Below are 83,610 nucleotides of genomic sequence, written 5' to 3' on the forward strand. Positions count from 1 at the left end.
GGGCGGCGCCAACGGCGGCCGACGATATGGCGCTCTCGGAATCGGTCGCCGCCTATGCCCGGCAGGCGCGCGGCGGGCGGCTTGAGCCCGCGCACATCTCGCGCCTCATCGGAGCGCAGTTGACCCTGCCAGATCCGGCGCAAGCCGTGGCGGACGTCGCGAACGCCGGCGCGAGCGCCGGCGAGACGCTCTCCGCCTTTAACCCGCCCCATTACGGTTACCAGCAATTACGCGACAAGCTCGTCGAATTGCGCTCGCGGCGCGCCGGCGCGCCCGCCTCCGACGCGCTCCTCGCCGCGGCAAGCGCGGCGCAAAGCGACGCATCGCCGGCGGAAGGCGGGGCCAAGCGCCGCCGCGCCGCGGTTCAAGGGGCGACGAACTCGCGGCTCGAAGGCGAGATCATCGCCAATATGGAGCGCTGGCGCTGGCTCCCGCGCGATCTCGGCGAAGAGCGCGTCGAGGTGAATATCCCCGATTTCGAACTGGCGCTGGTGCGCAATGGCGAAGTCGCGCATCGCACCCGCGTCATCGTCGGCAAGGAAACGACGCCGACGCCGATCTTCTCCAACGCGCTGAAGTTCATCATCGTCAATCCCTATTGGAACGTGCCGCCGTCGATCATCAATAAGGAAATGGGCGGCGACGCCTCGGCGATCGCGGCGCGCGGCTACCAGGTCTTCTATCGCAACGGCAAGCTCGTCGTGCGCCAGCCGCCCGGCGAACGCAATGCGCTCGGCCGCATCAAATTCATGTTCCCCAATGATTTCGCCGTCTATCTGCACGACACGCCGTCGCGCAATCTGTTTTCGGCGTCATTCCGCGCCTTCAGCCACGGCTGCATGCGCGTCGATGAGCCCTTCGCGCTCGCCGAGGCGGTGCTGGGGCCGGGCAGCGGCTGGTCGGAAAGCCGCGTGCGCAAGCTCATTGGCGGCTCGGAGCGCTACATCAATCTCTCCAAGCCGCTGCCGATCCATATCGAATATTTCACGGCCTATGTGGACGAAGGCGGGCGCCTCGTGCTGCGGCCGGACCTTTACGGCTATTCCGCCCGCGTGCGCCGCGCATTAGGGTTGGAAAGCTGAAGCGATCGCTCACCGCCGCGCCGAAAAAAGCGCGGCGCAGCCGACGGTCTCGATAGAGACGCGGCTGAAGCGTTTCTCCAATTCGCCCGTCAGCGTCTCCAGATCGTCTTGCGTATTGGAGAACACGCCCTTCGAATTATAGAAAGCCATGAGGTGGCGCGCCGCCCATCCCCGCGCGACGCCGCCTTGCAGAAGCGTCGCGCCGAAAACAACTGCGCCGGGATTCATCAGCGGCATGAGAAAATCGAAAGCGCGCGCTTTCGTCGCCATGTCTCCGGGCAGACAATGCAAGAGATAGTTGACGCCGACGGAGTCGAAACGCGCGCCTTCAAAAGCGATCTCCTCCAGAACATTGCGCGCATAGACCTCCGGCTCGTAACGCGCGATGCGGCGCGACGCGAAGGAGAGCGCGTCGCCATTGAGGTCCATCAGCGCGACGCGCGGCCTCGGCGTCGGAAAACGGCAGCGATCGAGAAAATAGCCCGTGCCCACGCCGACATCGAGATGATTGCCGCTGACGCTCCGATTATAATGGGCGAGCAGCCGCGCCGTGGGGCATTTCCATATGAAGCGATTGGAAAGCCCCAATACAATGAGATCATAGACGGCGAGCGTCTTGGGCGTATAGATCGCCTGGCCGGCGCGGATTTCTTCGGGCGTGGCGGACATGGGTTTCTCCGATGAGAGGCGCTGGAGCAGGCTGGCTCGACCGTCTGGAAAACCTATCGCATAAGAACGACAGAGGTTGACGAAATTCAATGGCGCCGCCGCCCCTACTCGCCCTCCAAGACGTTATGCTCACTCTCGGCGGCAAGCCGCTGCTCGAAGGCGCCGATCTTTCGGTCGCTCCCGGCGCGCGGCTTTGCGTCGTCGGCCGCAACGGCTCCGGCAAATCGACGCTGCTCAAGATCGCCGCGGGCGAGATCGAGGCGGATGGCGGGAAACGCTTTCTGCAGCCCGGCGCATCGCTTCGCTATCTGCCGCAGGAGCCGGATTTCTCTGGCTTCGCGACGGCGCTCCGCTACGTCGAAGCCGGCCTTGGTCCGCTCGACGATCCTCATGTCGCGAAGACGCTGCTCAACGATCTGGGGCTTGCGGGCGACGAGGACCCCGCGCGCCTCTCAGGCGGCGAAGCGCGGCGCGCGGCGCTCGCACGCGTTCTCGCGCCGGAGCCCGACATTTTGCTTCTCGACGAGCCGACGAACCACCTCGATCTGCCGACGATTCTCTGGCTCGAGGAAAAGCTCGCCGGTCTGCGCTCGGCGCTGGTCCTCATCAGTCACGACCGCCGCTTCCTGCAGGATCTGACGCGCGAAACCCTGTGGATCGATCGCGGCCGCACGCGCCATCTTGCGCGCGGCTTTAAGGAATTCGAAGCTTGGCGCGACCGCGAACTCGAAGAAGAAGAAAAGCAGCAGCACAAGTTGGAGCGCAAGATCGTCGCCGAGGAGCATTGGCTGCGTCATGGCGTTTCCGGCCGTCGCAAACGCAATGTGAAACGACTCGCAAATTTGGGCCAATTGCGCGCCGACCGGCGCAACCGCGTCATGCCGACCGGCGACGTGAAGCTCGAAGCGAGCGAGGCGCAGCTTTCCGGAACGCTCGTCATCGAAGCGATCAAGATCTGCAAGTCGTTCGGCGAACGCGTCATCGTCGAGAATTTCACGACGCGCATCTTGCGCGGCGACCGCCTCGGGATCGTCGGCGCCAATGGCGCCGGCAAGACGACGCTCGTCAATCTCCTGACCGGCGCGCTCGCGCCGGGTAGCGGCAAGATTCGCCTCGGCGCCAATATAGAAATGGCGACTCTGGAGCAAAGCCGCGCGAACCTCGATCCGGCGACGACATTGCAGGACGCGCTGACGGGCGGCGGCTCCGATATGGTCGAAATCAATGGCGCGCCGCGCCATGTTGTCGGCTATATGAAGGATTTTCTGTTCAAGCCCGAACAGGCGCGCACGCCCAGCGGCAGGCTTTCGGGCGGCGAGCGCGGCCGCCTGATGCTCGCGCGCGCATTGGCGAAACCTTCCAATCTGCTCGTGCTCGACGAGCCGACGAACGATCTCGATCTCGAAACGCTCGATCTTCTCGAAGAAATGCTCGCCGACTATCCAGGCACGCTCATCGTCGTCAGCCACGACCGCGATTTTCTCGATCGCGTGGCGACAAGCGTGTTGATGAGCGAAGGCGCGGGACGTTGGATCGAATATGCCGGCGGCTACAGCGATATGGCGGCGCAACGCGGCGCGGGCGTCGACGCGCGCGCAAGCGCCGCGCCGGCGCGGGAAGCAAAGGAACGCGCCCCAAAGGCGGCGAGCGAAAAGCCTCAAGCGAAAACGAAGCTCTCCTTCAAGGAGCAGCACGCGCTCACGACTCTGCCGGCGAAAATCGAGGAGCTGCGCGCCAAATGCGACAAGCTGCAGGCGCTGCTCGACGACCCCGATCTCTATGCGAGCGATCCCGCCAAATTCGCCAAGGCGAGCGAAACCTTCGGCGCCCTTCGCGCCGAACTCGCGGGAGCCGAGGACGAATGGCTGACGCTTGAAATCAAGCGCGAAGAAGGCCAGCCAAGCTGACGCGCGACGTCCCGCATGGCGCTCGCATAATGGAAATCTTCCATGCAAACTGCGGATGGTCGTTGTTGATCGCCCGCGACCGCATGGCTAGATGTCGCCGGTCAGCTTCCAAACGAAGCGCCACAGCCAGCCAGCGCATGCGCGCGCAAGCCAGCCAGCAATATTTCTGGGAGGATCGGCAACGCCATGCGCGCATATTTCACTCTTGGGCGAAGCTTCGCCCCGACCGTCTTGGTCCTTGCGAGCTCGATCGCATGTTCCAGCCTTTCATCGGCCGGCGAGACGGTCGAGATCAAAATGCTCAACAAAGGCGCCGACCGCTATATGGCGTTCGAGCCGGAGGTCGTGCGGATCAAGCCCGGCGACACGGTCAAATTCGTCGCGACTGACAAGGGACATAACGCCGTCGCGATAAAGGAGCTGCTGCCTCCGGGCGCGGAAGCCTTCCGCGGCAAGATCAACGAAGAATTGACGGTCACGCTGTCGGCGCCGGGCGTCTACGGCTTCCGCTGCGATCCGCATTATACGCTCGGCATGGTCGGCGTCATTGTCGTCGGCGAGCCGACCAATCTCGATGCGGCGAAGCAGGCGAAGCTGCCAGGCAAGGCCGGCGAGGTGATGACGAAGCTCCTGGGAAGCCTCTGAGCCTCGATCGGCTGTTTAACGGCGCGGGCGTCATTCAACGACATGGCGCCCGCTTCGGCGGAAACCGCTTTACGCGCGGCGTTTGACGGCTGGCCAGCGGATAAGCGCACGCCAGTCGCCCTTGGCGATTCGGGGAAGCAAGGCGGCGGTCAGCAGCGGGCCGACGACGAGGCCAAGCAGCGCATGGCTGAAATCGCCGGTCGCGCCTTTTAACCAGCCGACGAAATAGGGACCAACGAAGCCGGAGAGATTGCCGATCGAATTGACCAGCGCGACGCCGACGACGAGATCAGCGCCCGCGAGCGTGAGCGTCGTAAGGCTCCAGAAAGTGGGCAGCGCGGCGAGCGTGCCCATGCTGGCGACGGAAAGCGCGGCCATGGCGAGAAACGGCGCCTCGGCGTAAGCGGCCGAGGCCGCAAGGCCAAAACACGCGATCAGCGCGACGGCGCTCGTATGCGCCACACGCTCCTCGCGCGCATCCGACAGCCAGCCCCAGAGCGCCATCGCCAATACGCCGAAGACATAGGGGATCGCCGTGAGAAATCCGGCCGCGACGACTCCGACGCCAAAAGTCGAAATGATCTGCGGCAGCCAGAAGCCGACGCCATAGAGAGAAACGACGATGCCGAAATAGGCCGCGCCGAGCACAAACACGCGCGGATTGCGCAGCGCCCGCCAATGGTTTTCGCCCTCGCTTGCGGGCCGCCGCTCGGCGTCCAGCCGCGCCTGCAATAATTCGCGCTCGTCATGAGTGAGCCATTTCGCCTCGCGCGGGCAGTCGGGAAGATAGAAAAAGGCGACGACGCCCAGAACGATCGCCGGCGCGGCTTCGATGAGGAACAGCCAGCGCCAGCCGCTGATTCCGCCGACGCCGTCCATCGTCCCCAGCAGCGAGCCGGAGATCGGCGCGCCAAAGGCGCTCGCCAGGGGAACGGCGAAAAGGAAGGCCCCCAATATGCGGGCGCGTTGTGCGGCGGGGATCCAATAGGTGAGATAGAGAATGACGCCAGGGGCAAAGCCCGCCTCGGCGAAGCCGAGCGCGAGCCGCAGGCCGACGAAGCTTGCGCCGCTCCAGACAAAGGCCGTCAGCGCCGAAATTGCGCCCCAGCTGATCATGATGCGCGCGATCCAGATGCGCGCGCCGACGCGATGCAGAATATAATTGCTCGGCGCTTCGAACAGGCAGTAGCCGAGGAAGAAGACGCCGGCGGCCGCGCCGAAAAACTCCGGCGTGAAGCCCATCTCCTTGTTCATCTTCAAGGCGGCGAAGCCGATGTTGACGCGATCGAGATAGGCGACGATGAAACCGATGACGAGAAAAGGGATCAACCGCCGCGCGACTTTCGCGACGACGTCGTCAGAAGCTTCGTCGTCTGGCGCGGAGGCCGCTTGCGCGGCTTGCGTGAGCGACTGCGACAAGGGCTAAATTCGCTCGAAGCGCATCAGGCGATGCCAGCGATGCTTGGCGTCGCCCGGCAGGCGTCTCAAGCCCGCGGCGCGCGCCTGCGAATCCAAAAGGGACAGAGGCTCCGGCCAGTCGCTCGTCGAGATATGCTCGATAATCGCATCCCTCTCGAGGGCGGAAAGGCCCTCCCACCCCGAGTCGATCCAGTCGAAATAATGGCGCAGATAGTCGTCGCGCGTCTCATCCTCTTCGCGCGTCGTATCGACGAGCAGAATCACGCCGCCCGGGGCGAGCGCCCGCGCGGCGCGGCGGAAAAACTCGGCCTTTTCCTCGGTCGAAAGATGATGCAGGACGAAGCTGCTGTGAATGGCGTCATAGACGGCGCCGCCGTCGAGCGCCGACAGCATGTCGCTATGCGCGAGCTCCACCGCGCAAGGCAGGGATTTAAGATTAGCCGCCGCAAGCGCGAGCGCCGTATCGGAAAGATCCACGCCCTTATAGCGTCCTGGCGGCGCGCGCAGCAAAACCGGGGCGAAGACGCTGGCGTCGCCGCAACCAAGATCGAGGAGGGAATAGGCGCGATCGCCGAAACGCGATTTAAGCCCGCGCTCCACCTCCTCGGAGAGCGCGCGGTGAAACATGAAATCCCTGACGACGACCTTTTTATAGGTGTCCCAAAGATCGAATATCTCACCCGAATATTCGGTCTGCTGATGAGCGGCCATTCCGCGCAGCCCCTGTTGTCGGCGCTCTATTTAAGCGCGAAGCCTAGCACGTTCAGCGCGTCGCGAAGGCGATCGCGTCCGCTCATGGCCTCGACGCCGCGCACGCGCGAGAGCACCTGCCGTATCCAGCCTTGATCGGGCAGGCCCTGCTCCCTTTGGAAGTCCTTGAACTTGATGTCAAGCGTCTCGATCGCTTCGCGCTGCGCGTCGCCCCATTCATATTGCTCGCGATGCAGCACCGCCGCCTGGCCGAGGCGCGGCTTGACGCCGGCATTGGCGGCGGGATCGGGGACGCCGACGGTCATGCCGAAAACCGCGAAGACATTGGGCGGAAGGTTCAGCTCCTTCGCGACTTCCTCGGGCTTGTTGCGCATGGCGCCGATATAGCAGCAGCCGAGGCCCAGCGACTCGAGCGCCGTCACGGCGTTCTGTGCGGCGAGCGCCGCGTCGACGACGCCGGTGAGAAAGATTTCGAGATAGGGAAGCGCCGCCGCGTCGCGCCCTCTTTCGCGCCCAAGATTTTCAAGCCGCGCGAGATCGCAGAGCCATATAAGCAGCAGCGGACAATCGCGAACATGCTTTTGTCCGCCGGCGAGATCGGAGAGGCGAATCTTACGCGCCTCGTCTTCGACGGCGACGACGCTCCAGACCTGCAGGTTGGAGGAGGTCGAAGCCGATTGCGCGGCGGCGACGATCGTCTCCAGCGCGCCTTCGGGCAGTTTCTCAGGCAGAAAATTGCGATGCGAACGATGCGCGAGAATAAGCTCCAGCGTGTCGTTCCATTGCGCGGGTTTGGGCGAGTCCTCGCGCCGATAGCGCGCGAACAGGGCCGCCGCGCCGCGCGGATCGATACTTTCAGGAGTGACAGGCTTGTTCATGGCGCTCCTTTAGGGCCATCTCCTGGGCGGCGCAATGCGCGGCCCAGGGCTCATTGACTTTATTGTATATTATGAAAATATACAGAAATGGTCAATTTCGAACAGATTGTCGGTTTCGAATGGGACCAGGGCAATGCGCGCAAAAGCTTCGACAAGCATGGCGTGAGCCAGGGGGAGGCCGAACAGATTTTCGGCAACGATCCGCTGATCGTGACGGACGATCTCGCGCACAATCAAAGCGAGCCGCGTTATCACGCGCTCGGCCGAACCGACGGCGCCCGATTGCTCCATGCGACCTTCACGCTCCGCGCGAACGGGACGCGCATCCGCATCATTTCGGCGCGAGACATGAGCCGCAAGGAACGACAACGCTATGAGCAAGACGACTAAGCCGCTCCCCACCTTCGCGACCGAGGCGGAGGAGCGCGCCTATTGGGAAAGTCACGACTCCGCCGATCACGTCGACTGGAGCAAGGCGAAGCGCGTTCGCTTGCCAAATCTCAAACCCTCGACGACGTCGATCTCGCTACGGCTTCCTATCGGCCTGCTTGAACAGATAAAGATCGCCGCGAACAAGCGCGACGTTCCCTATCAATCGCTCATAAAGATCTGGCTTGCGGAGAAGCTTCGCTGACTCATAAAAATCCAATTATCCGCGCGCTTGGCGCGTCATTCCCGGCAGGCCGAAGGCCTGACCGGGAAGCCAGAGCGACATAATGATTGCTGTAACTCTGGATTCCCGATCGCGCGCTTTGCGCGCGTCGGGAATGACATTCGGGCGGCTCCGCCGAGTAAAGCGTTACACGCGCTTTGGCACGAGAATCGCGCGAAAATCATTGACGTTCGTCCGCGTCGGCCCGGTGACGATAAGATCGCCGAGTTTTTCGAAAGCGGCATAGGCGTCGTTATTGGCGAAATGCGCCTTGAGATCGACGCCCGCCTGTTTCGCGCGTTGGAAAGAGTCCGCCGTCATGATCGCGCCGGCGTTGTCCTCGCTCCCGTCTATGCCGTCGGTGTCGCAGGCGATCGCCGATATGCCGCCAAAGCCTTCGAGCGCGAGCGTAAGGCCGAGCAGAAATTCCGCGTCGCGCCCGCCGCGGCCCTTGCCGCGCACGGTGACGGTGGTCTCGCCGCCGGAGATGATCGCAACGGGCGGCTCGAAGGGCTGACCATGAAGGGCGATCTGCTTCGCGACGCCGGCGTGCACCAGCGCCACGTCGCGCGACTCGCCTTCGAGATCGCCGAGGACGCAGGGCGTAAAGCCGGCCGCTTTCGCCACCGCCGCGGCGGCGTCGAGCGAGCCCTGCGGCGTGGCGACGAGGATATTTTGCACATTGTCGAAAATCGCGTCGCCCGGCTTTGGCGTTTCGCAATTTGGATTTTCGAGATGTTTCAGCACCGCCGCCGGCGCGTCGATCTTATATTTGGCGATGACGGCGAGCGCGTCCTCGCGCGTCGTCGGATCGGGAACGGTCGGGCCGGAGGCGATGACCGAGAGATCGTCATTCGGCACGTCAGAAATCATCAGCGCAACGACGCGCGCGGGCGACGCGGCGCGCGCCAGCCGTCCGCCCTTGATCGCGGAAAGATGTTTGCGCACGCAATTCATCTCGGAAATATTCGCGCCGCTCTTTAAGAGCGCCTTGTTGACTGCCTGCTTTTCTTCGAGCGTCACGCCCTCGGCCGGCAACGCCATCAGCGCCGAGCCGCCGCCGGAAATCAGCGCGAGCACGAGGTCGTCGGGGGTCAACCCTTCCACCTTCTCGTAGATTCGTTTCGCCGCTTCGCGTCCCGCGGCGTCCGGCACGGGGTGCGAGGCCTCAATCACTTCTATGCGTTGCGTCGGCGCGCCATGCGCATAGCGCGTGACGACCAGGCCTTCGAGCGGACCCTGCCAATGCGCCTCGACGGCCGCCGCCATGGAGGCCGCCGCCTTGCCGGCCCCGACGACAATCGTCCGCCCCTTTGGGGGCGCGATCTTCGCAAGATACGGCGGCAGGCAGACGGCGGGCGACGCCGCGCCGACGGCGGCGTCGAACATGGCGCGAAGGAGGGTGTGGAAATCGTCGGACATCGCGCCTTTCTACCTTGTTCTCTTGGCAATCTGTCGGTCAGCGCCGTGGACTTGCGACAACCGTCGGCGCTGTCTTTTCAGCATCTCGAGCGCCCGTCAACCGGGCGCGGAGTCGCGCGCCGCCGCCCGCTCATCGCGGCGGATTCTGCAAAAATACGACGTAGCCGCGAAAATAAGGGTGACGCGCCAGCATTTCCGGCGGGGACCAGACGGCGCCCTCCGCGAGGCCGAGCCGGAAAGGCGTGTGGACACGTCCGACACGGGCCAGGTAATCGTCGATATGGTCAACGGTGGCGCGGCCGCGATAGGTCTGAAACACGACCTCGTCGACGCTCCGACCAAGTCTGTCAATGTCTTCCGGCGTCGCCTGAGAGGCCCAGTCCATAAGTCCGCTGATGCTGAGCGCGCAATCGGGCGGCAGCGTCTGACGCAACTCTGCAAGAAAGGCGGCGTATGTGGTCAGGCCACGCGTTGCGGCGTCAAAGTCGATCTGGACGCCAATGACCTTGTCCGACTTGGCGCGCCACTCGGCAAGCCGACGCTTGACCGCCGCAAAAATCGCCGGCGTCCAGTCGATGCTGCGCACCCGATAGACCAGCCATAAGGCTTGCGGATGTGAGCCTGGCTCGGTCGCGCCCTGCGCCTTTAGACGCGTCTCGCCCAAATCATCGGGTCCGATTTCAGCCTGAAGCAGATAGATGGTCTTGGCGGTAGCGAGTTCGGGACGCGCGCGCACGCCCGCCCATAGCCAATAGGCGTCGTAATCGGCTGCGCGCACGATCGTGTCCGCCGCCGCTGTCGTCGCCGTCATTACGCCAACAGCAAGGAGACGCGCGGCGGCGATGCGCCGTGAAAGAGTCACCAGTAATATCTCAGGCTTCTGGCCCATGTCGTCGCGCCATATTGCGCCTTGAGCTGATCATACCAGGCCTTGCGCTGCGCCTTCTCGACGTCCTTGCCGCCGCATGTGTTGTTGTTCGCCGGCGCGTAGCAATTGATCGCGCGGTAGAGCGCATAAGCCCGTTCGCGCGCGGGCGTCGCCGACGCGTCGATGAGCTTCTTATAGACCTCGCCACGCGCATAGGGTTCGCCGGGAAATATGGATTTCCCGCCGCCAAGTTCATCGGGTTTCGGCCGGGACGCCTCGAAGCCGTCGAGACTATTCGTGCGGATGAAGTCGCCGAAGCACAACATGGCGTGCGGGTCCTGAGCATTGGCGGCGAGTTCGCCGACAATCGACTGGAGATCTGGACAAACGTAGCCCTTGTCGGCGCCGCCGCTCCACAGCAGGACGCTCGACTGGTAATTGGGATATTGCCCCGGCCGTGCGGTGTCGGCGTCGTCCTTCGCCAATCCCTCCGCAGAATAATCCCGAAGGAATCCCGCATATTGGCCGTGCGTCGCCTCTTTGAAGAGAAGCACGAAGCGCGCAAGCTTACGTTCCTCAGCCGAGGCCGGATCCGCGACAGCCATCCGCAACAGGATCGGACCAGCAATATATCGCAGCAGCATCGCGCGAATCCGCGGCGACGACAGTTGCGTGTCCTTCAAGAAGACTTTGTTGACCTCTCCGGAGCGCTCCCAGCTCAGTGCGAGGCCGAGTTCGACCGCCTCTTTCTGCCAAGGCTGCGTGGCGAGCGGCAACAGCCGCCTCCAGTGGTCGACTGCCGCCGCATACTGCCCCGACGTCATCAGCGCCTGACCGCGAAGAACTTCACGGCTGAACCCGAGATAGGGCGGCGACAATGGCCCCGGCATCGGATCGCCCAACAGCTTCAATGCGCTCGCGTGGTCGCCGTCAACATAGTAGGCGCGCGCCGCCTTCAGAAAGCCGAACAGCGCGTCATGGCCCGCGAAGTCTCGCGCCTGCGCGTCGAGATCCGCCGCCGACATTTTCTTCTGTGACCCATCGGTCGGCCGCATCATCGTCAAATCATCGATCGCGAGAAGATTTGCGTCGTGGACGTCTTTTGAGTCGAGACCGAGTTTCGAGTCGATTTCTGCGGTGAGATCCGAGCTGCGGAGATTGGCGTTCGGATCGCGCGCATGGCTTAGCTGCCATGCATATTCGGTTGCGGCCTGCGGCCTGTCGCCAGCGAGCCAATAGACGCGACGCAACAGGCCGCGCGCCGACGCTGTATAGCGGCCATGCGGATAGTCGGCGAGATAGGATTTGAATTCGGCTTCCGCCGCTTTCAGAGATTCGCGGTCCGACACTTTTGGTTCGGGCGCGCCATCCAGTTCCGCAAATGCGCCGACCGACGCCTTGTTCAGAAGCGTGCGGGCGATCATATAGCGTGCGCTCTCGCGCAGCCATTCATTTTGCGTTTTCGCGAGGCTGCGAAAAGCTGTGAGCGCGGCGTCGAATGCGCCATCGTAAAAGGATTTGGCGCCGGCAAGATAAGCGGCGAATTCGCGCGCCGCCGCCGATGCGTCGGCGCCCGCGACATACAGGTTCGCAGCGCCAGGCGCCGCATCATTTCCCTGGCAGGCCGTCGTCATCTCCTTGCGTGAACGGATCAGCGCAGCGCGCTCAGCTTCGCTGAGAGCCTTTTCGGCCTGAGCGGCCCGAAGAAAGGCGTCCTCGCCGCTTTGAGCGGAGACGCATCGCGTGCCTTCTTCAAAGAAGTCGCTTGGGGTTGTCGTCACGTCTTTGACGGGCCGGCGTGCATAATCGCAAGAGTTTCGTGCGAAGGCGTCGTTAAAAGCGTCACGCGCAAACAGCACGAAATAGTCGGGATAGATGTCGAGCTTCACCTCGTCTTTTTCCGCGTCGACGAGCCAAGGCCGCGCGTCCATCATCAGGAACTGCGCGTTGACGCGGCTGTCATTGCCCGGACTTAGAAACGGCAAGTTGTCGCGACTGGAAAAGTCCTTGTGATCAAGCTTCCATCCGGCGCGGCCGAGACCGTCGCCGGCGCAGGCGAACGCCGGGCTCGCGGAACTCAGCAGCATGATCGGCGCGGAAATCAAAAGAAACTGGCGCATGGCGGTTCCCCGAACGTGGCCGGCAAGCTGCGTCAGACTGCTTCCTACCGGATTGGCGGACGCGCGTCTGTGAAAATCATCAATAAGAATTTTGCCCGGTCGAAAAATGGGGCGGGGGCGGCGTCACGCCGTCCCTCGCCCTGAGAATAGGCCCCGCGCTTGGGGCGCAGCGCCTGACTTACGCCGCCATGGCGTTGGCTTTTTCGATCAGCGCCTCGGCCATGCGGATCGAGGCGATGTCGATCAGGCGGCCGTCGAGAGAGACCGCGCCCTTGCCTTCCTTGGCGGCCTGCGCCATCGCGTCGAGAATGCGGCGCGCCTTGTTCACTTCCGCTTCCGACGGCGTGAAGACCTGATTGGCGAGTTCGATCTGTGAGGGATGGATCGCCCATTTGCCTTCATAGCCGAGGACGGCGGCGCGCTTGGCGGCGGCGATATAGCCATCGGGATCGCCGAAATCGCCGAAGGGACCGTCGATCGGGCGCAGGCCATAGGCGCGGCAGGCCACCATCATGCGCGTCTGCGCCGCATGCCATTGGTCGGCCCAGTAATATTCGCGATTGCCGCTGGCGTCCTTGTCGGTAAGCACGCCGTAATCGGGGTTGACGCCGCCGATGACGGTCGTGCGCGCGCGCGTCGAGGCGGCGTAATCGGCGACGCCGAAAGACATGGCTTCGAGACGCTTCGACGACTGCGCGATGGCTTCGACATTGGCCATGCCGAGCGCGGTCTCGATCAGGATTTCGATGCCGATCTTCTTGGTGCGCTTTTTGTACTGCTCGATCTGCGTGATCATCATGTCGATCGCGTAGACGTCGGCCGGGACGCCGACTTTCGGGATCAGCACGATGTCGAGACGCGGGCAGTTCTCGAGAACGTCGACGACGTCGCGATAGCAATACTGCGTATCGAGACCATTGATGCGCAGCGTCATCACCTTCTTGCCCCAGTCGATGTCGTTGAGGCCTTGGATGATGTTCTTGCGCGCCTGTTCCTTATCGTCGGGCGCGACGGCGTCTTCGAGATCGAGGAAGATCTGATCGGCCTTCGATTGCGCGGCCTTTTCGAACATGCCCGGCGCGGAGCCCGGCACGGCAAGCTCGGAGCGGTGGAGACGCGGCGTCGCCTGCTCGATTAAAGTGAAGCTCATATTATTACCCCTTCCTCTTGAATTAGCCGGTGGCCCCAAGGCCGGCGGCGATGCAACTGATCGAAAGCAGCAGAGGCTGCTTCACAGCCTCTTTTTCGGCTTCGTCCTGCGCCTGGCGGAATCTGCGAAGCAGTTCGACCTGCTCGCGATTGACTTCATTGATCGTCTGGAGCCGATGCGCGAGACGCGTCTGATATTCCTTGAAGCGGTCGGCGAGCGCCTCCCCGCCCGTGACGCGCAGGACGAGTTCGCATGTCAGCGCATATTCGTCCTCGATCGACTTGAAGATTTTGTTCCGCACCGTTTCGTCCGGGACGAGACTTGCATATTGCCGCGCGATCGAAAGATCGACGAGCGCGAGCGTTTTCTCGACCTCGTCGAGAGTTAACCGGAAGACGCGCGAGTCCTCGAACATGCGGCGCAGAAGCTCCAGCCCCCGATCGCCGCGTATGTCGAGAAAATTCTTCAAGCCGGAGCCGACGCCATACCAGCCGGTGATCGAATGGCGGTTCTGCGCCCAGGCGAAGACCCAAGGGATGGCGCGCAGATCGTCGAGACTCTTGGCGCCAAAACGGCGCGCCGGACGCGATCCGATGTTGAGAAGCGAAATTTCTTCAAGCGGGCTCGCCGCCTGGAAATAGGCGACGAGATCCGGATCGCCGACGAATTTCGCATAGGCCGCGAAAGAGGCGCCGGAAATCTCCTCAAGCGCCTCGTCGAATTCCGCATGCGGCGCGAGCGCCTCCTCGCGCTCCGATTTCATCGCATGGGCGAAGACGGACGAGGCCAGAAGCTCCATCTGGTAGGCCGCCGTGCCGCGATTGGCGTATTTGAACGAGACGACCTCGCCCTGCTCGGTCACGCGGAAGCGCCCGCGGATCGAGCCCGCCGGCTGCGCCGCAATGGCGTGGCCGGTCGGCGCGCCGCCGCGCGAGACGGAGCCGCCGCGGCCGTGAAAGAAAGCGATGGCGACGCCGAGTTCCCGTCCCACTTGCGTCAGGCGCGCCTGGGCCTTGAACAGCTCCCAGTTCGACGACAGAAAGCCGCCGTCCTTGTTGGAGTCGGAATAGCCGATCATCACCTCTTGCAGATTGCCCTGCCAGCGCGTCGAACGACGCACGACGGGAATTTGCAGCAGATCGCGCATGATCGCGGGCGCCGCGCGCAGATCGCCGATTGTCTCGAAAAGCGGGACAATCGGCAGCGTCAATATTTCGACGCCCGGCTCGTCGAGGAAAAGCCCAGCCTCTTTCGCGAGAAGATAGACGCCGAGCACGTCAACCGCCGAGCGCGTCATCGACAAAATGAATCCGCCGAAAGCCTCGCGGTCGAGACGCGCGCGCATTTCCGCGACGACCTCGAACATTTCGATCACGTCGCGCGTTTCCGCGGAGAGTTTTTCGCGCGGAACAGGCGCAGTCCGGGGCTTTGCAAGCTCGGCGAGCAGCCATTCCCGCCACTCGGCGGAATCGAGCGCAGGCGGCGTCTCGCCGCCAGTCTTGGCCCGCCATAAGTCTTCGAGCGCCTGCGTGGTGCGCGTCGTGTTCTGACGAATGTCGAGGCGCACCGTGCTGAAGCGGAAAATTTCGACCGCGCGCCGCACCGGCCGCACGAGATCGCAGGCCAGAGGTTCGCTCTTTCCTTCCGTCAGCGCCCGCTCCAGAGTGAGGAAATCGGCGATGAGGTCGTCGGCGCTGCCATAGCGCGCGCCAGTCGTCGGCTCGTCGCGCAGCCCCGCCAGCGTCTGGTCGAGCTTGCGCAGCATGGTGGTGACGAATTGCCGATAGGGCTCGTTCGGGTGGCGCGCTTTGATCGCCGCGCCATCGGGCAGAGCGGCGAGACGAACATCGAGTTCTTCCCACAGGAACTGAGGAATTTCGGCGGCGCGAATGCTGATCGAGAGCATGCGCGCGAGATCGATGATGCGCGTGCGGTAATAATTCAGGCTCGCGCCGGCGTTCGCCAATATCGAGCGGCGCGTGACCTCATTCGTCACGAAAGGATTGCCGTCGCGGTCGCCGCCGATCCAGGAGCCGAATTGAAAGAAGGGCGCGACCTCGAATTTTTCGTTCGGATAGTGGCGCTTCAACGCGCGCTCGAAAGAAGAGAGGAGTTCCGGCGCAAGATCGAAAATGCTCTCGTGAAAGAAATGCAGCCCCCAGGCGACCTCATGATCGACGGTCGGCTTTTCGAGATGCAAGTCGCCGGTGAGCCACAAAAGCTCGATCTGATCATAGATCGACTTGACCAGCGCCTCGCGCTCGCGATCCGTCCAGCGCGTCGATTCAAGTTCGCGCATCAAGAGGTAGATGCGCCGGTATTTTTCGAGAATCGAAACGCGCTTGGCTTCCGTCGGATGCGCGGTGATGACGGGGCGAATGCGCAATGTCTGCAATTGCGCGTGAATCTCCTCGGCGCTGACGCCGGCGCTCGCGGCGCTCGACAAAACGTAATCGAAGGTGCCGAGCAGCTTGTCGTGGCCCTTCTCCCGCTCGATGCGGCGGCGCCGGCGCATGGCGTAGGCCTGCTCGGCGATGGAGATGAGTTGAAACAATATGCCCTGCGCCTGCAGCACCCGCCCCATCTGGCGTGGGGCGAGGCCGGCGCCGGCTTTCGGATCGCGCACCGCCGCCTCGATCTCCGGCAGATGGCGCCGGATGACGGCGAGCAATTGCGCGCGCAGAAAGGCCGACGCCTCGGTGACCGAACGCGTGGCGTACGCAGACGGCAGACCGGTCGGAGACGGGCTGCTCAATGTCTGGGTCTCGGCGGTCATCGAAACTCCTTGAACGCTGGCGCGGCCGCCGCACGAATGGGCGCGCCGGCGCAGCGCGTAAATGGCCTCAAGCGTTTTCCCCGCCCGGGCGCCGGAGCGGGAAAGCGCGTTCCTCGTTTCAAGCGCGCTTCAGCACTTTGGCGACGGTCGTGCCGAATTCGGCCGGGCTCGGCGCGACGACGAGGCCATAGGATTTCATGATCTCGGTCTTTTCCGCCGCGCTGTCGCCCGTCGCGGAAATGATGGCGCCGGCGTGGCCCATGCGGCGGCCCTTGGGTGCCGTCAGTCCCGCGACGAAGCCGATCACCGGCTTCGAGAAATTCTCCTTGATCCAGGCCGCGGCCTCGGCTTCCTGCGGACCGCCGATTTCGCCGATGATGAGCACGGCCTCCGTCTCCGGGTCTTTGTCGAAAAGCACCAGATGGTCGAGGAAGGACGAGCCATTGATCGGATCGCCGCCGATGCCGACCGATGTGGAGATGCCGAGTCCCAGCTCCTTCAATTGCGAAGCCGCTTCATAGCCGAGCGTGCCGGAGCGGGAGATGAGGCCGACGGAGCCCTGCTTGTAGATATGTCCCGGCATGATGCCGAGCATCGCCTTGCCGGGCGAAATAATGCCGGCGCAATTCGGCCCGACCATCATCGGCCGGCGGTCTTTCGGAAAACGCAGGAAATAGCGCTTCACGCGCATCATGTCCTGCGCCGGAATGCCGTCGGTGATGGAGCAGATGAGGCGGATGCCGCCGTCGGCCGCCTCCATGATCGCGTCGGCGCAAAAGGCGGGCGCGACGAAGGTGATCGAGGCCTCCGCGCCCGTCGCGCGCACCGCCTCCTTCACCGTGTTGAACACGGGCACGCCGTGATGGGTCTTGCCGCCCTTGCCGGGCGTGACGCCGGCGACGACATTGCTGCCGTAGTCGAGCATCTCCTTGGTATGGAAACTGCCCTTGTCGCCGGTGATGCCCTGCACCAGGATCCGCGTCTTTTCGTCGATGAGAATGCTCATGTGTTCTTCCCCGGCGCCTATTTCACGGACTTATAGGCGGCGACGGCCTTTTCGGCGGCCTCCGCCAGCGTGTCGGCCTGGATGATCGGAATGCCGCTCTCGGCGATGATCTTCTTGCCCGCTTCGACATTGGTGCCGGCGAGACGCACGACGAGCGGCACGCCCTCGATCTTCTCGGCGCGCACCGCGTCGACGACGCCCTGCGCCACCCAGTCGCAGCGGTTGATGCCCGCGAAAATATTGACGAGCACCGCTTTCACCCGCCGGTCGGACAGAACGAGACGGAAGGCTGTCGCAACGCGCTCGGGCGAGGCGCCGCCGCCGACGTCAAGGAAATTCGCCGGACTGCCGCCCGCGTGCTTGATCATGTCCATCGTCGCCATCGCGAGTCCCGCGCCATTGACGATGCAGCCGATCTCGCCGTCGAGGCCGATGTAATTCAGGCTGTGCTCCAACGCCTGCGCCTCGCGCGGATCGCTTTGCGAGGGATCGTTCATGTCGACGATATTGCGGCGGCGAAACAGCGCATTATCGTCGAAGGACATTTTCGCGTCGAGCGCGAGCACCTTGTCGTCCTTGGTGACGACGAGCGGATTGATCTCCAGCATCGTCGCATCATTGTCGCGGAAGGCGCGATAGGCGCCCATGATGGTCTTCACCGCGCGCGAAACTTGCTTGATGTTCAATCCAAGCTGAAAGGCGAGTTCGCGCGCCTGAAACTGCTGCAGGCCGACGGCGGGCTCGACGATCACCTGAAGCAATTCGTCGGGCGTGTTCTTGGCGATCTCCTCGATCTCCATGCCGCCATGCTTGCTGGCGATGACGCGCACGCGCTCCAATTTGCGGTCGAGAACATAACCGAGATAAATTTCGCGCTCGAAAGGATCGGCGACTTCGACATAAACGCGCTGCACAGGCTTGCCTTCGGGGCCCGTCTGCCCGGTGACGAGGCGCTTGCCGAGGAGATCGCGCGCCGCCTGCTGCACCTCGTGATAGGTGCGGCAGAATTTGACGCCGCCCGCCTTGCCGCGCGCGCCGGCGTGAATCTGCGCCTTCACCACCCAATGCGAGCCGCCGAGCTCGGTCGCGGCATAGACCGCCTGATCCGGGCTGAAGGCGACCGTGCCCGGCGGGATGTCGACGCCATGGCTCGCCAAGATTTCCTTGGCCTGATATTCGTGGACGTCCATTTCAGTCCTCCAATCGCATTTCGCGCACGCGGGGCGCCGCTAACCGCCGATCTTGCCTTTGACCGTCTGATAGACGGCTTCGGTCTCCGTCGCCGCCGTGGCGAGCAGCGCATTCACTTCCGCAAGCTGTTTTTCCGCAAAGTCGCGATCCTTGATCGCCTTGGCGTTGATGAAGACGTTCAGCGCGCAACTGCGCAGCCCGGCGTTGGCCGCGAGCACGGCGACGCCGGCGTCGCTGATGACGTTGAGATTGCCCTTGTCGGCTGCTTCCTTCGACAGCGCGATCACCTCAAAGCAAATCTTGCAGGTCTTGAGCGGCGCGAGCGTCGCCTCCTTCAAGGCCGACTGAATCGCCTCGGAGCGCTTCGCCTTCTCTTCATCCGTGCCGCGCGGCAAGCCATAGGCGCCCATCAGCGTGTTGAAGGCGACGACGTCCTCGTCGATCCCCTGCGTCAGCGCCGCGCGCAGCGTCTCCGCCTGTTCGAGCGTCTTTTTCAGATCGTCGGAGACGGCCTCGTAATTCTTCTTGCCGATGGTGAGATTGCACACCATGGAGACGAGCGCCGCGCCGAGCGCGCCCGAAAGCGCCGCCGCGCCGCCGCCGCCCGGGGTCGGCGCATCGCTTGCGAGTTCGTCGAGGAATTTGCCGATTGTTTCGGTCTTCGCGCTCATGTCAGGCCAATTCCTTCGCTTGGGCGTATATATTTTCGCAGTCGAAAAGCTGATCGGCGCTGTCGAAGAGCTTGCCGATGCATTCGCGATGCAATTTGAGCTTGAGGCCGCCGAGGCCCAGCGCGCCGATGACGATCTTGCCGTGGCGCTCCTTGGCCTTGTCGGTCGCCTCGACGCCGCCGACGCCAAGCGGCGGCTGGGCGTTGCAGTCGGCGATGAGTTCGATCGTCGGATCGTTTTGCCAATCCTTTTCATCGAGCAACGGCACGCCGATGGCGCCCGCCGCGAAGACGATCTGCGCGCCTTTCACGGCCTCGGCGCGCGCGGCGTTGTCCACCGCCTCGATCGGCGTCGGCGCGAAGCCGAAACGCTCCTCAATCGCTCTGGCCGCGGCGTCGGCGCGCGCCTTCTCGCGCGACGTGATGGCGACTTCCGCGCCCTCAATGTTCAGCATGGCGGCGGCGCGCATGCCGACCGGCCCGGTGCCGGCGAGCACGACAGCCTTCTTGCCCTTGAGCGGCGCGGCCTTGGCGAGCAGCGCGACGCCCGCCGCGGCCGTCGTGTTCGAGCCGTTCGAATCGAGCATGGTCGAGACGCGGAAATTGGAGAAGTAACGCTTCTTGACCGCCTTGAAGACGGCCTCGCCCGCCGTCATGGAGCCGCCGCCGACGAAGATCGCGGTATATTGCTTCTCCTTCGGGCCGCGCGTGTAGATGCAGCCGTCGACAAGCGCGCCGACATTCTCCGGCGTCACGCCGCCATAGCCGATGATGTTGTCGGCGCCGCCGTCATAGCCCACCACCGTGTCGAAGACGCTCGGGACGGGATCGGTGTCGAAGAGGAATAGAAGCTTTTTGGTCATTGGATTTCCTCAGGCCAAGTCATGGCCGGGCTTGTCATGGCTGGGCTTGTCCCGGCCATCCACGCCGGGACCTTGCGGAAGCATTTCAAATCGCTCAGTAGCGGCGCCGCGGGGATGCCCGCGACAAGCGCGGGCATGACGGCGTAGAGAGCGAGACGCATTGGTTCTCACGCCGTCACGATGTTGCGCGGGGCGCCGGCGACGAAGGCGTCGATATTGTCGACGAGCTGATCGGCAAGCACCTGCATCGCCTCCTTCGACGCCCAGGCGATATGCGGCGTGACGATGAGATTTGGAATCGTCGGATCGAGCAGAATATTGCCGTTCTTGGGCGGCTCCACGGTGAGCACGTCGAAGCCCGCGCCGCCGATCGTTCCGTTGCGGAGCGCATCGGCGAGCGCCGCCTCGTCGACGATGCCGCCGCGCGCCGTATTGATGATGCAGGCGGTCTTCTTCATCGACGCGAGCTCTTTCGCGCCGATCATGTTCTTCGTCTCGGGCGTCAGCGGCAGATTGAGCGTCACGACATCCGATTCGCGCAGAAGCGTCGCAAGGTCCACCTTGCTGGGCACGTCCGTCACATCGTTGACGATCACATGCATGCCGAGCGCGACGGCGCGCTTCTCGATTTCCTTGCCGAGCGCGCCATAGCCGATAATGCCGAGCGTCGAGCCGGCGATGTCGTAGATCGGATAGTCGAAATAGCAGAACTGATTGGCGTAGCCCCAGCGCCCCTGTCGAACCGAATTGTAATAATTGACGAGGTTGCGGCGCAGCGCGAAGAGCAGCGCGAACACATGTTCGGGCAGCGTGTTGAAGGCGTAATTGCGGATGTTGGAGACGACGATCCCTTTCGCGGTCGTATAGGCCTTGTCGATCACGTCGGTGCCGGTCGCGGCGACGGCGATCAGCTTGAGATCGGGAAGCTCTTTCAGCGTCGCTTCGCGCAGCGGCACTTTATTGGTGATGCAGATCGTCGCGCCTTTGAGGCGTTCGACGATCTCGGCCGGCGCCGTCTGGGCGTATTCGACATAGTCATGCGGAAAATTCGGCTTGCGCACATTGGCGTCGAGCGTTTCGCGATCGAGAAAAACGATTTTGTGCGACATGGAACCGAACTCCCCAATTTATTCTTCTTGCGTCTAAACCGCGCCCTCTCCCCGCGCGCGGGGAGAGGGCTGTTTTTTTGTCGCTTACACCGTCAGCAGCGGATTGGCGCGATAGACCGCCTGGGCGGCGGCGACGCCCGAACCAGCGGTCACCGGAATGCCGACGTCGAGCATGGCCATTTCGGCGCCGGCGACGGCGCCGAGCACCATGAGTTCATTGAGATCGCCGAGATGGCCGATGCGGAACACCTTGCCGGCGACTTCCGACAGGCCGGCGCCGAGCGCGAGATTGTAGCGCTTATAGGCGATCTCGATGACCTTGGCGGCGTCGAAGCCTTCCGGAACGACGATCGCGGTGACCGTATCGGAGTTCCATTTCGGCTCCTTGGCGCAAGGCTTGAGGCCCCAGGCCGCGACCGCGGCGCGCACGCCCTCGGCGAGATGATGGTGCCGCTTGTAGACCTGGTCGAGGCCTTCCTCGAACAGGATGGAGAGCGACTCCTTCAAGCCATAGAGCAGCGGCAAGGCGGGCGTATAGGGGAAATAGCCCTGCTTGTTGGCGTTGAGCATGTCCTTGAATTCGAAATAGGCGCGGCGCATCTGGGCGGTCTCGCCAGCCTTGAGCGCCTTTTCGCTCACGCCGAGCAGCGCGAGGCCGGCGGGCAGCATGAAGCCCTTCTGCGAGCCGGAGACGATGACGTCGACGCCCCAGGCGTCCATCTCGAAAGGGAGCGAACCGACCGAAGACACGCCGTCGACGAAGAGCAGCGCCGGATGTTTCGCCGCGTCGATCGCCTTGCGAACGGCGGCGATGTCGGAGGTCACGCCCGTCGCCGTCTCGTTATGCGTGGCGAGCACGGCCTTGATCTCGTGATTCTTGTCGGCCTTCAGCGTCTCTTCGATGAGCTCGGGATCATTGCCCGTGCCCCATTCGCGCTCCTGCTTGATGACGTCGAGGCCGATGCGCTGACAAAGATCGATCCACAGATGCGAGAACTGGCCGAAGCGCTGGGCGATCACCTTGTCGCCGGGCGACAACGTGTTGGTGATCGCCGCCTCCCAGCCGCCGGTGCCCGACGCCGGAAAGATGAAGGCCGCGCCCGTCTCGGTCTTGAAGACCTTTTTCAGCGCGGGAAAGAGCGGCTTCACGAGATCGGGAAAGATCGGCGAGCGATGGTCTTCCGACGGAACCGCCATGGCGCGCACGACGCGGTCAGGCAAATTGGTCGGACCCGGCACGAACAGAAAATTTTTGCCGGGGATTCTGGAATTCGACATTCTCAAGCTCCTTTTGAGCGGGCAGGTTTCGAAAAAGGCGTCGGCGCCGCTCGACGCCGAATGAGGGCTAGAACAACCCGGAAATGCGGCCGTTGGCGTCGACTTCGATATTATTGGCCGCCGGCACCTTCGGCAGGCCGGGCATGGTCATGATGTCGCCGCAGATCACGACGACGAACTCCGCCCCCGCCGAGAGCCGCAACTCGCGCACCGGAATAGTGAAGCCCGACGGCGCGCCCTTGGCGTTGGGGTCCGTCGAGAAGCTGTATTGCGTCTTGGCGATGCAGACGGGGAGATGGCCGAAGCCCTCCTTCTCGAGTTCGGCGAAGCGCGTCTTGACGCTCGCGTCGAAGGAGATGTCGGCGGCGCCGTAAAGCTCTTTCGCGATGGTGCGCACCTTCTCGACGAGCGGCAGATCATCCGCATAAAGCGGCTTGAAGTTCGAGGGCTGCGTCTCGATCGTCTTGACGACCGTTTGAGCGAGCTCCGCCGCGCCGGGGCCGCCGGAACCCCAATGGTCGGCGAGCACGCATTCGACGCCTTCGCCCGCCGTCAGCTTCTTCAGCGCCTCGATCTCGGCCTCCGTGTCGGACGAGAAGCGGTTGACCGAAACGATGACCGGCACGCCGAATTTGCGGACATTGGCGATATGGCGCTTAAGATTGGCGAAGCCTTTTTCCAGCGCTTCGACATTCTCGGCCTTAAGGTCGTCCTTGGCGACGCCGCCATGCATCTTAAGGGCGCGGATTGTCGCGACGATGACGGTGACGTCGGGCTTTAAGCCCGCCTTGCGGCATTTGATGTCGAAGAATTTTTCCGCGCCGAGATCGGCGCCGAAGCCCGCTTCGGTGACGACGTAATCGGCGAGTTTCAGCGCCGATTTCGTGGCGATCGCCGAATTGCAGCCATGGGCGATATTGGCGAAAGGCCCGCCATGGATGAAGGCCGGATTGTTTTCCAGCGTCTGCACGAGATTGGGCGCGATGGCGTCCTTGAGCAGCGCGGCCATGGAGCCCGCCGCCTTCAGCTCCGAGGCGCGGATGTTCTTCTTCTCGCGCGTCTGGCCGACGATGATGTCGCCGAGACGGCGCTGCAGATCGGCGAAATTGGAGGCGAGGCAGAAGATCGCCATCACTTCCGAGGCGACGGTGATGTCGAAGCCGTCCTCGCGCGGAAAGCCATTGGCGACGCCGCCGAGCGAGGAGACGATGGAGCGCAGCGAACGGTCGTTCATGTCGACGACGCGCCGCCAGGCGATGCGCCGCCCATCGAGGCCCAGCGCATTGCCCCAATAGATGTGGTTGTCGACGAGCGCCGAGAGAAGATTATGCGCGACGCCGATCGCGTGGAAGTCGCCGGTGAAATGGAGGTTGATGTCCTCCATCGGCACGACCTGGGCGTAGCCGCCGCCGGCCGCGCCGCCCTTGACGCCGAAACAGGGGCCGAGAGACGGCTCGCGCAGACAGATCGCCGCCTTCTTGCCAATGTAATTGAGCGCGTCGCCGAGGCCGACAGTCGTCGTCGTCTTGCCTTCGCCCGCGGGCGTCGGACTGATGGCGGTGACGAGGATCAGCTTGCCGTCGGGCTTCGCGTCGAGCGAAGCGACGTAATCGAGGGAGATCTTCGCTTTATAGTGGCCATAGGGCTGCACATATTCGGCGGGAATGCCGAGCTTGTCGCGCGCGACCTCGACGATCGGCCGCATTTTGGCGGCCTGCGAAATCTCAATGTCGGATTTCGGCGCAAGATGCTGATTGTCTTTTCCGCTCGCGCCCGGCGCGGCGGTCGTCGTTTCTGACGACATGCAGTCCACTCCCTCTCGACCCTGCGTCGCGCAGGACCCTTTAAGATTCTTTCGGTCGTTCAAGAGGGCGACCCGCCGCCGTCCTCCTTGCTTTTCGCCGACCGGGCTGCAACCCCGTCAATGTCAGCTTGCAGCCTTTTTCTTGCGACCGTAGTGAGTTCCAAATCGCGCATCAAGGGCGCGGCTCGCCGCGCCGCGCCGACGCGCGCATGATCCGCTTTGCTGAAATATGCATTGGCGGACACTCCGTATGACGGGAATCAATTTTGCTCGTCAAGCGCGCGCCGGCGCCGCGCCCGACCCGATTCCTTGGTCATGAGAGGGGCGCTCCCGCTCGCGCGACGAATGGCCCAAGGCGGCGCGCTTATTCAAACAGCCGGGCGTCATACCTATCCCTTACCAATTCTTTAGGGTAGCTATAGATACTAGCCCTCGGAATGGGCAGGAGGCGCTCTTTATCTAGGCAATTGTTGAAGCGTCCTATACCTTCGAAAGGCCGAAGCGACGGGAGGGCTCGGAAACGCGCCGCGTTGGCGCGGCAAGGATCGGCCCGCCCTTCCCTATCCGAAGAAAGCGCTTCCTCGTCGGCGCCGCGAAGGATTCGGCGCGCGAATAAAAAATTTGTCGCAGGCGCCGTCGCAGGCTTGACTCTATCGGGCGATCATAAAGCCAAATAGTCGCGCGCCCGCTCATTCCGGCTGAAAATCAAGCGCGACGCCATTGATGCAATAGCGCAGGCCGGTCGGGGGCGGCCCATCGTTGAAGACATGGCCGAGATGCGAGCCGCAGCGGCTGCAATGGACTTCCGTGCGCACCATGCCGTAGCCGCGGTCGACATGGGAGCCGAGCGCGCCGAGCAGCGGATCGAAAAAGCTCGGCCAGCCCGTTCCGCTTTCGAATTTCTCGGCGGAGCGAAACAGCGGCTGGCCGCAGCCCGCGCAAGTGAAAGAGCCCCGCCGCTTCTCATGGTTGAGCGCGCAACTGCCCGGCCGCTCCGTGCCGTGTTGGCGCATCACCTCATATTGCTCGGGCGTGAGCAGCGCGCGCCATTCGGCGTCGGTGCGGGTGACGGGAAAGCTTTCTTCGGTCATGGGCAGCCTTTCCGAGAACAGGGGAATTGGACCTAATCTTATGTCGGCGTCCGGCTTTCGCCAGAGGGCGCCGCCGGATAGAGTGGCCTTCTTGCGGCGCCAACCATGATTCGAGAATGACTGACAAGAAATTCGACGCCGTGGTGATCGGCTCGGGACTGGGCGGATTGACGGCGGGGGCGCTGCTCGCGCACGCCGGCTATAGCGTCTGCCTGCTGGAGCGCAATTTCAGCCTCGGGGGCGCGGCGTCCGTCTATAAGGTGGGCGACCTCACCGTCGAAGCCTCTCTTCATCAGACCTCCGACGCGCGCAATCCGCGCGACGCCAAGCACGATATTCTCAGCAAGCTCGGCATTCTCGACGAAATCGAATGGCTGCCAACGGGCGCGCTTTATAAAGTGCGCGGCGGGCCGGTGGGAGAACCCTTCGAACTGCCCTTCGGCTTCGCCGCCGCTCATGACGCGCTCGCCGCGCGTTTTCCCGACAAGCGCGCGGGGATCAAACGGTTTCTCGGCGAGGTCGAGCAGATCCACGACGCGCTCTGGACATTGAAACAGGCGCGGGAGGAGGCCTCGCTCGCCAAATTGGCGCGCGGCCTTTGGGAAGTCGCTCCCGCCGCCGCCGGCTGGGTGAATTCGCTCGACGAGATCATGGAGCGCGATTTTGCCGGCTGCGAAGCCTTGAAATGCGCGCTCGGGGCCAATCTCGCCTATTACGGCGACGATCCGCGCCGGCTGTGGTGGATTTTCTACGCCCTGGCGCAGGGCGGCTATATCGCCTCCGGCGGCGCCTATATTAAAGGCGGTTCGCGGCAGTTGAGCCTTAAGCTCGCCAAGGCCATCACCAAATCCGGCGGCGTCGTGCGCATGGGCCGGCTCGTCAACGCCATCGAAACCGACGCCGACGGCGCCGCCGTCGCGATCCGCCATGTCGCGCGACGCGCCGGCGACGACGAAGAACGCATCGAGGCGGGGGTCGTCATGGCGAATTGCGCCCCCTCCGTCGCCGCGGCGATGATGGAGGCCCCGGCGCGCGCCAGGATGGACGAAGCTTTCGGCAAGCGGCGGCTCTCGACGTCGCTTTTTTGTGCCAATTTCGGCTTGAGCGCCAAGCCCGCGAGCGTCGGGCTGACGGATTTTTCGACCGTCGTGCTGCCCCAGAATATGCAGCGATTCGACCAATATGGCGACGGCGCGGGCGCGATGGCGGACGACCCCAAGGGGGCGCTGCCGCTCCACACGATCGCCAATTTCACCGCTGTCGATTCAGGCCTGTGGGACGAGCCGCCGATCCTTGTCGCCGTGCTCGGCCTCGACCGCCTCGCGAATTGGCAAGGGGTCGAGCGCGAGGCGGCGGTCGCGCGGCGCGAACGCTGGCTCGACGCCATTCAGCAGTCGCTCGATCGCGACTATCCGGGGTTCTCGGGTCTCGTCACGACGCGCATGCTGCTCAACGCCCATTCGATGGCGGGCTATCTCAACACGCCTGAGGGCTCAGTCTACGGCTTCGCGGCGCTGCCAGCCGAGGAGCCGATCCTGATGGGCTTTCCGCGCACGCCTCTGACGCCGATCGCCGGGCTTTATCTCGCCTCGGCCTTCGGCGGCGAACATGGCTTCAATGGGGCGATGCTGTCGGGGGCGGAAGCCGCGCGGCTTGCCGAAACACGGCTTGCGGGCGCGAATTGAAGGCCCGCCCGACGCCGAGAGTATAAACTGGCTTTAATATATTGAATTGACTTATTTTATGGGCTGAACTGCATGCGCTTCGGCAAAAACATGCGCGGCGCGGGCTTCCGATTTTCGTCGGCGCCCGCGCCGTTGGCGCGAAGGCGATCTAGCGTTTGCGCTTCTTGCCGCCGCCCGTGGACGGCGCGACGCCCAATTCACGCTGGCAGGCGGCGCTGACCGAGCCCACATTCGCTCTCAAGCATTTCTCGATGGCGATCGCGTCGGGAACGTAAGCGTCGCAGATGCGATGCGCGTCGCTCTCGCAGGCCTCGCGCTGCTCCGGCGTTCCCTGGGCAAGAACCGGCGCGGCCATGAAGAAAGCCAGCATAGCCGATAGCCGCAAAAAGATGCGCATTCAGATCGTCCTTCCGTTGAGAGACGCTCCGGGGCCGGAGGGAACCACACGCGCGAAAGACCATGCGCGCCTCCCCGAGCGACAAAGGAACTTGATTGCATCGCGCCGGCTCGGAATCAAGTCGCATTTATTCCTTGCCGCGCGCGACGCCCTTCGGGAAAAATTCCGACGCCGCGGGCGATGGCTTCCCTCCCCGCATGGCGCGGCGCGAAATCCTTGCGCAATCAATTTGACTTCAACTCATTCCGGTTTGGGCGACTTTTGGCTTTGGCGGCGATTTTGGCTAAATTCCCGTCGATCTGCTTTCGCGGGAAAACGCGCCCATGCCTTCCTTCCCCGCCTTGAAGACGCCGCATCAAATTGCGGGACGCCGATGACGCAAGCGGCGCGCATCGAGGGCTGGCGCTTCCTCCTGCTCAATGCGGCGGCGGGGGCGGCCAATGTCGTCATGCTCTCCAACGTGCCGGGCTATACGGTGCTCGCGCCCTATGCGGCCGGGAGCCTGCAGGGCGTGACGCCGAGCTACGGAACCTGGGCGACGACCGATCATATGATCGGCATCGCCCTCGGCCTGCCGCTCTCGCGCTGGCTTGCGACGCGCTTTGGCGATTATCGCGTCCTCATCGGCGCGCTCTGCGCCTACGCCCTCGCCTCGGTGCTTTGCGCGGCGAGCGAGACGATCGGCTTTTTTGCCGCCGCGCGCTTTCTCCTCGGGCTGATGGGCGGAATCGCCCTGCCGCTCGCGCAATCCGTGACGCTCGCCCAGTATGCGCCCGAGCGGCGCACGCTTGGCGTCGGCTTTTGGGGCGTCATGAGCATGGCGCCTTTCACGGTCGGCGTGTTCATGGGCGGCTATTGGGCCGAATATTTCGACTGGCGCTGGATGTTTTTTTCCAATGTCGTCGTTTCGCTCGGCGTAGCGGGCGTGATGCTAACGCTCTTCTATGGGCGCGCCGTCCCGCGCCGCATCGCGCGCTTCGACACTGTCGGCTTTCTGCTGCTCGGAGCGATCCTCGTCGGCGCGCAAAGCATCCTCAACATGGGCAATGATTTCGACTGGTTCGGATCGCCGCTGCTCACCTGGCTGTTGCTCGTCGTGCTGCTGGCGCTGCCCCTTTTCATTTTCTGGGAGTTCGGCGAGCGGCGCCCGGCGCTCGATCTGCGCCTGTTTCTGCGCCGCAATTTCGCCATCGCGACATTTTGCTCGCTCGTCGGCTTTCTCGTGATCCAGGGCCTGCTCTCGGTCTTCGTCGTGCAATTGCAGGTTCTGCTCGGCTACACCTCCTCGCATGCGGGCATGGTCTATCTGATGATGATTTTCCTCGCCATGGCGACCGCCGCGGTGGTTCACGAATTGTGCAAGAACGTCGACGTGCGGCTGATCGTGTTTCTCAATTTCATCGGCCTCGCCGTGACTTTCGTCTGGATCGGCCAATACGACAAGAACGCTTATTTCGACGACATCGAAACGCCGATGTTTTTCTTCGGCTTTTCAATCGCCATGTTCTTTGCGCCGCTCGCGGCGCTGGCCATGACCGGCCTTTCCGGCGAGCGGCTGATCCGCGCGGCGGAGGAGCTCGCCATGCTGCGCACGGTCTTCGGCGCCTTCGGCATCACGCTGCTGGGCGTCGTTTTCTTCAGACGGACGCCCTTCCATCAGCTGGATCTCGCGGATCATTTCGGCGGGCGCCGCTTCGCCTCGCTCGATGTCCTTACGCCGGTTCTGGACAGGCTTCAGGCGATGGGCATGTCGGCGGACGCCGCGCGCGCCCAGGCGGGGCGGCTCATCCGTCAGCAGGCGCAGATCCTTGCGCTCAATGACGCCTTTGTCGTTGGCGCGATGGTTTTCGTCTGCCTCGCGGGCGTCGTCTGGCTCGCCTATCCGAGCCATGCGCCTAAGAAGAGGGATGAGGACGAATTGACGCGCCTCGCCGCCGAGGAGCTGATGGAGCAGCCGTGAGGGTCATTGACCTTCCCTCGGCAAGGCCCCCGTTTCCTCGATGCCGAGAGAACGGGCCGGATCAGCCGAGAATTCGTCTTTCAGCTCGACGCCCGATATTTTCCGGCGGCGCGCCTCGGCGGCGAGATAGAAGAGCCTCGCCGCCGCCTCGACGTAGGACATGCCCTGTTGACGTATATTGGACAAACAATTGCGCTCGGCGTCGCTGCGGCCGACGCGCGGCCCGAAGGTGAGATAGACGCCGAGACTGTCGGGCGATGACAACCCCGGGCGCTCTCCGATGAGGACGGCCACGAGCTTTGCGCCGAGGATATCGCCGATTTCGTCTCCGATCGCGACGCGGCCGCGCTGAACGACGACGACGGGCCCGATCCGCCAACCATCGCTTTGAAACGCTGGCAGCGCGGCGTCCAGCAGGGGCGCGGCGTGAGCGGCGATCGCGCGGGCGGAAAGTCCGTCGGCGATGACGAAGACGAGATCATAGGCGCCCGAAAACGCCGCCAACCGCGGAGGGGCGGATTCATCAAGGCGTCGCCCGAGATCCGGACGCATCAAATAGACGCGTCCGCTCGAGGCGGCGCTTTCGACGCAGATCGTCTCCAGCCCGCGCGCGCGCAGTCGCTGCGCGAGCGCGTCGGCGTCGAGACGATCCTCGACGGCGTCGCGCGCCTGCGCATGCGCCAATTGGAATGCGAGACTGGCGTCCGTCGCGACCGCCGCGCCGGCGCTGGGCAGGAAGATGCGCGCCGGCGTCGAGGCGCGCAGCGGCGCCAGGCGATTATCGAGCGCGGGCGGCTTACCCACCATGGCCTAAGCGCTCGCCAAAAGACGCAGGAAAGGCGCCGGGAGGGATTGCGATGGCGCCGCTTGGTCGGAGACCTGCATCTCCCGCAGCCATTCGGCGAATTCGGGCGCGGGGGTCAGATTCAACACGCGCCGCATCGCGGCGACGTCGTGATAAGAGGTGCTTTGGTAATTCAACATGATGTCGTCCCCGCCCGGAACGCCCATGACGTAATTGACGCCCGCGACGGCGAGAAGCGTCAGCAAATCGTCGATGTCGTTCTGGTCGGCTTCCGCGTGATTGGTGTAGCAGGCGTCGCAGCCCATGGGGAGGCCGAGCAGCTTCCCGCAGAAATGATCTTCGAGCCCGGCGCGAATGATCTGCTTTCCGTCGAAGAGATATTCCGGTCCGATGAATCCGACGACGGTATTGACGAGGAGAGGCTCGAAGGCGCGGGCGACGCCATAGGCGCGCGCTTCGAGCGTCTGCTGGTCGCAGCCGTGATGGGCGTCCGCCGACAGCGCGCTGCCCTGGCCGGTCTCGAAATACATGACGTTGTCGCCGACGGTTCCGCGCCGCAGGCCGCGCGCCGCTTCATTTGCTTCTTTCAGGACGGCAAGATCGACGCCGAAGCTGCGGTTCGCCGCCTGCGTCCCGGCGATGGATTGAAAGACGAGGTCGACGGGCGCGCCTTGTCCGATGAGTTGGAGCGTCGTCGTCACATGCGTCAGCACGCAGGACTGGGTGGGAATGTGGAGCGACTGACGCAACTCGTCGAGGAGCAGCAGCAGATCAAGGCAGCGTTGCGGACTGTCCGAGGCGGGATTGATTCCGATGACCGCGTCGCCGTTGCCGAGCAGCAGACCATCGATGACGCTCGCGAGAACGCCCTTGAGATCGTCGGTGGGATGATTGGGCTGAATGCGGGAAGAAAGCGCGCCGGGCAGTCCGATCGTGTCGCGAAAGCGCGTGACGACTCGGATTTTCGCGGAGATGGCGACCAAATCCTGATTGCGACAAATTTTGGCGACGGAGGCCGCCATTTCCGGCGTGATCCCTTTCGCCAAAGCGGCGAGAGTCTCGCCTGTCGCGGCGTCGGAAAGAAGCCAGTTACGAAACTCTCCGACCGTGAAGCTCGCAATCGGCGCGAAGGCCTCGCCCTCATGCGTGTCGAGGATGAGCCTTGTCACCTCATCGTCTTCATAAGGGATCAACGGTTCTTTAAGGAAGGTCGATAAGGGGAGATCGGCGAGCCGCATCTGCGCCGCGACGCGCTCGACCGCGCTCTCCGCGGCGACGCCCGCCAGACAGTCGCCGGATCGCAGCGGCGTCGCTTTCGCCATCAGCGATTTGAGGTCGTCGAACCGATAGCGGGTTCCCTGGACGTCTATCGTGTACATGGGTAGGCGCCTTGACGACGGTGTGTATAAAGGTAATGGCCAACAGCCGGCTTGTCACCCTCCTGACGCCACTTTAGTCTGATCGGATTAGCGACGAGGAAAAGCCAGCATGGCCGCAGATGCGCCGGATCCCGAAATGCTGATCCGCGCGCTTCCGATCTGGACCGGCGCCGTCGAAATCGAGCCTTTGCACGGCGGCATCACCAACAAGAATTATCTCGCGAAAGAAAAGGGTCGCCGGTTCGTCGTGCGCTTCGGCGAGGACATCCCCGCGCATGGAATCATGCGCTTCAACGAATTGGCGGCGGCGAGGGCTGGGGCGGCCGCGGGGATTTCGCCGGAAGTGATCTACGCCGCGTCGCCCTTTCTCGTCATGGAATTTATCGACGGGCGAACCTACGGTCCCGAGGACATTCGGCAGAATCTCCTTCGTTGCGTCGCGCTCGTAAAGCGCGCGCATCGCGACATGCCGGACCACCTTCGCGGCCCGACGCTCTCCTTCAACGTCTTCCACGTGATCCGCGACTATGCGCGTACGCTCGCCGAGGAGGGCGGCCGCAAGACTCGCGACCTGCCGCAATTTCTCGAACGAGCGAAAAAGCTGGAGCGCGCCGTCGGGCCGATCGATCTCGTCTTCGGCCACAATGATTTGCTCGCGGCGAATTTTATCGACGACGGCCAGCGGCTCTGGCTCGTCGATTGGGATTACGCCGGCTGGAACACGCCGCTTTTCGATCTCGGCGGCCTGTCCTCGAACAATGGCTTCGACGCCGGCGACGACGAGACGATGCTCGGCCATTATTTCGAAGCCGCGCCGACGGACGAATTGCGGCGTCATTTCCGGGCGATGCGCTGCGCCTCGCTGCTGCGCGAATCCCTGTGGAGCATGGTTTCGGAGATCAAGTCGACGATCGACTTCGACTATGTCTCCTACACCGAAGAAAATCTGCGGCGTTTCGAGGCCGCCTATGGAGAAATGGAGGCTTAATGACCGACCTGCCGCGCAGCGCAAAAGTCATCGTCGTCGGCGGCGGGATTGTCGGATGTTCGGTCGCCTACCATTTGGCCAAGCGCAATATCGAAGTCCTGCTGCTGGAAAGGCGTCAATTGACGTCGGGCTCGACATGGCATGCTGCCGGCCTCATCGGGCAATTGCGGACGAACGCCAATATCACGCGTCTCCTCGGCTACTCCGTCGAACTTTATGACAAGCTCGAAGCGGAGACCGGCTTTGCGACAGGCTGGAAACGCAATGGCGGCCTGCGTCTCGCCTGCAATGCGGATCGCTGGATCGAGGTGAAGCGCCAGGCGACGACCGCCCATAGTTTCGGCCTGGAGATGCATCTCCTCGGACCCAAAGAGGCGCAGGCGCTCTGGCCGTTGATGAATGTGGATGACGTCGTCGGCGCCGCCTTCCTGCCGACGGACGGACAAGCCAACCCTTCCGACATCACCCAGGCGCTCGCCAAGGGGGCCCGTCTCGCCGGCGCGAAGCTGATCGAAAATGTCGCGGTGACGAATATCGTCGTCGAAGACGGGCGCGTCAGGGCGCTGGAGACCGATGGGGGACGCATCGACTGCGAAAAGGCGGTTCTCTGCTGCGGACAATGGACGCCGCGTTTGGCTCGGCGGGCGGGCGTCAGCGTCCCGCTCGCGCCCATCCATCACCAATATATCGTCACCGAGCGCATCGAGGGCGTGACGGCCGATCTGCCGACGCTGCGCGATCCGGATCGCCTCACCTATTACAAGGAGGAAGTCGGCGGCCTCGTGATGGGCGGCTATGAGCCGAATCCCATTCCCTGGAGCGGCGCGCATGTCCCCGACGACTTCGCCTTCCGCCTGCTCGAAGACGACTGGGACCATTTCGAACCCATCATGGAGCTTGCGCTCGGCCGCATTCCCGCGCTCGCCTCGGCCGGCGTCAAGCAGATGATCAACGGCCTCGAAGGCTTCACGCCGGACGGCAATTGGATGATTGGCGAGGCGCCCGAGGTTCGCAATCTCTTCGTCGGCGCCGGCTTCAACGCTTTCGGCATCGCCTCGGCCGGCGGCGCCGGCATGGCGCTCGCCGAATGGGCGGCGGACGGCGAACCGCCTTTCGATCTTTGGGCGGTCGATATCCGCCGTTTCGGCCCCAATCACCAGGACCCGGAATGGGTGCGCATACGCACGCTCGAGGCCTATGCGCGGCATTATTCCATCGCCTGGCCGGCGGAGGAATATCGCTCGGGCCGGCCCTTGCGCCGTTCGCCGCTCTACGACCGCTTAAAGGAGCGCGGCGCCTGTTTCGGCGAGAAGATGGGCTTCGAACGGCCGAACTGGTTCGCCGACCTCGCCGCCGGCGAAGCCGCGGAAGATCGCTATTCCTTCGCCAAGCCCGGATGGTTCGAGGCCGTGGGACGCGAACATCGCGCCTGTCGCGAGGCCGCGGCCCTCTTCGATCAGACGAGTTTCGCCAAGGCGCTGCTGATTGGGCGTGACGCGGAAGCGGCTCTGTCCTGGATCGCGGCGAATAATGTCGCCAAGCCGCCGGGCAGCGTGATCTACACGCAAATGCTGAACCGCAAGGGCGGGATCGAATGCGATCTCACCGTGACGCGCCTCGACCGAGATCGCTATTACATCGTCACCGGGACGGGCTTCGCGACGCATGATTTCGATTGGATCAGGCGATCCATTCCGCAAGGCATGGACGCGACATTGATCGACGTGACCTCGGCGCGCGCCGTGCTCGCGCTCATGGGGCCGCGCGCGCGCGACATACTCGCCTCCTGCTGCGCGGAGGATGTATCCAACGCCGCCTTTCCCTTCATGACGGCGCGGGAGATTCGCGTCGCCGGCGCGCCGGTGATGGCGATCCGCGTCACCTATGTCGGCGAACTCGGCTGGGAGCTGCATATTCCCGTCGAATTCGCTATCTGCGTCTACGACCGGCTGATGGCGGCCGGAGAGAATTTCGGCCTCGCGAACGCAGGCTATCGCGCCATCGAATCGCTGCGCCTGGAAAAAGCCTATCGCGCCTGGGGCGCCGACATCGGTCCGGATCACTCGCCGCTCATGGCCGGGCTCGGATGGGCGGCGAAATTGAAATCGGACCAGCCGTTTCAGGGGCGCGAGGCGCTCGAACAGGCGGCGAGGAGCCCGCCGCCGCGCCGGCTCGTCGGCTTTTCGGTCGAAGATGCCGACGTGACGCTGCTGGGACGGGAGACGATCTATCGCAACGGCGAACGCGTGGGCTGGCTCTCCAGCGGCGGCTTCGGCTACTCGATCGGAAAGCCGATCGGCTATGGCTATGTGCGCCATGAGGCCGGCGCGACCTTGGAATTCGTACGCGCCGGCGACTATGAACTGGATGTAGCCGGCGAACGCGTTCGTGCCTTCGTTTCGCTCGAGCCTTTTATCGATCCTAAGGGAACGCGCGTTCGCGCGTGACGCGGGCGTATAGAGCAGGTTCCGAAAAAGTTGACAGACTTTTTCGATGAGAACCTGCTCCAATATTTTGATTTTGAGCGATTCCTTATCGATCACATGATTCCATGTGATCGATAAGCGCTCTAGGCGCAGTCGGAAGCGACGATGACCGAGAAAAAATCTGGCGCAGCGGAATGCCGGGAAATTGATCTTGCGGCCTATCCTCGTCGGCGCCTTTACGAGGCCTTTCGCAGCCGAACCGTTCCCGTATTCTCGATCACGACGACTGTCGAGATAACGGCCCTTAGACGGCATATCCGCGCGCGCCAATTGCGGTTCTATCCCGTCCTCGCTTTTCTGATCGCGAGAGCGGCGAATGAGGTCCCCGAATTTCGCCACAGGATCGTCGCGGATCGGCTGGTCGAGTTCGACCATGTCCACCCGTCGCTCACGGTGCTCTTGGACAATGACACATTCGGTTTCGCCGACGCGGACTATACGGGAAACTTCGCCGCCGACTATGCCTCGCTCCAAGAAGCGATCGAGCGCGCGAAACAGTCTCCGAACCAGGATAAAACGGACGGACGCGACCAGCGAATTTTCCTCACCAACCTTCCCTGGTTCGGCTTTTCATCGATACATCACCCTTATGAAGCGAGTTATGCGTCGATCCCGGTCATTACGACCGGGAAGATACACAGCGAGGCCGGCCGGGAGACGATGCCCTTGGGCGTCCAGGTCCATCACGGCCTTGTCGACGGGCTGCACATCGGGCGCTTCGTCGAAAAGCTGAGCGGCTACTGCGCCGAACCTGAGAAATGCCTGTTAGAAGCGTCAAGGTGATCGGCGCTATCCGGCGGCCAAATTGCGCAGCTTGCGAGCGACGTTTTCAGCGCCGTCCCGTTGTGACAAGAGCGCGGCAAGACCGTAAAAATGAGGGTGGGATCGTTTTCGAGGCGTCTGATAAAGTTAGACTAAATCAGGACCTTAAATGGTGGGCGGCACAGGGATTGAACCTGTGACCCCTCCCGTGTGAAGGGAGTGCTCTCCCGCTGAGCTAGCCGCCCGTCGCGCGTCTTACGCGTCTCGCGCATTTGGCGCGTCGCCAATCCTGTACGGGAGGGCGAGGCTCCCCGTCAAGTATGCGCCGCGAAGAGCGCCTGCGTCGCATCCCATAATTCGTCGAAATGCGAGATCACCCGGTCCGGCGAAAAAGCCGCGACCGGCGTCTCCGTATAGCCGAAATCGACGGCGATGGCGGGCGTTCCGGCGGCGCGCGCCGTGTCGATGTCGGTCTTCGAATCCCCGACCATCGCCGCCCGGCGCGGATCGCCGCCGGCGGCGTCGATCGTCAAGAGAAGCGTGCGCGGATCGGGCTTATGCATGGGAAAGCTGCCGCGCCCGCAGATCGCCGCGAAACGGTCGGCCGCCGCGAGCTTTTCCAAAAGCAGCCGCGCGAGGCCCTCTGGCTTATTGGTGCAGACGGCGAGGCGGAAGCCCGCCTCCTTGAAGCGGTCGAGCGCCGCGAGCGCCCCGGGGAAAAGCCGGCTCTCGTCGGCGATATGGTCTTCGTAATGGGCGAGGAAATCCTTGACCAGCGGCTCCACGCGCTCGGGCGCGAGCGGCGCCCCGGCGCGCAAGGTAAAGCCGCGCTCGACCAGCGCCCGCGCCCCGGCGCCCACAAGCGGGCGCCCGATGTCGAGCGCGAGCGGCGCGAACCCCGCGCGCGCGAGCAGCGCATTCAGCGTTCCGATCAGATCATGGGCGGTGTCGGCCAAAGTGCCGTCGAGATCGAAGACGAGGATCGGGGGGCGCGGGTTCATGGCCGCTTGGCTAGCCGCGCTGGCGCGCCGGATCAAGCGCGGCGGAGCGCATCACGCGAAATTTGCCTGCCGAGAGCGCTTCCCGATCAGATGAAATCATGTGATCGATAAGGAATCGCTCAAAATCAAAATATTGGAGCAGGTTCTCATCGAAAAAGTCTGTCAACTTTTTCGGAACCTGCTCTAGCCGTCAAACTCCGCGTATAGACTGCGCCGACCGATTCGCGACAGGGAGAGCGCCAAGATGCATGGGACGCGCCATAAGCATAAGCAGCGATTTGGCTTTCCGGGGATTTTGGCGTTCGCCGCCGCGCAAGTCGCCATGCCGGCGGCGGTCGCCGGGAATTACGAATTCCTCGCCGCGCCGCAGACGGACCTCAATCGCGTCTTCCGGCTCGACCGCTCGAATGGCGAGGTCGGCGCCTGCCAATATGGCCTCAAAGAGGGCGCGCCGATGGGCGTGACGCTCTGCTATCCCCCGGGCGAAGGCGCCAAGGCCGGACCTTTCGGCGAATATGCGCTGGTCGCCTCCCGCCACACGGGCGAGGGCGGCGTGTTTCGCGTCGATCTGCGCTCCGGGATGATGTCCATCTGTTTCGTCTTTAACGAACGTTCGGTGGTCTGCACGCCGCAGGCGAAATAGACGAAGCGGAGCGCAAGACGGCATGAGCGTGGTTTCAGCGGAAGGGATGAAGCGCGCCGCCGCAAGGGCCGCGCTCGCGACGGTGACGCATGGCATGCGGCTCGGCCTCGGCACAGGATCGACGGCGGCGCATTTCGTCGATCTCCTCGGCGCGCGCGTAAAGGAGGGCCTCTCGGTCGTCTGCGTGCCGACCTCCGAGCGCACGAGAGCGCAGGCCGAAAGCCTCGGGCTGACGCTCTCGACGCTGGACGAAACGCCGCAGCTTGACCTCGCCATCGACGGCGCCGACGAATTCGACGCGTCGCTTCGCCTTATCAAGGGCGGCGGCGGCGCGCTTTTGCGCGAGAAGATCGTCGCCGCGGCGTCGGAGCGCATGTTCGTCATCGCCGATGCGACGAAAGAGGTGAAGACGCTCGGCGCCTTTCCCCTGCCCGTCGAGATCGACCGTTTCGGCGCGCGCGCCACCTTTCTGCATATCGAGCGCGCGGCGCGCGGCCTCGGCCTCATCGGACCGCTGACCCTGCGCGAGACGGCGCCGGGCGAACCCTTCGTCACCGACGGCGGCCATTACACGGTCGACTGCGCTTTCGGCGCCATCGACGACCCCGACGCGCTCGCAACGCGCCTTTCGGCGATCCCCGGCGTCGTCGATCACGGCCTCTTTATCGGCCTCGCGACGGCGATTATCGTCGGGGTTAGCGACGGCGTGCGCATCATCGGCGACATATCGGGCGAACTCTCGTGACATTTGACTACGACCTCATCGTCATCGGCGCGGGCTCTGGCGGCGTGCGCGCGGCGCGCGTCGCCGCGAGCCATGGCGCCAAAGTCGCCATCGCCGAAGAATTTCGCGTCGGCGGCACCTGCGTCATTCGCGGCTGCGTGCCCAAAAAGCTCTATGTGCTCGCGAGCCGTTTTCGCGACGAATTCGAGGACGCCGCGGGCTTTGGCTGGCGCGCCCGGGATATTTCCTTCGACTGGCCGACGCTCGTCGCCGCCAAGGAAAAGGAGATCTCGCGCCTCTCCGGGCTTTATGTCGAAACCCTCGCCAACGCCGGCGTCGAGCTTATTCGCGCGCGGGCGACAGTGGCCGGCCCGAATGACGTGCGCTTCTCCGACGGCCGCACGGCGCGGGCGCGCTATCTTCTCGTCGCGACGGGCGGCGCGCCTGTACTCGCGCCGCATATTCCCGGCATTGAATTCGGGATCTCGTCGAATGAGATTTTCGATCTGCCGAAATTTCCGCAACGGCTGCTTATCGTCGGCGCCGGCTATATCGCGGTCGAATTCGCGTGCGTCTTCGCGCGGCTGGGGGCGCAGACGCATCTCGCCTATCGCGCCGACCTGCCGCTGCGCGGCTTCGACGAGGATTTGCGCGGACGTCTCGCCGATGCGCTCAAATCCGCGGGCGTCGTCCATCGGCCGGGCGCATTGCCGACCCGCGTCGTCAAATGCGCGCATGGGCTCGAAGTGGAGATGAGCGACGGCGCGCCGCTCACGGTCGACTGCCTCCTCATCGCCACGGGGCGGCGGCCCCTGACGCAAAATCTCGGGTTAGAGGCGGCGGGCGTCGCCTTGCGCGAGAATGGGGCGGTCGCGGTCGACGCCCATTCGCGCAGCAATGTCGAATCGATCTACGCCGTCGGCGACGTGACCGATCGCATAAACCTCACGCCGGTCGCCATTCGCGAGGGACAGGCTTTCGCCGACACGGTCTTCGGCGCCGCGCCGACCAGCGTCGATTACGACTACACGCCAAGCGCGGTCTTCACGACGCCGGAAATCGGAACCGTCGGCCTGACGGAAGCCGAGGCGATCGCCCGCTACGGCGCTCTCGACATATATGAGACGCAGTTTCGCCCGATGCGGGCGACGCTGTCGGGGCGCGTCGAGCGCGTCTATATGAAGCTCGTCGTCGATGGCGAGAGTCAGCGCGTCGTCGGCGCGCATATCTTCGGGCCCGAGGCCGGCGAGATGGCGCAATTGATCGCGATCGCGCTGCGCATGGGCGCGACGAAACGCGATTTCGACGCGACCATGGCGGTGCATCCGACGATGGCGGAAGAGCTTGTCACCTTGCGGGCGCCGGCGCGCCGGCACGCGCCGAAAGATTAGGCTTCGATCCCCTGGCGCGCCTCCTGGCGCAGGGGAACGATCCTGTCGAGCAGGGCGCGCAATTTGCGCCGCGCCGCGCCGGTCTTCGCCTCGGTGACGCGCGAGAAGAGATAGCCCGAAACGATGGCGACCCCCATCACCGAAAAAGCCACGGCGTAGTGTTTCGGCGTCGCAAGCTCGGACGCCCAGTCCCGCCCGAAGACTTCCCCCGCCGCGGCGCGCGCGAAAATCAGGATCGGCATATGGATGCTGTAGAGCGAGAAGGAAAAATCGGCGAGCGTCTTATGAAATTTGGGGCGCAGCGCCGAGAAGCCTTCGAGCGGCCCGTAGCGGAAGGCGAGCAGCACGATGATGAACAGGCATGAGGCCAAGAGATCGGTGACGTCCGGGAGCCAGGGATACGCCTCGAGAATCGGACCGCGCACGGTCAGACGGATAATCGCGACGACACCAGCGTAAAGGCCGAGCGCCAGCCAGCGCGAGCGAATGACGGCGCGGGGGATCAGTGTCGCGAAGGCGCCGCCCGCCCATAGAATATAGCCGAATCTGAACCAGCTCGGCGGGATGGAGAGCGCGACGAAAAGCGCGACGCCGAGCGCGAAGCCGCCATAGCGCACCGCCGGCGGATAGTGGCGGGCGAAAGGCAGCAGCAGCAAGGGAAAGGTGACGTAGTACCAAAATTCGCAGGCGAGCGACCATAAGGGCCCGTTGGTGCCGTAATAGGAGAAGGCGATGCCCTGCAGATTGAGAAAGCTCGCGAAAAGCAGCGTCGGCGAAAAGTGGCCTTTGAACAGCGTCCAGTCATAGACGCCGCTCCCGGCGAAGAGCCAGCGGCCGAGCGAATCGAAGACGAGCGTGAGCAGGACCGCCGGCACCACCACGAGATAGATGCGCGAGACGCGGTGGATGAAATAATCGCGCAGAAAACCCTGGCCCTTGCGCAGATGCGCCAGCACGGCGCCGCCGACGAGATAGCCGGACATCACGAAAAAGGCGAGCACGGCCTGATGGCCAAGCTCGAATGCGGAATAGAACCACCAGGCGTAAACCGGCGGCGCATGCGGCGCGCTCATGATGTCGGCGAGGTTGATGAACATATTGTTCGTATGAACCGCCAGCACGACGAGCGCGCCAAGCCAGCGGCAAGCCTCGATGAACTGTGACAATATGAACGGCATCGCCGTCTTCGCCCCTTTAAGCCGCCGCCTTCGTCGGCTTATAGCCGCAGCCAAAGCGCATGGCCAAATAAGGCGTCAACAAGGCGCCGGAAGAGTTCCAGTGAGGCGCGCCTTCGCCCAAGAGGGTCGCATTCCACGGATTTTTCATCTATAAACCGCGCTGGAACGAGATCGTTCTTGACGGACGCGCGCGCCCGTCAAGAACGTGAATCTAACGATAATTTAAGGGGATAGAGCATAATTCCGGTTCAAGACGGATTCGCGACGCGGCTCCGTCCCAGGGGATTTTGCTCTGGAGCTGCTGCGGCGAAGCCCCGAAGCGCGCCGCCGAAGCGCCGATTCGCGGAGTTTTGGAAAGTGGAACGCTGGTCGCCGGGCAGTTGGAGAGATTTGCCGATCGAGCAGACGCCGATCTATCGGGATGAGGCGGCGCTCGCCGAGGTCGAGCGGCAGCTCGCGGGCTTTCCGCCGCTCGTTTTCGCGGGCGAGGCGCGCAATCTCAAGCGCCAGCTCGCCGACGTGGCCGCCGGCAAGGCTTTCCTGCTGCAGGGCGGCGACTGCGCCGAGAGCTTCTCGGAACATTCGGCGGACAATATCCGCGACTTCTTCCGCGTCTTCCTGCAGATGGCCGTGGTGCTGACCTATGCCGCCGCCTCGCCGGTGGTGAAGGTCGGGCGCATCGCCGGCCAATTCGCCAAGCCGCGCTCCTCGCCCATGGAGAAGCAAGGCGACGTGGAGCTGCCGAGCTATCGCGGCGACATCATCAATGATCTCGCCTTCACCACGCAGGCGCGCGAGCCCGATCCGCAGCGGCAATTGCTCGCCTATCGCCAGTCGGCGGCCACCTTGAACCTCATCCGCGCCTTCGCGGCGGGCGGCTTCGCCAATCTCGAAAACGTCCATCGCTGGATGCTCGGCTTCGTGAAAAACAGCCCGCAGTCGGAGCGCTATCAAAAGCTCGCCGATCAGATCACCGAGACGCTCTCCTTCATGCGCGCCATCGGACTCGATCCCGAGCACCATCCCGAACTGCGCGGAACGGATTTCTACACTTCGCACGAAGCGCTGCTGCTCTGCTACGAGCAGGCGCTGACCCGCGTCGACTCGACAACGGGCGACTATTACGCGACCTCCGGCCATATGCTCTGGGTCGGCGACCGCACGCGGCAGGAGAATGGCGCGCATATCGAATTCGTGCGCGGCGTCAAAAATCCCATCGGCCTCAAATGCGGGCCGAGCCTCAAGCCCGACGCGCTGCTGCGCCTGATCGACGCGCTCGATCCCGAGAACGAGGCGGGCCGTCTGACGCTGATCTGCCGCTTCGGCGCCGACAAGATCGAGGAGGCGCTACCCGCCCTCGTGCGCGCCGTCACGCGCGAAGGCCGCAATGTGGTGTGGTCCTGCGATCCGATGCACGGCAACACGATCAGCGCGGCGGGTTACAAGACAAGGCCCTTCGATCGCATCATGTCGGAGATCCGCGGCTTCTTCGCCGTGCATCAGGCTGAAGGCTCCTACGCCGGCGGCATTCATCTCGAAATGACCGGCAAGGACGTGACCGAATGCATGGGCGGCGCGCGCGCCATTTCGGAAGACGATCTGCGCAACCGCTACCACACCTATTGCGATCCGCGCCTCAACGCCGAACAGGCGATCGAGGTGGCTTTCCTCGTGGCGGAATTGCTGAAGGCCGAGCGCCTCGCCCGCGGCCTGCGAGAGCAATGCGCGGCGGAATAACGCCGCGTCTCGCTCTCTGCATGGCTCTGGATGTAATTCCCGATGCGCGCTACGCGCGATCGGGAATCCAGAACATAACAAGCATTGTGGATGTCGATCTGAATTCCCAGTCAGGCCTTCGGCCCGCGAGGAACGACTTTTCTCGCGAACCGCTCGACCGGCGCGCGCAGCAAGCGGAGATACGTTAGCCCGTCGTCTCTTCGGCTTCGCTCACCGTCATCGCCGACCCGTGCCAGACGAAATCGTCGTAAATGAGCGCGTCGATGAACATCACCGGCAGCATCAGATCGCGCATGATCAGCGCGAAGGGCGTGCGCCAGTCGAGCGGAAAGCCGCAGACGCGCGCCAGCCAGATTTCGCCGCCATGCATAGAGAAGACGATCATCCCGCACGTCAGCGCGACCGCTGCGACGGAGCCTTCGAGCTGCAAGGCGGCGTAGGCGCCGAGCACGATCGCGGCGAAACTGCCGTTCATGAACTCCGGCGCGTAATGGGCGGGGAAGGTCGCGCGCCGCAGCCGCGCCCAGCGCACATGCCGGGAATAGACTTCGCGCGCCGTGCGCCGGCCGAGCGGCTGCTCGAAGGGCATGTCGACAAGGCGCACGTCCATCCGCTGCGCGCGGATCACCTTGGTCGAGGCGGCGTCCTCGGCGATCTCGCTGGCCAGCGCGCGAATGCCGCCCGCCCGGTCGAGCACCTCGCGGCGCCACATCATATTCTTGCCCTGGGCGAATCCCGCGCCGATCGCCTCGGCGCCATATTGCCAGCGCGCCTGGAAAGTATTGAGGATGGCGCATTCCACCATCGCCCAGAAGCCAGCGGGACGCGAACCGATCGGCATGGAGACGGTCATTGCCGTCCGCGCGCGGAAAGCGGCGAGCATGGTCTGAATATAATCGCGCGGCGGCAGGGCGTTCGAATCCGCGAGGATCACATGGGCGTGGCGCGCCGCCTCCCAGCCCTTGACGCAATTATTGAGCTTGGGATTGGCGCTGACGTAATCATCGCCGACAAGCAGCCGCGCCTCGCGCTCGGGATGCGCCGCGATCATCCGCTCGACCAGCGGAATGATCGGATCTGACGGCGATTGCACGCAGAAGATGATCTCGTAATCGGGATAGTCGAGATCGAAGGTCGCTCCCAGGGTTTCCTCGCTGAAAGGCTCCAGCCCCCGCAGGGGACGCACAATGCTCACCGGCGGAGCGTCCGCCGGCGGCGCCATGTCGCGCGGCCGCGCCCGACATTTTCGGGACATCAACGCCATGCTTGCGAAATTGAGGGTGAGGATGACCGCGCACCAGCCGGCGCAAATATAAGCCAAAATCATGGAGGGAGCTTTTTAAGAGTCGTAACGCAGGGCGCCGTCGCGACGGCTGGCGACGCGAGAGCCCTCGCCCGCTTTCCGGCGCGCGAGGCCGGGCCGCGGCCATTTCGATATTCCGCCTGACAAAGGCGCGATCTCTTGGCAAAAGGGAGGGGGCGCGAGAATCTTATCCTGGCGCGGCGCTTGAGAGAGATGCTGCTGCAGGCCTTGCTGAAACCCTTGTCGAACCTCCTGACGAAGCTTCCTCATGACCTCTCCGATCGTTCGTTTCGCGCCTTCGCCGACCGGCCGCATTCACATCGGCAATGCGCGCGTCGCGCTCTTCAATTTCCTCTTTGCCGTCGCTCACCATGGACGATTCGCGCTACGGTTCGATGACACCGATTTCGCGCGGTCCAGCGCGGAATTCGCGCGCGCGATCGAGATCGATCTCGCCTGGCTCGGGATCGTTCCCGACGCCGTTTTCCGGCAGTCGGAACGCGTCGCGCTTTATGAGGCGGCGGCGGAGAAGCTGCGCGGCCTGGGCCAGCTCTACCCTTGCTATGAGACGCCGGATGAGTTGGAAAAGCGCCGCAAGATGCAGCAGGCGCGCGGCCTGCCGCCGGTTTACGATCGCGCCGCCCTGCGGCTGACGGCGGCCGAGCGCGCGGCCTTCGAGGCGGAGGGTCGACGCCCGCATTGGCGCTTCAAGCTCGCGCCCGGCGTCGTCGAATGGAACGATCTCATTCGCGGCCCCTCCCATATCGACGCGAGCGCCCTCTCCGATCCGGTGCTGATCCGCGAGGACGGCAGCTTCCTTTACACGCTGCCCTCGGTCGTCGACGATATCGACATGCGGATCAGCCATATCATTCGCGGCGAGGACCACGTCACCAACACCGCCGTGCAGTTGCAGCTTTTCGCGGCGCTTGCGCCCCAGGCCGCGGCGCCGGTCTTCGCCCATCACAATCTTCTCGTCGGCGCCGGCGGCGAAGGCCTCTCGAAGCGCACGGGCTCGCTTTCCATCGCCTCGCTGCGCGAAGAGGGCTATGAGGCGCTCGCCGTCGCCGCGCTCGCGACGCTCACGGGCTCCTCCGACAATATTCACGCCGTGCGCTCGCTGGGCGAGCTGGGGAAGAGTTTCGAGCTGTCGCATGTCTCGCGCAATCCCGCGCGCTTCGATCCCGCCGACCTCGCGACGCTGACGCATCGCACGCTGGCGCTTTTCGAATATGAGGACGTGCGCGAACGTCTCGAAGCGCTGACGATCGTCGGGCGCAAGGCGGAGCCGCTCTGGCGCGCGGCGCGCGGCAATCTGTCGCGTTTCGACGATATTCTCACGTGGTGGCGCGTCGTCGAAAGCGAAATCGAGCCGATGCGCGAGGACGAAAGCTTCCTGAAGGACGCCGCGCAACTCTTGCCGGCGGAGCCATGGGACGAGGCGACCTGGGCGGCCTGGACGAGCGACGTCAAGATCGCGACGGGACGCAAGGGCAAGGCGCTCTTTCATCCTCTGCGGCTCGCGTTGACCGGCCATGAAGCCGGGCCAGAGCTGGCGGCGCTGCTGCCGCTCATCGGCCGGGCCAAAGCGCTGGCGCGGCTTACTGGCGGATAAAGGCGAGACGCCGATGACCTATTTGAGCGACATGCGGGATTTCATCAACGCCGCAGGCTTCATCATCGACGTTGCCGGCGTCGCGATCATTCTGCTGGGCGTGACCATATCGAGCCTCGCCTATCTCGTCGCTGTGATGCGCGGCGGCGACGCCTTCCGCCTCTACCGCAAGAATGTCGGCCGATCGATCCTCTTAGGTCTGGAGTTCCTCGTCGGCGGCGACATCATCCGAACGGTCTCCGTCGCCCATCCGGGACTCGCCGACGTGCTGACGCTCGGCCTCATCGTGATGATCCGCACCGCGATGAGCTTCGCGATGGAAGTCGAGCTCGAAGGCCGCTGGCCCTGGCAGGCGCGCAGCTTCGGCGAGACGCCGCCCGGCGGCGAGGATAAGTCCGCCGGCGCTTAGAGCGCTTCCCGATCACAGGGAATCATGTGATCGAGAAGGAATCGCTCAAAATCAAAATATTGGAGCAGGTTCTCATCGAAAAAGTCTGTCAACTTTTTCGGAACCTGGTCCAGCCTATCCCCGCAGCACGGCGACGCCGAACAGATAGGGATGCAGGAATAGCAGAAGGACATAGATCGCCGTGCCGGCCCCGAGGGCGATGGCGTCGCCGCGCGTGAAGGCGTCGAGCCGCGGCGCGCCCGCGTCGCCGCGCCTTTTCACCGAGATGCGGTCGAAAACGCCCCAGGCGAGAAAGGAGCCGAAGAGGATCATGCCGCCGAGATCGCCGTTGACGAGGAGATGGGCGAGCGCCCAGCTCTTGACCGCGACGAGCGTCGGATGGCGCAGCCACCCCCTGATGCGCCCCGGCGGCGCGCGGCGGCTCGCCAGCGCGACGAAAGCGAACCAGACGAGCGGCATGGCGACATGGCGACCCCATGACGGCGGCGTCCACACATAGATCAGCCCCTCGGCGCGATAGCGAATGAAGCCGACGATGATGAGGAGGAGTCCGATCGCGGCGACGAGCGCATAGGCGCGCTTATAGTTCTGGAGCCCGTAGCGCTCGATCAGCCCGGCGCGGGTCTCGCGAAAGGCCGCGAGCGTATGGACGCCAAGAAAAACGACAATGCCGAGAATGAGAACAAGCATGGCTTTCCCCGAAAACAGAAGCTAAAAGCAGCGCGCCTGCGCCTCCGCCTGGGCGCGGCGCAATTCGTCGAGCATATCGCGCGCGGCGCCCGTGTTGCGCATCAGCGCGCCGAGCTGTCCCGCCTGCTGATCGACGCTCGCCACCGTCTCAGCGGCGACATAGCGCTCATAAGGGAGGATGCTGGCGATGACGTCGATCGAGCAGGAGCATTGATCGAGCGAGAGCCGCGTATCGCCATTCGCCTTCATGCAGGCGAAGACATAGTCGGCGCGCGCCGAGGTCGGATAGTCGTTGAGGTCGAGCGCATGGGCGGAACGCGCGCCGAGCGCAAGCGCGCCGCAAAACAAGAGACTGTATACTCCGCGCCGCATTCTCGCCTCTCGCGCCCTGCCCGGCGCAACCTATCGCAAGCCCCGCGCCAGCGCCAAGAAGAAGCAAAGGCGGAAGCGAAAGCGAAGCGAGAATACCATCTTGATCGCCGCGCGGAAGACGCGCAACCTGCGACCCCGTCGCCGCGTCCGCTGGCGCGAAGCTTGCGGGCGCGGCGTTCGAGCCTGACGCGACTGGATGACGCGGCGCCTTCCAGCCCTCACGCCAGATGGGAGGACGGCATGTTCAAATCTCTTCGCTTGGCTTTTCTCCTGCTTTTGCCCGCGCTCGTCGCCGCGGCGCCGGAAGCGCGCGCCCATCGGGCGCTCGACTGGCGGCAGGAGGCCTGCGTTCTGAAGGTCGGGCCGGATTTCATGTATTTGACCGGCTATCAACCGGCGACCTCGCGAAAGACGTTTTGCGAGGATATTCCGACGGCGGGCGACACGATTTTCGTGCTCGACTACGCCCAGGAGGAGATGCGCGCGATGACGACGGATTTCCGCATCGTGCGCAATGTCGGCGAAGCGCAGGAGGAGGAGCGCCTCGACGCCGTCACCGTCGCCTATCTGCCGCCCCACGTCTATCCGGCGGGGACGCTCGAGTTCGAGCATGTCTTCAAGGAAGGCGGCGACTATGTCGGCATCGTCACCATGGACGGGCCGCATGGCGAGCATTGGGTCTCGCGCTTCCCCTTCACCGTCGGCGGGCGCTCTTTCATCGCGCGCGCGCCCTATGTTCTGCTGGCGGCCGCGGCGGCCCTCGCTCTCCTGCTGGCGCTCGCCTGGGGCAAGCGTGACGAAAGCGCGCCGCACGCCTAAACGGATCGCCGCGCCGACCGTCATAGCGCCGTCAATTTAGGCGGGCATAGCATGCATCGAGCTTTCCGATGCGTATGCGTAATGGAGAGTTCAAACGCCGGGCCGGAGGTACGTCCGGCGTTTCTTTTTTTAAGGCCCCTTCATCTTTTCGGCCTGCGCCGTAGCGACGCCCGCTCCGCTCCCCATCTTATAGCTGCCTGAAATATTGGCGTTTCTTGCCCAGCTCGCCTCCCCGGCTCGCGGGGCCAGTTGAAATTAAGCTGGCAGATGCTTATTGGCGCTCCAAACGTCAAGAGCGAGATCGTTCTTGATGGAAACGCCGCGCGCTTCCATTAAGAACGTGAATCTCGCTCTTATTTAAAGAGATAGAGCAGGATTCACGTTTGAAATGGAAGCGCGATGCGAGTTTCCATTTCAAACGATCCTGCTCTAGCATCAGGAAGCGCAAATGATCGGCCGTCTGAACCATGTCGCCATCGCCGTAGACAGCGTCGAAAAGGCTTCCGCCGTTTACCGCGACACGCTCGGCGCAAAGGTCTCCGAACCGGAGAATATCGCCGAACATGGCGTCACGGTCGTCTTCGTTGAGCTGCCCAACACCAAGATCGAGCTTCTCGAGCCCTATGGCGAAAATTCGCCGATCGCGGGTTTCGTCGCCAAAAATCCCACCGGCGGCATCCATCATATGTGCTATGAAGTCGACGACATTCTCGCCGCGCGCGACAAGCTCGCCGCCGCCGGCGCGCGGGTGCTGGGAGACGGCGAGCCGAAGATCGGCGCCCATGGCAAGCCCGTCCTCTTCCTGCACCCCAAGGACTTCTGCGGCGCGCTGATCGAACTCGAACAGGCCTGACGCCATGCCCTTTTCCCTGCCTCTGGCGGCGGTGATCTATCTGACGATCTGGTGGATCACGCTTTTCGCCGTGCTGCCGCTCGGCGTGCGCTCCCAGGACGAGGCCGGCGAAGCGCGGCCCGAGGGCGCCGACCCGGGCGCGCCGGCCGCCCCGCAGCTCTTGAAGAAAGCGGCGCTCACGACGGCGATCGCGGCGGTTCTGTTCGGCCTCGTCGCGCTCGTCGCCAAAGTCATGGACTGAGCGGGGAAGCCGCGCGCCGGCGGGGTTGACCCGCCTGCCGCCGGCCGGTAGTTGATCGCGAGACGCGGCGGGAAGAAGGGCCGCGCGGCCGAGCGGACCGACCCGCTTCGTCGAATTCGACGGCAAAAGGCCGCCGCTTCTGGAGCGAGCGCGTAGCTCAGTCGGTAGAGCACCTGACTTTTAATCAGGGGGTCCCGGGTTCGAGCCCCGGCGCGCTCACCAACAAAATCAATTGCTACGATTGTCGTCACTCGGACGTCCGGGGGAACGCGCCACCTCTTGCGCAGACTGGGACGGGAAGGAGTTCGGCGTCGACATGGGCTTTGACCATTTGCAGACGCCGACGTAAGTCGCCAGCAGCAGCCCAACAGTGGCGCCGAACAGCGTCGCTCCGACAAGCGCGACAAAAAGGCTCTGAAGCCGTGGAGCCTGTTCGTCGTTCATTGGGCATTTTCCTTTTCGCCGGCCTCCGCGCCGGCGCAACCGGCGGGCGGAGCCATGGTCTTATAATTAACTGCTGCGTTCTAGCTTGGCCAGCGCGCACCGCATTCTTCCTGGGGTTTCACGCGCGACTTCGGGCCAAGAGATGGACGAAGCCCATGCGCTGCGCGGCCAGCCGATAGGTTGCGGATAGAGCCATCCAGCTCGTCGACGACGGTCAGAGGAGAATTCGCGACTTTATATATTTTCCTGCGGAAATTGTCCCGCCTGCGCCTCTAAACAATTGTTAATTATGCCTGTGCCTTTAGTCACGGGTCCCTGGTTCAAGCCCCGGCGCGCTCAACAAAGAAATCAAAAGTTACGAGCGCTTGCGCTTCGCCAGCGCCGGCCACGCCGAGTTTGGTAAGCGGAGGTCAGCAGAATCAAAATCCCGCCGCTGCGTCATTTCCGCGAGCGGGCGCCATGAATAGAACGACCGCGCTAAGAAGCGCGCGCCTTGAAGGCGGCGCCTAGAGCGTCCGCGGCATAAATTGCGTCCATCAGATTCGCGGCCGTCACCTCAAAAGGTTCGTTATGCGCACTCTCGCCCGCGGCGACAGCGCGTTCGGCGATCGCCCACGCCTTATCTCGCGTCAACTGTTTCAGCCCGAGCTCGGCAAGCGTCAACGGCAAGCCGACCGAGAGACAAAAACCCATCGTCTCATCGACCAGAGCGCTCGGCCTTCCTTCCAGCACGAGCTGCGCCAGCGTCCCGAAGGCGACCTTTTCGCCATGCAGCCGATCATGCGTTTCCGGCGCGGCCGTCAGCCCGTTGTGGACCGAATGCGCCACTGCGAGTCCGCCCGACTCGAATCCAAGCCCGGAGAGAAGCGTGTTGGCTTCGATGATCCGTTCCAGCGCGGGCGTGATCGAGCCGGCCCGCGCCGCGGCGACGGCCGCCGTTCCGTCTTTGAGGAGCGTTTTATAGCAGAGCTCCGATATCGCGGCGGCCGCGATCGTGCTCAAACCCCCGACGACGTTCTTCCGATGCGCGCGGATTGTCGCGTCCGCTTCGAAATAGGTCGCCAGCGCGTCGCCCATTCCTGCTATCAGCAACCGGACCGGCGCGCGCGCAATGACGGCGCTGTCGACGAGAACGAGATCTGGGTTGCGTTTGTAATAAAGGCATTTCTCAAAAACGCCGTCTTCGGTGTAGACGACCGAAAGCGCGCTGCAGGGCGCATCGCTTGACGCCGTCGTTGGACAACAGGCGACTGGCAGATCAAGTTCGCAAGCGACAGCCCGAGCCGTATCGAGCGCCTTGCCTCCGCCGACGCCAATGATAATGGAGGCTGCGACTCTGCGCGCCTCATCCTTGCCCCGGGAGATCTCGGCGAGGGAGCATTCGCCGCCAAAATCTAAAACGTCGAAGCTCATTCCGCTGGCTGGGAAGGTCTCGCGCCAAACTTCGCTCAAGAGATCGCGCGGACTGCGGCTCGCGATCATCAGCGCCTTGCCTGAAAAGCCCAGCCGTTTTAGCTCCGAGGCCAGCGCCCTCGTCGCGTCTCGCCCCTGAACGTAACGCGCGGGCGAGCAGAAAACATTGAGCATGGGTCGTCCTTGTCTCTGGCGGGAGTTCAAATCCGACCATAATGATTCTGAATTGCGGGCGCAAAACGCGCCGCTGACACTGACCGAGAGTCGGACGATGAGAGCCCCGCGCGAATGCGCGCGTCATGCAGCGCTTGTAAAGTCATAACGTCACGCCGCGATTGGTCGCCGGTCATGACGCAGGCGATCCTAGCAAGTGCGGCGCGGACCCCCGGCCAGCCATTTCGCGTCTCATCGTCAAACAATCGCGCCGAAGACTTTCCCGATGCCGGCGGTGAGAGCCATCGCCAACGCGCCCCAGAATGTCACGCGGACCGTGGCGCCGATAACATTCGCCCCGCCTGCTTTTGCCCCGATGGCGCCCAGAAGAGCGAGAAAGCCCAAAGACGCGGCGGGGACGATGGGAATGATCTCGCGGTCAGCCGATACGATGACCATCAGCAATGGCATAGCGGCGCCGACGGAGAATGACGCCGCCGACGCCAGCGCCGCTTGCACAGGATGCGGGGTGGCGATTTCCGAAATTCCGAGTTCGTCGCGCGCGTGTGCGCCCAGGGCGTCCTTCGCCATCAACTGTTGGGCGACCTGCCGCGCAAGGACCGGATCAATGCCGCGCTTGACATAGATTTCGGCAAGTTCGTCGAGTTCGGCCTCGGGGTCGTCGTTCAGTTCCTTGCGTTCTCGCGCGAGATCGGCCTGTTCGGCGTCGGATTGCGAGCTGACGGACACATATTCGCCAGCGGCCATCGACATGGCGCCCGCCACCAGTCCCGCGACGCCAGCGATCAATACGGCGCTCTCGGTCCTATCGGCCGCCGCAACGCCGAGTATCAAGCTCGCGGTCGAAACGATGCCGTCGTCGGCTCCGAGCACCGCGGCTCTTAGCCAGCCGATACGTCCCACCAAATGGTCTTCTGTGTGCAGTCGCAGACGACTCATCCGACGCTCCAATTCCAAGATCAAATCCGCCCAAGCGGCATGAGAACGACAGAAACGATCAAGATGGGCCGATCACGCGCCGCCGCGCCCGTAACATAGCCGTGTCCGCTAATGCGTCCACTAAAACCGCCGCGTAAAACGATCATGAAGAGAGGATGAGCAAAGTTAAAGCGTCGCCGCCAAGACGACGTCGTCGGCGTCGACTAGGGCGAAGGAGTTTCGCCGCGCTTCGCGCTTCTGGCAGCGTTCGAAAGAAAATGCGTCTCTGCAATCGTTCGTCGAGAGGGGAACAATCTCACAGCGCGCGAGGTTGAACGAATGGTGAGGCTGAGAACTTTGAAAGGACGAGAAAGTGAAATTCGCTTACCTCTCCATCGCAGGGGCCGCGTTTCTGTTCACAACGGATTTCGCTCTGGCATGTAGCAAGGGCGAAGCATCCTATTACAGTCTTAGCGGTCCAACGGCGAGCGGCGGCCGCGTTGAAGACTTCACCGCCGCGCACCGGACTCTCCCTCTCGGATCGTTGGCGCGCGTAACCAATATCAAGAATGGCCGCACGCTGATCTTGAAGATCAATGACAGGGGACCCTATGCGGAGGGCCGCATCATTGACGTCTCCAAAAACGCCGCAAAGGCTTTGGATTTCATCAACGAGGGCGTGACCCAAGTGCTGGTGGAAGAGATCTCGCTTAATTCAAAAGCCTGTTAGTCAAGGGTCGCGTTACTCTCCGGCAAAGGTGCGCTTGTTGGAGTGATTATCATTTATCATCTCCCAAGCGACGCCTTTGCCTTTCGCTTTCTCAACCGCGCCCTTCTCATTGTCGTCGCATCGGGAACATTCGCATAGGCGAGGCGTTCACTGAACGTCAACTCGACATCCGGGAGGAAATAATGAGTATGCAAGCAGAAGCGACGCTGAAGAATCTCGCCCAAGTGAGCCGCGATGGCGAGAAAGGTTTCTCCGCCGCGAGCGAAGCGGTGAAAGACGAAAACTTGAAGCAGCTATTTCAACGGGCTTCCGCGCGATGCGCAGAAGGAGCCCGGGAGCTTGACGAAGAAATCGTCAAGCTCGGCGCCATGCCGGATTCGGGCGGATCCGTTTCTGGCGCGCTCCATCGCGCCTGGACCAATTTGAAGGCCGCGGTTACGGGCGGCGATGACAAGGCCATTCTTGAAGAATGCGAGCGCGGCGAGGATGTCGCGAAAGCCGCCTACCAACATGCGCTCGAAGAGGATTTGCCTCCTCCGTTAGCGACGATCGTCCGTCGCCAGTATCAGGGCGTCCGTGAAAATCACGATCTCATCAAGCGCTTGCGCGACGCCGCTTAGAGCGGCGCGTTTAGGCCGTAGAGAAATATGGAAGAGCGCGGCCCCATCGGCGGTCGCGCCTTTTTTCTTCCGGTCCACGCCGATCGCGCCAATGTCGCCAGCTGTGGCAGATATGGCACATCAGCCGTGAAACGGCGCAAACACGCCAGCCAAGAGAAGGTTCCAATTGCGAAAATCCTCTCGCCTTGCTCAGTTGCGCTCCAGCCCATCGAGATTCGCTCCGTTAGCGGCGAGGACTAGCAATGGCCAACAAATTATTGACAGGCGCCGTTATGACGCTGGCGCTCGCAGCGGGATCCGCGCTCGCCGCCGATTTTCCCTCCCATAAGGCTCCGCCGGCCTATATTCCGCCCCCGCCGACATGGACGGGTTTCCATGTTGGTTTGAATGCGGGGGGCGCATGGAGCGCGAGCACGACGACCAATTTCGTTTCGACGCCGTTTCTCATCAATGGCGCCGGTAATGTCCCGTGGGCGGCGGCGGCGGCGATCGCGGGTTCAGGCGGCGTCTCGACAAACGCCGCCAGCTTCATCGGCGGCGGCCAAATCGGCTATGATTGGCAGTTTAGCGGCGGCTTGCTTGCCGGAGTCGAGGCTGACATTCAGGGCGTCGCCGCAGGCAACAACAATACGGCCCTAACCACGCTGGCGCCCACGCCCTTGACGGCGCAAGGGCTCAATCTGTTAACGAGCGTGACGAGCAGCAAGGCGCTCGATTATCTGGGCACCGTGCGCGGACGGCTCGGCTATCTCATAACGCCGACCCTGCTTGCCTATGCGACCGGCGGACTTGCTTATGGCGGAGCGACGTCGACGACCAGCTTCTTCCAAACCGTGCCCAACGACTTGCCCGGTTTCTTATTGCTCGGCGCCAGTCAGGGGCGATATGCGCAAACGCGGGTCGGCTGGACAGTCGGCGGAGGATTGGAATGGATGTTCTGGCCGCAATGGAGCGCCAAGATCGAATATCTGTTCTATGATCTCGGCTCCGCCGCCTATCCTGTCGCGGTCACCGCTGATTGGCAGCTTTCAGATTTATTGGCGGCCAACGCCACGCAAGCGCGCACGCGCTTCGACGGCCATATCGTCCGCGCCGGCGGGAACTATCATTTCAACTGGGGGGACCCGCCCATCGTCGCGAAATATTGATCTGTCGCGAGCGGGCCGAGCTCTCTCGAAAATTGCGGTCCTGGAGCATTCGCGTGCTGGCGTCCGACGCATTTTCCTTCGCCTTGCGCGCGCGCCGATCCATCCTGCCGCGCGTGCTTGCGCTCGCCGTCCTTGTCGCGTCGGCGCCGACGCGCGCCGAGCCTCTCGTCGCGACGCCGGTAGATCGCGCCGCCATCGAGGCCTGCCTCAAGCTCGTCGACGAGAACGGCCAGAAGCAAGCTCAAAAGCCCGACGCCGACGAGACGCCGGGAGCGATCGGCCGTCTGGCCGCAGCGGCGAAGGAGGCCGCGACCGAATCGGAAAGCTGCGTCGGCGCCGTCACGATCCCCTGCCAGCAGGAGCCCGGCGGCTATTCCACGGCGGGCATGGTCGCATGCAATACGCGGGAATGGGCAGCGTGGGACGAACGCCTCAATCGCGCCTATCGCAAGTCGCAGGAGAACGCGTCTTCCAAATTGGCGACGGCTATGCGGGAGGCGCAGCGCGCCTGGCTGCAATGGCGCGAAAAGAGATGCAAGCTGCCGGAAATCGAAAACGAGGGCGGCACGATCGTCGGTCCCCTCTATACAAGCTGCATGCTCGATACGACGGCGCGACAGGCATTGTGGCTGGAGAGCCGGCAATAGGAATGCGCCTCGAAAGGCGCCCAGCCTGCGCAAGCGCCCGGCCCGCTCGGGGCGCCTGGAACATGAATCTCGCTTAAATAAGGGAGTAGAGGGCGCGCGGCCGCCGCGCGCGTCTTTTGCATCGGTCGCGCATGCGAAAGCGCCCGCAGGGAGCCATAGATGTCGGGATCGACCGAAATTCCAGTCAAATTCGTCTTGCCAAACGGCATAATCGTGCCGGCCGGGTCGCCGGCGTCCAAATATGTCGACGCCAGCCCCTGCGTCGAACTCGGCTTCTTTTTCTCCGAGGACGCCTTCGACGGGAAAATGCACGATATACAATTCGAAACGCAGCTCGCCCTGATTGACACCGGCGCAAGCCATATCATGGCGGCGCCGGATCTGATCAGAAGGCACGGATGCCGCAGACAGCCGACCGGGCGCAACCTGCGCATCAATACCGATATTGAAGCGAAGCAATTTGACGCGCTTCTCTACTTGAAAGAAAGCCGGACGATTTTATCGACGACCGTCTATGAGCATAATGTGCATAAGGCGGTGCCCCAATGCAGCATCATCCTCGGAAGAGTGTTTCTCGAAAAATGCGTCATCGCCTGGAACGGCCCCAAACATACGATAAGCATCAAATATATTCACAATCGGGAATGAGGTTGGACGTTTAGCTTCTCTTGAAATATGCGGCGCCCCGACGGCCGATTGCGCCGTAGGCCGCCTCGGCGTACACTGCATGCGTTCTGAAGCCTTGCTGAAAAGGAGCGGGATATGAACCGCTCGGGCGCCGCCATCGCATTTCTGTCAGCGACCATGATTCTGATTGTCTTCGCGGCGCCGTCCGCGATGGCGAAGTCGAAACGAGTGAGCGGATCGAACTGCAGCTCTGATTGGGTGAACAATGAGAGCGCCATGCAGTGCTTCATCAAGGGGGAAGAAGAAGCCCGCAACGGCGTCAAACACCCGCATTATGTAGCTTGCGGCGGCGGCGACATCTTCTGCTGCACGAACAATGACCGCGGCGACGTGGATTGCGAAGCGCTCGCCGTCGCGCGGCCGCCGTCGAGGAACGTCTTGATTCGCGCGATCCTCGCCGCCCAGAAAAATCGCCGAGCGACCGCCCGTTAAAGACTCCCAGCGCGCCTGATCGAGCCATCAGAGCACGATGACGCCGGCGCCCCATTGATAATGCCCGTCCGCTTTCGCGTCGAAATCGCCGCGCTCGATATAGTCCTGAACGGCCATCATCACTTGTTCGATTTCCGCGTCCGTCGGCGCGTCCCAGATCGCTTCGGCGCTGCGTTCGCCATCGGCGATGGCGTGGATCGCCGTCGCGATCGCGATATGCGTTTTTCGGTCGGCGGCCCAGCGCGGATCGACGCGGGGAAGGCCGTCATTGCTATCGGTCATGTCGCCTCCCGGCGCTGGGCGCGCGCCGACTCGGAACGTTGGGCGGCGCGGCGAAGAATGCGGAGAAAACTGGGCCCATCGGCCAATTCGCCGTGCAGATACAAAAAGCGCGCCGCTCTTAGAACGCAGGGGTCGCTAAGACGCATGCGCGGCGCGCGACGCCTCCAATAGAAAAACCCCCGCTTGCGCGAGGGTTTTTCAGTCTTGGCCAGGACGGCGGGCGCGTCGAAGGGCGTTGATGCGCCTAAGCAATCCTAGCCGAGACGTTATGTATCCTAACTTTATAGCGTATGCAAGCCAGGCTCGTTAAAGAACGGGATCGCGCCCACCCGACAGTCGGGCGCGCCAATGCTCTCGAAACGCGCGCCAGGAGTCCTCGTCCTGAAAAACCGCCTCCGCGAACCATTCGATGGTCGCGACCCCCTCGGGCCAGTCATGGCCTTCATGGCTCCAATGAAGCGCCGGCCAGCGCGGGTTGCGCATAAGCCGACCCTCGCCGTCGCGAGACGAGGGACGCCCCAAATAGTCGCTGAGCCAGGCGACGACCTCAGGGCGGAAAGCGCAGGCGAAAGACAAGCCATGGCGATTTTGTCGCTGCGGCGAACGCAGTAGATGCTGCTCGATCATGGCGAAAGCGGACGGCGCCGCGCCGGATTGAAATTCCCGCATGATGAGCAGCCTGAAGCCCTTCGCGGTCTCCTCGACCGGGATGGCGTGAATGGCTGTCGCCTCTCGATGTTTCATTTCGCTGCGCAGATTGAGCAAGCCCCATGGCGCGGCGATCGCTGCGCGGTCGCCGCTTTTTCGGCATGCGCGGCGGTGCGACGAATGTGCCAAGCCCGTTTCCCGCGCGATCTTACGGCAAAGAATAAGGAGGCGCGGCCATGTGCGCGCGCGCACCAAGCATCAGAGGACAAGGAACGGCGCCGCCGCGATGGCGTTTTTCTTGGTCGCCTGCGAGCGACTGATTGAAGATGGCCAGATTCAATAAATGACTTAACGCAACAGGCATGGAGTGAAATTATGTTCAGGAAACTCATCGCCGCGGCGATCGCCGCCGCATTCCTCTCGGTCCCCATCTCGTCCGCCGTCGCCGGCGAAAACGGCTGTTGCCAGAAAGGCACGCCCGGCGTCTGCGGCGCCCCGGTCACTGTGCTGGGAAAGAAGACCTGCACCTTGGGCTGGTACAAGGTCGTCTGCACGACGAAATGGAACGACTGCAAAAAGAAGGATTGGATGCTCTCCGGTCCGAAGCTGAAGGCCCGGTGAGAGGCGCCTTCCTAAAAAACGTCCCGCTCATTCACGGGCGGGGCGTTTATCCGCTTGCGATATGAAAAGCCCGGCCTTTTGGGCCGGGCTTCCAGGATGCGACTTAGTCGGTCGATCAGTATTTGGCGACGACCGGGGGCGCGCCCCAGTTGAAGTGATAGTTCAGGCCGGCGCGGACGATGTTGCCATTGAAGCGCGTGCGGGCCTGTCCTGCGTTGAAGAAAAACAGCGTACCAGCATTGTTCACCGAAGGCAGCGTGAAATTCTGTGTGACACTGCCGAGATCGTAATAAAGATATTCCACCTTAGCGGACCAGCTCGGCCAGAACATCCACTCTAGGCCGCCTCCAGCCGTCCAGCCAACGCGCGTATCCGAGAATGAAGTTGCGCCGAAGAACCCGGGCACCGCGGTTTGGTTAGCGAACGCCTGGACGATATTAGTATTGGTCTGCACGCCTCCATAGGCGAGACCGCCCGTGCCATAAGCAAGCAGGGTCGGCGTAAACAGCCAGCCGAGGCGTCCGCGCACCGTTCCAAGATAGTCCAGACTTGCGCTTGCCTGATTAAATGAGACCGCCGTTATAGGCGCGAAACCGCTAACTGGAAAAGCCCCAGAGGTCGCGCCACGATTACTGCTGGCCGCAATGCCCTGAATGTCGGCTTCGACGCCTGCAACGAAACTGTTGTAAAACTGCCAATTGTAGCCGATCTGGCCGCCGCCGATGAAGCCGTCGCTCCGGGCCGGGATCAAGCTTGTCGCCGCGAAGGCGGAGGCGAAGGAGCCGGGCACGGCGCCGCCAAGACCCGAAGCGTTGAAGACCGGAAATGCCACCGTGCTGATGTTGGAGCTATTGCTCCAGGTATAGCCCGCGTTCAGACCGACGTAAAAGCCCGTCCACAGCGGCGGAGGCGGCGGGGGCGGCGGCAAAGGCGCCTTGTAGTGCGGAAGATCGGCGGCCACGGCCGTCCCGGCCATTAGCGCTAACGCCATGGCGGCGAAAATCGGTTTCCTCATCGACCTGCTCCTAAACGTCCAAATCGGGTTGCCTTGGAAATCGGGTTGCCTTGGGAGGAGTCCCTGTGAGTCGAAGGCATGAGCGAACAAAGCCGCTGGGGCTTGCACAGTCAAAGAAATTGGAGACGACTTGCGCCCTCTCGCGGCGATTTCCGATCGATTGTGGCGCTGGCGCCACAATTTTGGCGCTATTCAACCGTGGCCTCGAAGCACGCGCTTCGCGGATTCGTTCGAGCGCGCGTTCATGAACCAAAAAGGCGACTTGCTCGAGAAGAGAAAACGCCCCGTCCATCCACGGGCGGAGCGTTTGTCCATAAGGGCAAAAAACCGGCGCTTGCGATATGAAAAGCCCGGCCTTTTGGGCCGGGCTTCCAGGATGCGACTTAGTCGGTCGATCAGTATTTGGCGACCACCGGGGGCGCGCCCCAGTTGAAGTGATAGTTCAGGCCGGCGCGGACGATATTGCCGTTGAAGCGGGTGCGCGCCTCGTGGAAATTCGCGAACAACGGATTTGGAGAGCCGGGCACCACTTGCAGGGCGGGAGCGAGCACCCCTGCGCTATACGACACCGTGCCGAGATCATAGTAGAGATATTCGACCTTCGCCGACCAGTTCGGCCAGAACATCCACTCGACGCCGCCGCCAGCCGTCCAGCCGACGCGCGTATCGCTGAAGGAACCCGAGCCGAACGCCGGCCCTAGAAAGGGATTTGTGATAAACTGCGAGATCGAGGCCGAAGTGTTGACGCCGCCATAGGCGAGACCGCCCGTGCCATAGATGAGCAACGTGGGCGTGAACAGCCAGCCCAGACGGCCACGCACAGTGCCGAGATAGTCAAGGCTTTTAGAAACGGACACAGCGGAAGTGATCGTATTGCCGAATTGGTCCCCTAGGGCAGTCGCGAAGCCGCGCCGCGATGAACTGCCCGCTACGCCTTGGATGTCGGCTTCCACGCCGGCGACGAAGCTGTTGTAGAATTGCCAGTTGTAACCGATCTGGCCGCCACCGATGAAGCCGTCGGAATTGCCACGAAATGTGCCAGACGCGAGCAGCGCATAATTGGCGGCGAAAGCCGCCGCATTGCCCTGATTTGGATTGAACGCGCCAGAGAATGCGCCGAGCGTCACATTATTGCTATTCGACCAGGTATAGCCCGCGTTCAGACCGACGTAGAAGCCCGTCCACAGCGGCGGAGGCGGCGGGGGCGGCAAAGGCGCCTTGTAGTGCGGAAGATCGGCGGCCACAGCCGTCCCGGCCGTCAGCGCCAATGCCATGGCGGCGAAAATTGATTTCCTCATGACCTGCTCCTAAACGTCAAAATGGCATGCCTTGGGAAAAGTCCCCGTGAGTCGAAGGCATGATCGAACAAAGCCGTGGGGGCTTGCACAGTCAAAGAAATTGCAGACGGCTTAAGCTGTCTCGCGGCGTTTTCCGATCTACTGTGGCGCCAGCGCCACAATTATGGCGCAATCCGCCAAGGCTCTCACGCCGCTCGATGGGCGCCTGATCGCTTGAAGGCCTACCGCCCCTCATTGAGCTTCGTCGCAAACAGGGCGAGAGTCTTTGCGTAGACGCGCGCCTGATTCCATTCGAGGAAAACCGGAAAATTGGGCGCGCCTTCCTCCCAGCCGGCGCCCGCGCGCCAGCCCTTGCCTTTCAGGAAATTCGCCGTCGAAGCGAGCGCGTCGGCGGCGGAGCGGATGAGATCCCGTCTTCCGTCGCCGTCGAAATCGACGGCGTATTTGAGATAGGAGGACGGCATGAACTGCGTCTGGCCGATTTCGCCGGCCCAGTCGCCGCGCATCTGCGCCGCGGACATGTCGCCGCGCTCGACCATCCTCAACGCGTCCCTCAATTCATCGGTAAATTGCGCGGAGCGGCGACAGTCGTAGGCGAGCGTCGCAAGCGCCTGCATCGTCCTGAAACGGCCATTGTCGGCGCCAAAGCCCGTCTCCAGCCCCCAGATCGAGATGAGGACCGGGCCGGGCACGCCGTAGCGCTCCTCAATCCGACGCAATAAATCCGCATGGCTGTGCAGCAATGCGCGGCCGCGGCCTAAACGGGAAGGCGTGATCAACCGGGCGGAAAATTTCTCGACGCTCAGCCGGAAAACCCTTTGTCCCCTGTCCCGGGCGATCACCTTTTGGTCGTAGGAGACGCCCGCGAGCGCGGCGTCGAGCGTGCGCCGGGATATTCCTTCGGCCGCCGCCGCCTGCTTGAAATCCTCAAGCCAGGCGTCAAAACCCGCCACCGATGCGCCGCAGGGCGCGGCATGCGCGCAATATGTCCAGGCAAACAGAACCAGCGCCACGGCGACTGGAAGCCGGCGGATTGTCATTGAGCGTTCTCGAATAAGCCTTCGATCCGCGGGCAAGAGTAGAGCAGGACTGTTCGGAAAGAAAATCCGCGCCGCTTCGCGCGGCTGCGGCAATGATCGCTCGCTGCGCCCGTTCAGGCGATATTGTGAAGGCCGGCGTCGACATAGATCGTGTCGCCCGACATGCCAGAGGCGCCCGCGCCGACGAGAAAGGCGACGACCCGCCCCACTTCGGCGATATCGACGAGACGACGGCCCGGACTGCGCGCGACCGCCGCCGCGACCAGTTCGTCGAACTGATCGATTCCGCTCGCCGCCCGCGTTTTCAGCGGCCCCGGCGAAACGGCGAAGACGCGAATATTCTTTTCGCCGAGTTCGGCGGAGAGATAGCGCGTCGTCGCTTCAAGCGCCGCCTTCACGGGCCCCATGATATTGTAATGGTTGATCACTTTGTCGGCGCCGTAATAGCTCATCGTCAGCAGCGCGCCGCCTTCCGTCATCAACGGCTCGGCGAGGCGCGCCATCTCGATGAAGGAATAGCAGGAGACGCGCATCGCCTGCTGAAAGCCGGCGAGCGAACAGTCGACGACGCGGCCGTGCAAATCGTCATGCGGCGCGAAGGCGATGGAGTGGATGACAAAATCGAGCCGCCCCCATTGGGAAGCGATGCGCTCGAACACCGCTTCGAGCTGTCCGGGCCGTTCGACGTCGAGCGGCAGCAGCAGTTCGGCGTCGATCCGCTCGGCGAGCGGGCGCACGAAACGCTCCGCCTTTTCGTTGAGATAGGTCAGCGCGAGCTCGGCGCCGAAAGCGCGAAGCTTCGCCGCGCATCCGAAAGCGATGCTATGCTCATTGGCGACGCCGATGACGAGGCCGCGCTTGCCGCGCAGCATGTCGCCGATCCGGCTCTCGGGGTCCCAGACTTTCGGCAGGGGATCGGCCGGTCGCGCAAGGTCGAGCCTCGCCATGGTCTTTGACTCCTCCGTCGAGAGGCGGCCAATCGCCGAAAATGCGCAGGCGCCCCGCGACGATCAATCGTCGCAATCGCTAACCGCGCGCGATGACGGCCCAATGACCGCAGCGCATAGCGAACGACCGAGTTCAGGCGCGATAGCGAAGTTCCGACGCGCCGCGCAATTGCGCGGCGGCCGCCTCCGGCGTGATGTCGCGTTGCGGCGACCCCAGCAGTTCGAAGCCGACCATGAATTTGCGCACGCTCGCCGAACGCAGCAGCGGCGGATAGAAATGCACGTGGAAATGCCAATGCGGATGCCGCGCGCCGTCGCAGGGACGCTGATGGAAGCCCATCGAATAGGGAAAATCCGTTTCAAAGAGATTGTCGTATCGGATCGTCAGGCGCCGGAGAATATCGGCCAGCGCAAAAGATTCATCGGACGAGAGATCGTCGAAAGCGCCGATATGGCGGCGCGCCAGCAGCATCGTCTCGAAGGGCCAGATCGCCCAGAAGGGAACAAGCGCGACGAAATGCTCATTGGCGCAAACGATGCGCTCGCCGTGCCTTTCTTCGAGAGCGAGATAATCGCAGAGCAGGCAGGCGCCGTTCTTCGCCATATAGTCGCCCTGCCCCTTCGACTCCTTGACGATTTCATTCGGGACGCCGTGGGTCGCCCAAATCTGGCAATGTGGATGCGGATTGCTCGCGCCCATCGCTGCGCCGCGATTCTCGAAAATCTGCACGTAGTTGATAACCTTGAGCGCCGCGAGGCGGCGATGTTCGTCCCGCCAGGCCTCGACGACGCGGGCGATGTCCGGCGCTCGCATGCGCGACAGCGTCAGGTCATGGCGCTCCGAGAAGCACAGGACGCGGCATCGGCCCGGCTCCGCGCGGGCGACAAGGAGGCCGGCTTCATCGAAGCCATCCGTGGCGGCTTCGGCGGTCAGCGCGGGAAAATCATTGTCGAACGCGAAAACCCCGGCGTATTGCGGATTGCGCCGGCCGTTCGCCCTTTCGTTTCCGGGGCACAAATAGCAAGTCGGATCATAAGGAGCGCAGGGCGCTTCGCTTCGCGCCTCCTCCTGTCCGCGCCAGGGCCGGCTTGTCCGATGCGGCGAGACAAGCGTCCATTCGCCCGTCAGCGGATTGAGGCGGCGATGCGATATGTTGCGCAAGAAGGACATTGCTCAACTCGCCTTATGCGCCGACGGGACCGGCGCCCGGACCCGGCGCGCAGTCAAAGACCGGCGGCGTAACGCCCTTCGCCTGCCGATAGCGCTCCTGCACGCTCCCCGCAAAGGCCGCCGCATGATCGGCGTCGACGAGATTAATGGTGGAGCCGCCAAAGCCGCCGCCCATCATGCGCGCGCCATAGACGCCGGGGAGGCCTTGCGCGATGTCGACCAGGAGATCGAGTTCGGGGCAACTCACCTCATAATCGTCGCGCAGACTCGCATGCGACAAATCCATCATGCGGCCGCAGGTTGCGAGATCGCCCGATTCCAGCGCCGCCGCCGCGCGCAGGGTTCGCGCATTCTCGCTGACGACATGTCGCGCGCGGCGGAAAATGACCTCCGGCAAGTCCTCGGCATGGCGCATGAGGGCCTCGATCGAAACGTCGCGCAAGGCGCTTACGCCGTCGATTCCCGACGAGAGCAACGCGACGGCGCGTTCGCATTCGTCGCGGCGCTCATTGTATTCGTCAGCCACGAGTCTATGGCGGATCATGGTGTCGCAAACGACGAGCCGCGCGCTTGGATCGATGGCGACGGGTTTTGCTTCGAGGCTGCGGCAGTCGAGTAGCAGCGCGCTTCCGGCGACGGCGCAGCAGGAAATATATTGATCCATGATTCCGCAACGCATGCCGACGAATTCATTCTCCGCGCGCTGACAGATTTTGGCCAATTCGACTTTATCGACGCTCGCGCCGCTGACGGCGAGGAGCGCATAGCCGACGGCGACTTCGAAGGCCGCCGAAGCCGAAAGACCTGCGCCGAGCGGAAGATCGGCGTCGATCAAAAGATCGGCGCCGCTCAGCCGATGGCCGGCGCGCGCCAGAACAACCGCCACGCCGTGCGCATAATCGCTCCAGTCGCCGCGCGGAAGGGGTGCGGAATCGTCCAAATCGAATTCTGCGGTCTCATCCATGACGAGCGAGCGCAGCCGCAGCCGACGGTCGGCGCGGGGCGCGATCGCCACGAAAACGGCGAGATCGAGCGCCGCCGGCAATACGAAGCCGTCGTTATAATCCGTATGTTCGCCGATGAGGTTGACGCGCCCCGGGGCGCGGAAAAGGCGCGGCTCCTTCCCGAAGCATTGCCGGAAGCGCGCGGCAAGCTCCGTCGCAATGGTTAAGGACATTTTCCTCCCGGATCGTCATTTTACTGTCAAAGGCGAGCACCATCGATGCCTGACGCGACGGAGAAATGACAGTCAGCCCTATGAAATCTCAAACGCTCGGCGTCTGCTACTACCCCGAACATTGGCCTCCGTCGCGCTGGGCGGAAGACGCCGCGATGATGAAGGCGCTCGGCCTGACCTTCGTTCGCATCGGCGAATTCTCCTGGTCGCGTCTGGAGCCTGCGCCGGGCGTCTATGAATTCGACTGGCTTTTGCGCGCCATCGACGTTCTGCATGCGGCGGGGCTGAAGATCGTTCTGGGAACGCCGACGGCGACGCCGCCGAAATGGCTCGTCGACAAAATGCCCGACATGCTGGCGCTGGACGCGCAAGGGCGTCCGCGCGCATTCGGCTCGCGGCGGCATTATTGCTTCAGCCATGAAGGCTATGCGCGCGAATGCGATCGCATCGTCGAGCGGCTCGCCAAGGCTTTCGGAAGCCATCCTGCCGTCGCCGCATGGCAGACGGACAATGAATTTGGCTGCCACGACACAGTGGAAAGCTATTCCGACGCCGCGCGCGAAGCGTTCCGCAAATGGTGCGCGGCGAAATATGGCGCGGTCGACGCGCTGAACAAAGCCTGGGGCAATGTCTTCTGGTCGATGGAAGTGCAAAGTTTCGACGAGATCGAGCTTCCCAATCTGACCGTGACGGAGGCCAATCCGTCGCATCTTTTGGACTTCCAGAGATTTTCCTCGGATCAGGTCGCCGCCTTCAATCGGCGCCAGACCGAGATCATCCGACGCCATTCGCAGGGGCGCGATATTCTGCATAATTTCATGGGCGCTTTCTTCGCCTTCGATCATTACGCCTTGTCGAAAGACCTCGACGTCGCCGCCTGGGACAGCTACCCGCTGGGGTTTCTCGAGCGCTCGCCGAACGACGAGGCGTTCAAGCTGCGTTATATGCGGGTCGGCGACCCGGATTTTCAGGCCTTTCATCACGATCTCTACCGCGCCTGCGGAAACGGACGCTGGCAGGTGATGGAGCAGCAGCCCGGCGCGGTGAACTGGGCGCCCTGGAACCCCGCGCCGGCGAAAGGCGCCGTGCGTCTTTGGACCTTCGAAGCCTTCGCCGCCGGCGCCGAAACGGTGAGCTATTTTCGCTGGCGGCAGGCGCCTTTCGCGCAGGAGCAAATGCATGAGGGATTGCTCTTGCCCAACTCCGAACCAAATGCGGCCTATGACGAAGTCGCGCAAGTTTCGAAGGAGCTCGCGGCGCTGGGCGCGCGGGTCGAAACGGCGCGCGCGCCCATAGCGCTGATTTTCGACTATGAAAGCGCATGGGCCTGGCGCCTCGAGCCGCAAGGCGAGAACTTCTCCTATCCAGAACTTGTCTTTGCCTATTACCGGGCCTTGCGGCGCGCCGGCCTCTCCATCGACCTTGTTCCGCCGACCGCCGAGGCGATCGCCGATCGCAAGCTGATTTTGGCGCCTGCGCTTTTTGCGCCTTCGCGCGCATTCGTCGACGCGCTCGCGGCGAGCGGGGCGACGACGCTCATCGGGCCGCGCGCGGGATCGAAGACCGCGGATTTCCAGATAGCGCCCGATCTGCCCCCCGGCGTTCTCGGCGATCTTTTGGACATTCGCGTGCAGCGCGTCGAAAGCCTGCGTCCCGGCGCCGAAATCGCCATCGGCGACGATGGCGCCTTCGAGCGCTGGCGCGAATTTGTGCAAACAGGCGCGAATGCGAGCATCGAACTTTCGTCGATTGACGGCGCGGCGGCGTTGACGCGGCGCGGCGACGCCTTCTATCTCGCCGGCTGGCCCGACGAAGCCTTGTTGAAAAACGTGCTGCGCCGCGCATTGGCCGCCGCCGACATTCCCGTGCTCGATCTTCCTGAAGACATTCGCGTCCGCGACAATGGGACGATGCGTTACCTGTTCAATTACGGTCCCGATGCGACGGATATTTCCGCGCTCGTCGGCGATGCGAAGCTCTTGCTTGGCGACCGCCTGATCGAAGCTTGCGGGGTCGCCGCATTCAACGTCGCGCCGGGAAGTTAGCGGCGGCGAAGCGACGGGGTCACATAGGCGTCAATTTGAATCGCTATGGCTGCGAGCAAGGCGTGAGGAAGGCGCGGCGTGCCGGACGCGCTGCGCCCGTGCGGACACTGGCGATGACAAAGACAGATGCGATCCGCAACACCACATGGGACGAATTGGAGATTGGGGCGAGCGCGCGCATCGAGCGCACGTGTTGCGTCGATGATCTTCTTCTCTTCGCCCACGCTTCGGGCAATGTGAACCCGCTGATGCTTCCCGCGCATGACGGACATGACGCGCAGGATGCGATCGCGCCGTCGCTTTGGGTGGGATCGCTCGTCTCCGCCGTGCTTGGAAATCTTCTTCCCGGCGCCGGGACCTTATATCTCGCGCAGAATTTCCGCTTCGGCGCCCGCGTGCGTCCGGGCGATAAATTATCCGTCGAGATTCGCTGCGTCGAGAAACGCGAGAAGCCCGTGGCGATATTTACGGCGCGCGTGACGAAGGCCGACGGCGCGCTGGCGTGCGATGGAGTCGCGGAAGTCGCCGCGCCCGTCGAGACGATCCTGTCGCCGCGCGAAGAATTGCCGTCGATCATCGTCGATAGGCGCGATCATTTCGCGCGGCTCGTCGAACAGGCCGCCGCGCTTGGACCCCTCCCGACGGCGGTGGTCTGGCCGGACGACCGCAATTCCCTGATGGGCGCCCTGCTCTCGGCCGAACGCGGCCTGATCGAGCCTATTCTCATCGGCCCGCGCTCGAAAATCGTCGAACTCGCCGTTTCGGAGGGCCAGGCGCTCGACGAAAAATGGATCGTCGACGCGGCGGACAGACATGACGCCTGCCTGCGCGCCGTCGAATTGGCGCGTCAAGGCGCGGCGCGCGCGATCATGAAAGGCGACGTCCATTCCGACGAACTGCTCGGCGCGGTCGTCAAGAAGGAAGGCGGCCTGCGGACGAACCGCCGCATCAGCCATGTTTTCGCAATGGACGCGCCGACGCTCGATCGTCTGCTGTTCATCTCCGACGCCGCCGTGAATATCGCGCCCGATCTTTCGGTCAAGGTCGACATCGTTCAAAACGCCATCGACCTTGCGCGCGCCTGCGGCGTCGAAGCGCCGCGCGTCGGCGTCCTTTCGGCGGTCGAAACGGTGAATGTCGCCATTCCCTCGACGCTCGACGCGGCGATCCTGTCGAAAATGGCGGATCGCGGCCAGATCACGGGCGGCGCCGTCGACGGTCCGCTCGCGATGGACAACGCCGTGGACATCGACGCCGCGCGCACCAAGGGCATCAGCTCGCTCGTCGCCGGACGCGCGGACATATTGATCGCGCCCAATATCGAAGCGGGCAATATGCTCGCCAAGGAGCTGACATTCGTCGCGCGCGCCGAGGCGGCCGGCCTCGTGCTCGGCGCCAAGATTCCGATCATGCTGACGAGCCGCGCCGATAATGAGCGGGCGCGGCTGGCCTCGAGCGCGCTCGCGGCGCTTTACGATCACTGGCGACGCTTCGGCAAGACCGCGGCCGAACCGATCTCCTTGCGCGACGCAGCGGAGTGAGGACGGTCATGGGCGATCATGTGCTGACGCTCAATGCGGGCTCTTCGTCGATTAAATTCGCCCTCTTCGTCGTCGACGGCGAATGGCCGATGCAGATCGCGCATGGCGAGGCCGAAGGCCTTGGCGCTTCTCCTCGCTTTCACGCCCAATGCGTCGGCGGCGAGCGCCGCGACGAAGCGCTCGACGCCGCCGATCACGTCGGCGCGACCGAGGCCATCGTCGCCTGGATCAACGAGGCTTTCCCTCACGCCGCGATCGCCGCCGTCGGCCATCGCATCGTTCACGGCGGCGCGCGCTTCCTTGCGCCGGCGCTCATCGACGACGCGGTTCTCGCCTATCTTCGCACGCTCATTCCGCTCGCGCCGCTGCATCAGCCGCATAATCTCGGCGGCGTCGAGGCGGCGCAGGCGGCTTTTCCTGGCGTGCCGCAGGTCGCCTGTTTCGACACCGCCTTTCATCGCGGCCATACATTCGTCAACGACGCCTATGCGCTGCCGCGCGACTATTATCGGCGCGGCCTGCGCCGCTTCGGCTTTCACGGCCTGTCTTACGAATTCATCGCGCATCGCCTGCGCGAAATCGATCCGACCGCCGCCTGCGGCCGCGTCGTCGTCGCGCATCTGGGCAATGGCGCCTCGCTCTGCGCAATGCAGGACGGCCGTTCGGTGGCGACGACCATGGGCTTTTCGGCGCTCGAAGGCCTGCCCATGGGGACGCGCTGCGGCGCGATCGACCCCGGCCTGCTTCTTTATCTCCTCGAACATGAGAAAATGTCGGTCGCCGCTTTGACGCGGCTGCTTTACAGCGAATCCGGCCTTCTCGGGCTGTCAGAGCTGTCGCAGGACATGCGGGCGTTAGAGGCTTCCGACTCGCCGCAGGCGAAGGAGGCGATCGCCTATTTCGCGCATCGCGTCAAAATGGAGATCGCCGCGCTGGCGGCGACGATGAACGGCCTCGACGCCCTGGTCTTCACCGGCGGCATCGGCGAGCACTCCGCCCGCCTTCGCGCCGCGACGCTCGATGGTTTGGGCTGGCTCGGCGTGTCGCTTAACGCCGAGGCGAATGCGCGCGGCGACGCCCGCATTTCCGACTTTACGTCGCATGTTCCCGTCTATGTCTCGCCGACCGACGAGGAAGCGATGATCGCGCGCCATGCGATGGAGGCGACGGGGCTCGCCCGCGTCGCCGCGTGACATAACGGAGCTTTGACAGCCATGGAGCCGACTTTCAGTCTCGACGATCTGCCGCGCCGTTTCGCCGACGGCCAGGTCACGACCAGCGTGCAATCGCGGCAGCTCGCGACCGCCATCGGCCGGCATGCGCAAAGAATAGGAAACGCTCAGGCCGAACGCGCGCAGATCTTCTGGAAGGACTTTGCGGCGCTGCAGGAACGCTTCGCCGCCCCGAAAGGCGCCGGCTCGCTGAGCGACGAGGCGCTCGGCTACGCCAGAAACGCCGCCCGCCGCGCCATATTGACGCTCGATACGCTGCGCGAGCGCGCGGACAATGACGCCGCGCATGAGGCGGCCGGCTCGCCGCCGGTTCTCTCCTATCGCTCGGAAGTCGTTCTCGACGGGCGAAAACTTCCCCGCCCGGTCAATTATTTGCTCTTGAGAATCGTTCCGCCGGAAGGCGTCACGACCTTCGACTGGAAGCGGCCCTATCTGATCATCGACCCGCGCGCCGGCCATGGCGCGGGCATTGGCGGGTTCAAATCCGACAGCCAGGTGGGCGTCGCGCTGCACGACGGCCACCCCGTCTATTTCCTCGTCTTCCGGCCGCATCCCGAGCGGTGCCAGACGCTCGCCGACGTGATGCGCGCGGAAGCCGCCTTCGTGAAGGAAATCGGCCGCCGTCATCCGCAATCGCCCAAGCCCATCGTCGTCGGCAATTGCCAGGGCGGATGGGCGGCGATGGTGCTCGCCGCGGCCAATCCCGACATCACCGGCCCTCTCGTCGTCAATGGCGCGCCGCTCGCCTATTGGTCCGGACGGATCGGCGAAAATCCCATGCGCTACAATGGCGGAATGCTGGGCGGCCTCGCCGGCGTGCTGCTGCTCGCCGACCTCGGCCATGGCGAATTCGACGGCGCGCATCTCGTCTCCAATTTCGAGCTGCTCAATCCGAGCCGCAATCTCTTCGCGAAATATTACGACCTCTTTTCGGACGTCGATGGCGGCCGCGAAAGATTCCTCGAATTCGAACGCTGGTGGGGCGGCTTCCACTATATGAACGAAGCCGAGATACGCTGGATCGTCGAGCAGCTTTTCGTCGGCAACAAGCTTTCCCGCGGCGAAGCGCGGATCGAGCGCGGCAGGCGGCTCGATTTCAAAGCCATTCGTTCGCCGATCGTCGTCTTCGCGAGCTGGGGCGACAATATCACGCCGCCGCAGCAGGCGCTGAACTGGATTCCCGACACATACGCCGACGAGCATGAAATCAAGATATGCGGCCAGCGCATCATCTATATGATCCACGAGAAAGTCGGCCATCTCGGCATTTTCGTCTCTTCCTCGGTGGCGAAGAAGGAACATGCCGAAGTCACCTCGACGATGAAGACGATCGAAGCGCTCGCGCCCGGCCTCTATGAGATGAAGATCGAAGAGGAGTTCGGCGAGGGCGTGCACAAGCGTTTCCGCGTCAGCTTCGCCGAACGTCGCGTGTCGGATATATTGACAATCGACGAGGACGACCGCAGCGAGGAGACGGATTTCGCCGCCGTCGCGCGCCTTTCCGAATATAGCGCCGACGCCTACGATCTCTTCTTGCGCCCGCTCGTGCAGTCTCTCGTCACGACTCAATCGGCGCGCCTGAGCCGCGAACTGCATCCGGCGCGTCTGCAACGGCGCATTTTCTCGTCGAAGAATCCCGCGCTGCATTGGCTGCCGGAGGCGGTCGCGCAAGTTCGCGATCGAGAGGAGAAGCTTGCAAGCGACAATCCCTTCTTCATGGCCGAGCAATTATGGGCGCAAAGCGTCATGCAGGGCATGGATCTCTGGCGCGACATGCGCGACGCCTGTTTTGAAATCGCCTTCCTGTCGCTCTATGGCGGCCCGCTGATGCATTGGGTCGGCCGCTTCAACGACTTCCAGAGAACGCTGAAGAGCCCGGCCGAATTGCGCTTCCTGCCGGCGGCGCAGGCCGCGCTCCTCAACATCGGGCGCGGCGGCTTCCCGGAGGCGGTGATCCGCATGCTGCTGCTGCTCAGCGAAGCGCGCGGCTCGGTGCGGCGCGACCGGCTGGAGCGTTCGGCGCATATGCTGAATTGCGACGAGCCTTTCGCGTCGCTGGGCGCAGAGCGGCGCGCCGCCTTGATTCACGAACAATCGATCATCGTCGAATTCGAGCGGGACGGCGCGATCGAGACGCTGCCCTTGCTGCTGCCGAATTCCGAAGAAAGGACCAAGGCGGTCGGCGCGATCGAATTTGTCGCGGGCGCGATCGAGGAAATGGAGCCGCGCACGCTGCATATGCTCCAGCGCATCCGAAAGGCGCTTAATCTTCCCCCGATCGAAACCAATCTGACGCGCGCCGATCCGCTCGACGGCGCCGAAGAGGAAGAGGAGCAGGCGGCCTGACCGGCCCTTCGCGTCAAGAGCGCGCTGCGAAAAAGCGCAACGCGGTTTTTCGCGTAAAGCGCGCTCTAAATTTTTTGAATCGATCACGTTATCTGCATTTGGGCGATTCCGCCCAGATGCAGCGTGATCGAGCGTCTTAAAAGACGAGAATGGAGGCGATGTAAAAATAGGTCAGGAGCGAAAAGGCGTCCTGCACCACCGTCGCCACCGGACCAGATCCCAGCGCCGCGTCATAGCCCATTCGGGCGAAGATCCAGGGCATCAGAAAACCGAAGGCCGTGGCGATCGTGCTGGCGACCGCGAGCGAAATCGAGACCGTCGCGGCGAGGTCGGCGCTCGAAAAGAAATACCATACGACCGGAAAGGCAAGACAGCCAAGGATCGCGCCCAGCAAGGCGCCCGTCCCCAGCTCTCCGGCGAAGAGCGGCAGAAGCGCGGAGTCGGTCAAAGACAGTCCACGAACGACGACGACTTCCGACTGCGTGCCGACGGAGTCGGCGAGATAGACGATCGCCGGGATGAAAAAGGCGACGGCGATATGCGCGCTCAAAGCCTTTTCGAAACTCGACATCAGAGCCGTCGCCCCGGCGCTGCCGGCCATGCCGAAAAGAAGCCAGGGCAGCCGATACATGGCGCGTCGATGCGGCGGCGCGGTCAGCGCGTCCTTCGCGGCCTCCGACCTGCCGAGAATGCCCGCCATGTGATGCAGATCCTCAAGATGCTCGTCGCGCAGGATCGTCATCAGCGCCCGGGCCGGCACGGCGCCGAGAAACCTTCCGTCGTCGTCGCAGACCGCCAGCATGGAAAGTCCGGCGCGAATGGCGACGCTCGCCGCCTCCTCTCGATCGGCGCCGGGCGAAACGCTATAGATTTCGGCGTTCCGCGCGATCTGCCAAAGAGGCGTTTCTTCCGCGCCGCCGAGAAGGTCGCGGATGGCGACAATCCCCGCGAGACGGCCGTCCTCGGCGAGCACGAAGACATGCGACGCGTCGTCGAATTGCCGGCCGATGAGCCGGGCGCGCGCCTCGCCGACGGTCTCCCCCACGCCCGCAACGGGAACGGAAGCGACCAAATAATGCTCGATCGTCTGACCGCGCGACGACGCGGGCGGCTCATTGGCTTGCGCCGAAGGGCGGGACATTACAGTCATGGAAATTTTGGATATTTCCTCGAAGGGAGCTAGTTTACGGCGCGGCGCTCAGAATGGTCGGCGCAGCGGCGGTTCATATGATATGCAACACGATAGCCATGTGACGCGAAGGCGTCTTCACAATTGTTTTATTGAAGATGCGCCTGTCGTCATAAAAGTGAGACAATCTTGCTCGACAGGCGGCGCCAACGGGAACGCGTCGAGCGAAGGCGAGTCGGACCGGGAGTCGAAGCCATGAAGCCCTTGGGATTCGCATTGGGAGCCTTGACCGGCGCAGCTGCGACGCTGCTCCTCTCCCGTCAGGGAGCGCAACGCTTCCGGCCTGTCGCGAAAGCGGCGCTGAAAGCGGCGATGGTCGCCTATCACGAGGCGCGCGCGCAAGGCGCGGAATTGGCCGAAGCGGCCGAAGATCTCTTCGCCGAAGCGAAGGCCGACGCCGCCGCGGATATTTTCGCGGAGGCCGTAGCCGCCGCGGAGGCGCGCGCCAAAGCGACGGCGGAAGCGAAACCCAAGGCGGAGAGCGCGCCGCAGCCAAGCGAAGCCCCGGCGCCGCGCGCCGCAAGCGAAAGCGCCTGAGACGATGCGCGACGCCGCTCTGCCCCATGCGGAAATCGCCCATGCGATGCCCGGCCGCGCGCGACTGCGCATCGCCGACCGGCGCGGCGACGACGCCTTCTTCGCGTCGATCGCAAAAGGCCTCTCGACCATCGCCGGCGTGCGCGCCGTCGAGGTCACGCCGCTGACCGGCAGCGTGCTCATCCAGCACAATGGGCCGCTGGCGCGCATCGGCGTGGCGGCCGAAGAGGCGCGGCTGTTTGTCGTGGGCGGCGTCGCGCATGTCGCGCAGCCCGCGCCCGCGGTCGCCATCGATCCCAAAATGGTCGTTGCGCTCGGCCTTTGCGCCGCCGCGCTGTGGCAGTTTTCAAGAGAGCGCTTTTTGCCGCCGGCGCTCACGCTTTTGTGGTATGCGAGCCGCCTCGGCGGGGTCTGGTCGCACGACGGCCTCGCGGAAGACGAATAACGCCTATCCCTTAAGGGCGTCGGCGACGTCGAGCGCCTCCCAGGGCAGGTCGAGATCGTCGCGGCCGAAATGCCCGTAAGTGGCGAGCGGCAGATAGAAGCCGGCCGGCCGCGCCGCCGGCGCCTTCCGCAGACCGAAGCGATGCGCGATCGCGGCGGGCCGGAAATCCAGAAAATTCGCAAGACGCTTGGCGATAACGTCGTCGCCAGTCCGTCCCGTGCCGAACGTTTCGACCGAAAGGCTCAAGGGCTGCGCCTGTCCCGCGGCATAGGCGAGATGGACCTCGCAACGCGCCGCGAGACCCGCCGCGACGATATTCTTGGCGGCGTGGCGCGCGGCATAGGCTCCCGCGCGTTCGATGCGCGAAGGGTCCTTCCCCGATAACGCCGAGCCGCTCTGGCGCGCGATTTCGCCATAGGAGTCGATGCCGTTCTTGCGGCCCGTCAGGCCCGCATGACGCGCCGGGCCGCCGATGTCGAAGGGGACGCCGGCGTTGATGCGAACATCGGTTCGCGCGTCGGGCGCAATGTCGCCGTGGCTCAGCGCTTCCAACGCGCGCGCGCGCAGCCGCTCGTTTGCGTCGGCGTCCGGCGCGGCGCCGTCGAAGGCGACGGTGAGCGAAACGCCATGAATGCGCGCCGGCTGGCCGCCACGATATTCCACCGACACTTGCGTCTTGGCGTCCGGCGAGAGAGCGGCAAAGCCGTCGCGCCGCGCGGCGTCGAGCGCGCGCGCGAGCCTGTGCGCGAGACTGATCGGCGCCGGCATGAATTCGGCCGTGTCGCGACAAGCGTAGCCGAAGACATTCGCCTGCTCATGCGCGACGCGCCGGGCGAAGGCGTCATCATCGGGCGCGGCCAGCGGCGGCTCGCGCGCCGCAAGCGGCAGTTCGACGAGACTCGTCAGGATCGAACAATTGCGCGCGTCGAATGTCCCGGCGGAATAGCCGGCGTCCTCTATGACTTTGCGCGCCAGCCCCGGCAGATCGACGACCGCGTCGGCGGCGTAGCGGGCGGCGAGAAAAACGACGCCCGTCGCGAGCGCGCATTCGATGACGGCGCGAGCGCTTTCGTCTTCGCGCAGCAGCGCATCGATCGCCGCGTCGCTGATCTGATCGCAAAGCTTGTCGGGATGGCCGGGCGTGACCGATTCCGACGTGAAGATCATGTCAGGCGACATGGCGTGCTTCCTTGACGCGCGGCGCCTCGCGATCGGCAAGCCTGCCGATCAGATCATTGGCGATCGAACTGCCGAATGCAATGGCCGCGATACGCGACAAATCTCCCAATCCAAGCGGCGTCAATCCGAGAAACCGGCGCGTTAGGGGAAGGAACTGCGCGACTGCCTGCAGAAGGATCGCTCCTCCCACGCCGCCATAGAGCATCCGATTGAGGGGACGGCCGATCTCCGCGGTGACGCCGCCCGTTTCGGAACGGCAGGAAAGGCTGTGGAGCAACTGGCTCAGGGTGAGCCCATGGAAAGTGACGGTGCTGGCGCGCGCGGCGCCCGCCGCCCCGCCCGCGCTGAAATAGCCGGCGAGCGCCGCGACGCCCATCACCGAGCCTTCCCGAAGGACCCGCCGAAAATCCGCCGGGCCGAGGATCGGCGCCTGCGGATCGTGCGGGGGCTTGTCGAGCACATCGGGCTCGGGCGGCTCGAGGCCCAGCGCGATCGCCGGCAAGGCGTCGGTCGCGAGATTGAGCCAGAGCAATTGCATCGGCGTCAGCGGCTCGCCGCCCTGGATCAAGGCGGCGCCGAGCATGGCGAAGGTTTCCGAAGCGTTGGTCGACACGAGATAGCGCAGAACCTTACGGATATTGGCGTAGGTGGCGCGGCCGAGACGTATGGCTTCGACGACGCCGTCCATGTCGTCGCTCGCGAGCACGATGTCGGCGACCTGGCGCGTGACGTCGGCGCCCGCGCCGCCCATCGCTATTCCGACATCGGCGGCGCGCAAAGCCGGCCCGTCGTTGACGCCGTCGCCGGTCATCGCGACGATACGGCCATGCGCCTGCAGCGCCTTGACGATGTTGAGCTTGTCGACGGGGCTGACGCGCGCGAAGACATGCGGCTGCGCGGCGAGCGCCTCCAGCACCTCCGGCTGCATTTTGGCGATTTCGCCCGCTTCGAGCACGCGCAATTCGCCGCCGTCGTTGAGATCGAGATGGCGCGCTATGGCGAAAGCGGTCGCGCTTTGATCGCCGGTGATCATCACCGTGCGCACGCCGGCGCGATGCAATTGCCGCAAGGCGGGGCCGACGCTGGCGCGGATCGGATTGGCCATGCCCGCGAGGCCGAGCCAAACGAGATCGCGCTCGTCCCGCGGATCGCCGCCGGCGTCGCCGACAGCGACGCCGAGCACGCGCAGCGCGTCTCCCGCCATGCGCTCATTGGCCTTGAGAATCGCCGCGCGCATGGCGCCGTCGAGCGGCGCGTCGCCGCTGGCGAGCCGGCGCGTCGCGCATCGCGCGAGCACTTCAACGGGATCGCCCTTCACGCAGAGCAGGCGCGCGCCATCCGCCCTTTCATGCAGCACGCTCATGCGCTTGCGCCCGTCGCCGCGCCCCGCGCTCGCGAGGACGCGCGCGGATTGGCGCAAGTCGAGAGGATCGACGCCGAGCGCGACGCCCGCTTCGATCAGCGCGGTCTCTGTCGGCGTGCCGTCGATCTCGAAGCCTTGCGCGCTTCGCCTCACGGCGGCGTCGCTGCAGAGCGTCGCGATCTCGAACAGGCGACGGGCGAGGACGCGCCTTTCTTCGTCCGCGTCGGCGCCTTCTTCAAGCAGGCGCCCCTGATGCAACGCCAAGGCGCGATCATCGGCATGTACCGCGACCGCCGCCATGTGGTTTTCGGTGAGCGTGCCCGTCTTGTCGAGGCCGACGACTTCGACCGCGCCGAGCGTTTCGACGGCGTCGATCTTGCGCACCAGCACCTCGCGCTTGCGCATGTCTTGCACGCCGAAGGCGAGCGTCGTCGTCGCGACGGCGGGCAACCCCTCGGGAATGGCGGCGACGGCGAGCGAGACGGCGCTGCGCAGCGTCGCGATCAGCCCGTGGCCGCGCAACAGGCCGATTCCGAAGACGCAGGCGCAAATGAGGCCATTGACGATGACGAGTTCACGGCCGACGTCGCCGAGCTCGCGTTCGATTGGAGTCTCGGGCGGCCGCACCGTTCCCAGCAGCTCCTGGACGCGGCCGATCTCCGTGCCGACGCCGATCGCGGTGACGATCGCAGCCCCGGAGCCGCCCGTCACCGCCGTTCCGCGAAACACCATATTGCGGCGATCCGGCACGCCGGTTTCCGGCGGCAAGAGAATCTGCGCGTCCTTTTGCGCCGGCTGAACCTCGCCGGTCAAAGGCGATTCATTCACTGAGAGATCGTCGCTCGCGATAAGGCGCGCATCGGCCGGAACGAGCGCGCCGCGCTCGATCACCAGAAGATCGCCCGGCATGATTTCCGACGCGTCGATGGTCTGCCGCGCGCCGTCGCGGATCACGGTCGTCGGCGGCAAGTCATCGGCGGCGAGGCTGAGGATGGCGCGATCGGCCTGGCGCTCGGTCGCCGTCGCGATGCTGGCGTTAAGGAGCACAACCGCGGCGATCATCGCGGCGTCGGCGAGGCCGCCTGTCGCGACCGACAGGGCCGCCGAAGCGGCGAGCAAGGCGATCGGCAGACTCGTCATCTGCTCGGCGAAGATACGCGCGGCCGAACGCGGTTCGGCCCGGCGCAATTCATTGCGGCCCCATTTCGCCGCGCGCGCCGACGCCTCCTCGGCGGCGAGGCCGTTGACGAGATGCGTTCGCAACCGCTCCGCGAGGGCGCCGATGGTTTCGGCGTGAAAAGGACCATCGCTCGCCTCGGCGCGCGGGTCTTCATCCGTTTGGGGCGCCGCCTCGCCCCTCGCGGCGGCGTCGAGCGCATCCATCAAGCGCTCGATCGTCATGGGCGCGCGAAAGAGCACGAGCGTCGAACCCGTCGTTTCGCTCGATTTTACCTTGATGACGCCGGGAAGCCGGCCGAGAGTCGCCTCAACGGCGCGCGCGAGCCGCGTGCGGCCGCGCAGGCCCGCATGACGCATGCGCACGCGGCCTGGACAGGCGTCATGAAGAATTTCCGCCCCGGGATAGGAGCGCGTCTCCAAGCCAAAAAGCCGCCCGTCGCCCGGCGGTTCTTCTGCATTGGTTTCGGCGAGGATCATCAGCGACATCGTATGGTCGCGCATCGAAGCCGGTTTTTTGCGACCATTCGATGACACCTTAGGCAGGCTACGGGAGTCGCGATCGTCTTTCGCGCCAGAAAGCGCGGCTTCTATTCTGTCGCGTCTTTCCCGGGGCAAACGGAATCGAAAATCGCGGCCGCTCATTTCTTGAGTCGAGGCGCGATCCTAAAGCTCCCGACGATAGCCGCGCGACCAATGTCCGTAGCACGAAGCGCCGCGCAACTCACATGAAATTCCATTGCAAACGGAACCATAGCGAATGTGAGACGTTCACTGAGACGGACCATCGGCCCTCGTCGTATTGCGGCGCGACGAATTTATAAATTTACATGAATCTTTGCAAATTTGCGGTCGCGTGAAATTTCGGCAGGGCGGAGAGATGATTTCAGCAAAAATGCGCCGCGCGACAAGCGTCGTCGACAACGCTATCGAATGGGCGCGCGCCTTGACGGCGAAGACTGCCCGCGCCCAATCCGCGCCGACGACGAGGATCGATCATGGCCATAAGCGGAGCAAGGCGGCGCGGCGCGATTGCGATAGCCGCGACCTGGGCCGGCGGCCTATTCCCCTCGCCTGGATCGACGCGCTGAAACAGCGCGAGGGCCAGCTTTTCTTCGCCCACGATCTGCAGCGATACGGTTATCTTCGAGACGATGATGCGCGCATATTCATGAGGAGGACGACATGAAGACAAGATGGCGCGCGCCCTTCGCGGCCCTTACGTTGCTGACGATTCCGGCGACGACTGGGCGACAAGCGGCCTTTGCAGCCGAACAGGGCGGCGGCGCGGCGGCGCTGACGAAATTCGAGAAAGCGCCGCAGGGCGAGGCCGATGACATCGCGCAAATTATCGACCTCACCACGCAATTGCTCCAGATGCGCTATCCCGAGGGCATGGCGCGGCGCGGGGTGCATCCCAAAGATCATGGCTGCGTGAAGGCGACCTTCACCGTCAATCCCGACCTTCCGGAAAATTACCGCGTCGGCGTCTTCGCGACGCCGGGAAAACAGTATCTCGCCTGGATACGTTTCTCCAACGCAACGCCGGTCCTTGCGGCTGATCTCGGCAAGGGCGGCCCCGACAGTCGCGGCATGGCGATCAAGCTGATGGGCGTCGAAGGGGAGACGCTGCTCGACGAGCCCGGCGGAAAGACGCAGGATTTTCTGCTCATCAATCTTCCCGCTTTCGCCTTTCCCAATGTGTCGGAATATCTGGCCGTCACGAAAATCCAGGTCGCCAATCACGACGACATCTCGCCTTTCTTCGCGCCGCCGATCTCGCCGGAGAGGAAAAAGACGCTCGCCGTCGTCAAGAAGATCAAGGAGACCAGTCTCGGCAATCCGCTCGAGAGCCCTTATTTCTCCGCGGCGCCTTTCCTTTTTGGACAAGACAAGGTTGCAAAATTCAGCGTCGCGCCGCTAAGCAAGGATAAGACCCCGGTCCCGGAACATCCGGGCGCGAATTATCTGCGCGAGGCGATGAAGAAAAGCCTCGATTTTGCGACCGGCGCCCCTGCGGCGTTCGATTTTCGCGTGCAATTGCGGAACGACGACTCTTTGCCAATCGAGGACGCGACCGCCGAATGGTCAGAAACGAGCGCGCCGCCGCAAAATGTCGCGAGGATCGACATCGCCAGACAAGACTTCGATAATCCCTTGCAGGCGACGGAATGCGAACATATGGCTTTCACGCCCTGGCATGGATTGAAAGTCCATCAGCCGCTCGGCGGCATTAATCGCCTGCGTCTTGGAGTCTATATGGCGTCGTCCAGATTCCGCTCGCAGCCCAAGGAGCCGACAGGATTCCCCAAATGGCCATGGTGAACCGTTTCGCACGCGCGCTGAGGCGCGCGTCGCTTGTCTCCTGCTTGGCGCTTGTCGCGCATGCGAATCCACTGCTTGCGGCGGAAGAGGCGCAGCCGTCCGCCCTCGCCTGGCGCGCGGAGCAGGCGAAGCGCAACGCCGCGCTCGACGCCTATATCAGCCGAAAGCCGATCGCCTATCGCTGGTTCGCCGATTTCCCCTTCGGCCTCTCGTCCGGCGCGCCATATATCGTGCTGAAGCTCCTGCCGAAGCTTGCGCCCGAGGAATGGGGAAGCGAAAAGAATTTTCTCGACGTCGCCGGGCTCTTCATCGACGAACGCGATCCCACCTATCCGATCGCGCGCGGCTTCGGCTTTACCGGGCTCGCGCGCAACGATCCCGCTGGGGCGGTCGATTACGCGGCGTTGAGCTGCGGCTCCTGCCATATCGGCCGCGTGCGCCTCGACGACGGCAGCCTTCACTATCTCGACGGCGGCGTGAACGCGCAATTCAATCTCGTGCAATATCGCGTTCGGGTCGTCAATACGATCAACAAAATAACCGCCGGCGCGACGACGCCGCAGGAAAAGGCCGAACGCGCGACGGAGGCGATCCTCGCCGCGCTCGACAAGGTCCACGCCGAGAACAAGAATTATTTCTACAATAACTACCTTTTCGCCGGACGCAGATTCGACGCGGCTTACGAAGAGCGCCAGATCGAGCTCTTCAAGCAGGACGCAACCGCCATCGTCGGCAAATTCCTCGCGCGCGCCGGGCTTGAATTCACGTCGCTCCTCGATCTCATCGACAAAAACTACAAAGGTTTCGAAGCGGAGATGAAGCGCGGCTTCGGCGGCATGGCGGACGCCACCGGCGTCAGCACGTCGATGGCTTACGCCGCCGCAGAGGCGCGCGGCGAAAATCCCGATCCGAAGACAAGCCTGCCGCCGACGCCCGGCATCACCGATTTCATGGCTGTGTGGGAGCAGGGAAAGCGCCTTGTGCATTGGTCGAAGGACCATAAGGAGCTCATAGACGGCGGCGGGCAATGGAACGGCAATATTCCGATCCCGATCTTCCGCAATCTCGCGGCGGAACTGACGCTGGGCCTCGGCCCGGACACGGACATTCGCATCGCCGCCTTCGCCGAGGATTTGCTGCGCGACCTGCCCGCCCCCGTCTATCCTTTCCCGGTCGATCTCGCGCTCGCCAAAAAGGGCGAGGCGCTGTTCGAAGAAAACTGCGCCGTCTGCCACCGGCCGCATAATGGCAAGGTCTACGACCTTGGCACGGATCTCGGCAGAGCGCGCGTCGTCTCCGAAGCGATCGCCAAGGGCGCGAGAGAGAGTTTCATCGCCATCTGCCCGGCGACGAAAGTCGTCGAGATGCCGCCAACAGGCGAACGGATCGCCCCTTGCGCGCGCTTCGACGGCCTGTCGCTCGCGAACCGAAGCGATTTCGCGATGGCCGATCCGAAGACGCATGACGGCTATAATGCGCTTCCGCTCGGCGGCGTCTGGGCGCAGGCGCCCTATCTGCACAATGGCGCCGTGCCCACGCTCTATCATCTTCTCGTCCCGCGCGAGCGTCCGGCGGCCTTCATGAGGGGCCGGCTCGACTATGACAAGAAGTTCGTCGGCTTCTCATGGGAGGTCCCGCGCATCCTGATGCGCGACGAAGGCTATCGTTTCGATACGCAGGCCTTTGGCGCGCTCTCCAACAAGGGGCACGACAAGGACGTCGTCGAGGACGGCAAGACCTTGAAGCTCGACTGGTCGGACGATGTCGCCGGCGCAATGGCGCTCGTCGAATATTTAAAGACGAAGTGAGAGTCAAAAGCCAAGCGAGCGCCGTCGTAAGGCAGAATCGTCTGAATGGAACCGCATCGCGCTTCGGCCAATGCGATGCCCGCTTTCCCGCCTTCGTCCGCCGCGCCCCGGCGACGATGCGGATGCGTTGGCGTCGCAGGAGCCAATATGGACAAGATCGATTTCAAGAAGAAGCTTTCAACGCTCTACAGCGCGCCGACCGGCGATTTTGCGACCGTCGATGCGCCGATCCTGCAGTTCGTTAAGATTGACGGGACGGGGGATCCAAATCGCGATCCAGCCTACAAGCGCGCCATCGAATGGCTGTACGCCATCAGCTACGCGATCAAATTCGCCGCCAAGACCCAATTGCAGAAAGACTATATCGTCCCTCCTCTCGAAGGGCTTTGGCGGGCCGACGATCCGGACGATTTCGTTAAGCGCCGGAAACATCTGTGGCGATGGACGATGATGATCATGGCGCCGGACTTCGTCGACCGATCCTTATACGAGGCCGCCCTGTCGAAATCGCGCGGCAAACTGGGCGAACCGCCGCCATCGCTGCGCCTTGAGCCGTTGAACGAAGGGCAATGCCTGCAGACGCTGCACATCGGCGGCTACGACGACGAAGGCCCGACGCTCGCCAAGCTTCACAACGAGATCATGCCCGCCAAGGGCCTCACCTTCGCTGGGCCACATCACGAAATCTACCTGAGCGACGCGCGCAAGACGCCGCCGGAAAAGCTCAGGACGATCCTGCGGCAGCCAGTCAAGAGCGCCGGCTAGACGAAGATCATTTCACGCTCTTGACCGAAGCGCATCGGCTTACGCAAGCACGCTGTCGCGCCCGATCACGCCCGAGCCGGCTCCTTCACCGACACAGTGCTGTTTGCGCCTATAAGATCGAGATCGAGCGTCACGCGGCGCGCAATCAATCGAGGGGCGCGCATCCGGCCTGCGCCTTTTTCGAAAGAGACGATGCCCGCTTCCTGAAGCCGTTTGAGCGTCCGCGATAAATTCGATTCCTTACGGTTGACCATATGCGCCAGCTCTCGCACCGAACTCACATTCCCTTTTCCAATCACCTGGAGCAGCGCAAGGTTCTCGGCGGACAAGAGTTTCACCATCGCCTCCGCGGACACTTTGGTCCCCAAGCACTTCTCGGCGGTCGCTTCGGAGTCGAACCATTTTTTCGTAGACTCGCCAGCCTTCGCCGGCTCGGCTACGACCTTCTTGGTCCATTGCATGAATTCGCCGATCGAGCCCGTCTTATAGGTCATTGGGTATTTTCCTTTCCGCCATCTCCCGTTTCACCTCTTTCCAGAAGTCCTCGAGGAGTTGGGCTGCAGTCGTAAACGCATAGGGGCGACCAGGGTCGCCTGACCTGCAATGCCAATGGTCATAGGCGCGCGGAGCCTTCACATATTTGCCGCCCGGCCGCTCAACCGCATTGGCGTTATCGAAACGCACATAGGGCTCTCCATCCAATGGCCGGAACACGAAGGAATAGCTCAGGCCATGCGGCCGTTCCTTCGTCGCCTCGGTTCGTCGCGCCATGAACTCGACCACATAGCCTTCGGCGGCTTCGAAACGCGCGCCGTCCAGAGACAGCAGCGCCTCGATCTCAAATTCATCAAGCACGAATATATCCTATCTTCATATAATAAACTACTCTCCGGCCATTCAGCTAATAAAAGAACGCGAGCAAGACATTCAAACCGAGCGCGGCTCGACTGTCCTGGCCAGCTTGACTCTCCCACAGAGCGAGTCATTATGAGAACATAATAGGAACACATGCGATGAACAATCCGCTGGCGTCGCTGCGGAAAAGCTTGGCTTGCGCCCATTCGGCCGGCCCTTCGGAGACGATCGCGCTCGGTTCTCCCGATCTCGATCGGCCCCTTGGCGGCGGCCTTCTCCGCGCGGCGCTGCATGAGGCCTATGCCGAGACCGGCGCCGACGCCGCGGCGGCGACGGGCTTCGCCCTGGCGCTCGCCCGCCGCGCCATGGCGGGAAGCGGCAAGCCGCTGCTCTGGGCGCGCGAGGAGGCGCTCCTTGCCGAGGCCGGCGCGCCCTATCCGCCCGGACTCGCCGACATCGGCCTCGACCCCGCCGCCGTCGCCTTCATTCGCGCCCGCGACGCCAAGGAGGCGCTGCAGGCGGGCGCGGAGGCCGGACGCTGCGCAACTGTGGGCGCGACGCTCATCGAAATCTTCGGCGAAGCGCGCGCCTATGATCTCACGGCGAGCAGGCGCCTCTCCCTGGCGGCGGCGGACGCCGGCGC

The 83,610-nt window shown here is 63.6% G+C and carries 77 protein-coding genes, 2 tRNA genes and 1 pseudogene; 37 read left to right on the top strand and 43 right to left on the bottom strand.

Translation table 11 applies throughout. The features are described 5' to 3' along the window. A partial coding sequence (locus tag V3H18_RS04570) for a L,D-transpeptidase family protein (RefSeq protein WP_332080741.1) occupies positions 1-1,082 on the top strand: 1,082 nt, incomplete at its 5' end. 9 nt (positions 1,083-1,091) lie between these two features. On the opposite strand, the gene V3H18_RS04575 is transcribed toward V3H18_RS04570, so the two are convergent. Then, on the bottom strand, positions 1,092-1,751 hold the full coding sequence (locus V3H18_RS04575; protein ID WP_332080742.1) for a class I SAM-dependent methyltransferase: 660 nt from the start codon (positions 1,749-1,751) through the stop codon (positions 1,092-1,094). Between the two features lie 89 nt (positions 1,752-1,840). Here V3H18_RS04575 and V3H18_RS04580 point away from each other — a divergent pair, with 89 nt between their 5' ends. Next, positions 1,841-3,658 carry an ABC-F family ATP-binding cassette domain-containing protein gene (locus V3H18_RS04580; RefSeq protein WP_332080743.1) on the top strand — a complete coding sequence of 606 codons (1,818 nt, stop codon included), beginning with the start codon at positions 1,841-1,843 and terminating at the stop codon, positions 3,656-3,658. A gap of 186 nt (positions 3,659-3,844) precedes the next feature. Continuing rightward, positions 3,845-4,303 (top strand): pseudoazurin, encoded by a 459-nt coding sequence (locus tag V3H18_RS04585; protein ID WP_332080744.1) that lies wholly within the window; start codon positions 3,845-3,847, stop codon positions 4,301-4,303. A 69-nt stretch (positions 4,304-4,372) separates the two neighbouring features. Here the strand turns inward: V3H18_RS04585 and V3H18_RS04590 are convergent, their stop codons facing one another. Genes V3H18_RS04590 through V3H18_RS04600 form a run of 3 tightly spaced genes read right to left on the bottom strand, consistent with a single transcriptional unit; the run spans position 4,373 to position 7,311 of the window. Continuing rightward, positions 4,373-5,722, bottom strand: a complete 1,350-nt coding sequence (locus V3H18_RS04590) for an MFS transporter (RefSeq protein WP_332080745.1) — start codon at positions 5,720-5,722, stop codon at positions 4,373-4,375. A gap of 3 nt (positions 5,723-5,725) precedes the next feature. After that, the gene (locus V3H18_RS04595; RefSeq protein WP_332080746.1) at positions 5,726-6,433 is read right to left on the bottom strand and encodes a class I SAM-dependent methyltransferase; all 708 of its coding nucleotides are present in this window, start codon (positions 6,431-6,433) and stop codon (positions 5,726-5,728) included. A gap of 26 nt (positions 6,434-6,459) precedes the next feature. Continuing rightward, complete coding sequence (locus tag V3H18_RS04600; protein WP_332080747.1) at positions 6,460-7,311, bottom strand: NADPH-dependent oxidoreductase; 852 nt, start codon at positions 7,309-7,311, stop codon at positions 6,460-6,462. A gap of 87 nt (positions 7,312-7,398) precedes the next feature. Here V3H18_RS04600 and V3H18_RS04605 point away from each other — a divergent pair, with 87 nt between their 5' ends. Then, positions 7,399-7,701, top strand: a complete 303-nt coding sequence (locus tag V3H18_RS04605) for a BrnT family toxin (RefSeq protein WP_332080748.1) — start codon at positions 7,399-7,401, stop codon at positions 7,699-7,701. Beyond that, positions 7,685-7,945, top strand: coding sequence for a BrnA antitoxin family protein (locus V3H18_RS04610; RefSeq protein WP_332080749.1), 261 nt, complete (start codon positions 7,685-7,687; stop codon positions 7,943-7,945). Before V3H18_RS04605 ends, V3H18_RS04610 begins: the two co-directional genes overlap by 17 nt. Before the next feature lie 165 nt (positions 7,946-8,110). Here the strand turns inward: V3H18_RS04610 and V3H18_RS04615 are convergent, their stop codons facing one another. The 13 genes from V3H18_RS04615 to msrB all read right to left on the bottom strand — a co-directional run bounded on the left by V3H18_RS04615 (position 8,111) and on the right by msrB (position 25,311). After that, positions 8,111-9,385, bottom strand: a complete 1,275-nt coding sequence (locus tag V3H18_RS04615; protein ID WP_332080750.1) for a glycerate kinase type-2 family protein — start codon at positions 9,383-9,385, stop codon at positions 8,111-8,113. 130 nt (positions 9,386-9,515) lie between these two features. After that, positions 9,516-10,274 carry a DUF3142 domain-containing protein gene (locus V3H18_RS04620; protein WP_332080751.1) on the bottom strand — a complete coding sequence of 253 codons (759 nt, stop codon included), beginning with the start codon at positions 10,272-10,274 and terminating at the stop codon, positions 9,516-9,518. Next, positions 10,244-12,373 carry a hypothetical protein gene (locus tag V3H18_RS04625; protein ID WP_332080752.1) on the bottom strand — a complete coding sequence of 710 codons (2,130 nt, stop codon included), beginning with the start codon at positions 12,371-12,373 and terminating at the stop codon, positions 10,244-10,246. Before V3H18_RS04625 ends, V3H18_RS04620 begins: the two co-directional genes overlap by 31 nt. Before the next feature lie 178 nt (positions 12,374-12,551). After that, the gene (locus tag V3H18_RS04630; protein ID WP_332080753.1) at positions 12,552-13,523 is read right to left on the bottom strand and encodes an HpcH/HpaI aldolase/citrate lyase family protein; all 972 of its coding nucleotides are present in this window, start codon (positions 13,521-13,523) and stop codon (positions 12,552-12,554) included. 22 nt (positions 13,524-13,545) lie between these two features. Beyond that, positions 13,546-16,299, bottom strand: a complete 2,754-nt coding sequence (locus tag V3H18_RS04635; RefSeq protein WP_332080754.1) for a phosphoenolpyruvate carboxylase — start codon at positions 16,297-16,299, stop codon at positions 13,546-13,548. A 118-nt stretch (positions 16,300-16,417) separates the two neighbouring features. Further along, the gene (sucD, locus tag V3H18_RS04640) at positions 16,418-17,305 is read right to left on the bottom strand and encodes a succinate--CoA ligase subunit alpha (protein ID WP_332080755.1); all 888 of its coding nucleotides are present in this window, start codon (positions 17,303-17,305) and stop codon (positions 16,418-16,420) included. Between the two features lie 17 nt (positions 17,306-17,322). Next, on the bottom strand, positions 17,323-18,495 hold the full coding sequence (locus tag V3H18_RS04645) for a malate--CoA ligase subunit beta (RefSeq protein ID WP_332080756.1): 1,173 nt from the start codon (positions 18,493-18,495) through the stop codon (positions 17,323-17,325). Between the two features lie 39 nt (positions 18,496-18,534). Further along, a complete protein-coding gene (gene fchA, locus V3H18_RS04650; protein WP_332080757.1) occupies positions 18,535-19,167 on the bottom strand; it encodes a methenyltetrahydrofolate cyclohydrolase in 633 nt (210 codons plus the stop codon). 1 nt (position 19,168) lies between these two features. Continuing rightward, positions 19,169-20,029, bottom strand: a complete 861-nt coding sequence (locus V3H18_RS04655) for an NADP-dependent methylenetetrahydromethanopterin/methylenetetrahydrofolate dehydrogenase (RefSeq protein ID WP_332080759.1) — start codon at positions 20,027-20,029, stop codon at positions 19,169-19,171. Positions 20,030-20,196: 167 nt separating this feature from the next. Continuing rightward, positions 20,197-21,138 (bottom strand): D-2-hydroxyacid dehydrogenase, encoded by a 942-nt coding sequence (locus V3H18_RS04660; protein WP_332080760.1) that lies wholly within the window; start codon positions 21,136-21,138, stop codon positions 20,197-20,199. Between the two features lie 84 nt (positions 21,139-21,222). After that, on the bottom strand, positions 21,223-22,416 hold the full coding sequence (locus V3H18_RS04665) for an aminotransferase class V-fold PLP-dependent enzyme (protein WP_332080761.1): 1,194 nt from the start codon (positions 22,414-22,416) through the stop codon (positions 21,223-21,225). Positions 22,417-22,483: 67 nt separating this feature from the next. Next, positions 22,484-24,220 (bottom strand): formate--tetrahydrofolate ligase, encoded by a 1,737-nt coding sequence (locus tag V3H18_RS04670; protein ID WP_332080762.1) that lies wholly within the window; start codon positions 24,218-24,220, stop codon positions 22,484-22,486. Positions 24,221-24,909: 689 nt separating this feature from the next. Further along, complete coding sequence (gene msrB, locus V3H18_RS04675) at positions 24,910-25,311, bottom strand: peptide-methionine (R)-S-oxide reductase MsrB (RefSeq protein ID WP_332080763.1); 402 nt, start codon at positions 25,309-25,311, stop codon at positions 24,910-24,912. A gap of 116 nt (positions 25,312-25,427) precedes the next feature. On the opposite strand from msrB, the gene V3H18_RS04680 reads away from it, so the two are divergent. Then, positions 25,428-26,996: a phytoene desaturase family protein gene (locus V3H18_RS04680; protein ID WP_332080764.1), complete on the top strand. Its 1,569-nt coding sequence runs from the start codon at positions 25,428-25,430 to the stop codon at positions 26,994-26,996. A 148-nt stretch (positions 26,997-27,144) separates the two neighbouring features. On the opposite strand, the gene V3H18_RS04685 is transcribed toward V3H18_RS04680, so the two are convergent. Then, the gene (locus V3H18_RS04685; protein WP_332080765.1) at positions 27,145-27,393 is read right to left on the bottom strand and encodes a hypothetical protein; all 249 of its coding nucleotides are present in this window, start codon (positions 27,391-27,393) and stop codon (positions 27,145-27,147) included. Positions 27,394-27,766: 373 nt separating this feature from the next. Between V3H18_RS04685 and V3H18_RS04690 the strand changes: the two genes are divergently transcribed. Continuing rightward, the gene (locus tag V3H18_RS04690) at positions 27,767-29,353 is read left to right on the top strand and encodes a DHA2 family efflux MFS transporter permease subunit (RefSeq protein WP_332080766.1); all 1,587 of its coding nucleotides are present in this window, start codon (positions 27,767-27,769) and stop codon (positions 29,351-29,353) included. Positions 29,354-29,356: 3 nt separating this feature from the next. Here V3H18_RS04690 and eutC read toward each other — a convergent pair whose 3' ends face one another. Together eutC and V3H18_RS04700 are read right to left on the bottom strand one after the other, a co-directional pair. After that, on the bottom strand, positions 29,357-30,160 hold the full coding sequence (gene eutC, locus V3H18_RS04695; protein WP_332080767.1) for an ethanolamine ammonia-lyase subunit EutC: 804 nt from the start codon (positions 30,158-30,160) through the stop codon (positions 29,357-29,359). Positions 30,161-30,163: 3 nt separating this feature from the next. Then, positions 30,164-31,537 (bottom strand): ethanolamine ammonia-lyase subunit EutB, encoded by a 1,374-nt coding sequence (locus V3H18_RS04700; protein WP_332080768.1) that lies wholly within the window; start codon positions 31,535-31,537, stop codon positions 30,164-30,166. Positions 31,538-31,646: 109 nt separating this feature from the next. Here V3H18_RS04700 and V3H18_RS04705 point away from each other — a divergent pair, with 109 nt between their 5' ends. The 3 genes from V3H18_RS04705 (at position 31,647) to V3H18_RS04715 (ending at position 35,794) form a co-directional block, all read left to right on the top strand. Beyond that, positions 31,647-32,525, top strand: a complete 879-nt coding sequence (locus V3H18_RS04705) for a phosphotransferase (protein WP_332080769.1) — start codon at positions 31,647-31,649, stop codon at positions 32,523-32,525. Beyond that, on the top strand, positions 32,525-34,972 hold the full coding sequence (locus V3H18_RS04710; protein WP_332080770.1) for a GcvT family protein: 2,448 nt from the start codon (positions 32,525-32,527) through the stop codon (positions 34,970-34,972). The genes V3H18_RS04705 and V3H18_RS04710 overlap by 1 nt, the downstream gene beginning before the upstream one ends. Positions 34,973-35,116: 144 nt before the next feature. After that, positions 35,117-35,794 (top strand): CatA-like O-acetyltransferase, encoded by a 678-nt coding sequence (locus V3H18_RS04715; RefSeq protein WP_332080771.1) that lies wholly within the window; start codon positions 35,117-35,119, stop codon positions 35,792-35,794. A gap of 149 nt (positions 35,795-35,943) precedes the next feature. On the opposite strand, the gene V3H18_RS04720 is transcribed toward V3H18_RS04715, so the two are convergent. The 3 genes from V3H18_RS04720 to V3H18_RS04730 form a co-directional block, all read right to left on the bottom strand. Then, positions 35,944-36,018 (bottom strand) — tRNA-Val (locus tag V3H18_RS04720). Positions 36,019-36,087: 69 nt separating this feature from the next. Then, positions 36,088-36,774 carry an HAD family hydrolase gene (locus V3H18_RS04725; RefSeq protein WP_332080772.1) on the bottom strand — a complete coding sequence of 229 codons (687 nt, stop codon included), beginning with the start codon at positions 36,772-36,774 and terminating at the stop codon, positions 36,088-36,090. 10 nt (positions 36,775-36,784) lie between these two features. Further along, a complete protein-coding gene (locus V3H18_RS04730) occupies positions 36,785-36,940 on the bottom strand; it encodes a hypothetical protein (protein WP_332080773.1) in 156 nt (51 codons plus the stop codon). A 156-nt stretch (positions 36,941-37,096) separates the two neighbouring features. Between V3H18_RS04730 and V3H18_RS04735 the strand changes: the two genes are divergently transcribed. From V3H18_RS04735 to gor, 3 genes are read left to right on the top strand one after another with little or no spacing between them, the layout of a single operon-like run. Next, the gene (locus V3H18_RS04735) at positions 37,097-37,417 is read left to right on the top strand and encodes a hypothetical protein (RefSeq protein WP_332080823.1); all 321 of its coding nucleotides are present in this window, start codon (positions 37,097-37,099) and stop codon (positions 37,415-37,417) included. 22 nt (positions 37,418-37,439) lie between these two features. After that, on the top strand, positions 37,440-38,162 hold the full coding sequence (gene rpiA / locus V3H18_RS04740) for a ribose-5-phosphate isomerase RpiA (RefSeq protein WP_332080774.1): 723 nt from the start codon (positions 37,440-37,442) through the stop codon (positions 38,160-38,162). After that, the gene (gene gor / locus V3H18_RS04745; protein WP_332080775.1) at positions 38,159-39,532 is read left to right on the top strand and encodes a glutathione-disulfide reductase; all 1,374 of its coding nucleotides are present in this window, start codon (positions 38,159-38,161) and stop codon (positions 39,530-39,532) included. The genes rpiA and gor overlap by 4 nt, the downstream gene beginning before the upstream one ends. Here the strand turns inward: gor and V3H18_RS04750 are convergent. After that, the gene (locus tag V3H18_RS04750; RefSeq protein ID WP_332080777.1) at positions 39,529-40,710 is read right to left on the bottom strand and encodes an acyltransferase family protein; all 1,182 of its coding nucleotides are present in this window, start codon (positions 40,708-40,710) and stop codon (positions 39,529-39,531) included. The genes gor and V3H18_RS04750 overlap by 4 nt on opposite strands. A 357-nt stretch (positions 40,711-41,067) precedes the next feature. Between V3H18_RS04750 and V3H18_RS04755 the strand changes: the two genes are divergently transcribed. Continuing rightward, positions 41,068-42,447 carry a class II 3-deoxy-7-phosphoheptulonate synthase gene (locus V3H18_RS04755; protein ID WP_332080778.1) on the top strand — a complete coding sequence of 460 codons (1,380 nt, stop codon included), beginning with the start codon at positions 41,068-41,070 and terminating at the stop codon, positions 42,445-42,447. Positions 42,448-42,631: 184 nt separating this feature from the next. Here the strand turns inward: V3H18_RS04755 and V3H18_RS04760 are convergent, their stop codons facing one another. Then, complete coding sequence (locus V3H18_RS04760; protein WP_332080779.1) at positions 42,632-43,774, bottom strand: ceramide glucosyltransferase; 1,143 nt, start codon at positions 43,772-43,774, stop codon at positions 42,632-42,634. A gap of 244 nt (positions 43,775-44,018) precedes the next feature. On the opposite strand from V3H18_RS04760, the gene gltX reads away from it, so the two are divergent. Together gltX and V3H18_RS04770 are read left to right on the top strand one after the other, a co-directional pair. Then, a complete protein-coding gene (gene gltX / locus V3H18_RS04765; RefSeq protein WP_332080780.1) occupies positions 44,019-45,365 on the top strand; it encodes a glutamate--tRNA ligase in 1,347 nt (448 codons plus the stop codon). 13 nt (positions 45,366-45,378) lie between these two features. Beyond that, a complete protein-coding gene (locus V3H18_RS04770) occupies positions 45,379-45,774 on the top strand; it encodes a DUF1622 domain-containing protein (RefSeq protein WP_332080781.1) in 396 nt (131 codons plus the stop codon). A gap of 114 nt (positions 45,775-45,888) precedes the next feature. Here the strand turns inward: V3H18_RS04770 and V3H18_RS04775 are convergent, their stop codons facing one another. Together V3H18_RS04775 and V3H18_RS04780 are read right to left on the bottom strand one after the other, a co-directional pair. Further along, positions 45,889-46,464 (bottom strand): NnrU family protein, encoded by a 576-nt coding sequence (locus tag V3H18_RS04775; protein WP_332080782.1) that lies wholly within the window; start codon positions 46,462-46,464, stop codon positions 45,889-45,891. Positions 46,465-46,485: 21 nt separating this feature from the next. Continuing rightward, positions 46,486-46,836 carry a hypothetical protein gene (locus V3H18_RS04780; protein ID WP_332080783.1) on the bottom strand — a complete coding sequence of 117 codons (351 nt, stop codon included), beginning with the start codon at positions 46,834-46,836 and terminating at the stop codon, positions 46,486-46,488. Positions 46,837-47,076: 240 nt separating this feature from the next. Here V3H18_RS04780 and V3H18_RS04785 point away from each other — a divergent pair, with 240 nt between their 5' ends. The 4 genes from V3H18_RS04785 to V3H18_RS04800 all read left to right on the top strand — a co-directional run bounded on the left by V3H18_RS04785 (position 47,077) and on the right by V3H18_RS04800 (position 48,971). After that, positions 47,077-47,655 (top strand): hypothetical protein, encoded by a 579-nt coding sequence (locus tag V3H18_RS04785; RefSeq protein ID WP_332080784.1) that lies wholly within the window; start codon positions 47,077-47,079, stop codon positions 47,653-47,655. A gap of 448 nt (positions 47,656-48,103) precedes the next feature. Further along, positions 48,104-48,508 carry a methylmalonyl-CoA epimerase gene (gene mce, locus V3H18_RS04790; RefSeq protein WP_332080785.1) on the top strand — a complete coding sequence of 135 codons (405 nt, stop codon included), beginning with the start codon at positions 48,104-48,106 and terminating at the stop codon, positions 48,506-48,508. A 4-nt stretch (positions 48,509-48,512) separates the two neighbouring features. Then, positions 48,513-48,749, top strand: coding sequence for a DUF1467 family protein (locus V3H18_RS04795; protein ID WP_332080787.1), 237 nt, complete (start codon positions 48,513-48,515; stop codon positions 48,747-48,749). 146 nt (positions 48,750-48,895) lie between these two features. Next, positions 48,896-48,971, top strand: a tRNA-Lys gene (locus V3H18_RS04800). Between the two features lie 6 nt (positions 48,972-48,977). On the opposite strand, the gene V3H18_RS04805 is transcribed toward V3H18_RS04800, so the two are convergent. From V3H18_RS04805 to V3H18_RS04815, 3 genes are all read right to left on the bottom strand, one after another. After that, positions 48,978-49,193 carry a hypothetical protein gene (locus tag V3H18_RS04805; protein ID WP_332080788.1) on the bottom strand — a complete coding sequence of 72 codons (216 nt, stop codon included), beginning with the start codon at positions 49,191-49,193 and terminating at the stop codon, positions 48,978-48,980. A 477-nt stretch (positions 49,194-49,670) separates the two neighbouring features. After that, a complete protein-coding gene (locus V3H18_RS04810) occupies positions 49,671-50,780 on the bottom strand; it encodes a glycerol dehydrogenase (RefSeq protein ID WP_332080789.1) in 1,110 nt (369 codons plus the stop codon). A 237-nt stretch (positions 50,781-51,017) separates the two neighbouring features. Continuing rightward, positions 51,018-51,719 carry a VIT1/CCC1 transporter family protein gene (locus V3H18_RS04815; RefSeq protein WP_332080790.1) on the bottom strand — a complete coding sequence of 234 codons (702 nt, stop codon included), beginning with the start codon at positions 51,717-51,719 and terminating at the stop codon, positions 51,018-51,020. 352 nt (positions 51,720-52,071) lie between these two features. Between V3H18_RS04815 and V3H18_RS04820 the strand changes: the two genes are divergently transcribed. The 6 genes from V3H18_RS04820 (at position 52,072) to V3H18_RS04845 (ending at position 55,962) form a co-directional block, all read left to right on the top strand. After that, positions 52,072-52,428 (top strand): septal ring lytic transglycosylase RlpA family protein, encoded by a 357-nt coding sequence (locus tag V3H18_RS04820; protein WP_332080791.1) that lies wholly within the window; start codon positions 52,072-52,074, stop codon positions 52,426-52,428. Between the two features lie 182 nt (positions 52,429-52,610). Continuing rightward, complete coding sequence (locus V3H18_RS04825; RefSeq protein WP_332080792.1) at positions 52,611-53,048, top strand: PA2169 family four-helix-bundle protein; 438 nt, start codon at positions 52,611-52,613, stop codon at positions 53,046-53,048. Positions 53,049-53,290: 242 nt separating this feature from the next. Next, positions 53,291-54,196 (top strand): outer membrane protein, encoded by a 906-nt coding sequence (locus V3H18_RS04830; RefSeq protein WP_332080793.1) that lies wholly within the window; start codon positions 53,291-53,293, stop codon positions 54,194-54,196. Between the two features lie 53 nt (positions 54,197-54,249). Further along, positions 54,250-54,843, top strand: coding sequence for a lysozyme inhibitor LprI family protein (locus tag V3H18_RS04835; RefSeq protein ID WP_332080794.1), 594 nt, complete (start codon positions 54,250-54,252; stop codon positions 54,841-54,843). A gap of 159 nt (positions 54,844-55,002) precedes the next feature. Continuing rightward, positions 55,003-55,491 carry a hypothetical protein gene (locus V3H18_RS04840; RefSeq protein WP_332080795.1) on the top strand — a complete coding sequence of 163 codons (489 nt, stop codon included), beginning with the start codon at positions 55,003-55,005 and terminating at the stop codon, positions 55,489-55,491. A gap of 114 nt (positions 55,492-55,605) precedes the next feature. Beyond that, a complete protein-coding gene (locus V3H18_RS04845; protein ID WP_332080796.1) occupies positions 55,606-55,962 on the top strand; it encodes a hypothetical protein in 357 nt (118 codons plus the stop codon). Between the two features lie 27 nt (positions 55,963-55,989). Here the strand turns inward: V3H18_RS04845 and V3H18_RS04850 are convergent, their stop codons facing one another. Both V3H18_RS04850 and V3H18_RS04855 read right to left on the bottom strand, forming a co-directional pair. Then, a complete protein-coding gene (locus tag V3H18_RS04850; protein WP_332080797.1) occupies positions 55,990-56,244 on the bottom strand; it encodes a hypothetical protein in 255 nt (84 codons plus the stop codon). Positions 56,245-56,550: 306 nt separating this feature from the next. Continuing rightward, a complete protein-coding gene (locus V3H18_RS04855) occupies positions 56,551-56,988 on the bottom strand; it encodes a hypothetical protein (RefSeq protein ID WP_332080798.1) in 438 nt (145 codons plus the stop codon). Positions 56,989-57,267: 279 nt separating this feature from the next. On the opposite strand from V3H18_RS04855, the gene V3H18_RS04860 reads away from it, so the two are divergent. Continuing rightward, complete coding sequence (locus V3H18_RS04860; RefSeq protein ID WP_332080799.1) at positions 57,268-57,513, top strand: hypothetical protein; 246 nt, start codon at positions 57,268-57,270, stop codon at positions 57,511-57,513. Positions 57,514-57,628: 115 nt separating this feature from the next. Here V3H18_RS04860 and V3H18_RS04865 read toward each other — a convergent pair whose 3' ends face one another. From V3H18_RS04865 to galK, 6 genes are all read right to left on the bottom strand, one after another. After that, positions 57,629-58,528, bottom strand: coding sequence for an outer membrane protein (locus V3H18_RS04865; protein WP_332080800.1), 900 nt, complete (start codon positions 58,526-58,528; stop codon positions 57,629-57,631). Between the two features lie 395 nt (positions 58,529-58,923). After that, entirely contained in the window at positions 58,924-59,826 is a 903-nt protein-coding gene (locus tag V3H18_RS04870; protein ID WP_332080801.1) for an outer membrane protein, read from the bottom strand. A 221-nt stretch (positions 59,827-60,047) separates the two neighbouring features. Next, complete coding sequence (locus V3H18_RS04875; RefSeq protein WP_332080802.1) at positions 60,048-60,866, bottom strand: lytic murein transglycosylase; 819 nt, start codon at positions 60,864-60,866, stop codon at positions 60,048-60,050. A gap of 113 nt (positions 60,867-60,979) precedes the next feature. Beyond that, positions 60,980-61,813: an enoyl-ACP reductase FabI gene (fabI, locus tag V3H18_RS04880; RefSeq protein ID WP_332080803.1), complete on the bottom strand. Its 834-nt coding sequence runs from the start codon at positions 61,811-61,813 to the stop codon at positions 60,980-60,982. Between the two features lie 133 nt (positions 61,814-61,946). Continuing rightward, a complete protein-coding gene (locus V3H18_RS04885; RefSeq protein ID WP_332080804.1) occupies positions 61,947-62,984 on the bottom strand; it encodes a UDP-glucose--hexose-1-phosphate uridylyltransferase in 1,038 nt (345 codons plus the stop codon). A gap of 13 nt (positions 62,985-62,997) precedes the next feature. Beyond that, complete coding sequence (galK, locus tag V3H18_RS04890; RefSeq protein WP_332080805.1) at positions 62,998-64,161, bottom strand: galactokinase; 1,164 nt, start codon at positions 64,159-64,161, stop codon at positions 62,998-63,000. Positions 64,162-64,241: 80 nt separating this feature from the next. Here galK and V3H18_RS04895 point away from each other — a divergent pair, with 80 nt between their 5' ends. The 4 genes from V3H18_RS04895 to V3H18_RS04910 all read left to right on the top strand — a co-directional run bounded on the left by V3H18_RS04895 (position 64,242) and on the right by V3H18_RS04910 (position 71,325). Then, positions 64,242-66,206, top strand: coding sequence for a beta-galactosidase (locus V3H18_RS04895; protein ID WP_332080806.1), 1,965 nt, complete (start codon positions 64,242-64,244; stop codon positions 66,204-66,206). A gap of 113 nt (positions 66,207-66,319) precedes the next feature. After that, complete coding sequence (locus tag V3H18_RS04900; RefSeq protein ID WP_332080807.1) at positions 66,320-67,747, top strand: bifunctional enoyl-CoA hydratase/phosphate acetyltransferase; 1,428 nt, start codon at positions 66,320-66,322, stop codon at positions 67,745-67,747. A gap of 8 nt (positions 67,748-67,755) precedes the next feature. Then, positions 67,756-68,940, top strand: a complete 1,185-nt coding sequence (locus V3H18_RS04905) for an acetate/propionate family kinase (protein ID WP_332080808.1) — start codon at positions 67,756-67,758, stop codon at positions 68,938-68,940. Between the two features lie 21 nt (positions 68,941-68,961). After that, positions 68,962-71,325 (top strand): DUF3141 domain-containing protein, encoded by a 2,364-nt coding sequence (locus V3H18_RS04910; protein WP_332080809.1) that lies wholly within the window; start codon positions 68,962-68,964, stop codon positions 71,323-71,325. 136 nt (positions 71,326-71,461) lie between these two features. Here V3H18_RS04910 and V3H18_RS04915 read toward each other — a convergent pair whose 3' ends face one another. Next, positions 71,462-72,475, bottom strand: coding sequence for a magnesium transporter (locus V3H18_RS04915; RefSeq protein ID WP_332080810.1), 1,014 nt, complete (start codon positions 72,473-72,475; stop codon positions 71,462-71,464). Between the two features lie 234 nt (positions 72,476-72,709). On the opposite strand from V3H18_RS04915, the gene V3H18_RS04920 reads away from it, so the two are divergent. Together V3H18_RS04920 and V3H18_RS04925 are read left to right on the top strand one after the other, a co-directional pair. After that, entirely contained in the window at positions 72,710-73,051 is a 342-nt protein-coding gene (locus tag V3H18_RS04920) for a DUF5132 domain-containing protein (protein ID WP_332080811.1), read from the top strand. A gap of 4 nt (positions 73,052-73,055) precedes the next feature. Further along, positions 73,056-73,496, top strand: a complete 441-nt coding sequence (locus tag V3H18_RS04925; RefSeq protein ID WP_332080812.1) for an HMA2 domain-containing protein — start codon at positions 73,056-73,058, stop codon at positions 73,494-73,496. 3 nt (positions 73,497-73,499) lie between these two features. Here V3H18_RS04925 and metK read toward each other — a convergent pair whose 3' ends face one another. After that, positions 73,500-74,675 (bottom strand): methionine adenosyltransferase, encoded by a 1,176-nt coding sequence (metK, locus tag V3H18_RS04930; RefSeq protein WP_332080813.1) that lies wholly within the window; start codon positions 74,673-74,675, stop codon positions 73,500-73,502. Continuing rightward, positions 74,665-77,718, bottom strand: coding sequence for a cation-translocating P-type ATPase (locus V3H18_RS04935; RefSeq protein WP_332080814.1), 3,054 nt, complete (start codon positions 77,716-77,718; stop codon positions 74,665-74,667). Before V3H18_RS04935 ends, metK begins: the two co-directional genes overlap by 11 nt. Before the next feature lie 681 nt (positions 77,719-78,399). Between V3H18_RS04935 and V3H18_RS04940 the strand changes: the two genes are divergently transcribed. The 3 genes from V3H18_RS04940 (at position 78,400) to V3H18_RS04950 (ending at position 82,112) form a co-directional block, all read left to right on the top strand. After that, positions 78,400-79,539 carry a catalase family protein gene (locus V3H18_RS04940; protein WP_332080815.1) on the top strand — a complete coding sequence of 380 codons (1,140 nt, stop codon included), beginning with the start codon at positions 78,400-78,402 and terminating at the stop codon, positions 79,537-79,539. Next, positions 79,527-81,347, top strand: coding sequence for a c-type cytochrome (locus V3H18_RS04945; RefSeq protein ID WP_332080817.1), 1,821 nt, complete (start codon positions 79,527-79,529; stop codon positions 81,345-81,347). The genes V3H18_RS04940 and V3H18_RS04945 overlap by 13 nt, the downstream gene beginning before the upstream one ends. 147 nt (positions 81,348-81,494) lie before the next feature. Further along, positions 81,495-82,112 carry a GyrI-like domain-containing protein gene (locus tag V3H18_RS04950; protein ID WP_332080819.1) on the top strand — a complete coding sequence of 206 codons (618 nt, stop codon included), beginning with the start codon at positions 81,495-81,497 and terminating at the stop codon, positions 82,110-82,112. Positions 82,113-82,177: 65 nt separating this feature from the next. Here V3H18_RS04950 and V3H18_RS04955 read toward each other — a convergent pair whose 3' ends face one another. Next, positions 82,178-82,573 carry an HVO_A0114 family putative DNA-binding protein gene (locus V3H18_RS04955; RefSeq protein WP_332080821.1) on the bottom strand — a complete coding sequence of 132 codons (396 nt, stop codon included), beginning with the start codon at positions 82,571-82,573 and terminating at the stop codon, positions 82,178-82,180. Positions 82,574-82,595: 22 nt separating this feature from the next. Next, entirely contained in the window at positions 82,596-82,967 is a 372-nt protein-coding gene (locus V3H18_RS04960; protein WP_332080822.1) for a toxin-antitoxin system TumE family protein, read from the bottom strand. Positions 82,968-83,125: 158 nt separating this feature from the next. Between V3H18_RS04960 and V3H18_RS04965 the strand changes: the two are divergent. Then, positions 83,126-83,610: pseudogene (locus V3H18_RS04965) on the top strand (hypothetical protein); the annotation flags it as partial.

Source organism: Methylocystis borbori (genome assembly GCF_036576025.1).
Taxonomy (GTDB): Bacteria; Pseudomonadota; Alphaproteobacteria; order Rhizobiales; family Beijerinckiaceae; genus Methylocystis; species Methylocystis borbori.

Excerpts from the sequence above, each read along its gene's own strand:
- V3H18_RS04575 (WP_332080742.1), bottom strand. The coding sequence starts at position 1,751 with ATGTCCGCCACGCCCGAAGAAATCCGCGCCGGCCAGGCGATCTATACG.
- V3H18_RS04580 (WP_332080743.1), top strand. The coding sequence starts at position 1,841 with ATGGCGCCGCCGCCCCTACTCGCCCTCCAAGACGTTATGCTCACTCTC.
- V3H18_RS04585 (WP_332080744.1), top strand. The coding sequence starts at position 3,845 with ATGCGCGCATATTTCACTCTTGGGCGAAGCTTCGCCCCGACCGTCTTG.
- V3H18_RS04595 (WP_332080746.1), bottom strand. The coding sequence starts at position 6,433 with ATGGCCGCTCATCAGCAGACCGAATATTCGGGTGAGATATTCGATCTT.
- V3H18_RS04600 (WP_332080747.1), bottom strand. The coding sequence starts at position 7,311 with ATGAACAAGCCTGTCACTCCTGAAAGTATCGATCCGCGCGGCGCGGCG.
- V3H18_RS04605 (WP_332080748.1), top strand. The coding sequence starts at position 7,399 with ATGGTCAATTTCGAACAGATTGTCGGTTTCGAATGGGACCAGGGCAAT.
- V3H18_RS04610 (WP_332080749.1), top strand. The coding sequence starts at position 7,685 with ATGAGCAAGACGACTAAGCCGCTCCCCACCTTCGCGACCGAGGCGGAG.
- V3H18_RS04615 (WP_332080750.1), bottom strand. The coding sequence starts at position 9,385 with ATGTCCGACGATTTCCACACCCTCCTTCGCGCCATGTTCGACGCCGCC.
- V3H18_RS04620 (WP_332080751.1), bottom strand. The coding sequence starts at position 10,274 with ATGGGCCAGAAGCCTGAGATATTACTGGTGACTCTTTCACGGCGCATC.
- V3H18_RS04625 (WP_332080752.1), bottom strand. The coding sequence starts at position 12,373 with ATGCGCCAGTTTCTTTTGATTTCCGCGCCGATCATGCTGCTGAGTTCC.
- V3H18_RS04630 (WP_332080753.1), bottom strand. The coding sequence starts at position 13,523 with ATGAGCTTCACTTTAATCGAGCAGGCGACGCCGCGTCTCCACCGCTCC.
- V3H18_RS04635 (WP_332080754.1), bottom strand. The coding sequence starts at position 16,299 with ATGACCGCCGAGACCCAGACATTGAGCAGCCCGTCTCCGACCGGTCTG.
- sucD (WP_332080755.1), bottom strand. The coding sequence starts at position 17,305 with ATGAGCATTCTCATCGACGAAAAGACGCGGATCCTGGTGCAGGGCATC.
- V3H18_RS04645 (WP_332080756.1), bottom strand. The coding sequence starts at position 18,495 with ATGGACGTCCACGAATATCAGGCCAAGGAAATCTTGGCGAGCCATGGC.
- fchA (WP_332080757.1), bottom strand. The coding sequence starts at position 19,167 with ATGAGCGCGAAGACCGAAACAATCGGCAAATTCCTCGACGAACTCGCA.
- V3H18_RS04655 (WP_332080759.1), bottom strand. The coding sequence starts at position 20,029 with ATGACCAAAAAGCTTCTATTCCTCTTCGACACCGATCCCGTCCCGAGC.
- V3H18_RS04660 (WP_332080760.1), bottom strand. The coding sequence starts at position 21,138 with ATGTCGCACAAAATCGTTTTTCTCGATCGCGAAACGCTCGACGCCAAT.
- V3H18_RS04665 (WP_332080761.1), bottom strand. The coding sequence starts at position 22,416 with ATGTCGAATTCCAGAATCCCCGGCAAAAATTTTCTGTTCGTGCCGGGT.
- V3H18_RS04670 (WP_332080762.1), bottom strand. The coding sequence starts at position 24,220 with ATGTCGTCAGAAACGACGACCGCCGCGCCGGGCGCGAGCGGAAAAGAC.
- msrB (WP_332080763.1), bottom strand. The coding sequence starts at position 25,311 with ATGACCGAAGAAAGCTTTCCCGTCACCCGCACCGACGCCGAATGGCGC.
- V3H18_RS04680 (WP_332080764.1), top strand. The coding sequence starts at position 25,428 with ATGACTGACAAGAAATTCGACGCCGTGGTGATCGGCTCGGGACTGGGC.
- V3H18_RS04685 (WP_332080765.1), bottom strand. The coding sequence starts at position 27,393 with ATGCGCATCTTTTTGCGGCTATCGGCTATGCTGGCTTTCTTCATGGCC.
- V3H18_RS04690 (WP_332080766.1), top strand. The coding sequence starts at position 27,767 with ATGACGCAAGCGGCGCGCATCGAGGGCTGGCGCTTCCTCCTGCTCAAT.
- eutC (WP_332080767.1), bottom strand. The coding sequence starts at position 30,160 with ATGGTGGGTAAGCCGCCCGCGCTCGATAATCGCCTGGCGCCGCTGCGC.
- V3H18_RS04700 (WP_332080768.1), bottom strand. The coding sequence starts at position 31,537 with ATGTACACGATAGACGTCCAGGGAACCCGCTATCGGTTCGACGACCTC.
- V3H18_RS04705 (WP_332080769.1), top strand. The coding sequence starts at position 31,647 with ATGGCCGCAGATGCGCCGGATCCCGAAATGCTGATCCGCGCGCTTCCG.
- V3H18_RS04710 (WP_332080770.1), top strand. The coding sequence starts at position 32,525 with ATGACCGACCTGCCGCGCAGCGCAAAAGTCATCGTCGTCGGCGGCGGG.
- V3H18_RS04715 (WP_332080771.1), top strand. The coding sequence starts at position 35,117 with ATGACCGAGAAAAAATCTGGCGCAGCGGAATGCCGGGAAATTGATCTT.
- V3H18_RS04725 (WP_332080772.1), bottom strand. The coding sequence starts at position 36,774 with ATGAACCCGCGCCCCCCGATCCTCGTCTTCGATCTCGACGGCACTTTG.
- V3H18_RS04735 (WP_332080823.1), top strand. The coding sequence starts at position 37,097 with ATGCCGGCGGCGGTCGCCGGGAATTACGAATTCCTCGCCGCGCCGCAG.
- rpiA (WP_332080774.1), top strand. The coding sequence starts at position 37,440 with ATGAGCGTGGTTTCAGCGGAAGGGATGAAGCGCGCCGCCGCAAGGGCC.
- V3H18_RS04750 (WP_332080777.1), bottom strand. The coding sequence starts at position 40,710 with ATGCCGTTCATATTGTCACAGTTCATCGAGGCTTGCCGCTGGCTTGGC.
- V3H18_RS04760 (WP_332080779.1), bottom strand. The coding sequence starts at position 43,774 with ATGATTTTGGCTTATATTTGCGCCGGCTGGTGCGCGGTCATCCTCACC.
- gltX (WP_332080780.1), top strand. The coding sequence starts at position 44,019 with ATGACCTCTCCGATCGTTCGTTTCGCGCCTTCGCCGACCGGCCGCATT.
- V3H18_RS04770 (WP_332080781.1), top strand. The coding sequence starts at position 45,379 with ATGACCTATTTGAGCGACATGCGGGATTTCATCAACGCCGCAGGCTTC.
- V3H18_RS04775 (WP_332080782.1), bottom strand. The coding sequence starts at position 46,464 with ATGCTTGTTCTCATTCTCGGCATTGTCGTTTTTCTTGGCGTCCATACG.
- V3H18_RS04780 (WP_332080783.1), bottom strand. The coding sequence starts at position 46,836 with ATGCGGCGCGGAGTATACAGTCTCTTGTTTTGCGGCGCGCTTGCGCTC.
- V3H18_RS04785 (WP_332080784.1), top strand. The coding sequence starts at position 47,077 with ATGTTCAAATCTCTTCGCTTGGCTTTTCTCCTGCTTTTGCCCGCGCTC.
- mce (WP_332080785.1), top strand. The coding sequence starts at position 48,104 with ATGATCGGCCGTCTGAACCATGTCGCCATCGCCGTAGACAGCGTCGAA.
- V3H18_RS04795 (WP_332080787.1), top strand. The coding sequence starts at position 48,513 with ATGCCCTTTTCCCTGCCTCTGGCGGCGGTGATCTATCTGACGATCTGG.
- V3H18_RS04805 (WP_332080788.1), bottom strand. The coding sequence starts at position 49,193 with ATGAACGACGAACAGGCTCCACGGCTTCAGAGCCTTTTTGTCGCGCTT.
- V3H18_RS04810 (WP_332080789.1), bottom strand. The coding sequence starts at position 50,780 with ATGCTCAATGTTTTCTGCTCGCCCGCGCGTTACGTTCAGGGGCGAGAC.
- V3H18_RS04815 (WP_332080790.1), bottom strand. The coding sequence starts at position 51,719 with ATGAGTCGTCTGCGACTGCACACAGAAGACCATTTGGTGGGACGTATC.
- V3H18_RS04825 (WP_332080792.1), top strand. The coding sequence starts at position 52,611 with ATGAGTATGCAAGCAGAAGCGACGCTGAAGAATCTCGCCCAAGTGAGC.
- V3H18_RS04830 (WP_332080793.1), top strand. The coding sequence starts at position 53,291 with ATGGCCAACAAATTATTGACAGGCGCCGTTATGACGCTGGCGCTCGCA.
- V3H18_RS04840 (WP_332080795.1), top strand. The coding sequence starts at position 55,003 with ATGTCGGGATCGACCGAAATTCCAGTCAAATTCGTCTTGCCAAACGGC.
- V3H18_RS04845 (WP_332080796.1), top strand. The coding sequence starts at position 55,606 with ATGAACCGCTCGGGCGCCGCCATCGCATTTCTGTCAGCGACCATGATT.
- V3H18_RS04850 (WP_332080797.1), bottom strand. The coding sequence starts at position 56,244 with ATGACCGATAGCAATGACGGCCTTCCCCGCGTCGATCCGCGCTGGGCC.
- V3H18_RS04855 (WP_332080798.1), bottom strand. The coding sequence starts at position 56,988 with ATGAAACATCGAGAGGCGACAGCCATTCACGCCATCCCGGTCGAGGAG.
- V3H18_RS04860 (WP_332080799.1), top strand. The coding sequence starts at position 57,268 with ATGTTCAGGAAACTCATCGCCGCGGCGATCGCCGCCGCATTCCTCTCG.
- V3H18_RS04865 (WP_332080800.1), bottom strand. The coding sequence starts at position 58,528 with ATGAGGAAACCGATTTTCGCCGCCATGGCGTTAGCGCTAATGGCCGGG.
- V3H18_RS04870 (WP_332080801.1), bottom strand. The coding sequence starts at position 59,826 with ATGAGGAAATCAATTTTCGCCGCCATGGCATTGGCGCTGACGGCCGGG.
- V3H18_RS04875 (WP_332080802.1), bottom strand. The coding sequence starts at position 60,866 with ATGACAATCCGCCGGCTTCCAGTCGCCGTGGCGCTGGTTCTGTTTGCC.
- fabI (WP_332080803.1), bottom strand. The coding sequence starts at position 61,813 with ATGGCGAGGCTCGACCTTGCGCGACCGGCCGATCCCCTGCCGAAAGTC.
- V3H18_RS04885 (WP_332080804.1), bottom strand. The coding sequence starts at position 62,984 with ATGTCCTTCTTGCGCAACATATCGCATCGCCGCCTCAATCCGCTGACG.
- galK (WP_332080805.1), bottom strand. The coding sequence starts at position 64,161 with ATGTCCTTAACCATTGCGACGGAGCTTGCCGCGCGCTTCCGGCAATGC.
- V3H18_RS04895 (WP_332080806.1), top strand. The coding sequence starts at position 64,242 with ATGAAATCTCAAACGCTCGGCGTCTGCTACTACCCCGAACATTGGCCT.
- V3H18_RS04900 (WP_332080807.1), top strand. The coding sequence starts at position 66,320 with ATGACAAAGACAGATGCGATCCGCAACACCACATGGGACGAATTGGAG.
- V3H18_RS04905 (WP_332080808.1), top strand. The coding sequence starts at position 67,756 with ATGGGCGATCATGTGCTGACGCTCAATGCGGGCTCTTCGTCGATTAAA.
- V3H18_RS04910 (WP_332080809.1), top strand. The coding sequence starts at position 68,962 with ATGGAGCCGACTTTCAGTCTCGACGATCTGCCGCGCCGTTTCGCCGAC.
- V3H18_RS04915 (WP_332080810.1), bottom strand. The coding sequence starts at position 72,475 with ATGACTGTAATGTCCCGCCCTTCGGCGCAAGCCAATGAGCCGCCCGCG.
- V3H18_RS04920 (WP_332080811.1), top strand. The coding sequence starts at position 72,710 with ATGAAGCCCTTGGGATTCGCATTGGGAGCCTTGACCGGCGCAGCTGCG.
- V3H18_RS04925 (WP_332080812.1), top strand. The coding sequence starts at position 73,056 with ATGCGCGACGCCGCTCTGCCCCATGCGGAAATCGCCCATGCGATGCCC.
- metK (WP_332080813.1), bottom strand. The coding sequence starts at position 74,675 with ATGTCGCCTGACATGATCTTCACGTCGGAATCGGTCACGCCCGGCCAT.
- V3H18_RS04935 (WP_332080814.1), bottom strand. The coding sequence starts at position 77,718 with ATGCGCGACCATACGATGTCGCTGATGATCCTCGCCGAAACCAATGCA.
- V3H18_RS04940 (WP_332080815.1), top strand. The coding sequence starts at position 78,400 with ATGAAGACAAGATGGCGCGCGCCCTTCGCGGCCCTTACGTTGCTGACG.
- V3H18_RS04945 (WP_332080817.1), top strand. The coding sequence starts at position 79,527 with ATGGCCATGGTGAACCGTTTCGCACGCGCGCTGAGGCGCGCGTCGCTT.
- V3H18_RS04950 (WP_332080819.1), top strand. The coding sequence starts at position 81,495 with ATGGACAAGATCGATTTCAAGAAGAAGCTTTCAACGCTCTACAGCGCG.
- V3H18_RS04955 (WP_332080821.1), bottom strand. The coding sequence starts at position 82,573 with ATGCAATGGACCAAGAAGGTCGTAGCCGAGCCGGCGAAGGCTGGCGAG.